The organism is Nocardia flavorosea, assembly GCF_015477805.1.
Taxonomy (GTDB): domain Bacteria; phylum Actinomycetota; class Actinomycetes; order Mycobacteriales; family Mycobacteriaceae; genus Nocardia; species Nocardia flavorosea_A.
The window spans coordinates 288,358-402,277 of the sequence record NZ_JADLQL010000006.1; the positions used below are offsets into that span (position 1 = coordinate 288,358).

A 113,920-nucleotide genomic window follows, 5' to 3' on the forward strand; every position below is an offset into this window, starting at 1 on the left:
GTCATCGGTACAGAACGACATGAGGAGGACCCTGTGCAGGACGAGCAGTTGCTGGCCGACCGGTTCGAAGAACACCGCACTCATCTGCGGGCAGTCGCCTACCGGATGCTCGGCTCGCTCACCGAAGCCGACGACGCGGTCCAGGAGACCTGGTTGCGGCTGGCCCGCACCGACACCTCCGACGTCGGCAATATCGGCGGCTGGCTGACCACGGTGACCGGCCGGGTCTGCCTCGATATGCTGCGCACCCGCCGGACCCGCCACGAGGAACCCTTCGAAGCCGACCACCTGCCCGATCCGGTGATCGTCAGCGAGGCCACCCCCGACCCGGAAAACGAGGCGTTGCTGGCCGATTCGGTCGGCTTGGCGCTGCTGGTGGTGCTGGAATCGCTGAGTCCCGCCGAACGGCTCGCCTTCGTGCTGCACGATATGTTCGCCATGCCGTACGAGCAGATCGCGCCCATCGTCGACCGCACGCCGCAGACCGCCAAGAAACTCGCCAGCCAGGCGCGCCGTCGTGTCCAGGGCGCCACTCCCAACCCCGATCTACCCCGGCAACGCCGCGTGGTCGACGCCTTCCTCACCGCGGCCCGCGGCGGCGATTTCGACGAACTGCTCCGGCTTCTCGACCCCGATGTCGTACTGCGCGCCGATGCCGGCGAGGCGATGCGCGTGATCCGCGGCGCCGCCGCCGTCGCCGGTCAGGCCGAAACCTTCCGGCGTATGGCCACCACCTGCACCATCCACCCCGCCGTCGTCAACGGTGGCGCGGGCCTGGTCAACACCCTCGACGGAACCCCGTTCTCGGTGCTCGCCTTCACCGTCACCGGCGACCGCATCACGAGCATCGATATCCTCGCCGACCGCGACCGCCTCACCCGCCTCGACCTCACCGCCGTCCTCGCCTGACCGGTGCCCGGACTCTTGTCGCCATGCTCGGCGGTCTGGCTGTCCGCATATCATCGGCCCATGTCCCTGTCCCGAATTCAGTAGCCCGGTCTCCCCGAAGGGGCCGGGCCGAGGGGTCATCCGGCGTGGGCCGGGCACCGTCGCGACTTACGCGGCAGCCACCGTGCGCCTCTTGATCCAGCCGGCCACGCCTGAGGCGAGCGGCAGCAACAGGCTGAGGAAACCGGAGAGGGGCATGTAGATCAGCCCGAAAGCGGTCAGTACCGCGATGGCCGCGAGGATCGGCGCGGTGACGAATCCGCGGGCCCGCTCGATCTCCATGACCGCGATCCCCAGTCCGACGGCAACGACACCGAAAGCGGTGAACCAGAACGACAATTCGCTGTCTTGGTCCTGCGTAGCCCAGACGACGACACCCATCACGGTATGAACCGACCCGATGAAGACGAGCAGCCCGCCGACCACCGGAAGCCTAGTTTTTGAATCCATATTCTAAAACTATGCCCTAAACTGACCCGGTGGCAAGACCCCGGCGATTCACCGATGACCAGGTCCTCGACGCGGCCCGCGACCTGCTCGCCGATCCCGCGATCACCCGGCCGACGATCGCCGCGATCAGCGCCGCCTCCGGCGTGCACACCGGCTCGATCTATGTACGCTTCGCCTCCCGCGACGAACTGCTCGCCCGCCTGTGGCTCCGCTCGATCCGCCGCTTCCAGTCGGGCCTCATCGACTCCCTGTCCGGACCGGACCCCTTGCTCGCCGCCGCGGCGTACCTACCGCGCTACTGCCGCGAGCATCCCACCGAGGCACGAGCGATGAAGATGTTCCACCGCGACGAACTGCTCGATATCGGAACCGACGACCTGAAGGCCGCGATCGCCACCGTCAACGACGAGATGAATACCGCGATACAAGACGCCGTGACCGCGGAGTTCGGCGTCGCCGACGAATTCGGTATGGCGGTCGCCACCGCCGCGATCAAAGCCATTCCCTACGGCCTGGTCCGCGACTACATCGCGCGCGCCGCCCCGATCCCGGTGTGGATCGACGATATCGCCACCACCGCGTCCACCGCCGTCGTGCGCGAGCTCGGCCGCCGAACCGCCGCCCACCAGCCCTGATTCCACTCCGTTTACGACTGCCGAGCCGCGGCCGCGGCAGGGCTCGGCCTTCCACCGGCCGGAAAATCCACGCTGTACTTGTGTGCCCCGGCGCCCAGATCGCCACCGGCATGAGCCTGGATCGAACCCGCCGAACCGGTCCGCGACCAGGACTTCCAGGAGCGCTGCCGAGGCACGGCGGTCACCGGCGACCGCGACCGCCCAGATCCCGGAGATCGATATGGCCGCCGGTACCGCTGCCGTCAAAGCGGGCGTCGCACCCGAATCCACCGAAGCGGCCGACATACCCGGCCGTGCGATCCCGACCGGTACCGACCCGCTCCGCCTCGCGGACCAGCCGGCCACGTTCACCGATCGCCGGGTCGAACGTTACTGGTCGCTGCCCGGGATAATCGACGCCAGGTCCGCTCGCCCGCCGATGGCCCCGGGCGCGGAATGGCTCATAGCCGCCTCGCGAGCCCATGCGTCGTAACCCCTGCAGAAGGTGGTCGCAGTCGTTTCGCTGGTCCCGCCCCCGATACGTCCAGCGACGGCGACGAGGAACATGTCCGGCTGGGGCGGCGCGTGGAGCGCCGATGACAGCGCCGGGAACGGACTAAGATTCGACCCATGTCAGCCATCTTCGATTGGGCACGGCCGGACAATGTCCAACCAGAACCGATCACCGTCGAGATCTGGCGGCAACTGCCCGCAGATTTCTGCCGCCTGGTCGAAGTGGTCAACGGCGACGCGGTGCGCTGCGAATCCCCGTCCCGGGCGCACCAGAAGGCGGTCCATCGGCTGATGAGCATGCTCGAGGCCGCAGCCCGTGACCATATGGCACAGGATCCCTCGGTCTGTATCGACGTCAATCACGACTTCGATGTCGTACTGTGGGAGTTCCCCCGGGCGACCATCCGGCGACCCGATATCGCCCTGTTCGAATGCGTACCGTCCGAAGTCAGGCCCGTGCCCGCCAGGCATCTCGATATCGCCGTCGAGGTCATTTCACCCAGCCACGTCAAAACCGACCGGCTGGAGAAAATGAGCGAATACGCCGCCGCCGGGATCCCTTGGTACTGGCTGGTCAGCGTCTCCGATACCGAGGTGACATCGATAGAGACTTTCGGGCTCGATCACGGCGTCGGACACTACCGGCCCGGCGAAATACTGAAGCCCGGCACCGGATTCGCCGTCGACCTGCCCATTCGCATCCGCATCGACTGGGCCCGGCTGACCGACCTCGTACTGTAGGCGGGAATCGAGGTCCCAGCTGGATCTCACGATCGTGCGGCGAGAGCTTCAGCGAATTCAGGATGGTTCTCGCGGAGACTCCCCCGGGCAACGGGAGCACCCACACCGGGCAGTTCCCACACGCGCGTACAGCGTAAGGGCAACCCCATGCCACCACCCAGCCGCCTGATCGGCGAGATTACCTGGTGCCACAGCAAATTCCCCCGACATACGCTCATGCCGCTACCTCGCAGGTTATCAGAGCCGATCCGCAGCGGCCGGTGTGCCATCTCCATGGGAGGTTGTTCGTCCTCTCGGAGCCGGTTCGCGCCCCATCACAGCCGAGTGGGGCCGTGCGGGCTACCGACCGACTGGAGCGCTCCGACTATCGGCTCCCGCTCGGGAACAGCTGAACTACTCGGTTGCCGACCGTCGATACCGAGCGGGTGCCACAGAGTACGCGCGGGTGAACGCCCGGCTGAACGCCGGAACCGACGTGTAGCCGGCGTGGTGTGCCACGGCCTCGATGGTGTCGTTGGTGTCGCGGAGCCGGCGAGAGGCCAGATCCATCCGCCACTGATTGAGGTATGCGGACGGTGTCGTTCCCATGACCTCGCCGAAACGGCGGATCAGGGTGGCTCGCGATACGGCGACGGCGGCGGCGAGGGTTTGCGCGGTCCAGGGCCGGGCCGGTTCGGCATGGATGAGACCCACGGCCTCGCCGACGATCGGGTCCGTGGCGGCACCCAGCAACGAGGCCAGCGCGCGGTCCGGTCGCTGGGCGGCACCTTCCATCCATACCCGCAGGAACTGCACCAGCATGATGTCGACCAGCCGGTCCAGGACCAGGCCGGCGGCCGGTCGTGGCGTACCGAGTTCACGGGCGAGCAGGCGCAAGGTGTCGCCGAGACAGCCGGCGCCGAAGTCGGCGCGGAGGTGGACCGTTGTCGGCAGCAGGGCGAGAATCTGTGTGGTGATCGCGGTGTCGTAGGAATAGCGGGCCGCCAGGATATGCGTCGCCGGGGGTGCGGTGCCCAGCTGCATCACGTCGGTACCGGGAGTTCGGTCTGCGTGCCGTGTATCGCAACGACGCGGCATCGCACCCGCATCGGAGGCGAGCGCATGTGGGGTTCCGGACGCGACGAGATAGGCGTCGCCGGCTGCCAACTGAACCGGCGTGTGCCCCGCCGGTTCGATCCATGCGGCACCGGCGATCACGGCGTAGATCACCGCGTCGCCCTGCCCGTCCCATCGCACCCCCCAGTCACCCCCGGCAGCGATATGGGCGCCGACAGTTCCGTGCACACCGGCCATGGTGAGCCAGTCGCCGAGCAGATCCATACCCGCGAAGCTACCGGGCTGTCGTATCGATTCGACCAGAGAAGGATCGGCGGATGACATTTTCAGCACAGAATATGAGTCGTTCAGGCATACAGGAACCCGCTGGCCTACACATACGGTGACACTGCCCGGATCAGCCGAGGGCAGCCGATCTCGTCGTCCCCGTGCGGTGCGCGAGGGACCCGGTGGACTGTCGGCATATCGTGGAGAACAGTCCTTCTCCTGTCGTCACGTACGAAAGGCATTCATGGGAACTATCACCGTAGGCACCGAGAACAGCACAGACATCGAGTTGTACTACGAGGACCACGGAACCGGACAGCCGGTCGTTCTGATCCACGGCTACCCGTTGAACGGCGACAGCTGGGAATTGCAGGCGCGTGAACTGCTGGCTGCCGGGTACCGGGTCATCACCTACGATCGCCGCGGGTTCGGGCGGTCGTCGAAGGCCGGCGTGGGATACGACTACGACACCTTCGCCGCAGATCTGAACACCGTATTGACCACGCTGGACCTGCGGGACGTCATCTTGGTCGGTTTCTCCATGGGCACCGGCGAACTCGCCCGCTACATCAGCGCCTACGGGAGCGAACGGGTCGCCAAGTTGGCGTTCCTGGCCTCACTGGAACCGTTCCTGGTACAGCGCGAAGACAACCCCGGCGGGGTACCGCAAGACGTGTTCGACGGTATCGTCGCCGCGGCTCGGGCCGACCGCTACGCCTGGTACACCTCGTTCTACGAGGACTTCTACAATCTGGACCGGAATCTCGGCACGCGGATCAGTGCGGAAGTCGTGCGGGCGAACTGGAATACCGCCGTCACCAGCGCGCCCGTCGCGGCGTATGCCGTCGTCCCGGCCTGGCTCGAGGATTTCCGTGCCGATGTCGAGGCCGTGCGCGCCGCCGGGCGGCCGACCTTGATCCTGCACGGCACCGAAGACAACATCCTGCCCATCGACGCCACCGGCCGCCGGTTCGCGAAGTTGGTGCCGGACGCAGAATATATCGAGGTCGACGGCGCGCCTCACGGTCTGCTGTGGACGCACGCCGCGGAAGTCAACTCCGCGCTCCTGCGCTTCGTACGAGCCTGACCACGTTGCCGGCCCGACGGCTCACTCGGGCCGGCAGCACAGAGATCCGCACGAGAGACCGAAGGTCTACCCGAAGGAGATGCCATATGAAGGTCCTCATCGTCCTCACCTCGCACGACCAGCTCGGCGATACCGGCAAGAAGACCGGCTTCTGGCTGGAGGAGCTCGCCGCGCCGTACCGCCGCTTCAAGGCGGCCGGTTACGACATCACGCTGGCGTCTCCGGCCGGTGGCCGGCCGCCACTCGACCCGAAGAGCAACGAGCCCGGCTTCCAGACCGACGATACGCACTGGTTCGAGGCCGATGCGGAAGCGTCTGCGGCGCTGGCCGACACTGTGCGGCTCGACTCGGTCTCGGCCGACGACTACGACACCGTCTTCTATCCGGGCGGGCACGGCCCGCTGTGGGACCTCGCCGAGGACCCCGGCTCCCGGCGTCTGATCGAAACCACGCTGCGCTCGGGTAAGCCGGTCGCGCTGGTCTGCCACGCACCGGGCGTGCTGCGCCACGTCACCGACGAGGACGGCAACCCGATCGTGGCAGGCAGGAAGGTCACCGGCTTCACCAACACGGAGGAGGCGGCGGTCGAATTGGTCGACGTGGTTCCTTTTCTCGTCGAAGACGAGCTGATCGAGCTCGGCGGAAACTACTCGAAGGGGCCCGACTGGGGTTCCTATGTGGTCGAGGACGGACTGCTCATCACCGGCCAGAACCCCGGTTCTTCGGCCGCGGCGGCCGATGCGCTGATCGCGAAGCTCGCCGCCTGAGTGCCCGTATTCGTCACGCCGGGCGAGCGTATGGCCGGACCGCATGCCAGCCCGTCACACCCTGGTATTTCGCACCGATCTCGAAAAGCATCGACTCGTGCTGCGCCGCCGCGGTGAGCTGCGCGCCGATCGGCATACTCGAGGCGGGATGGAAGCCGATGGGTAAGGCGAGCGTGGGGCCGTCGTGCAGCGACCACGGATAACTGAACTGCCCCATCCGGCGCGACTGGGCGATCACATCGGCCCCACCGGCGAGCAACGGCACATCGATGGGCATGGCCGGGGTGAGCACGGCGTCCACCCGGTCGAACACCACGGTGAGGGCCTGCCGGAATTCGTCGCGCCGGGCCAGCGCCGCGGCGCGTTCGGAGTCCGGTATCCGCAGCCCCAGCGAAATACGTTCCAGAGTCGCGGGCTGGAACAGTTCGGGTGCGCGCCGGATCCGTTCGCGGTGCCGTTCGGCGAGATCGGAGTAGATCAGGGTGTAGACGACGTCCTGGGCGGTTGCTGCGCCGGGGATATCGATCGGGATTATGTCGTAGCCCAGGGTTTCGAAGACGTCCGCGGCGGTGCGCACGGCGGCGGCGACGGCCGGGTCGACATCTTCGGTGATGAACACCGCGGGCATACCGATCCGCTGGGCGGCAGGCGTATGCGGCGGGGCTCCGCCACGGAGCACCTCGTGAATGCGGGCGATATCGGTGACCGAACGGGCCATCGGCCCGACGGTGTCGAACAATTCGCTGACCGGGTAGACACCCGCGTTGGACACCGACCCGGCGGTCGGGCGCAGCCCGGCGACCCCGCAGGCCGAGGCGGGCAGGCGGATCGAACCGCCGGTGTCGGTGCCGAGGGCGGCGTCCACGAGGCCGGCGGCCACTGCCGCGCCGGAGCCGCCGCTGGAGCCGCCGGGTACGTGGGCCGGATTCCACGGGTTGCGGGTCGGTCCGGCCGCGGAGTTCTGGGAGGTGACACCGACGGCGAACTCGGCCATATTCAGCTTCGCGGTCACCCGGGCGCCGGCGGCGAGCAGTCTGCGCACGACCTCCGCGTGGCTAGTGGCCACCCGGTCGGCGAAGAACGCCGATGCGCAGGTGCTGGGGACGCCGGCGACATCGATATTGTCCTTGACCCCGATTCGCAGCCCGCGCAACGGCCCGTCGGCCGTGGTGCCGGCGGGCGGGTCGATCCAGGCGACGACGCTGCCGAACGTCTGCTCCCGAGAGTGCGGGACCGGGCCGTGCGCGACCCGGTCCCCGGTCTCGGTCAGGACGCGCTCCCCGCGCGCAACGCGGCGGTCGCCGCCTCGTCCACGGTCCAGTCGTCGGTGTTCACCACCACGCCGTAGTCGCGGCGGGCGTCTTCGGCGGTGAGGTATTCGTCCCATACATCGCTGAGCACCTGGAACGGGTCGCGGGCGAACGGATCGCCGAACCCGCCGCCGGAGGGCAGCTTGATCTCGAGCGTTTCACCGGCGCGGATGGTTTCCTGGGTGACCTTCGAGAACAGCAGTTCCTCGCGGTCGGTGCCGGCGTTGCGGGTGAACGAACCGGCGACCCCGTCGCGGCCGCCGAGCGCACCCGCGGGCGGATCGGACCGGTTGTCGGCCTCGGAGCCGAGGAAGGTATCGGTTTCCATCAGCCATTTGCGCACGCTGCCGATACCGCCGCGCCACTGGCCGGGAGCGGGCGGCTCGTCGCGCAGCTCGTAGCGCAGGGCGCGCATGGCGTGATTGAGTTCGAGTTCCTCGATCGGGTTGTTCCGGGTGTTGGCCATCAGCGCGTCGACGGCGTCCATACCGTCCTTGCCGTTGCGGCCGCCGTAGGAGCCCTCGTTGATCTCGATGTAGACCCAATAGGATTCGCCGTCGGCGGCCAGGCCGGAGTAGGCGATCGCGCACAGCGCCGCCGAGGAACCGGCGACCGCGTGCTCGGGCAGCACGGGCGCCAACGCCAGGTTGATGGAGTCGAAGACCCGGTTCACCTGGGAGAACCGCGCGAAACAGGAGGCCGGGAAGTCCGGGTTGAAGATCGTGCCCTCCGGGGCGTACGCCTTCACCGGGCGGAAGCAGCCGTCGTTCTGCGGGACGAAATCCTCGACCACGTCCTCGTCGAGCAGGATGGTGCGGATCGCCGATACCGCCACCGGCAGCACCGAGCCCTCGAACGGAACGTTGAACGCCGTGGGCACCTGGTCGTTGGAGCCGGTGAGGTCGATGAGAATGTCCTCGCCCTCGACCTGCACCCGCACTGCCACCTTCAGCGGCACCCCGCGGTTCTTGCCGTCGTCGTCGAGATAGCCGATGGGCGCGGAGTAACTACCGTCCGGGATCTCGCGGATCCGGCTGCGCAGCATATTCTCCGAATAGTCCATCCACCGTTCGGCGGCACTCATGACGGTGTCGAGGCCGTACTTCTCGAGCAGTTCGATGAACCGCTTCTCACCGATCCGCGAGCACGCGATCAACGCTTCGAGGTCGCCGCGGTTCTGTTCCGGGGTGCGGACATTGTCGAGAATGTGCTGGATCAGGTAGTCATTGCGGACCCCGGCGTCGTAGATCTTCATCGAATCCATGAGCTTGCCCTCGGCCCATACGTCCACCACGTCCATGCACAGGCCGGGGAAGTTACCGCCGACATCGGAGACGTGCCCGGTGCAGCCGGCGAAACCGATGTGCTCGCCCTCCCAGAAGATCGGGATGATCACTCCGTAGTCGGGCGAATGCGCGGCACCGTGATACGGGTGGTTGTGCAGGATGACATCGCCGGGCCGGTAGGTGCCTGCCAGCCTGCGGTTCACACCGCGGATATAGGCCGGGATCGAACCGCAGTGCATCGGCGTCGAATCCGATTCGCACAGTTCGCGGCCGTTGACGTCGAAGATGCCGGCGCCGAGATCCTCGGATTCGCGGATCAGGCTCGAATACGCCATCCGGTAGAGGACCTGCGCCATCTCCTTGGCCATCGACTGCAAGGCGCCGCCGACGACCCGCAGGGTGATCGGGTCCACCTCGACATCGTTCCAGGTCCGGGTGGATTCGCCCGCGAGGGATACTCCGGTCTTGGGCATCAACGCCTTGCTCATGCGGGCTTCCTCTCGATGATGATGTGGCCGACGGCGTCGACCGTCGCGTGCTGGCCCATGCCGACGATGGTGGTGGAGTCGAACTGTTCGACGATCGCGGGACCGTCGAACTCGTTGCCCGCCAGCAGCAGCGCCCGGTCGTAGACGGGGGTGTCGAGCCATTCGGGTTCGGCTGTGTCGTTGCGCCAGAACAGCGCCTTCGTGGTGGTTTTGACCGCGGCGGAAGCGTCGGCGGCGCCCGCTTCGATCTCGGCGATCCGGACGTGCGGCACCGCGCCGACACCGGTGACCCGGATATTGACCAGCTGTACCGGCTTGTCGTCGAAGCGCTGGGAGTAGGTGCGGCCGTGGGCGCGATGGAATTCGTCGGCGACCGTTTTCACCCAGACATCGTCGATTTCGCCGTCCGGCGCGGGCACCCGCAATTCGTAGCCCTGGCCGACGTAGCGGCAGTCCACACTGCGTTCGAGGGTGATGTTCGCGGCCGCGACACCGTCGTCCTCGAGCCGGCCGACCGCTTCCCGCGAAAGCCGCGCCATCTGCTCGGTGAGCAGTGCCATATCGGGATCGGCGGAGGAGGTCCACACGGTGGTGGGCACCTCGTACCTGATATCGGTGGTGAGCAGGCCGACCGCCGAAGTGATACCGGGGTGGCCGGGTACGATCACCCGCGGGATGCCGAGCTGGTCGGCGATCTGCCAGGCGAACAGCGGACCCGCACCGCCTTCGGCGATCAGCGAGAACTCGCGCGGGTCGTAACCCTTGCGCACCGAATGCAGGCTGATGGCCTCGGTCATCGAATGGGCCAGGATTTTGAAGATGCCCATGGCGGCCGCGTCGAGGGTGGTGCCGAGTTCATCGGCGATATGGGTCTGGATGGCGGTGCGGGCCAGTTCCGGCCGGATCTCCATCGTCCCGGACAGGAAGCTGTCGGCGCGCAGCCAGCCCATGGTCACCATCGCATCGGTCGAGGTGGGTTCGGTGCCGCCGCGGGCGTAGCAGGCGGGGCCCGGCACGGCACCGGCGCTGCGCGGGCCGACGCGGAACATACCGCCCTCGTCGACCACCGCGATGGAGCCCCCGCCGGCGCCGATGGTATCGACCTCGGCCATCGGCACCATCGCGTGATAGTCGCCGATCCGGGTATCGAGCAGGTGTTTCATCCGCAGGGCGCCGTCGGGTGCCACACCGATATCGGCCGAGGTGCCGCCCACATCGAGGGTGATCACGCTGGGGAAGCCGGAGGCCTTGCCGATCGCGCATCCGCCGAGCAGCCCGGCCACGACACCACTGGTCAGCAGGGAGACCGGGGTCTGCGCCGCGCTGCGGGAGGTGATCAGACCGCCGGCCGACGTCATCAGGTGCACATCGTCGCCCACCTGTGCCGCGGCGGCTTTCGACGCGAGGTTGTCGATATAGCCGGAGGTCTTGGGGCCGATGAAGGCGTTCAGTGCCGCCGTGGAGAACCGCTCGTACTCGCGGTACTGCGGTGCGACTTCGCTGGACAGTGAAACGAACACCTGCGGGTATTCCTCGCCGATGATCTCCTTGACCCGGATCTCGTGGGCCGGGTTGCGATAGGAGTGCAGAAATGCGACGGCGATGGCGTCGACCCCGCGTTCGCGCAGCAGCCGGACTTGATCGCGGACGGCGTCCTCGTCCAGCGGCACCAGGACATTGCCGGCCGCGTCGATACGTTCGGGTACCACCCTGCGGTTGCGGCGCGGGACGAGCTGCCACTTCTGCCACGGCAGGTCCTGGTAGTTGGAGTAGTTGAGGGGACGTTTCTTCCTGGCGATATGCAGTAGGTCGCGGAAACCCTCGGTGGTGATCATGCCGACATCGCAGCCGTTGTGCTCGAGCACGATATTGGTAGCGACCGTCGTGCCGTGGAAGAACATCTCGATCTCGGCGGGGTCGATTCCGGCGCGTTCGGCGAGCACCGCGATACCGTCCATGCTGCCGATCGACGGGTCGTGGTTGGTCGACGGCGTCTTGTGGACGATCACCGTCCCGTCGTCGTCCCACAGCACGAGGTCGGTGAACGTGCCGCCGACATCGACTCCGATTCTCTTCATCAGATTTCCATTCTTCCGGCGCCCACGAGGGAGCGGATGGGACGGCCGACCGGGGGATGCCGTCCGCGAAGGCGGGTGACCACCGCGCGAGGTGATGGGAGCCATCGTGCTTCAGCACGCCGGAGAATGCAATACCTCAGATGTTTTCGAAGTAAATTCGCGGTAACACGACCGAATCACCCGCAGCAGCTCGACATCGATGGCTTAATTAGCGGATGTTTACAGTGCCCTGATCGTCAACGCCAACGCGGCGCAACCGGACGGGAACGCTAGGCTCGGGCGCGTCGACAGCCGTTTCCAGGAGAAGGACCGAAGCCGGTGAGCGAACCGACGCCAGACGAGGCGACCGCCAAATCCGGGCCCGCGTACGCGGTCCTGGCCGAGCAGCTGCGCAAACGCATCCTGTCCGGAGAACTCCCGCAGGGCGCCCGCCTGCCCAGCGACGCCGAACTCACTGCCGAGTTCGGGGTCGGGCGCAGCACGATCCGTGAAGCGCTGCGCTCGCTGGCGAGCCAGAACCTGATCACCACCACCCGTGGCGTCACCGGCGGCAGCTTCGTGGCGACCCCCAGCGTCGGGCATATCAGCGCGAGCCTCGAGACCGGTGTCGCGCTGATGGCCGCCGCCGAGGCCGTCACCGTGGACCAGCTGATGGAGGTCCGCAATCTCATGGAGGTGCCCGCGGCCGGAATCGCCGCGTTCCGGCGCACCGAGGAACATCTCGCCGAACTGCGCGCGGCGATTTTCGATCCCGACGGTGTCCAGGGACCGCAGACCTTCGCCAAGAACCAGCAATTCCACCTGGTCCTGCTTCGCGCCACCGGCAACCCATTACTGGAGTTGATCACCGCCCCGGTCTTCCGCGTGTTGTCGACCCGGTTCGGCCGCGATGCCGCACCCGGCGGTTTCTGGCAGTGCGTCGACCACGACCATCGCGCGATCCTGGAGGTCGTGACGGCAGGCGATTCGATGGCCGCCATCGATCTCATGCGCCGGCACCTCGACCATCTGGGCGATTCCTACCGCCGGATGGACCGCCTCCGCACCGAGTGATCCCAGTCGGCAAACGACCGTAAACATCTGCCTTTTAGGTGGCGTATCCGTCTATCACCGGGGCTGTTCGCCCAAAACTCCGCACTTGACGTTCTAAATGTCTGATGTATTGTCCGAGAGGCATATCGACCGAACGAACCAAGGAGACACGGTGGCAGTGCACAAGGCCGTCCTCGGACGCTTCTTCGAGGATTACGTCGTGGGTGACGTGTACCAGCACCCCATCGGACGGACGATCTCCGAAGCCGACAACACGTGGATCACGTTGCTGTCGATGAACACCAACCAGAACCACTTCAACACCCACCTCGCCGAACAGAACCCGATCACCGGCGGCCGGGTCATCGTTAACTCGGGTCTCACGGTCGCGGTGATCCTCGGGATCTCGGTGCTCGATATGAGCCAGAACGCGATTTCCAATCTCGCGTTCACCGATATCAAGATGTCGCACCCGGTCTACGCCGGCGACACCCTCTACGCCGAGAGCCTCTGTACCGGCCTGCGCAAATCGAAATCCCGGCCGTACGCGGGCATCGTCTCGATGATCACCCGTGGGCTCAACCAGGACGGCGTCGAGGTCATTTCGTGGAAGCGTTCGGTCATGGTCGCCACTCGCGCCGGCGGCATCGGCCAGGACTATTTCCCACAGGCCGTGAACGGCCCGCTGGAACTGCCCGCCGAACAGGACACCGAGGAGGCCCGGTCATGAAACCGCTCGAAGACGTCCGCATCATCGCGCTCGAACAGTACGGAGCGGGTCCGTTCGGCAGCGTCCACCTTGCCGATCTGGGCGCCGACGTCATCAAAATCGAAGACCCCAACGCGGGCGGCGATGTCGGCCGCTACGTCCCGCCCTACAACCAGGGCGAAGATTCGCTGTTCTTCGAAACCTTCAACCGCAACAAACGCAGCCTCTCACTGGATGTATCGAACCCGGCCGGCCGCGCCGTCTTCGAAGACCTCGTCCGCTCCGCCGACGCCGTCTACTCCAACCTGCGCGGCGACGTACCCGCCAAGATCGGCATCACCTATGCCGATCTCCGGCATCTCAACCCCGCCATCGTCTGCTGTAGCCTCACCGGCTTCGGCATGACCGGCCCGCGCGCGAAAGAACCCGGGTACGACTACATCCTGCAGGGCCTGGCCGGCTGGATGAGTCTCACCGGCGATCCGGACGGCCCGCCCACCAAATCCGGGCTCTCCCTCGTCGATTTCTCCGGCGGCTTCGTCGCCGCACTCAGCCTGCTGTCGGGCCTGCACGCCGCCCGGCGCGACGGTATCGGTGGCGACTGCGATGTCTCCCTCTACGACACCGCGATGTCGCTGCTCACCTACCCCGCCACCTGGCATATGAACGCCGGCTTCGAACCGGCGCGCACGAAGAACTCCGCGCACCCTTCGCTGGTGCCGTTCCAGGCCTTCGAGGCCAGTGACGGATGGCTCATCGTGGGCTGCGCAAAGGAGAAGTTCTGGCAGCGGCTGGTGGTCGCCATCGGACACCCCGAACTCGCCGGCGACCCCCGCTTCACCGATTTCACCCAACGCGGAATCCACCAGGGCGACCTGCTCGAGATCCTGGAAAAGGTGTTCGCGTCGAATACCGTCGCGCACTGGCTGTCGCTGCTCGGTCCGGCGGGTGTGCCCTCCGGACCCATCAACGACGTGGCACAGGCGATGGCCGAACCGCATACCGTCGCCCGGGATCTGATCGTCGAGACGACCCACCCGGTCTACGACACCGTCCGCCAGCTCGCCTCCCCGGTCCGGTTCGGCGCACAACGGCCGGAATACCGGCGCGCTCCGGCGCGTAACGAGCATTTCGACGACATCATCGCCGGCGAACTCGGGTACGACGCCGACCAGATCGCCCAGCTCACCGCCCGGGGCGCCTTCGGCCCGGCGCCCGCGGAAACCGCATGACCTCCCGGGATCTGGCCGCATGGGCCGGGCAGCTCACTTTCGGCGATCTGCCCGGCCATGTCCGGCACGCGACCACCCGTCACCTGCTCGACGGTATCGGCAATGCCGTCGCCGCCCGCCGGCTCGGCCACGGCCGGGCCGGGTGGTCTGTCGCGGCGGCGCTCGGCGGTCCACCCGAAGCCCGGCCGCTGACCGGCAACCAGGCCCACTCCGCGCCCGCTGCCGGTATGGCGACCGCCGTCCTGGTGCACGCACTGGATTTCGACGATACGCACGCCGGTGCTCTCGTCCACGCCACCGCGGTCGCCCTGCCCGCGGCGTTCGCCGTCGGACAGCAGGTCCGCGCCAGCGGCGCGCAGATCCTGACCGCTACCACGGTCGGCCTGGAAACCGCCTGCCGGCTCGGCCTGGCCAGCCCGCACGGTTTCCACAGCCGGGGACTGCACGCCACCGGCGTCGTCGGGCCGTTGGCCGCCGCACTGGTCACCGGCACACTGTGCGGTCTCACCGTCGATCAGCTGGTCGACGCAATCGGTATCGCGGGTTCCGCAGCCGGCGGCCTGCTGGAATTCCTCGACACCGACGCCGACACCAAGGCCCTGCATCCGGGCACCGCCACCCTGAACGGGATCCTCGCCGCGCGCCTCGCTGCCGCGGGGGCCGGCGGACCGCCGTCGGTATTGGAGGGCCGGCGGGGTCTATATGCCGCACTGTCCGCCCGCGACTCCGATATCACTGCTGTGACAGCGGGACTGGGCTCCCGGTGGGAAGCCGCCGCGATCGGGATCAAACCCTATCCGAGCTGTCAGCTCATGCACGTCACTCTCGATGCCGTCGGCGCCGCCCTCGCCGGCCGCATGGTCGATCCCGCCCGTATCACCGAGATCGAGGTACACCTACACCCTGATTCCATCCCGATCGTCTGCGGGCCGAATACGGGCGTCGCCGCCCCGCGCAGCACCTACGACGGGAAATTCGACCTGCCGTGGAGCGTGGCCGCACTCATCCACGACGGCACCGTCGATATCGCCACCTATACCGCCGAATCGATCGCCCGCGCGGCCGTTCTCGCCACCGCCGCCAAGGTGCGAGTCGTGGAATCCGGTATCGGCGGCCCCGCGGCCGCCGCACCCGGGCACGCCAGGATCACCCTCGACGACGGCCGGATATTGCACGGCCGCGTAGCGGGCAGTCGCGGCACCGTCGCACTGCCCCTCGACGACACCGAACTGCGGGCGAAGTTCTCCGCCAACTGTGCCGATCACCCCGCCGCCGGCGAGCTCGCCGACCGCGTCTTCGCCCTCGCCGACGAGCCCGGCCTGTCCGCGGTGCTCGACCTCGCCGCGACCATCGCCGCCCAGAACTGACAATTCTTCAGGAGCCCACCGTGGATTTCACGTTCAACGAACAGCAGCTCGATTTCCGGAAGGCGCTGCGCCATTTCGTCGACAAGGAGATCGTGCCCGTCGCCAATGAGTGGGAGCGGTCCGGCCGCTACCCCACCGAAATCGTCGAGCATATGAAGACCATGGGCCTGTTCGGTATCACCACTCCCGAGGAGTACGGCGGAATCGATCTGGACAAGGTGTCGTTCACGCTGGTCTACGAAGAACTGGCACGCGGCTGGATGGGTATCGCCGGCATCGTCGGCAGCCACAATCTGTCGTGCTGGATGATCGGCAAACACGGCACCGAGGACCAGAAACGCAATCTTCTGCCCAAACTGGCCAGCGGCGAATGGCGCACCGGTATCGGTCTCACCGAACCCGGTGCGGGCACCGATCTACAGGGCATCCGCACCACCGCCCGCCGCGACGGCGACCACTACATCGTCAACGGTGCCAAGACCTGGATCACCAATGCGCGCCACGCCAACGTCCTGCCGGTTCTGGTCAAGACCGACCCCACCGCCACCCCGCCGCACAAAGGGATGAGCATCCTGCTCATCGACACCGAAACCGAAGGCTTCGAAGTCCAGCGCGACCTGGGCAAACTCGGTTACAAAGGCACCGAATCCTGCGAGATCCTGCTCGACGACGTCCGCGTCCCGGCCGATGCGCTCCTCGGCGGTACCGAAGGCCGCGGTTTGCAACAGGCGCTGTCCGGGCTCGAGATCGGCCGTCTCAATATCGCGGGGCGCAGTGTCGGCATCGCCCAGGCCGCCTACGACGCCGCCCTCGCCTACGCCAAGGAACGCACCGCCTTCGGTCAGCCGATCGCCGAATTCCAGGCCATCCAGCTCAAGATCGCCGATATCGCGACCCACCTGCAGGCCGCCCGGCTGCTCACCTATTGGGCTGCTTCGCAGGCCGATTCGGGCAAACGCGTCGATATGGAGGCGGGGATGGCGAAATACTTCGCCTCCGAGACCGCCATCACTGCCAGCCTGGAAGCCATGCGTATCCACGGCGGTTACGGTTACTCCACCGAATTCGTCGTCGAACGCCTCTACCGCGACGCTCCGCTCATGTCGATCGGCGAAGGCACCAACGACATCATGCGCACCGTGATCGCCAAGGCCCTGGTGGCGGGCACCGGAGTGATCGGATGACCCGAGCCCTGACCTACCTCTACGTCCCCGGCGACAGGCCGGCGCGGTTCGGTAAGGCTCTCACCTCCGGCGCCGACGCCATCGTCCTCGACCTGGAAGACGCCGTCGCCGCCGCGCGCAAATCCGAGGCTCGCGACCAGGTCGCGTCCTGGGTCGCCGGCACCGATCCGGGGCGCGTGCAGGTATGGGTGCGGGTGAACCCGGGTGCCCTGCAGGACGAGGACATCCGGGCGGTCGCCCACCCGCACCTGACCGGAATCTGGCTGCCGAAGGTCGGGTCGGCCGCGGAGGTCGAGCACGTCGACGCCCTGCTGGCCCGCACCGCCGGTCCCGGCGCGGCCCTCTCGGCCATGATCGAAACCGCCGCGGGCATTTTCGCCGCACCGGATATCGCGCGCGCACCCCGCATGCGGTTTCTGCAACTCGGTGAGGTGGACTTGGCGGCCGACCTCGGGCTCGAAGCCGGCCCCGTGGGCACCGCACTCCTTTTCGCGCGCAGCCAGGTCGTCGCCGCGAGTGTCGCCGCCGGAATCGACCCGCCCCCGGCCGCCGTCTCGCGGAACTTCCGGGATCTCGACGCCTTCCGGTCCGATACCCGCACCCTCGCGGAGCTGGGGTTCGTCGGGCGGGTGTGCATCCATCCGGCGCAGCTCGAACCGGCGCGGGACGTGTTCACCCCGGCACCGGAAGCAGTACAGCAGGCCCGGGCGGTCCTCACGGCACTCGACGGCGCCCGATCCGGGGTCGCTCTCGATTCGAACGGATTCCTGATCGACGAGGCGGTGGCCCGGCAGGCCCGCCGGATCGTCGAACGAGCCGAAACCGCCGGCGCGAACGGCATGCCGAACAACGCCCGCACCGGACACATCGCAGCTCGGGAAACCACCGGTAAATCCTGAGCTCGTCCCCGACCGCGTAGCGCCGGCGGCAAACTGTCACGCCCGTAGGCCGCCCGCGGCAAAACGCGCCGGTCGCCTGTCCGCGGTCGCCTGCCACCGCCGCAGCGGCTCGGCCGGTCCGGAGGGAGCCCGGTTGGTTCACCCGCCGGGTGTATCGACGCGAGGCGAATGTATCGACAAGACGCCGACGGCCGGCTACGCGTGCCCGGCGGGTTCGCGCTCGGCCTCGCGGGTCCGGCGCGGCAGGCTGACCAGCACGACCGCCGCCATCACCACCAGCACAGCCGCGCCGACCGTGGTCGCCACATGCATACCGCTGACGAACGATTCGCGTGCCGAGTGCACCAGGTCCGGGTCGTCTGCCGCGTGCTGGATGGTTTCGCCGATGGTCGGGCCGAAATCGCCACCGGAGCGGAAGATCACCGCCGCCAGCGACCCGAGCAACGCCAGACCGAGCGCGTTGCCGAGTTCGAAACTGGTTTCCGAGATCCCCACCGCGGAACCCGCCCGCTCCGGCGGCACCGAGGAGACCGACACTTCCGACACCAGGGTGAACACGACCCCATACCCGACACCGGCGATGGCCGACCCTGCCACATACCAGCCGACGCCGCCGTCCACGCCGACACCGAACAACATCAGGTTGCCGACCGCGGCCGCCACGAGCGCCGAGGCGAAAGCGAGCCGGACACCCAGCCACTGCGCCACCCGCGATCCCGTCATCGAGAACACGAAGACCGTGATCGCCATCGGGATACCGAGCAGCGCGGCCGCCAGCGGGTCACGGCCGGTGACCGATTGCAGGTAGACGCTGGACAGGTAGCTCAGGCCCGCCAGCGACATCATCCCGGCCAGACTGGACCCGATCGCAACCGAGAACCGGCCGTGGCCGAACAGTCGCAGGTCCAGCAGCGGTTCACTGATCCGCCGCTGCCGGCGTACGAAGAAGGTCAGGAGTGTGCCGCCGAGCACTGCCGATATCAGTGCCACCGAGTCGATGCCGAATTCGGCGGCGTGCTTGATCGCATACACCACCGGCAGAATGCCGCCGATCGACAAAGCGACACTCGGCAGGTCCAGTGGGCCCAGTGCGGTGGCCCGGTGTTCGGGCAGCAGTATCCGCCCGAATACCAGCAGAACCAACAGCACCGGGACGTTGATCAGGAATACCGAGCCCCACGGGAAGTGATGCAACAGCACCCCGCCGATGATCGGGCCCACGGCCGAACCGCCCGCGAAGAACGCGGTCCACACGCCGATGGCGGTGGCGCGCTGCCGGGCGTCGGGGAACAGGGTGGTGATGAGTGCCAGGCTGGAAGGCAGCAGGGTCGCCCCGCCGATACCCATCAGCGCCCGGGCCGCGATCAGCACCGCGGCGCTCGGCGCGAACGCCGCGAGTACCGAGGCGATGCCGAATACCGTGGCGCCCGCCAGCAGAATGCGCCGCCGGCCGATCCGGTCGCCCAGATTGCCCATGGTGATGAGGAGGCCGGCGATGAGGAATCCGTAGATATCGAGGATCCACAGTTGCTGGGCGGCCGACGGGTCCAGGTCGACGGTCAGCGTCGGCAAGGCCAGGAACAGCACCGACATATCCATCGACACCAGCAGCACCGGCAACACCAGAACCGCCAGACCGAGCCAGGCACGCCGCGAGCCGCCCGCCTCCGGCGCGGCGTGCACTGCCTCCACGTTCGTCATCAACCACTCCCCTTCTCTGGTGCGTACGGCGTACGCATGGTCCGGGGTACAGTGTACGCATGCCGGACCCGCTCCCGAAACCAGATATCCGATGACCGAACCGAAGCTCACCAAGGCCGCCATCGTCGATACCGCCATCTCCCTCGCCGATACCGACGGACTCGACGCACTGTCCATGCGGCGGATCGCCGACCGGATGGGCGTGGGAGCGATGTCGCTGTACCGGCATATCGCGAACAAGGATGTCCTGATCGCCGCCATGGCCGACGAGGTGGCGGGCCGCTACCCGTACCCGGCGGTCGAGGGCAAGAACTGGACCTGGCGAGACCGGGTCCGGATCGCCGGCGAGATCGACTGGGACCTGTACCAGCGGCACCCCTGGGTACTGCTGGCCTTCGCCACCCCCCGCTACAGTTTCGGGCCGAGCAGCCTCGAATGCCTGGCCTGGCTCGTCGAGGGTTTCCGCGAACTCGGGGTCACCACCCACGAGGCCACCGAGATGTCGTTCGCGGTCTGGAACTACATCTCCGGCGCCACCCTCCCCCACATCAGTTCGTCCCTGGTGACGCGCAAGGGAACCGACGAGACCGAAGAGAACGGACTGCGTTCATTACTGGCCGGATACCCCATCCACCCGACCCCGCCCGCCCTGGCGGAACTACACGGCACCGGTAACCGGTTCGCCCAGCTGGACCTGCTGCACCTCGGCCTGACCGCCCTGTGCGACGGCTTCGCCCTCCGCGCCGGCCGAACCGCCTCCACCAACGGATGACCGTACCGACGCGCACCGAATACCATTCGGCCTCAGCCCTGCCCAATTGGCATTCAAACGCTAAATTCTCGTCATGGATGCTGACTTTCCACCCGGCGCTGGGCCCAGCAGCGGTATCTCGGTCAGCCTTACCGCCGCAACATTGCAAACGATCCGGGAGCGAGCCGGCAAACGAGGTGTATCTGCGTACCTGGAGCAAGCAGCGCAACGCCAGATCGAGCGCGACAATCTCGACGAACTGATCGAGGCCTTCGAGGAACGCAATGGACCGGCCGATGCCGCAGCGGTGGCCGCCAAGCGAGCAGAACTGACCGGCGCCACCGATCCACAGACGGGGACTGCCGCGTGAGCGGAGCGCTCGTCCTCGACAGCGAGGGCCTCGCCAAAGCTGTGCAACGCGACCGTGAGGTCCATGAATGGCTTGCCGCCGCCCGTGACACCGACCTCCTCCGTCATCACGTGCCGCCGTACTGGTCGAATTGACTTCCTCCCGGCCGTGAACGACCGGGACTCCTCCTGAACCACACGGCCCTGAGGCGGGTTCCCGCTTCACCGAGGCGAGCCGTCCGCTACGCGGCCGGACTTGCCAAAAAATCTGACCGTTTCCTGCAGCGGCCAGGGCCACTACGCGGTGCACAGCGCGCCAGAGACCGGGTTTCACGAATTGGCCTGCTATCTCGAGTTCGCGCGTCGAACCGCGGGATAGGGACGTTATGCCGCGGTGCCACCGTGCTCGCCGAGGCGGGGCGGGGGACGGTAGTCGGGCGTCCAGCCGGACACCCGGATAGGTGAGGCGACGAGGCGGTGCTCGCCGGCGCGGACGACCATTCCGGGGGTCGCGTCGAGAGCTCGGGGGAGGGTGCGGACCGCCGCGGCGGGGACGCCGAGGGGGCGTAGCCGAGCCTCCCAGGAGGTGGCGGTGTCGGTGCCGAGAGCGGTGGTTACCAGGGTCAGGACTTCGTCGCGGTGGGCGACTCGTTCGGCCATGGTGTCGAAACCGGTGAGCCCGGCTTCCTTCGCGAGAGATTTCCAGAAGCCGTCGTGGGTGACGAACAAGGCCAGATACCCGTCGGCGGTCGGGAACAGCTGGGCGGGAACGTAATACGAATGCGCGCCGTTGGGCCGGCGTTGGGGTTCGACGCCGTTGTCGAGGTAGGCGGCGGCGTGGTAGTTCAGCTGGGAGAGCATCACGTCCCGGAGTGATACATCGATCTGGCCGCCTTTCCCGGAGACGATCTGAGCGAGCAGGCCGAGGGCGGCGGTGAGGCCGGTGGAGTTGTCGGCCGAGGAATAGCCGGGCAATGTGGGCGGACCGGCGGGGTCGCCGGTGAGGGCGGCGACCCCGGTCGCGGCCTGGACCACGTAGTCGAATGCGGGGTCGTCGCCGTTGTCGAGGCCGAAACCGGTGAGGGCGACGCAGACGATGCGGTCGTTGTGGTGGCGCAGCGCGTCGTAGGTGAGACCGAGTTTGCGGATCGCCGACGGTTTGAGGTTCACCAGGAGCGCATGGGATTCGACGGCCAACTCCCCCAGCCGCCGCTGTCCGGCATCCGAGGTCAGATCCAGGCAGATGCTGCGTTTCCCGCGGTTGAGGCTCGCGAAATAGGAGTCGCCGACCTTGCGGGAGATATCCCCGCCCGGGGGTTCGAGTTTGGTCACCTCGGCACCCAAGTCGGCCAGCATCATGGTGGCGTAGGGGCCGGCCAGCATGGTGCCCACTTCCAGCACCCGGATCCCGGCCAAGGGGCCCGCAGTCATCGAAGCTCCTTCGGGACAGGTGCGTGCAGTCCGCGGAGGCCGCGGCGCCGTGAGAAGTAGCGGATCATCGAAACTCCTTCGAAGCGGGCGCATGCAGTCCGCGGAAGCCGCGGCGCAGGCGGAGGTAGCGCATCATCGGAGATCGCGAGCGATTTCCGCGATCATCTCGCGGGTGCGGCGTTTGGAGGCGATCAGTTCGTCGCGGTTGTCGCCGATGGGCAGCAGGCGCACGGAGAGATCGGTCGCACCGGCCTCCGCGTAGCGGCGCAGGCCCGCCGCAATGGCCTCCTCGTCGCCGGCGATGCAGATATCGCCGATATCCTTGGCCGCGCCTTTTTCCAGGAGTCGCTGATAGTTCGGAGAAACCTCGGCTTCGCCCAGGATGCGGTTGGCGCGTTCGCGGGCGGTGTCGATCTCGCCGGAAGCGCACAGGCAGATGGGCAGTCCGGCGACGATGCGCGGGGCGGCGCGACCGGCATCGGCGGCGGCTTTGGTGATCCGTGGAACGACGTGGTCGGCGATGGCGCGTTCGTCGGCCATCCACAGAATGGTGCCGTCGGTGTGTTCTCCCGCGATCCGCAGCATCACCGGGCCGAGCGCCGCGATCAGCACCGGCAGCGGGGTCACCGGGCCGAGGTCCAGCTGGTTGTTCACCGTGAAGCTGCCGTTCGCGACCGCCACCTTCCCCGGGCCGTTCAACGCCGGGTTCAGCACCTCGAGATAGTCGCGGGAGTACGCGGCCGGTTTCTCGTAGGGAAGACCGAGCATGTCCTGCACGATCCAGTGGTGCGACGGTCCCACGCCCAGCGCGAGCCGGCCACCGGCCACGGCGTGCGCGGACAGCGCCTGCCGGGCCAGGGCGACGGGATGCTGCGCCTGGAGTGGTACCACGGCGGTACCGAGTTCGATGCGCTCGGTCACCGCGCCGAGCAGCGCGACAGTCGTCAAAGCGTCGAAGTCCGTGGGGATCTGCGGAATCCACGCCGTGTCCATACCGGCCGATTCGGCCCATTCGATGTCGTCGACCATCCGGGCGGCCTTGCGCGCGGTATCGCCGCGCTCGGGCCCGATCATCACGCCGATACGCACGTTTCCTCCACTCTCACAACGAATTCAGAGGAGCCGCCGCCCACCGTCACGGCGGCGGCTCCGCCCCCGGACACCTGGCGATCCGGGAGATCAGGACGGGGCGGTGGTCCCGGTGAGGCCCCGCATTTCGGTGACCAGGACGTCGAGCGGTGTGCCGGTCGGGAAAACGGCCGCGACGCCCGCCTCCCGCAGTTTCTCGATATCTCCTTGCGGGATGGTGCCGCCGACGACTACCGAAATATCTCCGGCGTCGGCTGCGCGCAGGGCGTCCACCACCCGTTTGGTCAGAGCGACGTGCGCCCCGGACAGAATGCTCAGCCCGACCACGGCCACGTCCTCCTGCACGGCGATCGAGACGATGTCCTCGATCCGCTGCCGGATCCCGGTGTAGACGACTTCGAATCCGGCGTCGCGCAGGGTGCGGGCGACGATCTTCGCGCCCCGGTCGTGACCGTCCAGGCCGGGCTTCGCGACCAGTACGCGCGCGGTCATCAGAACACCACCGGCTGCTGGAATCGGCCCCAAACCGATTCGAGGGCGGCGGTCATCTCGCCCACCGTGCAGTAGGCACCGGCACAGTCGATCAGGCGAGGCATGAGGTTGTCGTCTCCTTCCGCGGCCCGCGACAGCGCGGCCAGGGTGTCGCGTACGGCGGCGGAATCCCGTTCGGCCTTCACCTTGGCCAGCCGTTTCAGCTGGGTTTCCCGGCCATCGGCGTCCAGTTCGTAGGTGGAGATCTCCGGTGGCGGTTCATCGGAAACGAAAGTGTTCACGCCCACCACAGGTTTCGCGCCGGATTCGATCTCCTGGTGCAGTTTGTAGGCTTCGTCGGCGATCAGGCCCTGCAGGTAACCGTCTTCGATCGCGCGAATCATGCCGCCCCGGTTCTCCAGGTCGGTCATGATCTCCGCGATGGCCTCTTCGGTCTTGTCCGTCAGCGCCTCGACGAAATAGGAGCCGCCCAGCGGATCCGCCACCCGGGTGACCCCGGTTTCGTAGGCCAGGATCTGCTGGGTGCGCAACGCCATGGTCGCCGATTCCTCGCTGGGCAGCGCGAACGGCTCGTCCCAGGCCGCGGTGAACATCGATTGCACCCCGCCGAGTACCGCCGCCATCGCCTCGTAGGCGATGCGGACGAGATTGTTCTGCGCCTGCGGGGCGTAGAGGGAGGCGCCACCGGCGACACAGCCGAAGCGGAACATCGACGCCTTATCCGTGGTGGCGCCGTACCGTTCGCGCACGATGGTCGCCCAGCGGCGCCGGCCCGCACGGTATTTGGCGATCTCTTCGAAGAAGTCGCCGTGGGTGTAGAAGAAGAACGAGATCTGCGGGGCGAACTTCTCGATACTCATCCGCCCGCGTTCGACGACGGTATCGCAGTAGGTCACCCCGTCGGCGAGGGTGAAGGCCATCTCCTGGACCGCGGTCGCGCCGGCATCGCGGAAATGCGCGCCCGCCACCGAGATCGCGTTGAATCTGGGCACTTCCGCGGCGCAGAACTCGATGGTGTCGGCGATCAACCGCAGCGAGGGCTGCGGCGGCCAGATCCAGGTGCCGCGGGAGGCGTATTCCTTCAGGATGTCGTTCTGGATGGTGCCGGTGAGCTTTTCCCGCGGCACGCCCTTCTTCTCCGCAGCCGCCACATAGAAGGCGAGCAGGATCGCGGCCGTGCCGTTGATGGTGAAACTGGTGCTGATCCGGTCCAGCGGGATGCCGTCGAACAGGATCTCGGCGTCGGCGAGGGTGTCGACCGCGACCCCGACCCGCCCGACCTCCTCCCCCACTTCGGGATCGTCGGAGTCGTAGCCGCATTGCGTGGGCAGGTCCAGCGCGACCGACAGGCCGGTGCCGCCCTGGTCGAGTAGATAACGATAGCGCCGGTTGGACTCTTCGGCCGTGCCGAAGCCCGAGTACTGCCGGAAGGTCCACAGCCGTCCCCGGTAACCGGTGGCGTAGTTGCCCCGGGTGAACGGAAACGCGCCGGGCGCGGGCGGTTCGGTATGCCGGTCGGCCGGCCCGTAGACCGGTTCGAGCGGGATACCCGAGGAGGTGTGGACTGCGTCGTTCATCGTTGAATACGATACTTGCATAAAATGAGAATGCCAATACCGCTCTGCGCGAATACATAATCGGCGTCGACAACCCCACCGGAAAACACAACTCCCACCGCGGCCCCGGCGACCAAGCCTCAGGCGGGACGCCGGGCCACCACGGCAAAGTTCAGCGGGATCCGGGGTGATCCCGCCTGGAGGGTCCAGCCCTGCGGGCAGGCAACGAGCCCGGGGAAGCCGCGCCAATCCATGTACGGCAGCTCGTGCACCGCTTCGATCCGCAGTCCGGCATCCAGCAGTGAACCGATGACCTCCCCCAGGCCGTGCCGCCATTCGTGCACCGCGGTCGAGGTGATCTGCCCGGCCGAGTTCTCGGTGTAACTACCCGAATCGGTGTAGGTCCGGGCACCTGTCCCGCCGAGATAGTCGTCGGTGATCTGCCACGGCTCGAATTCCAGCGCGCCGAGGATCGGATGGTCGTCGCGGATCATGAATACCGCACCGGGTGCGAGGAGATCGTGGATCGAACGGGCCCAGCCGGCGAGGTCGGGCAGCCACAAGATGGTGCCGGTACTGGTGACGACGACATCGAACTGCCGGTCGATCAGCGCGGACGCGGCCCGCGCATCGCCCTCGACCCAGGTGATCTCGCGACCGTCGGCGCGGGCGATCCGGCCGGCATGGCGCAGCGAGTTGGGCGAGAGGTCGAGGCCGTGCACATCGACGGCGCCGAGGCGGGCCCAGGACAGCGTGTCGGTGCCGATATGACACTGCAGGTGCAGCAGCGACCGGCCGGTGATGCCGGTTTCGGGTAGGTGCGCGGACAGTACCGAGAGGTCGTTGCGCACCACCGACGAGACGGCTGCGGGGTCGGCCAGGAAAGCGTCGACGTCGTACATCTCGGACCGCCGGTGCACATCGGCCCGTTCGTCCCAGTTCGCGCGGTTGGCGGCGATGGCTTCGGTCTCGTCCATGATCTGTTCTCCTCGGCAGTCGGATGCGGGGCGCCACGCTTTGTATCACGCCTGTGATGTAACCGGGAAGCGGTTTTCTAGACTGTGCCCGTGCCGATCCGGATAGATGCCGATACGCGACGCCGCCATATCGTCGAAGCCGCCCTGCGCCTCATCGTGGCCGGCGGACCCGCCGCCGCCACTTTCCGCAAGGTCGCCGCCGAGGCCCGGCTGAACATCGGTTCGGTGCGCCACTACTTCGCCGACCACGAAACCCTGGTCGTCGCCGTGGCCACCGAAGTCGGCGACCGGATGGACCGGCGCCTCGCCCGCCATCCCGCCGGGGCGGCGGGTGACCGCGCCGCGGCCAAACGTCACCTGCTGCGAGTGCTCGAAGAATTGGTCCCCCTGGACGACGAGCGGCACCGCGAAGCGGTCATCCTCATGGAGGTCGTCACCGCCGCGCGTATCAATCCCGCGTTCGAACCGGTTGCCCGGCAGATGGCAGCGAGCCTGCGCCGGGTCCTCGTCGACGCGCTGACCGCCGCCGGGACCTCCGACCCCGGACAGCAGGCCGTGCACTTGGCCGCGCTCATCTCCGGCCTGTCATTGGACGCTGTCACTCCACACGGTTCGGTCGACCGGGACACACTCCGCGCCGTACTGGAACAGCATGTGGCGACACTCTGACCGCCGTCGAGTGACATCGACACGCCAACGGTCACGAGCCAGTACGCGACGGGCGGGTACGACGGCAGCGAACAGGACCCGGGCGCTCAGCCCTCGATCGCGGCGCCGCAGACACCGCAGATCTCCAACTGATGGCGGCTCCAGCGCGCCACCGGAATGAAGAACAGCGTGAACTGCTTGAACTCCCGCACTCGCTGCCACTGCGTCGTGTTGTGACAGCGCGGACAGGTCCGGGTAGTTCCGGGGCCGAGGTTCTGCCGTTTGGTGCCGAAACCGAAGATGAAGAACATCAGCCCAGCGTAGAGGGCAGATCACGGAATGCCCCGCCCCCACTCCTCAGGACCGAAAGATCACCTGATTCGGTGCACCGGCGTGCTGCCGCCACCGCCGCGACGTCGATAACAGGGCCGACATCCCAACGGAAAGATCGACCGGCGGAGGCCGCGGCCACATGATCGATGACTCCGGCCGTCCGGTGGCCCGTCAAAAGAATGCCGGCATGCTTTCCCAGCCGCGCACAGTCGAGGTCGGCGAGAGTTCGGCGTTGCTGAGATCGACCTCCCATTCGGGGAAGCGTTTCAGGATTTCCTCCAGGGCGACCCGGCCCTCCAGCCGCGCCAGCGCGGAGCCCATGCAGAAATGGGTGCCGACACCGAAGGCGAGGTGGGGTCTGCTTTCGCGGTGGATATCGAAGATATCGGCGTCGGGACCGAATTGGCGGTGGTCGCGGTTGGCGGCGCCGACGAGCAGCATCATGGCGCTGCCCTCGGGAACCGTCTGCCCGTGGTATTCGATATCGCGGGTGACGTAGCGGGCCATGTGCGGGGCGGGGGGCTCGAAGCGCAGCAGTTCTTCGACGGCGGCGGGAATCAGCGACGGGTTCCGGACGAGATCGCGGCGTTGGCCGGGGTGTTCGGCGAGGACTTTTCCGGCCCAGCCGATCAGCCGGGTGGTGGTTTCGTTACCGGCTCCGGATACGACGTTGATGTAGGTGAGGACTTCCTCGCGAGTGAGGTGGCGCAGGGTGCCGGTTTCGTCCTCGAACTCGACGTTCAAGAGTTCGGAGATGATGTCGTCGGAGGGGTGTTCTGTGCGCCGGTCGACATATTTCTCGAAGAGTTCACCGCTGGCCATCCCCTCCGTGGACGCCTTCATCGGTTTGCCCGCTTCGGTGCGCATCTGCGCATCGGCGAAATCGCGGACTGCCTCCTGGTCCTCCTCCGGGATACCCAGCAACATGCCGATGGTCCGCATGGGCATCCGGGCGCCGAGGTCGGCGATGAAATCGATTTTTCCGGTGCCGACCAGCGGGTCCAGGCTCTGGCAGCAGAATTCGCGGATCTTGGCCTCGAGCGCGGAGATCTTGCGCGGGGTGAACATGCGGGAGAGCAGTTTTCGGTGCATGGTGTGGATCGGCGGGTCCTCGAAAATTAGGACGCCCGGCGGTACTTCGATATTCGCCTTGATCAGCTCGATGATCGCGCCGCGAGCCGAGCTGAAGGTGTCCTTGTCGATCAGCGCGGCATTCACGTCGGCGAACCGGCTCAACGCGTAGAAGTCGTGGGTCTCGTTGTAGTAGAGCGGTTTTTCTTCGCGTATCCGTTTGAACATGGGATACGGGTCGGCATTCAGCTCGACGTCGTAGGGATCGTAGTAGATGTCTGCGGGCGCGGTGGCGGTCACAGCTGTTACCTCCTGTCGGTGCGGATACTTCGGCCGATCACCACGTCACCGGCAGGCGGTAGACGCCGAAGGCCAGTTTGTCGTGTTTGAATTCGACCTCGTCGAACGGAATGGCCAGCCGCAGACCGGGCAGCCGGCGCAGCAGGGTTGTGAAGACGATCTGCAATTCCACCCGGGCCAGTTGCTGGCCGACGCATTGATGCGGGCCGAATCCGAAACCGACGTGCAGGCGCGCGGTGCGGGTCAGATCCAGTCTGTCCGGATCGGGGAACTGGTTCGGATCCCAGTTCGCGGGCGCGAGGTCGATGATGACGCCCTCGCCGGCTTTGATCGTCCGGCCGCCGATCTCGATATCCGCCAGCGCGACCCGGCGCTGCCCGTTCTGGATGATGCTCAGATACCGCAGGAGTTCCTCGACAGCGTTCGCGACCACCTTCGGGTCGTCGGTATCGCGCAGCAACGCCAGCTGGTCCGGATGTTCCAGCAGTGCGAGGGTGCCGAGCGCGATCATATTGGCGCTGGTCTCGTGGCCGGCGATGAGCACTCCGGTACCGATCTGCGCGGCTTCCTTCATGGAGATCTCCCCGGCGGTGACCCGTTCGGCGAGTTCGGTGACCATATCCTCGGCCGGATCCGTCATCTTGGTCTTGATCAGGTCGATCAGGTACCGCGCCAAACCCACCCGGCCCTCGGCCGCTTCTTCGGCCGTGGCGTAACGGGACACCCCCGTGGTGGCGTGCTGCTGGAAGAACTCGTGGTCCGCGTAGGGCACACCGAGCATTTCGCTGATCACCAGCGACGGCACCGGCAGCGCGAGCGCTTCCACGAGATCCGCGGGCTGCGGACCGGCAAGGATGGCGTCGATATGGTCGTCGGTGATCTGCTGGATCGCCGGACGCAGGGCGTCGACGCGTTTCACCGTGAACGGTTTCGTCATCATCCGGCGGAACCGGCTGTGCTCTGCGCCGTCGGTGTTGAACACCGATTTGGCACGGTGCTGCACCAGATCGAGCATGCCCTCGTTCCAGTGCGGGAAGCCGGGATGATGGTCCTCGACGCTGATCCGCGGATCGGACATGAGGGCTTTGAGTTCGGCGTAGCCGGTGACCAGCCACGGCGTACTGCCGTCCCAGATCCGGACGCGGCTCAGCGGGCGCTCGGTCACCAGGCCGAGTACTTCCGGCGGCGGCGCGAACGGGCATCCGGCGGCCCGTTCCATCGGATACTCCAGGATCGGCCCGCTACCGGACACAGCGGCGGCACGGGCCTGGGATTCGGACGTATTCGTCACTGTCACTCCTCGTGGACGCGGATGGCCATGGCGGGGCAGACGGCGGCGGCTTCACGTACGTCGTCGGCGAGGTCGTCCGGGGGGTTCTCGTCCAGCAATACGACGATGCCGTCTTCCTCGCGCTGATCGAAAACCGCGCCGGCCGCCATCACGCAGTGCCCGGCGGCAATGCATTTCCCCTGCTCGACAGTCACATTCATTGAACGATCTCCGAGAAAGCCCCTGGCTTCAGCCGTGGCGAGGAATCGAAGCGCAGCGTTCTTCTGGTTCCCGACATCGTGTTTCACTACCTCCTAGGTCGTGCCGCCGACGGTGGCGACGGGCTCGTTTGAGGGATCGGTGCTGTGCCGCTCATGAGCTACCGGAGGCCGCGCCGGTATTGCGTCGCAGCAGGGGTTTACCGGCGGTGGTACCGCCGTCGACGGCCAGGACGGTGCCGGTCAGGTAGCGGGACCGATCGCCGGCGAAGTAGACCGCGGCCTCGGCGACATCGGCGGGGGTGCCCTCCCGCGGCAGCGGGCGGTCGCGGTTCATCGCGTCGCGCATGGCGCGGGTCATCCGCTCGGCCTTCTCCGGCGACATGGTGCTCGACGCCTTCGCGAGCAGGTCGGTGGGGATATTGCCGGGGGCGATACAGTTCACCCGCACGTCGTACTGCGCCAGTTCGATGGCCGCGGATTTCGTGAAGTGGATGACCGCGGCTTTGGATGCCCGGTAGGTCATCACGCCGCCGCCGGCCTGCACACCGCCCACCGACGAGAGATTGATGATCGACCCACCGCCGTGGCCGGCCATATACCGGGCCGCCAGCCGGGTACCGGCCAGGACGCCGAGCACGTTCACCGACATCACGCGCTGGAAGTCGGCGAAATCGTCGTCGAGAATACTTCTGTGCATCTTCCCGGAGATGCCGGCGTTGTTGACCATGATGTGCAGCCCGTCGAATTCCTGGACAGTGCGGGCGACGAGCCGGGTGAGCTGGCCGGGATCACCGGCATCGGTGGCCTGGAACAGCGCGGCGGCACCGCAGCGGTCCGCCAGGGCCCGGCCTTTCTCGGCGTCGATATCACCGACGACGACCCGCGCGCCCTCGGCGACGAACCGCTCGACCATGGCGCTGCCCAGCCCGGACGCGCCGCCGGTCACCACCGCGACCTTGCCCGCCAATTCGTTCCCCATGCGCTGCGTTTCCTTTCATCACGAAATCCCTGCCGCCGCACCGGCTCATCCGCTGTGCGCGTACGCGGCTACCGTTCGGTTGCGCGTCTGCCGGTCCAGGAAGTCCAGGAGCAGCGGGTTCACCGCATCCGGTTGTTCGAGTTGCGGGCAGTGACCGGCGTCGGGGATCACCGCGGATTCGGCGACCGGGATGCGGGCAGCGACCGCGGCGGCCCAGCCGCGCGGCAGCAGTTTGTCGGCACCGCCCTCGAGCACCAGGGTCGGAACCCGGATTCGTTCGAACGGCCGGTCACCCGGAGCGGGCGGTATCTGCGCACCGGGTCGCCGGAAACGGGCGGCCGCGATCGCTTCCCAGGCGCCGGGGGCAGTCGCGGAGACGAACCGGCGCCGGACGTAGTCCTCGTCGGCCGGATACGCGGGCGAGGCGAACAGGGCGGTGACGATGGCGCGCATGGCGGGCAGGGTGGCGTCGAAATCATAGAGGGCGCGCATATGCTCGTTGGCCTGGATCTGCCCGCCACCACAGATCGTCACCATGGCGCGCACCGGCAGCCGCGGATTCGCGGCGGTGGTATCGGCGAGCAGGTTCACCGCGCCCATCGAATTACCGACGAAAAACGCCGATTCGATTCCCAGTACCGCGCAGAAGCGGGCGATATGCCGGATCCGCATTCCGCGGCCGTCGGTGAAATCGATGACTTTCGCGGAATCGCCGTAGCCGAGCATATCGGGCGCGAGTACGCGGTAGCGTTGCGCAAGCTCGGGAATAGTGCGTTGCCAGCCTATTTCGGCGCTCGCTCCGAACTCACCCCCATGCAATAGGACAACCGGATCCCCCGCACCCGCTTCGAGGAAATGTGTGCGCAGACCGTCGACCTCGATCGTGCGATGCTCATATCCGGTCGCTGCTGCCGCCTCCGGGACACTCGACTCGATCATGATCGGCCCCTTTCCGATGCTCTGCGTCGGCGGTCGGTCCTGGTTTCGACGTGCAGCCCCGGACCGGGACACAGAGATTCCTTTACCGCCTCCCGGCGACAGGAGCCTCGGTGGGGACGAAGTCGATACCCAGGTCCGGGCCGGCCCGAGAGCCCTCCGTGGTCACCCTCCGCCACCGCCTCCAGGCCCGGCCCGCTCATGCATTGCCGATCGGTTTCGCGCTGGTCAGTACCTGCACGGCAAGAAGTTCGAGCTGGCCCTGGACAGCAGTGTCGATCAGTACGCCGGTGTCGTCCCAGACCTTGTCGGCCGAATTGATCGCGACCCCGATCGGCGTGGGCCAGGCCCGCAGCGCGTGCCCGATCCCGCGCAGCTGGCCCAGGGTGCCTACAGCGGCTTGCCAGCCGTAGGCGCAGGTGATACAGCCCCAGGGTTTGTTGTCCAGATAGACCGTGGGATCGGCGCGCATATCCTCCACGTAGTCCAGAGCGTTCTTCACCAGCCCGGAGATCGCGCCGTGGTAGCCGGGCGATCCGACGATCACCGCGTCGGCTGCCCGTAACGCCTCGACCAGCGCGACCGCCGCTGGGGTCCGCGTCGTATCGTGCGGGTTGTACATGGGCAGATTGATCTGTTCACCGCTGAACAGCGCCGTCCGGCCGCCGCGCTGTTCGACGGTGTCCAGGCAGTGCCGCAACGCCCGCTCGGTCGACGAGCCGGCGCGTAATGTGCCGCCCACTCCGACGACGAACGGCTGCCGATCCGCCTCCGGTGCTGTCCGATCCATCATGGTGCTTCCCGCGCTCATCGTCGATGCCCTTGACTGTTGCCGCTCACTGTCCGATCCGGTTTCCCGCGCATCACCGCTCCTATTTGATGGCGATCGGGTTGATGGGTGAACCGACCGCGCCGACCACCCGCAGCGGCGGGGCGACGAGCTGGAATTCGTAGACGCCGTCGGCGGCGCAATCGGCGGCCAGGGCGGTGAAATCCCAGTATTCGCCGAGCATCAGGCCCATATCGCGCAGGCACAGCATATGCATCGGCAGGAAGGTCCCCTCGACCCCGGAAACGGGATTTTCGACCATGAGGTTGTCGGCGGCGACGGCGGCTATCTCGTGGTCGTGCAGCCATTTCGCGCAGGTCCAGTCCAGGCCCGAATAGGGTTCGGAACCGTCGCCGGCTTCGAGAAAACGGTTCCACCAGCCGGTGCGGACCAGCACGATATCGCCGGATGCGATGGTCACGCCCTGGCGGTGCGCGCATTCGTCGAGTTCGTCACCGGTGATGGGTTCCCCGACCGCGAGGAACGTTTTCGCGCCGCGATATTTCACCAGGTCCAGGAGGACACCGCGGCTGGTGATCCCCTTGCTGTCCGCCTTTTCGATACCGCAGTGGAAAGCGCCCATACTGGTCACCGAATCGGCCGGGAAACCGTTGTAGAGCTTATCTCCGTAGTAGACGTGGGAGAAAGCATCCCACTGGGTCGCGGCCTGCAACGGCATGATGAGCATATCGTCGTTGAAGCGGAACGGGTTGCCGGCGAAGAATCCGGCCAGTTCGCCGGCCACCGAATTCTGCAGCCATTCGGGGCCGTAGCGGGTCAGGGTTTCGGCATCGCCACCGTCGACGGTCATCACATGGGTGGGATTGGCCCGGAATTTGAAGGCGCCCTGCGGCCCGTTGGAACCGAAATCGATGCCCAGCGGAAACACCTTCCCGTGCCGGACCAGTCCGGCCGCGGCGGCGACCTTCTGCGGGGTGATGAAATTCAGCGTGCCGAGTTCGTCGTCGGCACCCCAGCGGCCCCAGTTGCGCACTGTGTCAGCGAGTTTGTAGAAATCGGTCAGAGTTGCCACGTTGCTTTTCCTTCCAGCGGCCTATTTCCGCTCGCCCGGCACCGCACCGGCGGTTCGGGGCGAACCCGCCGGGGGTGGTCCGGCCAGTTCCTCGGCCAGCCGCGCGGCGAGATTGCCGCCGTCGACCCACAGCACCTGACCGGTGATGTATCCGGCGGCGCGGCTGCCCAGGAAGAGCAGTGCGGATGCCTGTTCCACGGGATCGGCGGACCGGCCCAGCGGTTTGGGGATCTCGTCGAGATAGTCCTGGCCGTATGCCGAGCGCAGCTGGTCCAGGATGGGTGTTTCGGTGACACCGGGGCCGGTGCAGTTCATCCGTATACCGCGGCGCGCGAGTTCCACCGATTTGCGGATGGTGTAGAGGATGATCGCCTCTTTGGACAGCCGGTATCCGCCGTCCGCGAGGGCTTCGGGATTCGCTCTGCACCAGGTAATTCCTTCGGCCATCGAAGTGGTTTCCAGGAGTCCTTTCACCGCCCAGCGGTTCTCCAGGTAGCCGGCGGCGGCCAGCGAGGAAACGCTGACCACTGCCGAACCCGGTTCCATATGCGGAACGAGCGCTTCGGTGATATGCCGCATCCCGAGGAAATTGATGGTGGCGACGCGCAGCGGGTCGCCGATCCCCGAGGAGACGCCGGCGATATTGAACAGGACGTCCATCTCGGTGCCGACCGAGCGCGCGGCCCGGTCGATGGACTCCGGGTCCGCCTGGTCCATCTCGTGGAACTCGTCGAGCTCGGTGCCCGGACGCAGCCGGTCGAGGCCGACGATCTCGGCGCCCAGCTCCCGTAACTGCGTCACCAGACAGGCACCGATACCGGAGGCACAACCGGTCACCACCACCCGTTTACCGTCGTACCGCCATCGCCGGCCGATCGAGTCCACCTCGGGCACCGCGCTCTCCTCTCCCGCCTTCTTCTCAGCCTTGCTGCTGTTCCTTCAGTGCCTGCGCGGCCTTCACCCGGCCTTCGTTGATCTCGGCCATGGCCTCGGGGATCTCGCTGGCAGTGAACTTGCCGCCCCGGCCGGTGGGCAGGCCGCCGATGGAATAGCTCTCATCGAATTCCGGTACCGCCCAGGGACGCCGCCGGGCTTCGGCCTTTTCCAGGACCGGTTCGAGCCGCTTGGCTTTCTCGGCCCGCGCCGTCTCGTCACGTTCGATGAATTCCGGCAGGATCTCCTTGCCCATGACCTCGATGGATTCCATCGTTCCTTCGTGGCTGCGCGGATTCAGCAGCAGGATGATCTCGTCGACCCCGCTCTGCTCGTAGCCGCGCAGGAACTCGCGGACCGTCGCCGGGCCGCCGATCGCGCCGCGGCCGGGACCGTAGGCGAGGGTTTCGTCTTCTTTCACCGCGTCCAGGTAGCTGTCCCATACGCCGGTTCGGCCGGGAGTATGCATCCCGGTCATGTAGTAGTGCATGATGCCGAACGAGAAGAACCCGCCGCCCAGCCCGAGACGTTTGATCGCCTCCTCGTCGGTTTCGGCGACCATCATCGACAGGTCACCGCCGATGGCCAGGATATTCGGGTTCATCTGCGGGACCGAGGGGGCGGCGGCGTTCTCGAATTCCTCGTAGTATCCGCGCACGCGCTCACCGAGCGCTTCAGGACCGGTGTAGGCGAAACTCAGGGCGCCGATACCCTTCTGAGCCGCCATTTGCACCGAGGACGGCCGGGTACAGGCCACCCACAGCGGCGGGTGCGGGGTCTGCCGCGGTTTCGGGATGACATTGCGGGGCGGCATTGAGATGTGCTCGCCTTTGAACCCGCTGAACGGGGTTTCGGTCATCGCCCGGACGGTGACCTCGAGGGCTTCCTCCCACTGGGCACGCTTGTCCGCGGGATCGATGTTGAACCCGCCGAGCTCGGCCACCGACGACGATTCACCGGTGCCGAATTCCACCCGGCCGCCGGACAGATGGTCCAGGGTCGCCACGCGTTCCGCGGCGCGGGCGGGATGGTTGATCCCGGGCGGCAGATGCATGACACCGAAACCGAGCCGGATGTTGTTCGTGCGCTGGCTGGCCGCGGCGAGGAACATCTCCGGCGCGGTGGCGTGACAATACTCCTCCAGGAAGTGGTGTTCGGTGAGCCAGACCGTGGAGAACCCGGCTTCATCCGCCGCGGCTACTTCGTCCAGTCCGTCCTGAAACATCTGGAATTCGTCGTCGTCGGTCCACGGCCGCGGCAGCGCGAACTCGTAGAAGAGCGATATTTTCATCGATTACCTCCGATGGATTCGTTCGTGTCCGATGCGTCCCCCACGGCACCGCTGTTTCCGGATGGCTCCCGCTGGGCGCAGTGCTGCGCCGCGACGTATCCGAAGGTCATGGCCGGTCCGATGGTGGCCCCCGCGCCGGCGTAGCTGCGGCCCATGACCGCCGCCGAGACGTTCCCGGTCGCGTACAGACCGCCGATCACTGTGCCGTCGGGGCGCAGCACCCGGGCGTATTCGTCGGTGCGCAGCCCGCCCGAGGTGCCGAGATCGCCGAGCACGATCCGGAAGGCGTAATAGGGCGGTTTCCCGATCGGATACAGGTTCGGGTTCGGCAGGGTGGGGTCGCCGTAGTAGTTGTCGTAGACGCTGTCGCCGCGCCCGAAATCGTCATCGTGACCCCGGCGGGCCAGTTCACCGAACCGCTGCGCGGTGGCTTTCAGCCGGCCGGCGGGCACATCGATCTTGTGCGCGAGTTCGTCCCAGGATCCCGCTTCGACCACCACGCCCGATTCGAGCCAGGCCGGTGGAACCTTCCTCCCGGTCGGTACCGGCGCGAACGGCACCTTGGGAATCGGGAGATGTCCGCAGATCACATACCGGTGCCAGGACCTCTTATCGGTGATGAGCCAGCACGGGATATGGGTGGTGCCGCTCCGCTGGCCTTCGATCATGGCGTGTCCGAAGTCCATATAGGGCGCGGCTTCGTTGATGAACCGTTCTCCTGCCCCGTTGACGACGAACTGGGCGGGCATCATCCGTTCGTTGAGCATGAACTGCATCCGGCCGTCCGGCCACTGCACCGCCGGGAACCACCAGGATTCGTCCATCAGATCGGTGGCGGCGCCGACCTTTTCCCCGGCGCGGATGCCGTCGCCGACGTTGTGCGGGTTACCGAAGCTCCAGTCGGTGTCCACCTCCGGGAGTTCCGCGCGCCGCCGGTCCATATCGCGTTCGAAACCGCCGGTCGCCAGGATCACCCCACGGCGGGCACGGATCCGGATCTGCGCACCGTCCCGTTCGACCACTGCGCCGGTCACCCGGCCGGCCGGGTCGGTGAGCAGTGATTGCATCGGTGCGCCGAGCCAGAGCCGGATATCGCGTTCTTTCAGCGCGAGCCGCAGCCGGGCGATCAGCGACTGTCCGATGGTGACGATCCGATCGCCGAAGAGCCGGGCCCGCACCATCCGCCAGATCAGTTTCAGCAGTACCGCTTTACCGCGCCAGTTCTGCCGCACCTGATAGAACAGCCGCAGGTCCATGGGCCCCAGCCAGATGCCCTTGGGTGCCAGGGCGAGCGGTTCGAGCAGTTCACTTTCCTCGGCCCCCAGCGCACGGGTGTCCATCGGCGGGACGTTGATGGTGCTGCCCTGCCCGGAGCCGCCTTCGAGTTCCGGATAGTAATCGGCATACCCGGGTTTCCAGACGAATTGCATCCACTCGCTGCGCTCTTCGAGGAAGGCCATCATTTCCGGGGCCTTCTCGACATACATCCGCAGCCGCTGTTCGGTGACGAGCCCGCCGGTGATCGTCTTCAGGTATTCGACGACCGATTCCGGGTCCAGTTCGAAACCGGCCCGACGCTGAGCGGGGGCGTTCGGCACCCAGATACCGCCGCCGGACAGCGCGGTGGAACCACCGTATTTCGCACCCTTCTCGACGATCAGGACCTCGAGGCCGTCGGCCTCGGCCTTCAGGGCGGCCGACATCCCGCCGCCGCCGGACCCCACCACCAGCACATCGACGGTTTCGTCGTAGCCGGCGCCGGAATCCTCGGCGCCGGCAGTATCCGGTTCCTCCGTGGTCACGATGTCCTTACCTTTCTTCGGGTGGTCGATGCGGGTGCCGGCGGAGGGCTACCCGGGGTCGGCGGGACACGCGGTGCGGATGGCGAATCCGGCGATCAGTTCGGGCGAGGGCCGGTAGTAGCGGACAGGGGTCCGGTACGCACCCTGCGTCGCGAGGGCCGCGAAGGCCGCCACCCAGGCTCGGATCTCGTGCGCGGAATTACCGGCGGTACGCGTGATCTCGCTGTTGGACCAGCTGTCGACGGCCGCCAGCCGTCCGGTGTCGACCAGCTCGAGGAATTCCCGGTCCCAGTCCGGGTTGAGTGGTTGCAGCGGCCCCTCCCCGGCCGTGAATTCCGCTGCCGCCGCCATCGCCGCGGTCTGCCGGGCCTGCCGCTGCTCGGTGGTCATGGGCCGGCCGTGCACGATCCGCTCCAGCACCGGCGGCGGCGCGGTGGCGCGCTGCGGAACCGGCGGATCGTGCGACAGGCCCCCGGAGCCGAGCACCAGTACCCGCTTCCCGAGAGTCGCGAGATGCTGCCCGACCGCGGTCCCGAGGGCCCGCACCCGGCGCAGCGGCCCGAGCGGCGTCGCGACCGAATTCAGGAAGATCGGGATCACCGGCCGGGCGGTGACCTCTCCGAACAGCTGCTGGAGCGGTTGTACGGTGCCGTGATCGACCGACATCTCCGCCGAGGTGGCGATATCGATACCGGCCTCGAGCAGCGCCTCGGCCAGCGCCAGCGCCTGCTCGACCGGAACATTCAGCGGGCCGGAGTGGGTGCCGTAGTCCCCGACCCCGGCCGCCGCGGTGCCCAGGCAGAACGGCGGCATCAGCTTGTAGAAGAACCCGTTGTAATGGTCCGGCGCGAACAGTACGACCAGTTCGGGATCGAAGTTCCGCACGAATTCCCGGGCCTGATCGAGGGCGCCACCGATCTCGCTGAGCAGCTCCCGGCCCGGACCCGGGAGTTCAAGGAGCGGGCTGTGCGAGACGCAGCATACGGCCAGCGGCATCGGTACCTCCCGGGGTCAGAGTGAGCGTGTCCCGCAGTGCCGCACCGAGTTCGGGAGCATGCTGGGCGATACAGGCGCCGCCCACGAACCGGTCCGGGCGCAGGAACAGCACGGAATCGAGCTGGGCGTCGAACCATTTCTTCAGCGCGCCGGTATGGTCACCGACCACCAGCACATCGGGGTCGTCGTGGCCGGTCCAGTGCAGCTGGGTGACAGGCCGGGCCTCCACGAACCGGGCGCCCAGCGCTTTCCAGCGGGCGAACTCGATATCCCCCAATATTTGTCGCGGCTGGTTGTTCCAGCACAGCACCGCGAACCAGGGCCCGAGCGTATCGTCGAGCAACACATTGGGCCGGGTCCGCGTGGCCACCCTCGGCTGGACGAACAGCGTGCCGACCGCCGATTTCGGTGACCGGGACCAGCCGTGCACCACCGCGCCGCGGTCGTAGCGCGGCATGGGTTTGAACCGCATCCCCAGGACGTACCGTTTCAACGGCGGCACCGCGGCCAGCGCCCGCACCGCCACATCCCGGACCGCGGCGACCCGCTGGTTCGTCGGCGAGATGACCCGCCCGACCATGGTCGACAGGTCGATCATCGCGCGCGCGTGTTTGCGCCGCTCCTGGTCGTAGGTGTCGAGCAGGGCATCGCCGGCCAGGCCCGACGCCACGGCCGCGAGCTTCCAGCCCAGGTTGGCCGCGTCCCGGATCCCGCTGTTGTAGCCCTGGCCCTGCCATACCGGCATCAGGTGCGCGGCGTCCCCGGCCAGCAGTAACCGGCCCTTCCGGAATTCACCGGCGATGCGGGAGTGATGGGTGTAGACACGTCGCCGGATCACATCCAGCCGCTCCGGGTGCGGGACGAACGGTTCGAGCAGCCGGGCCAGGAATTCCGGCGTTTCGGCGTCCTCATCGGTTTCGCCGGGATGCAGCAGGAATTCGAAACGCCGGATCCCGTGCGCCAGCGAAATGGAGACGTTCGGCCGCACGGGATCCGCCCCGACCTCGACGTTCGGATGTCCGAGCGGATCACCGTCGATATCGACCACCAGCCAGCGAGTCGAGGACGTGGTGCCCTCGAAACTCACTCCCATGGTGTGCCGGGTGGCGCTGCGCCCGCCGTCGCTACCCACCACATAGCGGGCATGAACGGTTTCCGGCCCGTCGGCGGTGCCCAACCGCACCCGGACTTCGTCGCCGGCGTCGTGGCAGTCGGTCATCGCGGTGGCCCAGCGGATATCGATACAGTCGAACCGGTCCAGCCCGCGCAGCAGTTCGGCATCGACCAGTGGCTGGATGAAACCGCTGCGTTTCGGCCACCCGAACTGCTGGTCGGTGGGCGCGATCTCGGCCAGCAGCCGCCGGTCACCGTCGACGAAACGCATGATCTGGTTCGGGTTGGTATGCGGCAGGATCTGCTCCACCAACCCGGTGGATTGCAGGGTGCGCAGCGATTCGTCGTCGATACCGACACCGCGCGGATAGTCGATGAGAGCGGGGCGTTCCTCCACCAGCAGTGTCCGCACACCGTAGCGGCCGAGCATATTGCAGAGGGTCAGCCCGACCGGTCCCGCGCCGACGACGACAACGTCGTAGTGGGCGGGAGTGCTGCCGTTACCGGTATCCATATCGACCACCCAGCAGAAATTCGAGATGAAGGGCGTTGAACGCCGCCGGTGCCTCGTATTGCGGCCAATGCCCGCAGTCCGGCAACACCTCGAACCGGGCGCCGGGGATCATCGAGGCGATTCGTTTACCTTCGGTGACGTCGGCGGTGGGGTCGTCGCTGGTCCACACCACCAGCGTCGGGGCGGTGATCGCCCCGTACTCTCGCGCGCCCAGCAGGTTGCGGGCCCGGATCTGCGGATCCTGCAGCGCCATGATGTCGCGCATGGCGTCGACGAATCCGGGTTGGCGGTAGATCCGCTGCCGGCTCGCGACGATATCGTCGTAATCCTTCGATTTGTCCGCCATCAGCCATTTGATGCGGGCCTGCACCGTCTCCCAGGTGGGCTCGGCCGCCGCGGCCATGGACAGGGTCACGATCCGCGCCATCACCTCGGGGTCGGCCTGCGAACCGCCCGCGGTGTTGAGGACCAGCCGGTCCACCCGGCCGGGATGGTCGCAGGCGGCGCGGGCCGCCACCCACCCGCCCAGGGATTCGCCGCTGATATGCGCGCGCGGAGCGCCGATGGTGTCGAGGAACGCGATCAGATGCCGCACATAGTGCTCGACCTCGAGCGGATGCCCCGGTTTATCGGTGTAACCGTGCCCGAGCATATCGATCGACCAGGTCGAGAAATGCTCCCCATGCGCCGCCAGGTTCCGGATATAGGCCTCGGCGTGCCCGCCGGACCCGTGCAGTAGGACCAATGCCGGTGCGTTCCGGTCACCGGCGTGCAGGTAGCGCGTGCGCACTCCCGTCACATCCAGGTATCCCTGGCTGAACGCGACCCCCTGCAGATCGCACCACACGCTCTCGTATTCCGACACTGCTACCTTCCGCTCTCTCCGTTGGCCCACGCCGATCTCCCGCCCGTCACGCCCGGGGCGAGGGCGGGTTCAGCACTTCGCCGACTCGCCGGTGGCCGCGTTGTATCCGGCCCGGAACCCGAAAACCATGCCGGGTCCGAGGGTTCCGCCGGCTCCGCCGTAGGCGCGGCCGGTCACCCCCGCCATCGCATTGCCGACCGCGTACAACCCCGGAATCACCGCACCGCCGATATGCCGGACCCGGGCGTCGCGATCCGTCCGCGGCCCGCCTTTGGTGCCCATGGCGCCGACCGTCACCGGAACGGCGTAGTACGGGCCGGTATCGACGGGACCCAGCGTGCGGCCCGCGACGGTTTCGGCATCGGGATCACCCCAGTAGCCGTCGTATTCGCTGGCACCGCGGCCGAAATCCGGATCCGATCCGGCCGCCACCGCCCGATTCCAGTCGGCCACCGTGCGTTGCAGGCCCGCCGGATCGATACCGGTCCGGGCGCCGAGTTCGGCGAGATCGGCCGATTCGCAGAACCAGTCCGGTGCTGCACCACCCGGTTCCACACCCAGGAATCCGTACCGGCGCAGATGCTCGGCATCGAACACCATCCAGCCGGGATTGTTGACATAGCCGCCGCGCGGATCGAGGTAGTGGAAGGCACCCGCCATCGAGTTGTATTCGGCGGCTTCGTTGACGAACCGTTTCCCGGCCCGGTTCACGATGATGCTGCGCGGGCGGGTGCGTTCCAGCCGGACACTGCGACTGCGCTGACGGCCGTCGATCGTATCGCCCGGCAGCTGCACCACCGGAACCCACCAGGCCTCACCCATATTGCCGAGGTCGGCACCGTGGGCCATGGCCATCCGCAGTCCGTCACCCGTGTTGTTCGGCGGCGATACCGGCCCGGTCATCGGCCCCCGTAGAAACGCTTTGACCAATCCGGCATCCCATTCGAAACCACCGGTCGCCAAGACCACGCCGCGCCGCGCCTGGACCGCGATCTCCCGCCCGTCGACGGTGACCCGTACCCCGGCGATCGCCCCGTTCTCCGCGATCAGCTCCACCCCGCGCGCACCGGTGCGCGGCGTGATCCCCGCCGCCAGCACTCCCTCGAGCAGCCCCGCCACCAGCGCTTGACCAGCGACACAGACATCGGCGGACGCATCACCCAGGACGGCGCGCAGCCGGGCGCGGGTTTCGGCGTCGAATCCGACATTGCTCCAGTCCAGCGGGAAGGTGGTGAGGCGTTCCCGCCATTCCCCGAGCCGGGCCAGGTCGTAGGCGGCCGGGCCGATGGACCGGCCGCCGGTCGGCCGCCCCCCGGGGAGCTCCGGTTTGTAGTCGGGAAACCCCTCGGCCACTTCGAATTTCACACCGCTGTGCAGTTCGACGTAATCGAGCATCCGCGCACCGGTGCGGACGAACACCTCGACCAGTTCGTCGTCCATCGAATCCAGCGACTGCGCACCGAGATAGGCCAAGGCGTCGGCGACCGTGAGTTCGCGCTCCGCCCGCGAATGCGCGGGAATCCAGGCCAATCCGCCGGAGACCGCGCTGGTTCCGCCGACCGTGGGCGCCTTCTCGAACAATGCCACCGCGGCACCTTCGACCGCGGCGGTGAGCGCCGCGGTGAGCCCGGCGGCTCCGGTGCCCAGGACGACGATATCGGCCTGTTCCTCCCAGATCGTTGGATCAGATCCGGCAACCGGCGACTGGTGCGATGGCACTGCGCTGTCCTTTCGGCGAGCAGGCGGAGTCGGGGGCGCTGGTCCGGCGGGCTGTCGTGCGGGGCACGAGCCGGACCGACTCGCGTAAAACGCTAATCTCCCTTTTCGAGAATCTTATTCTCGCAGGATGGATGCCGCAATACCCCTCCGGACCAAATGTTTCTGGATCTTGCCGCTAGGGGTCCGCAGGAAATCCGCGGCCTCGAACAACCGCGCCGGCAACTTCTGCCGCGCCACCCCCGCCCGTTCGAAGAACGCGCGCACTTCGGCTCGCGAAGGCAGCACACAGCCCGGATTCAGGCGCAGCACGGCGCCCACCACCTCACCGAACCGGCTGTCGGGCAGGGCGATCACCACCGACTCGGCCACCTGCGGCATCGCATCGAGCACATCCTCGACCTCACGGGCTCCGACGTTCTCGCCACCGCGGATGATCACATCGGCCTTGCGATCGGTGATGGTCAGGCATCCGGACGAATCCAGCACTCCGATATCCCCGGTGTGATACCAGCCCTCGTCATCGAAGACCTGCGCGGTGAGCTCCGGATCGGTGTATCCCAGGCACAGATCCGGGCCCCGGCTGAGGATCTCCCCGTCCGGCGCAATCCGGATCTCCACCCCGGGCATCGCCCGGCCGTCGGTATGGAGCCGTTCCCGCGGCGGCGCGTCCAGCGCCGAGGCGGTGATCGACGGATGCTCGGTACTGCCGTAGGCGCGGAACGCCACCACCCCCAGCTCGGTGAGCATGCGCGTCACCGCGGCCGGCACCGCCGAACCACCCAGCCCGACATACTTCATATGAGCGAGATGCTCCGGTGTGTAGTCGGGGTGTTCGACCATACTGGTCACGAAATACGGCGGCCCGCCGCCGACTACCAGCCCCTGCCCCTTCATCAGAGCCAGCACCCGGCCCGGATCCCAGACATCGAGCATATGGACCGGACGGCCGTGCAGTACCGGCAGCAGGAACGCGCCCACCATCCCGATGAAATGACCGACCGGGGTCGCGGTGAGCTGTTCACCGCGATCGTCGCGGTTGCGTTCGGCGAGCTGCAGCGATTCACAACCGAGGGTCTGATGACTGTGCACCACACCTTTGGGCGCGCTGGTGGTACCGGAGGTGAAGGCGATCAGCGCGGGACCGGCCGGATCCGCCGGCAGTACACCCGGCATCGGGTCCGCGGCCGGCAGCTCGTCGAAATCGCTACCCACCACACCGACGATGGGCACATCCGCGGTCAGCTCGGGATCATGGGTCCGGCGGCCGAACTCGGCCATCGTGACGAATACCTTCGGCCTCGAAACGCGCAGGATATGCGCCAGTTCGGCGGGGCCGTAGAAATGTACGACCGGGACGACCGCCGCCCCCAGGAACGACGCGGCCCAGAAGGTTGCCGCGGCCTCCATCCAATTCGGCAGCTGGAACGCGATCACATCGCCGGGCCCCACACCACGAGCACGCAGCCCCGCGGCCAGGCGGCGCGCGAGATGTTCCACGTCGGCGAATGTGCCCTGCCACGGCCGGATATCGGAATACACCCGGAACGCCGTGCCGGGCGCGGCCGCCAGCGAGCGGCTGAGCAGATCCCCCATGGTGTCGCGGGTCCACCAGCCGGCCGATTCGTAGCGCTGCCGCAGGCCGTCCGGAACGATGCGGGTCATCGGCCTCACCTCGTACGCCTCGGATCGTCATAACCGTTCACCCCTTTCGCGCCGCCGGAGTTATCGGCCACCGCTCGGACCGGCCCGGGCGGGCACGCCGATATCGGCACCGCCGGCTGATGAAAATTCAATTCTCTTGCAAAGGAAATACCGAAATCGCCGATCGGCGTCCGCGCACTGGAGCCATCAGGCGAGGTAGAGCACCCGAATCGGCGAGCCGATTCGAAACGACACATCTGGCCAGGCTTCACGCTGAACCTTGCCGCCGACCCCACGTGTAGAGTACCGTTCTCGTATGCGAAAACGCAGTTCTTTTCGCATACGAGAACAGCCGTATGTCCGCAACCGGCACCCGGCGGCGCTGGGTCGACACCGCATCGGGGCCGCGGCCGGATCGACGCGCGGCACTCGCCGCGCACCTGCCCTGTGCCGCCGCTTCCGGCGGTCCGGCGCACCCGGGCAGATATCTCGAGAACAGATCGAAAGGGAATGCTGTGGGACGTGTTGAGGGCAAAGTCGCATTCATCACGGGCGCCGCGCGCGGTCAGGGCCGCAGCCACGCCGTACGACTGGCGGAGGAAGGCGCCGATATCATCGCCGTCGACCTGTGCCAGAACATGTCGACCATCGGTTACCCGCTGGCCACACCCGAAGACCTCGAGGAAACCGTGCGCCTGGTCGAGAAGACCGGCCGCCGTATCGTCGCGACCCAGACCGATGTCCGCGATGCCGTCGCACTGAAGGCGGCGCTGGACGCCGGCGTCGCCGAATTCGGCAAGCTCGATATCGTCATCGCCCAGGCCGGTGTCGCCGGGATGAAGGGTCAGCCCGATATCCAGGCGTGGATCGACGTCATCAATACCAACCTCGTCGGCACCATCAACGCCATCCAGGCCGCGCTCCCCCACCTCGGTGAGGGCGCGTCCATCATCGCCACCGGTTCCACCGCCGCGATGATCGACACCGGCAAGATGGATAATCCGGGCGCGGATCTCGGCGGTATGGCCTACGTGCACTCCAAGCGCGCACTGTCGTACTACATCTTCGATATCGCCCGGCATCTGGCGCCCCGCGGTATCCGCGCCAACGCGGTACACCCGACCAACTGCAATACCGACATGCTGCAGAGCGAGCCCATGTACCGCTCGTTCCGGCCGGATCTGGAGAACCCGACCCGCGCCGACGCCGAACCCGCCTTCCATGTCCAGCAGGCCATGAAGACCCCGTGGATCGAGCCGGTCGATATCTCCAACGCCATCCTGTATCTCGTCTCCGACGAAGCCCGCTTCGTCACCGGTATGCAGATGCGCGTCGACGGCGGCGGCTACCTGAAGTGGTACGACCACAAGATGTGAGCCGCACCCGGCCACCCCGGCGCAGGCGGCGCGCACACCTCGCAGGCGATCGACGCGCACGCCGCCGGCCCGGTGGCGAGTCGGCAATCCGACGATTCCCGGAGCGGCGCAGAGTTCCGGGCCCCCGGCGAAGGTTCGCCGACCAGTGACCAGCAGAGGGACAACAGACCGTGACATCTACGGATAACGACCAGCGCAAGCAGAATCGGTACCATTTCGACCGGCACACTCCCGAGTACCGGCAGAAGTTCTCCGAGATCACCCATGAAATGCATGCGAAATGCCCGGTGGCGTGGTCGGATACCTACAACGGGCACTGGGTCGCCGCGGGCGGTAACGCGGTCTTCGAACTCGCCCGCTGCCCCGAGGTATCGGTCGACCACGATGTGCACAACGAACGCCGCGGTTACCAGGGCATCTCGATTCCGAAGGCGCAGCGGGCCGCGCTGGTCCGCGGCGGCATGCTGGAGATGGACGATCCCGAGCATCGCACCTACCGCTCGATCCTCAACCCGTACCTGTCGCCCGCCGCAGTGAAACGCTGGCAGCCGTTCATCGACGAGATCGTCCGGGCCAGTATCGACGAGAAGATCGAGACCGGCCGTATCGATTTCGTGGACGATCTCGCCAATATCGTCCCCGCCGTGCTGACCCTGGCGATGCTGGGCATCCCGCTGAAGAAGTGGTCGGTGTACAGCGATCCGGTACACGCTTCGGTGTACACCCCGGAGGACTCCCCCGACGCCCCCCGGGTCGCCGAAATGCACCGGACCATGGGTCTCGATATCCTCACCAGCCTGCACGAGGCCAAGAGCAACCCGAAGCCCGGCCTCATCAAGGCGCTCGTCGAACTGCGCATCGACGGTGAGCCGGCCCCCGATATGGAACTGCTCGGCATGATGGGCCTGCTCATCGGTGGCGGCTTCGACACCACCACCGCGCTCACCGCCCATTCCCTCGAATGGCTGTCGGAGAATCCGGAGCAGCGCGAGGAACTCAGCCGTGATCGCGAGGACCTGCTGGACTCGGCCACCGAGGAATTCCTGCGCTACTTCACGCCGGCCCCGGGCGACGGCCGCACCATCGCCGACGACTGCACCTATCAGGGCACCGAATTCAAAGAGGGTGAACGGCTGTGGTTGTCCTGGGCGATGGCCAACCGTGACCAGACCATCTTCCCCGATGCCGACGAAATCATCATGGACCGGAAAGGTAACCGGCACTTCAGCTTCGGGCTGGGCGTGCACCGGTGTATCGGATCCAATGTGGCGCGTACGGTGTTCAAGTCCATGTTGCTGGCGGTGCTCGACCGGATGCCGGACTACACATGCGACCCCGAAGGCACGGTGCACTACGACACCATCGGTGTCATCCAGGGAATGCGGAACCTGCCGGCCACCTTCACCCCGGGTGAACGGCTGGGCCCCGGCCTGGACGAAACCCTCGACCAGCTGCAGCGGATCTGCGACGAGCAGGGCCTGGCCGCGCCGGTCACCGAGCGGCCCGAAGCCGCGGTGATCGATTTCCAGTACTGACCACAGGTGCCGGCCGATACCGCGGGGTTCGGCCGGCACGCTCGATTTCGGCGACGAGGACCGCGATGAAGGATCTGCCCGACGGCGCCCGCACCCCGGTGATCGATACCAGCGTGCATATTTTCTTCCGCTCCAACGACGATATGCGCGCCCATCTGCGCGAACCGTTCAAGAGCCGCGGAATCCCCGACCCGGAGATGGACTGGTACGGCGCGCCCGGCGGCGAATACGTCGCCGGCGCCCGCGGGCCCCATAAGGGATACCCGGGTTCGGACCCGGACTTCGTGGGGCAGCAGTTGTTCGGTGAACGCGGTGTCGATATCGCCGTTCTGCATCCGATGACCCGCGGCATCCTGCCCGACCGGCACCTCACCACGGCGGTCCTGTCCGCCCACAACGACATGATGGTGTCGCGCTGGCTCGACAGCGGCACCTATCACGACCGCTTCCGCGGCACCCTGCGCGTCAATCCCGAGGACATCAGCGGCGCACTGCGTGAAATCGAGCGGCTGGGCGATCATCCCCGCATCGTGCAGCTCGGGATCCCGCTGCAATCGCGCGAACTATACGGGAAACCGCAGTTCTGGCCGCTGTGGGAGGCCGCCGCGGCGGCGAACCTGCCGGTCGCCACCCATATCGAGACCGGGGAAAGTATCGGCCTGCCGCCGACACCGTCCGGCCATCCGCGCACCTATGAGCAGTACTTCGGGTTCATGGGGCTGAACTACATCTATCACCTGATGAATATGATCGCCGAGGGCGTTTTCGAGCGATACCCGGACCTGAAATTCGTCTGGGCGGACGGGGGCGCCGATCTGCTGACACCGTTCACCTGGCGGATGGACACCTTCGGCCGGCCGCACCTCGAACAGACACCGTGGGCGCCGCGGATGCCCAGCGACTATCTGCCCGGACACGTGTATTTCGTGCACGCCACGATCGACGGGCCCGGCGACGCTCCGTTCGCGGCGGAGTGGCTGGACTTCACCGGCAAGGACGACATGGTGATGTTCGGGTCCAGCTATCCGCACTGGCATTGCGGCGATACCGATGTCCTGCCGGCCACGCTGAGCAGCGAGCAGCGCGAAAAACTGAACTGGCGAAATGCCGCGCAGCTGTACAGCATCGATGTAGACGCCGTGACGGCGGTCGGCTGATGTCTGCTCCGCGGTCGCGGTGCGGCCGCCCGGCCCCGTCCGCAATGGTGCTCGAGGAGGCGCTATGACCATGGCCCAAGACCAGGTGCGAGTTCCCTCCACGGAACTGGTGCCGGTACGTGTCGTCGATTCCGATGTCCATCCGGTTCCCCGCCGGGGCGATCTGGTGGAACATATTCCGGAACCGTGGCGCAGTTCGTACTTTCTCAGTCGCCGCGTCGGCGACACCATCGTCTACGACGCACCCGATTACGCACATTCGAAAGCCATGCGGGTCGACACGTTTCCCGCGGGCGGCGAATTCCCCGGCAGTGACCCGGATATGGCGTTCCGCCAGCTCATCATGGACGCGGGTTCCGATATCGTGATCCTCGAGCCCACCGTGGTGGCGACCCGGCTGCCCGAGGCCACCGCCGCCATGGCGACCGGGGTCAACGGCTGGTTGAACGCGCAGTGGCTGAATTCGCACAACAACTGGCATCAGCGCTGGCGCGGGTCGATCTGTGTGGCGATCGACGATCCGCACTCCGCGGTAGCCGAGATCGAGCAGTGGGCCGGGCACCCCTATATGGCGCAGATCCTCATCAAGGCCGAGCCGCGGCCCTCCTGGGGCGATGCCCGATACGACCCGATCTGGGCCGCCGCGGTGAAACACGATCTGCCCGTGAGCTGTCACCTCAGCCGCGGCTCCTTCGAGACCATGCCCATGCCGCCGGTCGGCTTCCCCAGCTACAACCACGATTTCATGGTCACCTACTCGCTGCTCGCGGCGAACCAGGTGATGAGCCTGATCTTCGACGGGGTCTTCGACCGGTTCCCGGAGCTGCGCATCGTCTTCGTGGAACACGCCTTCACCTGGATCCTGCCGCTGATGTGGCGGATGGACGCCCTCTACGCGGCCCGCGGCTCGTTCATGTCGATCACCCGGAAACCGTCGGAGTACGTGAAGGAACACACCAAGTTCACCACCCAGCCGCTGGACTATCCGGAGGACAAAACCGAACTCACCCGGGCGTTCGAGTGGATGGAGGCGGACAAGATCCTGCTGTACTCCTCGGACTACCCGCACTGGACCTTCGACGATCCGCGCTGGCTGGTGAAACATCTCCCGCCCGCGGCACGCGAAAAGGTGATGTTCCGCAACGGTATCGAGACCTATCACCTGCCGGAAACCGTACCGGCGCTTCCTGGACAGGTACAGGTGCACTGATGGCGGAACGTCATGATCGGCCGCCCCCGCCACCGGACGCGGATGTCGCAGCGATGCCATCCGAGTCCGGCTCGCCTGCGATACCCCGGTACGGAACCAGCGCAGCAACAACCGACACCAGCACCAGCACCAGCACAGACATGACACCGCCCGAAACCGATGCCCGGCCGGCATCGACTCGCGATACGAGCCCGGCGGCATTCTGCGGGGAAGATCTCCCGGCGACCGATCCCGGTGCCTCGGCTGCCGTAACCGGCGGTATCCCGGGGCACGCCGCTGCCGTGCACGGGTCCGGTGCTCACCCACCGGCACCTGTGGAGGCACCGCGGCTGGCCCAGGGACGAGAGCATATCGTCGCCGCGGTCGACGATATCCCGCCAGGGACTTCGAAAATCGTACCGATCGGGCGGCACGGGGTCGGCGTATACAACGTCAACGGCACCTTCTACGCCATCGCCAACTATTGCCCACACGAGGGCGGACCGCTCTGCGCGGGCCGGGCCCGCGGCCACACCGTCGTCGACGAATCGGTACCCGGAGATTCGGTGATGGTACGGGACAACGAGTTCATCTACTGCCCGTGGCACCAGTGGGGGTTCGAACTCGCCACCGGGACCACCGCAGTCAAACCCGAATGGAGCATCCGCACCTATCCGGTTCGAGTGGTCGGCGACGACGTACTGGTCACCGCCTGAACGAACCGGAAGGCGAGTTCCCGCAGGTCGTTCCCCCGATGCGGCCATCGGAACCGCCGCAGCCAATCCTGTCAGGAGAGTGTTATGCCCGCAGTCACTGTCAACGGCGGCACGGTGATCTACGAAATCCTCGGCGACACTGGCGATCTCATCGTGCTGACTCCCGGCGGCCGCTTCGGCATGGATATTCCCGGTCTGCGGCCGCTGGCCCAGGCACTGGTAACCGGTGGTTACCGGACGCTGCTCTGGGATCGGCCGAACTGCGGCGCCTCCGATGTGCAGTTCTACGGGCAGACCGAATCGCATATGCGGGCCGAAACCCTGCACGGATTGCTGACCGAGCTGGAAACGGGGCCGGTGATCCTGGCAGGCGGTTCCGGTGGTGCTCGGGATTCGATGCTCACCACGATGCTGTATCCGGAACTGGTCAACCGCCTGGTGCTGTGGAATATCGTCGGCGGTGTCTACGGCACCTTCAACCTCGGTGCCCACTACGTTCTGCCGAGCCTGCAAGCGGTCCGAGGCATGGGCATCGAGGGGTTGCTGAAACTCAAAGAATGGCAGGAACGCATCGCGGCGAACCCGGACAACGAACAGCGATTGCGTGCCCTCGACGCCGGCAACTTCGTGAAACTTTCGCTGCGCTGGCTCAACGCCTATGTGCCCAAACCCGGTCAGACGGTTCCGGGCGTGGACGACGAGATGTTCGAACGGATCCAAGTGCCTACCCTGATCATCCGCGGCGGAGCGAAAGATCTGGACCATCCGAAACGCACCTCACTCGAGGTGAGCTGCCTGATCCAGGGATCGACGCTGATCGATCCCCCCTGGCCCGAAGATGCCTGGGAACGCGCCATGGAGGACCGCGCGCACGGCCGGGTTCGACGGTTCAGCATGTTCGACACCTGGGTGCTCGCCGCCCCGGAGATCCTGAAATTCCTGGGCGACCGATGACCTGGTGTCCCGCCGCGTCATACCGTGCTTATCCGGACCTCACAGTTGGTCGATGCCTCCAGCGCGGTATGGATCCGGCTCTCCGGGACCCGCTCGAGATCGGCCTCGCGCAGCCGCACCTGCAGTATGTCGTAGCCGTCGGTGCCCGGCACGCGGGTGATCTCCCCGGTGATCCCGAACCCGGCCAGCACCCCGTGGGCGTCCGCGTCGGTACCGCGACTGATGTAGGTGACAACGCCTGCAACCGGTTCGGTACCGAACACGCAGGCGCAGGCTTCGAGGACGCGCGCCGTATCCTTCGCCGCATCCGCGGTATCGAGGAGCACCTGCACCTCACGCCGGAACCGCGGAACGGCACCGAGATCCTTTCCCAGGACTTCGCCGCCGGTCCCGGCGAGTGCGGCGGCAAGTTCGGCCATACCGCGGGCCAGCGATTCACCGGTGAGCTCACCGCCCGGATCGATATTCACCCGCACCACCGCAGTTCGCATGCTGACGAGCCTAACGGGCTGATCGCACCGCCAACCCCGAATGTGCATCATCGCCTGGTACGCCGAAGGCCGTACCAGACGATGTCGATGTGGGCGGTGCCGCGCAATTTCGCGCCAGCGGCGGAGATAGGCGCCATACGAGCGGCCCGGTGCCGCACCCAGTCAGGAGGCACCGATGCAGCACACCTACCCGTCGGCCGGGGGCCTGACCGTGGTCCCGTACCCCGGTAGCGAAACGCGGCTACTGCGGCTCGGTGGCGGGGCCGAGACCGCCTGTGAATACTGCGACAGCGGAGGTTACCGGCCGATCGGCGCCGTCGCCGAATTGGCCGACGCCGTCGAGCGCAGTGGGCTGCGCGGGCGCGGCGGTGCCGGATTCCCGTTCGCGGTGAAGGTGAACGGTGTGCGCGCCGCGAGCCGCCCGGCAGCCGCCGTGCCGCCCGCCGGCTGCACGGAAACCGTTGTGGTCGCCAACGGTGAGGAGGGTGAACCCGCCTCCTTCAAGGACCGTTGGCTGCTTCGCAACCGCCCGCATCTGGTGCTCGACGGACTGCGGCTGGCCGCCGCGTTGGTGCGTGCCCGGCGCGGCTATGTCTATCTATCCGATCCGGAATCGGAACGGTCGGTGCTATCGGCCCTCCGCGAGCTGGGTGGCACCGTGCCCGGCGGCCCGGAACTCGTTGTCGTCCGGGTAGATCCCGGGTACGTCGCCGGTGAGGAAACCGCCGCGGTCCAGGCGATCAACGGGGGTCGCGCCGTACCCACCGACAAACCGCCGCGACCGTACGAGGCCGGCGTAGCCGGTTTGCCCACGCTGGTCAGTAACGTCGAAACTCTCGCCAATCTGCCCTTCCTGGAACGCTGGGGCGCCGACGCCTACCGCGCCGCGGGCACCGCGCTGTCTCCCGGCACCTTCCTGTCCACCGTCACCGCCGCGCACCGGGCACCGGTCCTGTACGAACTTCCCTACGGCCTGCCGGTCACCGACCTGCTCGCCCTGCACGGTATCCCGGCCGATTCGGTACGCGGAGCGCTGGTCGGCGGATACTTCACGGGCCTGCTCGACTCCACTTTCACCGGCCTGACCCTCGACCACGAAACCCTGCGCCGTGCCGGTTCCGGCCTGGGCTGCGGTGCCCTCGCCGTCCTCACCGAGGAATGCCCGGTCGCCGTTGCGGCCGCGGTCCTGAACTACTTCGACCGCGAGAACGCCGGACAGTGCGGCTCCTGCTTCAACGGCACCGCCGCCATGGCCGCTGCCACCACCGCACTAGCGCAGGGACGCGCCGCCGCGGACGATCTCGACCGCCTGCGACGCTGGTCGACGGTGCTGCGCGGTCGCGGCGCCTGCGGCGCCCTCGACGCTGCCTGTAACACCGCAGCAAGCCTGCTGGACCGCTTCCCCCAGGAGGTCGCCACACATCTCGGCAACAGCTGCGCGGACTGCGCGATTACCCCCGCCACCGACCGAGCCCCCTACCGAGTGGAAACGGAGGCGCTGCTGTGAAGATCAAACTGGACCGCACGCTCTGCGCCGGTTTCGGTATCTGCGCCAAACACGCCCCCGAGCACTTCCCCCTCGACGACTGGGGTTACGCCTCCCTCGCCGGCGCCCCCGTTATCGCCCCGACGGACCAGCCGGCGATTACCCGCGCCCTGCTCGACTGCCCGGTGCACGCCATTACCACAGTGCCCGACCGCGGCCACCCGGGAGTAACATCCGGCCCCAGCGGGGCCGATATCATACAGCAGTAGCGATCCGAAGCGCCCGCGGATCGGCCGATTTCACAACTGACCGCGGACTGTGGTCGCCGGGGCAGGTGCGGCCGCAACGAAACCGTGGAGTAGTGCTTCGAGCGCGAAATCGAAACGGGATGCCCGGTCGGACTGCCCGGCCGCCAGGGCGAACAGCGGGTAGGTACCGGAGTCCGCTGCCTGTGGCGTTTTCACCGGAGTGTCCGGGCTCGGAGGCAATCCGGTGGCCGCGTATCCCAGTACGAAGGCCCCCAGCGCGCGCACCATATCGTAAGCACGTACCGGTTCGATCCCGGCCGAGCAGATCGATTCGAGCAAACCTTCCACGGTCTCCAGATTTCGCGGAGTGAGCGCAGGCCGGGAGGCGACCAGGCCGATCAAGTTGGGGTGCGCCGACAACTTCGACAGGAATGCGTAGGCGAACGCGCTCAGTGTCTCCTGCCATGACGAGGGTTCCCGTGGTGGCGGAAGTTCGGCGAAGAGTTGGTCCACCATCCCGTCCAGCAGCGCTTCCTTGTTCCGGACATGGTGGTAGAGAGTCATGGCCTCCACACCTAGTTCGGCGGCGACCCGGCGCATCGTCAGCCCGCTGAGGCACTCCCGGTCGGCCACGGCTATTGCGGCCCGGAGGATCGCTTCCTTGGTCAGTCCGGCCGTTTGTCCCCGGCTACGGTTTGCTGGCACAACTCTCCTCTTGACGATTCTTATCGCATAAGAATATCCTACGAAACAGAAACATACGTTGTAAGAATATTCGGCAGCACACTGGAGGAAGATCATGCTCGGTCGCTTCTTTGCGGCATTCAAGCGCCGGCAGTATCGCGGCGGCCGGCCGGGTCGCTGGGCGCGAATCGAGAACCGGCTGTCCGCCATCGTCTTCGCGGCGGGCGTTATGCCCGAACGAGCGGCCACTCTCGACGTCCGTGGCCGGAAATCGGGCCGGCTCATCTCTTTTCCGATCGCCATCGCCGACCACGAGGGTGAGCGGTATCTCGTCGCGATGCTGGGCGAGCGGACGAACTGGGTACTCAACGTACGAGCGGGTGACGGCCGGGCTGTCTTGCGTCACGGGCGACGCGAGGAGGTCCGGCTGATCGAGGAACCCGCCGCCCGGCGCGCGGCCATTCTTCAGCGCTTTCTACAGGTGGCGCCGGGCGCGCGCCCACATTTCCCGATCGACCGGAATGCCGCCTCGACCGAGTTCGAACGTATCGCCGACCGTTATCCCGTCTTCCGCATTGCCCACGCCTGACGCCGGCCGGCCTGGCCGCCGGCCGGACGCGGCGCGCCCCGGCCGAGGGCGGCGCCGTGCCGTGGTGAGGGTCAGCGCGTTTCCTGCCGGCCCCAGGGCATTCCGCAGCTGATATGCATTTCGCTGTCGGCCGCGCCGTCGGCAAAGGTGCGTACGGTGGTCGAGGCTTCGGCGGCATATCCGCAACGCGGGCAGACCGAGAAATAGTCGAGCACCGGGTAGATCGTGACGAGTACCGGCGCCTCGGACCTCGGCCGGGCCGCGCCGCCCGGGTCGCCGGTGTTCAGACCGGATCGAACGCCGAGATCAGCCATGAGTCTTCTACCTTCGACAGCGTCACCCGGACGCTACTGGCGGCCAGCGCCGGATCGGGTTTCTCGGCGCTGGTGGTGGTCTGGTTGATGAACAGCAACGCGACCGCCGAATCGGGATGTATTTCGGCGACCGCCGAGCGCACGACGCTCGCGGAGGTTTTCACCGATTTCTCCTTCGCGGCGGGCGCGATGACCTTTTCGGTGAACTGGGTGTAGTAGTTGAGGAAATCCCCGGTCATCCTCGATTTGGCGGCGGCGAAATCCTGGTCCAGCGATTCGGGAGAGTACGACAGCAGGGCCACGGTGCCCTCGGTCGCGGCGGAGAGCACGTCGTTCTTCGCCGCGCCACCGCGGGAATCGGGCCGGTACTGGAAGACCAGCAGCGCGGCGGCGAGGGCCACCGCCACTACGGCCAGCAGGGTGAGCAGAACCGGTTCCGGGGACCGGCGGACCTTGCGGAGCAGGCTGGGGATTCTCACGGTACGAACTCCACTTTCGACATCTTCAACTGCGAGTCCTCGCGGGTGACGGTGACACTGAGCCGCCACACCCGTGGTTCCTGCTGCGCGCCTGCCGTGTTGGTGACCCGGGAGACCGCCGATACCAGCACGACCGCCGATTCGTCGGTCATGGATTCGACCGCGACCGCGGTGATCTCGCCCTGGGTCGCGACCTTGGACTGCTCCACGACCTTGATGAAATCCTCCGACCGCGTCTGGAAATCGGTGCGGAAGGCACCCGTGGAATGGTCCAGAACGCGTTTCACATCATCGGCGGCATTACCGGAATCCAGTGTGGTGAGCGCGATAACACCTTCCCGAGCGGCATTGAGGAACTCGTCCTCCCGGGCCTGGTCAGCGGCGATCTGCTGATGGTTCCAGATCGAATAGCCACCGGTCACCAGAGCGGCGAGCACGATCAGCGCCACCAGAGCCCGGGCGATTCCCCGGCGGCTCGGCCACCGGGTCGTACTCGTTCCCACCCGTCTTGCGGCGGCCCGGAACCGACCGGCGAATTTACTCGGCCCGGCCGGCAACCGCTTCGTCATGGCGGTGCCGGCTCCGAATTCCCGGTCCGACGTGGCTTGCTTCGAACCACCGTCGCTGGCATCGAATCCGGCTGCGGTATCGACGTCGGAGCCCGCGTCGTCCGACCGATCGATTCCCGAACCGGGCCGCGTTGCGCGCAGCCCCGCGGAATCCGCGCCTCTCGACATATCGCCGCTCGAATCGGGACCCGCCGGGTCACCGTCCTCGGCACCAGCCTTCTTCGACGTATCGACAGTTGGGCCCGTACTTGTGTCTGCATCGCGCTGCGCTGTGGCATTCGATGCGGTATCCGCCTGCGCGGCGGCGAACTCCGAGTGGGGGCTTTTCGACAGCAACGCCGACGCCGCTCCGGATGTGGCCGTCTCCCGGCTCGGCGGCTCAGTACCGGCGCTACCGGTCATTCCCGAGTCGCCCGCGACCGCAGCCGTCGGCGCGGCTCCGGCATCACCGATATGCGTGGTGTCACCGGGATCCGTGACTTCACCGGTTTCCCCGGCGTCCGCAGTGGACGATGCCCCGAAATCCCCCGGAACCGCATCGCTACCGGCCGTATCGAATCCCGGCGGCGAACCCGCGCCCCGTTGCTCCTCCGCCTCGCGGCGCAGTTTCGCGGCCCGGGCCCGAGCCCGGGCCGCGGTCGCGGACGCCTGCGCGGCCAGCGCCTCGGCTTCCGCCGCCGCTGCCTCGGCATCGGCTTGTTCGGCCGCCAGGATCAGCGGGTCGGTGGCGGTTTCGGGCATCTATCCCACCTCGATCACTCTCAGTCGCTCGCGGGCAGCGGCTTTGCTTCCTTGATGGTCAGCGGTGTGGCCCCCACGCTGAGGGTGCCGGCACCCGCCTTGGTCACCAGGACCTCCGCACCCTGGTCGTCGACGTAGCGTTTACCGATCAGGTTGCCGTCGGCGAAACCTTCCTGCGGACCACCGTCCGACGGGGCCGCGCCACCGTCGATGGGCACCATCGGTACGCCGCCGGCCCGCAGATCGTCGAGGCTGTCGGCGGCCCGGACGATGATCACCTCGGTAGTACACACCTGACTCCGTAGCCGGGTCCCGGTTTTGGCCATGATCTTCTTCCTTTCGCGTGCGGCGGCTACGCGCCGGCGGTTTCGCGGGTGAGTTCGGCGACGATTTCGCGCCGCAGGATCTTCCCGGTCGGGGTGGCGGGTAGTTCATTGCGGAACACCACGCGGTCGGGGGTGCGCGAACCGCGTAGTCCGGAGCGGACATAGCCGCGCAGCTCTTCGGGGTCCGGCGTCCGGCCGGGTTCGGCGGGTACCACGACCGCGACGATGATCTGCCCCCATTCGGCGTCCTCGACGCCCACGACCGCGCAATCGTGCACGGCCGGATGTTCCACCAGCACGTCCTCGATTTCGGCGGGTGCGATGTTCTCACCGCCGCGGATGATGGTGTCGTCGCTGCGGCCGTGGATGAACAGGTAGCCGTCGGCGTCGAGTACGGCGAGGTCCCTGGTCGGGAACCAGCCCTGGGCGTCGAGTACCGAACCGATCCCGGTGTACCGCCCGGATACCTGTGGACCGCGGACAAACAGTTCCCCGGCGACCTCGGCCGGCAGAACCGCGCCGGTCTCGTCGCGGATCTGCACCTCGATCCCGGGTACCGGCTGCCCGACCGAACCGAGCCGGCGCGCCACCTTCTCGTCGCCGGAGCCGAGCGCTGCCCGGTGGTCGTCGGGGCCGAGTACGGCGATGGTCGAACTGGTTTCGGTGAGCCCGTAGGCATTGACGAAGCCGACTTCCGGCAGCAACTCCAGCGCGGTCCGCACCAGCGGCAGCGCGACTTTGGAGCCGCCGTAGGCCAGCGTGCGCAGGGTCGGCAGGCCCGATCCGGTGGCTTTCAACGCGCCGACGATCCGGTCCAGCATGGTCGGGACCACGGTCGCGGTGGTGACCCGTTCGGTCTCGACGAGCCGGATCCATTCGCGCGGATCGAAACTGCGCAGGTAGACCATTTTTCGGCCGGCGTAGAGGTTCGAGAGCGCGGCCCCCACCCCGGCGACGTGGTAGGGCGGGACGCAGATCAGCGAGACGTCGTCGTCCGCGGCGGAGGCGAATTCCACCGTGCCGGTGATATAGCTGACCAGGTTGTTGTGCGACAGTTCGACCGCTTTGGGCTGCGAGGTGGTCCCGGAGGTGAACAGGGCGACGGCGGGCGAATCGGGGTCGGGTTCGGTGCCGGCCGGTTCGGTATCGCGGGCGGCTGCCAGGAAACGCGCCGAATCCCACAGCAGTTCGGCGGTGCCGGTTACGGCGCCGGTGTAGGCGTCGTCGTGGATCACCAGGGGTGCGTCGAGCCGGCGGATCAGTTCGGCGAGTTTATCGCCGCCGAGGCGGTAGTTCAGCGGCGTGAACGGCACACCGGCCCGGGCCGAGGCGAAGATCAGCAGCGGCAGGAGCGTTCCGCCCGTACCCACGTACGCGACACTGCGGGCACCCGAGCCGGCGATCGCGCCCGCTCCCCCGTGGGCCAGCGCATCCAGTTCGGCGCTGTTCCACCGCGATTCGCCCGATACGACGGCCGCCCGATCGGGATTGTTCGACGCCGCCATATCCAGCAGTAGCGAAATACTCATACGACTACTTCCTGAATGCCGGGCGCCGCGATACAGCGCCCAGCCGGTAGTGATACCGATATTCTCGGAAACAGAGAATATCATATCCGCTGGCCTGGCAGCCCGAATCGACCAACCGGCCGGTCCGTACCGCACTCACCGCCGCACACCCCCGCTCAGCACACCGAACGCACACAAGTTCCACACTTCCGTCGCAGTGATCGGATGGGCACCGTCATCGGATCGGGCCCCCTGCGCCACGAACATCACCGTTTGCAGCGTCATGGCCGCGAGCCGCCGCGGACGCGTCCCCGCGCGCACGTACCCCGCGACCTCGGCGGCACCCGCCAGATCGGCGAGCAATTCGAACAGCGACGCGTGCGCGACCTGGATCTCGATCGGATCCGACATCAGCAACCGGGGTGCGAATTCGGTGAACAGCGGCCGATGCGCGCCGGGGTCGGGCCGGCAGAACTCGAACAGCAGTTCCACGGCCGTGCGGAGTTTGTCCAGCGGATCGGCACCGTTTCCGATAGCTTCGCGGATCTGACCGGCCACCTTGGCAATCGCCTCCTCGTAGAGAGCCAGCAGCAATTCGTGCTTCCCGTCGAAGAGCAGATAGAAGCTGCGCAGCGATTGACCCGCCTCGTCGACCACCTCGTGCATGGTGAAATCGGTACTGCCCCGCTGGGTGATCAGCGCGCGCGCCGCATCCAGGAAACGCTGCACCTGCGCACTGCCGAACAGTTCGGTGGTGCGCACCGAACGCGCATCGATCCGCTGCTGCAGGGTCAGCCCGCTACCGGTACTCCGCATGGCCGTACCTCCGATTGCCGTATCCGTCGATCGGCCCGCGCGATCGCGCGCCGGCCGCTCACTCGTACCGCGGCGGGAACCACCGGAGTGGACCCGTTGCCCGGCCCGGCTACCGACCGCGGAAACTAGAATATCCGGTTGCGAGAATGGTATTCTCATATTCGATCAAAGGAGGCACACAGTGCAGCTGACTTTCGACGAGGACGTGGAAGAGTTCCGCGCCGAGTTCATCGCGTTCCTCGACGAGCATCTGCCGCCCGAGGCGGTCGCCACCGAGCGCCCGCAGTCGAGCTCGCACGTGCCCGCATGGTCACGCGCCTGGCAGAGCACGCAGTTCGACCACGGCTGGCTGGTCCCCGGATATCCACCCGAATTCGGTGGCCGCAATGCCACGGTTCTGCAGCAGTACGTGCACCGGGAAGAACTCGGGCGCCGCAAGATCTACGAAAGCTGCAACCCGCAGGGACAGGGCATCATCGCCGCCTCCCTCATCACCTTCGGTACTCCCGAACAGCAGCAGCGCTGGGCCGTACCGATCCTGCGCGGAGAAATGCCCGCCGCCCTCGGAATGAGCGAACCCGGCGCCGGTTCGGATCTGGCCGGCCTGCGCACCCGCGCGGCCCGCGATGGTGACCATTTCGTCGTCAACGGCCAGAAGGTCTGGACCTCGGGCGCCCACGACTCCGATGTGATCCTCACCTTCGTCCGCACCGACCCGGACGCCCCCAAACACAAGGGCATCTCGGTCCTGCTGATCCCCACCGATACGCCCGGCGTCCGCCGCCGCCCGTTCGCCTCGGCCTGCGCCGGCGACGATATGGACTTCAACGAGGTGTTCTTCGAAGGCGCCCGGATCCCGGTGGAGAACCTGGTCGGCGAACTGAACCGGGGCTGGACGGTGGCCACCGGCTCGCTCGGCCACGAACGCACCCTGCTGTGGATGAGTTTCGCGCAACGCCTGCGCATGCTGGTACAGGATTTCCGGCCACGCACCGAACTCGAAATCGACCGTTTCGCCGGCGTGGTCATGGATCTGCAGGCACTCGAACTGCTCGGTTCGACGGCACTGGCCAAAGAATCCCGCGGCGAAGCGGATGTGGCCGCACTTTCGGTACTGAAGCTACTGGGTTCCGAGAGTGTGCAGCGCGGTCTGGAAGCCGCCCTCGATGCCGCCGGCGCCGAAGGACTCGAACATCCCACGGTCACCTCCCGGCACAGCCTGCTCAACCTGGAAGACCACGCACCGAGCTGGTTCGAACGCTATCTGCGCAGCTTCTCCGGAACCATCGCGGGCGGCACCTCCGAAATCCAGCGCAATATCATCGCCCAGCGCATCCTCGGCCTGCCCCGCAGCTGACAGCGACGGAACGGGCCGAATGCAGGAGAGGACCCCGGCAGGTCGGTACCGTCCTGGTCGCCGTTCGGCAACATTCCTCCCGGTTGCGGCGACTGGTCAGGTTCAGCATCGGCCGGTTCATCCTCCCGCGGCGGCAAGGCCAGGACGACAGTGAGGCCGGCCAGGGCGAGCGCCAGGGCAACCAGCGAAAGATCCCAGATAGTCATCGGATGCCGCCCTCCGGTTTCGGTTGCGGCCACTGGTAGCCGAAGGGATACACCTGCATCGGCGTAATGAGGACGGCCAGATCGGTGATCAAGCTGCGAATCATTTCCGCATGCTCGAACCCGGGCACCACGGCAGCTCGGGCGGTTCTGAAAGTACTGTTGCGGGAACGCCATATCCAAACGCCGTCCGCCTTCAACCGAGAGTACGATCGCCATGCGATAAAGGTCGACTCCACGCTGGTCGGATGTGGCCCCAAGAAAGCGCAGTTCTACCGGTGGCTATCCGGGGAGATCGCCGGGTTGCCTTATCCCCACCACTGTCGCGTCCTACAGTCGATGTTTCCGGACAGGTCCGTCGACGAGTTGTTCAGGCCATACGATGGTGCGGTCGCTGGTATTTCAGCAAAGCACCACCGGTCCGAGGTTCTCCCGGCTCCCGGACAGCCCGTCCACCGTACCGCCGATGTCGAATCCGTATTTGCCAGCCGTATCGCCTTCGCCCGGGACATGCCGCCGCAGCAGTTGTTCGGTAGCGCCACAACCATAGACATGGTCGGCATATCCCTGAACATGCTGTGCCAGCAGCACTCCGACCGTGAGATCGTCCGGCTCATCGAGTCCGGAACCACGATGAGGTGCCTTTTCCTCGCTCCCGGAGGGGAAGAGATATCGCGGCGTGAAGCCGAAGAAGGGCAGGTGCCGGGCACCTTGTCGAGCTTGACCGCATTGAACATCAGAGCGCTGCAGCGGATTCGGGATAATACCCGTCCGACAGAAGCTGGTTCGTTACATATTCGGGTGTATGACGAAACTGCCCGATTCAATATCGTCATTGTCGACTCATCGCTGTGTGTCGTACAACCCTATCTACCGGCAGCGCGCGGTCTCGAATCACCCACTTTCGTTGCGCGCAAGGCCGAAGCAGCCGGGATATTCGATACATTCGCCAGCGTCTTCGAAGATATCTGGGCCCGAGGAAAGGATCACGGTTCGTGACCGCACCCGAACTCACCGCGTTGCTGACGATTGCCCGCGCCGCGGTCGCGGAGGGGGCCGCGCTGCTGGCGAGCGCTGTACCGGGGGCAGTGCACGCGAAGGGCGAGCGTGACTACGTCACCGAATTGGACCTGGAAGTCCAGCGGACAGTTCAGATGCACCTGAATGCCGCTACACCGCATATCGAATTTCTCGGCGAGGAGTCGAGTAGCAACCGAGCCGCTGCACTGGAGGAGGGGCCGCTGTGGATACTCGACCCCATAGACGGAACCTCGAACTATATTCACGGTCTACCGCTCTGCGCTGTTTCCCTGGCGCTGGTTCGCGAGGGGCGGCCGAGGGTGGGCGTGATCCGTGCGCCCTTCCTCGGTCTCGAGTACTACGCCGCCGAAGGTCTCGGCGCCTACGTCGATGACCAGCTCATCACCACGGGTAGGGCACGGCGTATCGGTGAGGCCATCGTCTCGATCGGTGACTACGCGGTCGGGGCCGACGCTGCCGCTACGAACCGTGCGCGGTTTGCGCTCACTCAACACCTGGCCGCGGTCGTGGAACGCGTACGGATGTTCGGCTCCGCAGCGCTGGATCTGGCGTGGGTGGCGGAAGGCCGAACGGACGGCTGCGTAATCTTGTCCAACAAGCCGTGGGATATGGCAGCCGGAGTGGTCATTGCCAGGGAGAGCGGCGCGGTGGTTACCGATTCCGACGGCACGGACCACAGTATGCGGGCCCGGCACACCATCGCCGCCAACCCGGTGATTTCCCGGGAACTGCTACGCATGACATCTGAATCGCTGGATTCCGCTGTGTGAGCGGGATCCGGACTCAGTGCGGGAGCATGTCCTCCCAGCTGCCGTGGCTGTCGGCCACCAGATCGGTCTGGCGGTACAGCTGTCCGTCCGGGGCCAGGTATTCACCGGTGTCCGGGTCGTATTGGGCGTAGGCGACCGCGGGCGCGGCGGCCGGGGCGGGGTCGGTCGCGGCTGCGGGGGCGTTGCCGGGGGGCGGGTCGAAACGCGAATCCGGCGGGATGCCCTGGCTTTCCAGTTCGGGGTCGCGGGGATACGGGCCGACCACGGGCTGTTCGGGTGCGACCGGCACGTATTCCTGGTCGCTGTTGCAGATCGCCGCGGTCGGCGCGCGTTTGGTCGGATCGTTGGCGCAGGGGATATTGCGCGCACCGCGGACTCCGACCGGATGGTCCTGCGGCAGTTTGCAGTACAGGTTGTCGGGGGTGTCGATGGTGGTGGTGTCCTGCGGGGAGCGCCACTCTGAGGGTGGCAGGAATCCGACGGTACAGGCCGGCGGGTCGGAGACGCCGCTCACCCGGAAATCACCGATACCCAGGCCGGAGGCATTCTTGGTCGGCTGGACGGCCTGGACCAGCGAAACCACGGGCGGGAGCAGGACCAGTAACTGTTCGAGGCCGGCGTTGTAGGTGACGCCGAGCTGCCCGACCGAGGTCAGGTTGGACAGCAGCACCGGCAGGGTCAGGTCCACCGAATCCAGTAGCGCCGCTACCTCGTCGGCGAAAGCCGGACCGGAATGCAGCACTGTGCGGATCTGCGGATCGTTGGCTACGAGCTGTCCCGTCACGTCCGCGGTGGCGCGGGTCCAGATGCGGATCGCGTCGGCGGTCTGCACCTGGGAGTCGAGTAGTGGTTGTGCGTCCTGGACCAGGGTTCTGGCGGCATCGCCGACGCCGTTCATCTCGGCGGTCAGTTTCTCGGCGGAGGTGAGCAGCGAATCGAGGTCGTAGCTCGCGCCGTTGACACCGGCGAACATCTCGTCGAGGAGGCGGCGCAGATCGTCCTCGGGAATCGTGTCCACGAGGGCGCTGAGTTCGTCCAGCATCGGGCCCACCGGCTGCGGCACGGCGGTATCGCGGCGTTCGATGGTGGCGCCGTCGTAGAGGTAGGGCGGGGAATCGGTGCGGGGCAGCAGGTCGACGTACTGTTCGCCGACCGCGGATACGCTGCGCACTTCGGCGGTCAGATCGGTGGGTATCCGGTAGGAACCGTCGATCGCGAGGGTGGCGCGGACCCCGTCGCCGGCCAGTTCGACCTCGGTGACCTTCCCGACCCGGATACCCCGGTAGGTCACATTGCCGAACCGGTACAGGCCGCCGGCCTCCGGCAGTTCCACGGTCACCGCGATGGTGCCGATACCGGCGAGGGTCGGCAGGCGCATGTACATCACCGACATCACGACCAGCCCGATCACCGATAGCACACTGAAGATGACCAGCTGGGCTTTGACGAAACGGGACAGCAGCATCAGCCGCCTCCGATCCCGGGAATCCGAGGTAGCTGGATTTCCGGCAACGGGAACGGCAGACCCGGTGCCGGAGCCGGCGGGGGTGCTGGGGCAGGCGGCGGTGCAGGAGCCGGGGCAGGTGCCGGTGGGGCCGGGGTGGGTGCGGTGGCCGGTGGCGGGGCGATACCGAAACCGAGTGGGTTCCTGGTCTGCTCGGCATAACCTGGATCGCCGACAGCGGCCTGGATGACCGCGGTCGGATCGCCCCACGGTGTGCCCAGCAGCAGTTCCCGCCGCAGCCGGGGAATGGTGAGGTCCACGGTGGCGAACAGATTGATGAAATCGCCCCGGACCCCGTTGTCGACCAGGTACTGCCCGTAGGGGAACACCGTCGCGAATTGGATCGCCGAATTGATATCCGGCCCCACATCCGCGAGCGCCTTCAAAGTGGGCTCCAGATTGCGCAGATTGGTGAGCAGATCGTCGTGCGCCGCGGTGAGGACCCCGTTGGCGGTATCGCTGAAGGCGCGCAGCCGGTCCAGTGCGGTGACCAGATCGGGTCGTTCGGCGATGAGGACATCCAAGGCCGGCGGGATCTTGTGCAGGGCCTGGGTGAGGACATCGCGCTGCGCGGCGAAGGTGCCGCCGAGCCGGTTCAGGCCGTCGATTGTGGCGACGATATCGGCGCGCTGCGCGTCGAGAGTGCCCAGGAAGATGTCGAGGCGGTCCAGCAGGGCCCGGATATTCGTCTCACGTCCTTCGAAAGCGGCGCTGAGACTGCCGACGATATCGCCGATCTGTCCCAGTCCACCCCCGTTGACCACCACCGACAGCGCGGCGAGCGTCTGCTCCGTCGACGGGTAGGTGGCGGTGTCGCCGAGTTCGATCCGCGCCCCGGGTTCCAGCCGGCCCTGCGGTGGTTCCCCGGGCGGCGGGTCGAGCGCCAGGTGCATCGAGCCGAGCAAGCTCGTTTGCCCGACCCGGGCCTGCGCATTCCCCGGTATGACCTGACCGGGTTCGATGGACACCTCCACCAGCGCATGCCAGTTCTCCACCGTGATATCGCCGATACTGCCAACCACCACATCGTCGATGAGCACCGGCGAATTCGGGGTGAGCGTGCCGACATCGGACATTTCCACGTACAGCACGGTGGCGTCGGGGCCGCGGCCGGTGGCGCCCGGTAACGGTAGCGAATTGACGCCGTTCCAGTGGCAACCGGTGACCGTCAACGCCACGCACGCGCAGCCGAGCATCGTGGTGCGCACCGACTTGTTCCGTCGTGATTTCGCCATGTGATCACCGCCCGCCGGGAAAGAGGATGTCCGGAAGCGAGGGCACCGGCGGGCCGGGTGGCGGCGGGCCGGGCGCGGCCGAGGCAGCAGGCGCCGGTGGAGCCAGATGCGGCTCGCTGTAGATGACGTTGTCCGGATTCGCCGAGGGCCCCAGGACCGGATTCACCGGGACCGGCAGGTAGTTGAAATTCAACAGCCCGAGCACCGGCCCTAGGTAGTCGCGGCATTTCCGCGCCGCTTCCTCGGCGCCGATATTTTCCACGCTGGCGATTCCACCGCAGACGAATTCGATCGGATTGGAGAAGTTGTTCAGCACGAAAACCCCTGCTTCGGTGCCGGTATCAGGGTTGTAGATGTTGTAGAAGTTGGCCAGGCTGGTCGGGAAGACATGCAGTAGTTCCTCGAGTTCGCCGCGGTTGTTCACCAGGTTCTGGGTGACGTCGGCCAACCGGCCGACCTGCTCGGCGGCCTTGTCCCGGTTCTCCGCGACGAAGCGCTGCACCTCGCCCACCGCGATGGACAGGTTGGCCAGTGCCGCGTCGAGGTCGGAGCGGCTGTCGGAGAGAACACTGCTCAGGGTCGCCAGCCGGTTCTGGAACTGCATGATCTGCACATTGCTGTCGCGTAGTGCGGTGACGAAGGTCTGCAGGTTCGCGATGGTCGAGGCGATATCACCGCTACCGGCGGCCAGGATGCGCCCGACTCCCGACAACTGCGACAGCACCTGCCGCAGTTTGCCGCCGTTACCGGCCAGTGCGTCGGCGGCGCTGTCGATGAACCGCCCGGCCGGGCCGGAGGTCCGGTCGCCGTCGGGCCCGAGTTCGGTGGCCAGCCGGGTGAGCTGGGTTTTGATCTGGTCCCATTCGACCGGGATCGCGGTGCGTTCCAGCGGGATCACCGTATCGTCGGCCATTATCGGCCCGTCCCCGCGATAGGCGGGGGTGAGCTGGACGTAGCGGGAGTCCACCAGGCTCTGCGCGACGATCACCGCACCGGCGTCGGCCGGGATATCCACGCCGCGGTCGATATGCATTGTCATTTCCACGGCGGTACCGCGGGGTTCGATGGCGGCGATGGTGCCGATCTTCACGCCCGAGACCCGCACATCGTCGCCGGGGTAGATCGCGGTCGCGGTGGTGAAGATCGCGCGCACGGTGGCCGGCGCGAGCACCGCGCGGTGCACCACGACGAACGCGGCGGCCAGCACCGCCAGGGCCAGGGCACCCGCGGCCAGCCGGATGATCAGTGTCCGGTTCATCGTGGCGCTCCCGGTTGCGGTATGGGCTGCAGTTGCGGTACCGACCCGCCGAACGCCGCGTCCACGAACGGCCGGATCCACTGGGCCGGGATGAGGTTGGCGACATAGGCGTTGTAGAACGGCCCACCCGAAACGGCTTCCCCCTGGGTGAGCGAGGTTTTCGCGAGCCCCGGTATCGCCTCGGCGATATTGTCCCGGTTGCGCTGTAGTACCTCGGCCACCGAGTTCAAGCGGTCCAGTGCGGGCCCCAGTTCCGCCTCGTTATCGGCCACCAGCTGGGTGAGCTGGTCGGCGACGGCGGCCGTATCGGCCAGCAGGGTCGCGATCGCCCGGCGGCGTTCGTCGAGCATTCCGACCAGCGTGTTCGCATTGAGCAGCATGGTGTTCAACTGCTCGCTGCGATCAGCGAGTATTCCGGTGACCTCCTGGGCGGCAGTGAGCAGCTCGCCGAGCGCGGTATTGCGGCTGTTGATCGATTTCGACAGCTCCGACAGTCCGTCGAAGGCCGGGCCGAGTTGCGGTGCGATCGAATCCAGCGTGCTGGAGAGCATATCCAGTGAGCTGTTCAGGGAATCGGTGTCCATCGCCGCGCTGGTGGTGGTGAGGTCGCCGAGCGCGTCGGTGAGCGAGTAGGGCGACGACGTGCGTTCGACCGGGATCGTGTCCAGCGGGCGCAGCGGTTCGGCACCGTGCGAAACCAGCGTCATGATCCGTTTGCCCAGCAGCGATCCCGTTTTGATCTGCGCGGTGGTGTCCGCGCCCAGTGAGACCGAATCGCCGACGGTGAACACCACCCGGGCCTGACCGCGGTCGAGCCCCACCTCGGTGACGCTGCCGACCTTGAATCCCGAAACGTGCACCTCGTCACCGGCCTCGAGTCCGCCGGCTTCGTCGAACACCGCCTGGTAGCGGACCGTTGTCCCCCAGGCAATCACCTGCTGCGATTGCAGGCCGAGGGAGATGACGCAGAGGATGAGCACGATCCCGACCAGACCGTGCCGCAGTAGATGTCTTCCGCGGTATCGAAACATCTCAGGGAGCGCACCTTCCGTCGGTCTGTACGGCGGCCGGTATCTCGACGACCTGACCGGACAGGTCGTTGACCCGCAGCGTCAAATCGCACAGGTAGTACTGGATGAAGTTGCCGTAGGCCCCGGTGCGCACCAGTTTCCGGAAGTTCTCCGGCGCCTTCTGCAGGGCGGTATCGAGTGTTTCCTTGTCGCCGTCGATATTCGCGGCGAGCCGATTGACCTGGTCGATCGTCCCGGCCAACGGCGTGCGGCCCTGGTTCAGCAGATCGGCGACGGTGGCGGTGCCTGCCTCCAGGGAATCGATGGCGGCCGCGATCGGGTCGCGGTCGTTGCTGAGCTGGGTGATGAGTTGTTCGAGCCGGTCGACCAGTCCCGTGAACCGGCCGCCCTCGTCGGCGAGGGTGGTCATCACGGTGTTCAGATTGTCGATCAACTGCTCGACGGTTTCGTTGTTGTCGGCCAAGGCCGCGGAGAAGGAGGCGGTGCGGCCGAGGATGGAATTCACGGTGTCCTCCTTCCCCTGCACGATTTCCAGTAGTGACCAGGTCAGGGCGTTGACATCACGGGCATCGAGGCCCTGGATCACCGGTTTCAGACCGCCCAGCAGCAGGTCCAGGTCCAGTGCGCCGGTGGTGTTCGCTATCGGTATTTCACCGCCGGCGGGCAGCGTGTTGCCGGGACGGTCGGTGATTTCCAGATAGCGGTCGCCGACCAGATTCAGGTACCGCACCGCGACCTCGGTACCGGTGGTCAGCGACAGCGAGCGGTCGGCATCGAACTCCACCCGCACCCGGTGATCCGCACGCAGCGAGACTCCGCGCACCGAACCCACCACAACCCCTGCCACCCGCACCGTATCCCCGGTGCTCAGCCCGGAAGAATCGGCGAAAACCGCCGAGTACTCGGTGGTGGAGCCGCTGCGGTATTCGCCGAAAACGATGATCAGGCAGGCCGAGAGCACCACCATGATCGCGGCGAAGACACCGAATTTCAGCAGCGGCGTATTGCGGTTGTTCATCGGGGTGCCTCCTTTCCCGCGGCGGCGGGCCCGAACAGGGCTTCGGCGAGCGAGGCGGTGTTCAGCGTGAGCCCGGACCGGAACGGCCCGGCCTGGGGGTTGGCCCCGACATCGGTGACCACGAACGGCGGGAAATCCTCGTAGGCCACGGGCAGCATCGAGCACTGCGGACCGCCCGATGCCGCGACCTTCGGCAGATGCTCCGGGTAGCGATACGGTTCGACACCCCAGAGGAAGTTCGCCGACAACCCGATCCCGGGCACCTTCACCGGTTCCACCTGCGCCAGATAGGCCAATCCGTCCAGTGCGCACGTCAGCGCCTGGTGATAGCGGTCGGTCAACTCGGTGGTCGGCGCCAGGACCTCCATGGCGCTCACCAGGCCGGGTCCGGCCGCCCCCACCACCCGGTTGCCGGTATCGGCGAGCCCGATCAGACTCATCAGCAGCACATCGAGTTGCTGCTGTTCGGAGACTACGGTGTGGCTCAGCTCGGTCGCGTTGCCCACGGTTTCGAGCAGGGCGGGTGCTGCGTCCGCGTAGGTCCGGGTGACCTCGGGCGCCATCGCCAGATCCGCGCGCAGGGCCGGTAAACCGGGCTCCAGCTTCGCCAGGAACGCCTCCAGGTCCACCATCATCTGCCCCACCCGGTCACCGCGCCCGCGCATCGCGGTGGCCAGCGCCCCCAGGGTTTCGTTGAGCTTCTCCGGCTGGATCTCGCCCAGTACCTGGGTGAGCTGTTCGAACACGGTATTGATCTCCACCGTCACGTTCTCGGCGTCGAACACCTGCCCCGGCTCGAGATGGGCCGTACCCGGCCGGGCGGGCGGCACCAACTGGATGTACTTGGCCCCGAATACCGTGGTGGCGGCGATGTCCACGGTGACATCGCCGGGTATCCGGGTGACATTGTCACGGTCGATGGCCAATTCGATCTCCGCGGTGCCGTCGGCGCGTTCGACAATCGATTCCACGGCTCCGACGGTCACCCCGCGCAGTTTCACCTCGGCATCGGGGTACATCACCAGACCGGCCCGCGGTGCGTGCACGGTCACCGCGACGGTGTCGGCGAACCCGCCCCGGAACAGAGTCACCGCGAGTACCACGATCGCGGTCCCTGCCGCGATCGCCGCGAGCCCCGCGGCGGGCCGGGCCAGCGGTTTCAGCCGGCCGGCCCAGCTCCGGTGCCGGGCGGCGCGCCGCGGCGCCGGTAGGTCCGGCGGCGCAGGCGCGGCCCCGCACGGTTGTGTCTCGTTTCCCACCAGCGCCATCCCTACCCCGACAACTCGAAGTTTCCGTTGGATCCGTACACCGCCAGCGAGACCAGCAGCGTGACCGAGACGACCGCGATGAGCGAGGTCCGCACGGCATTGCCCACCGCGGTCCCCACACCCGACGGCCCGCCGGCGGCGAAGAACCCGAAGTAGGTGTGGATCAACAGGATCGTGATCGCCATGAGAATCGCCTGCAGGAACGACCAGAGCAGGTCGATCGGGTTGAGGAAGGTCGCGAAGTAGTGGTCGTACAGTCCCGAGGACTGGCCCAGGATCACCACGGTGGTGAACCGGCTGGCGAGGAAGGAGGCGATCAGGGCGATGGCGTAGAGCGGGGTGATCGCGATCATCCCGGCCATGATGCGGGTGCCGACCAGGTATGCGATCGGTTCGATCGCAATGGATTCCAGCGCGTCGATCTCCTCGTTGATCCGCATGGCGCCCAGTTGCGCGGTGACCCCGGCGCCGAAGGTGGCCGCCAGGCCGATCCCCGCGACCACCGGCGCGGAGATCCGGACATTGATGAAGGCGGACAGGAACCCGGTGAGCGCCTCGATGCCGATATCGCCGAGCGAGCTGTACCCCTGCACGGCGAGCGTGCCGCCGGTCGCCAGGGTCAGGAAGCTGACGATCACCACCGTGCCGCCGAATGCCGCCAGCGTGCCCGCGCCCATACTGATCTCCGCGATCAGCCGGACCGTTTCGCGTTTGTAACGCCAGGCCGCCATCGGCGCGAACGCCAGCGCCTTCACATAGAAGATCGCGTGATCGCCGACCCGGCCGAGTGCGTCCACCGGTTTACGCAGCCGGCGGACCAGTAACGGGTACCGCGTGGTGAGAACCTCGGAGGCCGTCATCGAATCCCCTCCCCTCATCCGGTCGTCAACTGGATGCCGATCGCCGTGACCATCACATTGATGACGAACAGCGACATGAACGCATAGACCACGGTTTCGTTGACCGCGTTACCCACCGCTTTCGCGCCGCCGGTGACGATCAGCCCGCGATAGCAGGCGACGATCCCGGCCACCAGACCGAACAGCAGGGCTTTGACCGATGAGATGACGACCTCGTCGATACCGGTGAGCAGGGTGATCCCGGCGACGAACGCGCCCGGATTCACGTCCTGGACATACACCGAGAACACATAGCCGCCGAGTACCCCGATGATGCAGACCAGGTTGTTCAGCAGGAGTGCTACCAGGCCGGAGGCCAGCATGCGCGGGGTGACCAACCGCTGCACCGGGTCGATTCCGAGTACCTCCATGGCCGCGATCTCCTCACGGATGGTCCGCGACCCCAGATCGGCGCACATGGCCGTGGCGCCGGAGCCCGCCACGATCAGCACCGTGACCATCGGGCCGACCTGGGTCACCGCGCCGAAGGCGGCGCCGGCGCCGGAGAGGTCCGCGGCGCCCAGCTCGCGCAACAGGATATTCAACGTGAAGCTCACCAGCACGGTGAACGGAATCGCCACCAGCAGCGTGGGAACCAGCGAGACCCGCACGATGAACCAGGACTGTTCGAGGAATTCCCGGGTCTGGAAGGGGCGGCGGAAGGCGAAACGCACCGCGTCGGCGGTCATCGCGAACAGGCCGCCCACTGTCTGCAGTGGGCCCTCGAAACGGTCTCGGAGCCGGACCAGATGGGGCGTTCGGATGGTCATACCGGCCTCACGACGTCGGACGCGGTTGCCGGCCTGCCGAGGAATTCGTCATCGCAGTGCTCCTGTCGAACGTTCGACGCTCGGTGGAATACGCCGGCGCGCGCTTCCACCGAGGGCGGGGCGGCTCGCGTGCGAACCGCGGCATGACGGGCAGCTCGGGTCTGCGGCTGCGGAGTTCGATGGCGGTCTGCGACCGTGGAGTTCGACCCGATGGCTATGCCGTCCCAGTCGGTGCTGCTGTCACAGCTTTCAGTGCGGAAATGTCATTCTCAATTTCCAATAGGATGACATTCGGTTTGTGAGAGCACAATACTTGCGGGCAAGTTTCCGGAAACCCCCACCGCAGCTCGACACCCCTGCGGCAACACCCGGCCGAAAAAGCCTACGAGCAGGCAGGATAACCCCGTCACGCCGGGAGCGGAGTGCGAAAACCGACGCGCACCACCCCGGAAAATCATGACGATCAACGTTTCAGAATTTGCCCGACCCCGTGCGCGGACCACGCCGGTCCGCCGAATTCGCATAATTGCGAACGGACCTCGCGGGAGGACAGCGGATAATTCACGAAACCCCCTCGACAACACCGTAAGAATAATGGCTGTCGCAGACGGGACCTCGAAACCCGCCACGATCACATCCCCCGCGGCCATTGTCCGGGCCGGTCCGTCACATACCGACCCGGCCGGCCGTCCTCACCTCATGGAGCCGGAGCCGATCCGCCCCGGCCCGCCCGCCCGTATCCAACCCCGTGTGCGCGTCAGACCGCCGGTACCAAATCCGCGCAGACCGGCGCGAATTCCATGGCACCGCTGCGGAATATCTCACTCGGAGTCACCGCGGCAGCCGAGAGCCCGGCCGCCATCAGCGCCTGCGCCTTGAACGCACGGGCCGCATAACTCAGGCGGTGCAACACCGGATCCACACCGTGGTCCTGCCCCGCCGGCCAGCCGTCACCCCAGACGACGACCTCGATCCCACGATCCTCCAGCGCCCGCAATACGCCTTTACGCGCCCGGCCGTCCCGGCTACAGACATCGGCGTTCACGGCCAGCGCTTGCGGCAACCGTCCCGGGACCTCGGTCGCCAGCACGGAGTCGAGCTCGCGGACCTCGGCACCGAGGATTTTCAGCGGGCGGATATCGGACGGCCGCGCGAGCAGGACCGTCACTTCCCACCCGGCCACCGAGCGGTCGAACAACCACCCGCCGGCGAACTGGACCGCGTCGGCCACGGTCGCCGCCACCACATCGAGCCGGTACCTCATCACATCTCCTTCGCCGCCAAGTCGCGGGCCAGCGACTCGGTGTAACCGTTGAAAACTTCGGCCAGCGGGATCGAACGATCGAGCAGCCACGAGATCTCCATTCCGTTCAGAAAGGCGACTATCTCGACCGCGCGCAGCCGCGGATCGAAATCGCGCCGGTACCGGCCACTGTCCTGGCCCCGCCGGATCGCCTGCGTGACGAGTTCGACGGCCGTGCGCCACCGATCGAGCATCCGATCGTGCAGTGGCGCCTCGGGCATGAGGTTCTCGACGAGGAGGACGACGAAGGTGCCGACCAGCTCCGGAGAACGTTCCATCCTGGTGACGACTTTGCGGATCTCGGCGATGAGATCGCCGCCGATATCCGCGTCCTCCAGGTCTTCGGCGTCACGGGCGTCCAGGACAGCGTGCAGCAACTGCTCCTTGGAGGAGAAGTGATGCAGCAACCCTGCGGAGGTCACTCCGGCCTCGCCCGCGATTTGTGCCAGGGTTGTACTGCGCCAGCCGTTCCGGGTGAGGAGGCGCTGCGCGACGGCGAGTATTCGCTGCCGGCGATCCTCCCCCTTGGCGAGGAGTGAGGCATAGGGACGAGGAGCTGTCATGGTCCGAACCCCGATCTGACAAACCTAGTGAACACACAGTAGGTTGGTTTCCGGGCTGTGACAAGGGTTACAGGGAAGCCGCTTTCGTAATGGGCCTTCACACGCGATCCAGAACCCGCGCGAAACGCGTATGGAGCCCTCGAAGCCCCTGCGGGACGCCGTTTCGAGCCACTGGCGAGAATATCATTCTCGCTGTGTACGCGGGCGCGAAACAAGACAAGTGCTGCAAATGGGTAGAACGTGACTCTCCCGTCATGATAATGTCGTTTTCAGTTCGGCGGGTAAGCCACCCCGCTTCCAGCCGCTCGCCCCGCCCATACGAGCGGACATTTCGCCATAGCGGTTCGATATGAAATCCGCGACGCCGGCCGGTGGCCGCGGGATACGGCCGCCGGCGGCAAATTCGCGAATCCAACGATCCATTGGAGGGTCACGATGCCGACTTCGCCCAGCAGCGCTCCGCTCTACCCCCCGCAGGGGTTCGGCCCGCCCAAGGACCGCCGGGGCCGGGCCGCGGGCAGCCTCGGGCTCCCCGCCGGCACCGAGGTCTTCTCCGCCGACAACCACATCTCGCTCGCCGACGATATCTTCTACGAACGGTTCCCCGAGGAATTGCGAGACAAGGCGCCGCGGGTCTGGTACGAGGAGGGGGCCTACCAGATCGGGCGTAAGGGAAAATCGTTTCTGCCCGGTGATTTCAGCCGGGTCCTGATGCAGTACGACCCCCTGGACGGCTCCTGCAGCACCAATCTCGAAGCCCGGGTCGCGGATCTGCGCGCCGACGGGATCGACAAAGAACTGGCTTTCCCCAATTCCCTGCTCGCACTGCTGTTCTATCCGGACAAGGCAGTCCGCGAACGCTGCTTCCGCATCTACAACGAATACATCGCCGAGGTGCAGGAGCGCTCCGGTGGCAGGCTCTACGGGGTCGGGTTGATCAACTGGTGGGACGCCGACGGCGCCCGCCGCACCCTCACCGAGCTGAAAGCGCTGGGGCTCAAAACCTTTCTGCTACCGCTGTCGGCCGGGAAGGACGACGACGGCGCGGTCATCGACTACGGCAGCACAGCGATGATCGACGTCTGGGATGCCATCGAGGAATCCGGTATACCGGTCTCGCACCATATCGGCGAATCCCCGCTGTCGGCGCCGTGCGAGGTGAACAGCGTGGTGGTCGGGATGATGCACAATGTGGCGCCGTTCCGGGAGTTGTTCTCCAAGTACCTCTTCAGCGGAATCATCGACCGGCATCCGGGTCTGCAGATCGGCTGGTTCGAAGGCGGTATCAACTGGGTCGCCTCGGCCCTGCAGGACGCCGAGCATATGCACGCATCCTACCGGCATATGTACAACCGGCCGCTGGACCACGAGGTCCGCCACTACTGGGACAACCATATGCGGGCCTCGTTCATGGTCGACCCGCTCGGCTTGGACATCATCGACCGGATCGGCGTGGACCGCGTGATGTGGTCGTCGGATTACCCGCACAACGAGAGCACCTTCGGCTACTCGGAGCAGTCCCTGGCCTCGGTCGTCGATGCCCTCGGGCCCGAGCAGGCGGCCCGCGTGGTGAGCGGCAACATCAAGGAATTCCTGGGTGTCTAGGCCCGCGCAACGCCGAGGAGGCCGTATTCGATGACCACGTACCCTGCCGTGACGACCGCGGCGATCGAGATACCCGATCTCCCGGACCGCACGAGGATGCGCCGGGAAACCGGGGCCCGGCTGCGTTCGGCCATGGCCGAACGCGGGGTCGACGCGGCGATCCTGCTGCTGAACAACAATGTCGTGTACGCGACCGGTGCGAACTGGCCGCTCGGCGACGCGGGCCTGGCCCATGTCGAACGGCCGGTGGCCGTGGTGACGGCCGACGACGAATGGCCCCATCTGTTCCTGCCGTTCCGCGCGGGCGCGGCGGCCGAATCCGAACTGCCGCAAGACCACTTGCATCCCCCGGTGTATCTCGAATTCGACGAGGGCGTGGCGGATTTCGGCCGCAAGCTGGCCGAACTGGTGCGGCCCGGCGGCACGGTGGCGGTCGACGAGTTCACCGGGGCCATGCTGCGCGCGCGCGACCGCCTCTTCCCCGGTGCGCAGCCGGTGGACGCCGCCACGGTGATCGGGCCGGCCAAATTGATCAAAACACCCGACGAGCTGTCCTGTATCCGCAAAGCCTGCCGGATCACCGAGGAGGCCATCGTCGACGTCCACGCCGCGCTGGCGCCGGGTGTCCGCCAGATCGACCTGTCCGCGGGCTTCGTCCGGCGCGCGTTCGAACTCGGTGCCACCGCGACCATGCTCGACGCCATCTGGCAGGTCATGCCGGACCGCAAGGCCGACGGGGTGTGGACCACCCACGGTGACCTCGCCCTGCCCCTGCTCACCACCGAACGTGAGCTGAAAGCCGGCGATGTGCTGTGGACCGACGTCAGCATCACCTACAACGGCTACTGTTCGGATTTCGGCCGCACCTGGATCGTCGGGCAGGATCCGACACCACGCCAGCAGGCGCAGTACCAGCAATGGCGCCATATCCTGCAGGCCGTTCTCGCGCAGATCCGTCCCGGCGCCACCGCCGGGCAGCTCGCACGGGCGGCCACCGAGGCGGCCGGCGGGCAACGCCCGTGGCTGCCGCATTTCTATATCTCGCACGGAATCGGCGTGAGCGCCGCCGAGACGCCCATGATCGGCACCGATCTCGGCGCCGAATTCGACGACAATTTCGTGCTCCGCCCCGGCATGGTGCTGGTCCTCGAACCCGTGGTGTGGGAGGACGGCACCGGCGGCTACCGCAGTGAGGAGATCGTGGTGGTTACCGACGGAGGCTGGACGCCTCTCACCGACTACACCTATGCCCCCTATGGCGATTGAGATCCTGCCGGACGATCGCGCGCTGCGGACCGGGCGCCGCGAGCGTGTGCTGGCACAGATGCACGCCCATGATCTCGATGTGCTGATCGCCGGACGGCAGGCCAATGCCCGCTATCTGTCCGGGGCGCCTCAGCTGTGGGTCGCCGGGACGCGGCCGTTCGGCCCGGTGGCGCTGCTGCTGCGGCAGACCGGCGCGGTCCATCTGCACAGCACCTGGGACGAGGGGATTCCCGAGGACATCCCGCGCGAGAACCTGTACGAAACCAAATGGGATCCGCGCAATCTCATGGCCGCCCTGCGCGATATCGACGGCGCGGCCACGGCACGCCGGGTGGGCACCGACGCCCTGTCGCCGGGCTTCGCCCAACTGCTGCCCATGGCTTTCCCGAATGCCGAGATCGTCGACGGCGAACTCGCGTTCCGGGCGGCGCGGCGGGTCAAGACCGCGGCCGAGATCGAGACGATGCGCGCCGGGCTGCGGGTCGCCGAACAAGGGCTGGGCGCGGCGGTGGCACAGCTCGCGCCCGGGGTCACCGAAGAGGGGCTCGCGGGCGTACTGCTGGAGGCGTGCGCGGCCGGCGGGGTGAGCACCCCCGCCACCCAGGACGCAGCGTGGGTGACCGCTCGCGACCATCCGTGGCGGCGGGCGAACGTGGACCGGCGGGTGCAGGATGGCGATCTGGTCGTCTTCTCCTCCGGTGTGCTCGCCGACGGATATATCGGGGAGGTCGGGCGGACCTGGCCGGCCGGTCCGGCGACCCCGGCCGTCGCGAAACTGTACGGCCGCTGGAACCGGCTGTGGGAGAAATTGTTACAGGTGTGCCGGGCCGGCGCGCGCGCCTCCGGGCTCCTGGACGCCTACTTCGACGCGGGCGAACCCCTGCCCGTAATGCCGGTCGCCCGCGGGCTCGGCATGGGATTCGACCCGCCGGTCGTGGCACCGGCATTGCGCGGTACCGCCGACGCGGAGCGCCTAGAGCCCGGAATGGTCCTCGCGGTGGCAGGCTATGTCTGGGCCGAGGGCGTGGGCGCCGTTTTCGGCCGCGACGCCGTGCTCATCGGTGACGACGGTCCGCGAGTGCTCACCTCGAGCCCGTACTGGGGACAGCAATGACCACCCGGAAACCGGCCGTGCGCGCGACCGGAGGCAGAGGAGCCGCGGATATGCCCGACAACGGGGCCGGCCAGGCCGGCGACAAGGCAACCCGAACGAAGCCGGGCACGCCGGAAACCGGGCAGGAATCGCAACAGCCCAGTGCCGAGGACATCATCCGGTATTCGAAGGACCCGTCGACCCGCATCGCGACCATCACCTTCGACCGCCCCGATCAACTCAACGCCCCCACCATGGCCGCGCGCCTGCGCTACGGCGACCTCATCCACCGGGCCGGTATCGACGACGAGGTCAAAGTCCTGGTGATCCGCGGCGCCGGGGACGATTTCGGGTCCGGCGCCGATCTCGGGGAATTCATGGCTGTGCAGAACGACCCCGATCAGGGGCCACGGCTGAGCGAATACAAGATCGGCCCCGAAGAAGTGCGGTACCCGCCCATGGAATCGTTCCGGCACGGCGCCAGTATCAGCCAGTGGTACGCAAACGCCCAGGCCGGCTGCCGAAGTCTGCAGGAGTTCAAGAAGATCAGCATCGTCGAGGTGAAGGGCTACTGCTACGGGTGGCACTTCTATCAGGCCGCCGACGCCGATCTGGTGATCTCCGCCGACGACGCCCTGTTCGGACATCCGTCGTTCCGGTACTACGGGTGGGGTCCGCGGATGTGGACCTGGGCGCAGACCATGGGGTTGCGCAAATTCCAGGAAATGGTGTTCACCGGCCGCCCGTTCTCCGCGGCAGAAATGGCGGAATGCAATTTCCTCAACAGCGTGGTCCCGCGAGCGGACCTCGAGGCCGAAACCGCGAAATACGCCCTCGCCTGTGCCCGGAACCGGCCCACGGACACGGTGTTCATGCAGAAGGTGTTCTTCGAGATCATGAAACAGCAGCAGGGCGAATACATGGGTAGCCTGCTCAGCGGTTTCTTCGAATCGATGGGCGCCCACATCCACGCCGACGACGACGATCTGATGCTGGACAACGCCTTCGACGACGGGTTGAACAACTCGGTCAAGGACAACGACAGCCGCTTCCCGCCGGAATTCCGGCTCAGCAGGTCGGGCCGGAAGAAAGCCGAATAATGGGACGAGGGCAGCCGATCGCACCGGATGTCGCTGGTTATCGGCAGTAAGCCGGCGGCCACGGGGCCGAGGAACGGCGCGGCCGCTCCGCGCACCGGCCGCGCCGACTGTCACGGCGCGGGTCCGTCGATCCAGTACCCGTGCCCCGGCACCACCGTGTGCACCCGACCGACGCAGCGAACCAGACATCCTGCGGAGGGCCACGGGCCCTACCGCCCAGCGGGAAAGTGAGCACCTATGCATCAGGAGCCCACCGCCGAACCGCCGGCGAGCGGCGCGCGCACCTCTACCGGGCGCGGCCGATACGACTCCGTGGCGAGACAGGCCGTGGCAGCCGGTGACGGTGGGGCCGGGAACGGGGTGCTCACCGGATACACCGTCGTATCACTGGCCGGTGGTATCGCCGGTTTCTACTGCACAAAACTGCTCGCCGACGCCGGGGCACGGATCGTCTTCGCGGAGCCACCGCAGGGTCTTGCCCTTCGCCGCCGGACGTCCTCGGACGCGGTACCAGAGCCGGGTGCCGACGGCGCCCTGTTCCAGTTCCTCGCCGGGGCGGGGCACAGTATCGTCGTCGATCCGTCTCGGGCCGACGACCGCGATCTGCTCGACGCCCTGCTCACCGCCGCCGATGCGGTCGTCTGGTCGCCCGGCGACGGCCTCGCCGACGATCCGCGCTGCGCACCGGCGGCCCTGCGGGAGCGTTATCCGCATCTCGTCGTCACCGCGATCACCTCGTTCGGGCTCGACGGCCCGTGGGCCGGGCGACCGGCCACCGAATTCACCCTGCAGGCATGGTCGGGTGGCATAGTCGGGCTCGGGCGCGGCGCACCGGAGCGAGCGCCGATCCATATCGGCGGGGAGGTGGGCGAATGGTTCGCCGGCGCGCACGCGGCGGCCGCGACCCTCACCGCCCGGCACCGCGCATTGCGCACCGGAACCGGTGAGCTCGTCGACCTCTCGATGCTGGAAACCCAGATCCTGGGCCTGTCGTACTACCCGGTCTCGTTCTACGACACCGTGAACCGCCCGTTCCGCACCCAGCGCCGGCTGAGCCGGCCCGGCGTCGCCACCGCTGCCGACGGGCTCATCGCGGTCGGTTGCGGTACCGCGCAACAGTGGTTCGACCTGTGCGTCATGGTGGGCCATCCGGAATGGATCGATGAGGATCCCACCCCCGCGATCACCGAACGCACCAACGAGAAGGCCGCCGAGATCGCCGCCTGGTTCGCCGAGCACACGGTGGCCGAGATCCGGGAACTGGCCACGGCGTTCCGGATACCCAACAGTCCCGTGGCCAACGGCGCCGACGTCACCGGAATCGACCAGCATCGGGCCCGGGAGTTCTTCACCGTGAACCCGCAATCCGGGTTCACGCAACCGGGTCCCCCTTTCCGTTCCTTCCCCACGCTGCTGCGCTCCCCCGAACCCGCGCCGACGCTCGGCGCGCACACGGACCACTACCGGAAGTCAGCAGGTACTGCCCGCGGGCACAGTGCGGACTCGGCTTCCGGGGCCGGGTACTCGCCGATATCGCCGCCACCGCCCGCGTCGACCTCGTACCGGTCGGCCACAGACGCCCCGCTCCCGTTCACGGGGTTGCGGGTACTGGATATGACCACTTTCTGGGCCGGTCCGTCCTGCACCCATTACTTGGCGTTACAGGGCGCCGAAGTGATCCACGTGGAATCGGCCCAGCGTCCCGACGGCACCCGGCTCATCGCCGGTGTCCCGGTCGACGAGGACCGGTGGTGGGAGAAATCCGGGATCTTCTCCGGGCTCAACACCAACAAGCGCGGAATCACCGTCGATTTCCGCACCGACACCGGTCGCGAGATCCTGCGCCGCCTCGTCGTCTCCTGCGATGTGCTCGTGGAGAACTACACCCCGCGAGTGATCGAGCAGATCGGCCTCGACTACGACACCGTCCGCACCCTGCGACCCGATGCGATCATGGTTCGCATGCCGGGTTTCGGGCTCACCGGGCCGTGGCGGGACAATCCGGCCTTCGCCTTTGTGATCGAGGATGCCTCCGGGCTGACCTGGCGCACCGGCTACCCCGGTCAGAACCCCGTCGAGCCCTACTGCCTCGGCGACCCGAATGCGGGCGTGCACGCGCTCGTCGGGCTCTTGCTCGCCCTGGAACACCGTAGGCGCACCGGCGCGGGAATGCTCGTGGAGGCCGCCATGGTGGACGCGGCCCTCAACATCACCGCCGAACAGGTCATCGAATACTCCGCCTACGGCACACTGCTGGAACGCGACGGCAATCGTGGGCCGCATGCGGCGCCGCAGAACCTGTACCGCGCGGCCGGCCTCGACGAGTTCGGCCGGCCCGACAACTGGGTCGCGCTGGCCGTCGCCACCGACGAACAGTGGGCCTCGCTCGCCGAGGCACTGGGTGACCCCGCCTGGGCGACCGCACCGCACCTGCGCACGGCCGCGGGCCGGCGCGCCCATCACGACGAGATCGATGAGCAGCTGGCCGCCTGGTGCGCCGACCGCCTGTCCGGCGAGATCGTCGACAGGCTCTGGGCGGCAGGTATTCCGGTGGCCGAGGTCCGGCAACCGCACCGTCAGGCCGAGATTCCCCAACTCGTCCACCGGGGCTTCTTCGAACCGGTCGCCCATCCGATCAATCCCACCGCGCGTCACAGCACGGTCCCGGCCCGCTTTTCCGCCGCTCCCGCGCGCTACCACCGCACGCACGCCCCGCTGCTGGGACAGGACAACAACGCGGTGCTGGGCGAACTCGGGTACACGGCGCAGGAGATCGCGGCCCTGGAAAGGGACGAGGTGATCGGCGGCGCTCCTGGTTTCTGAGACTCGTCGACCAGGCCCACTGTCGATCAACCTCATAGACAGCACACTGTCAGATGTTCATTGACAGCACACTTCCACTTTGACAGCATGTTGTCATGATTCCGAAGACCGTGCACCTGGCCGTCTACGACACCCTCGCGGACTGGGAGGTGGGCGCGGCCACCGCACATATCAACAACGGCAACTGGCACCGCGAACCCGGCCGGTACCGCATCCGCACGGTCGGCACCGGCACCGAACCGGTCACCACCATGGGCGGTATGCGAATCGTGCCCGACCTCACCCTGGGCGAACTGTCCCCCGCCGACAGCGCCATGCTCATCCTCCCCGGTGCCGACGGCTGGGACAGCGGCGACCTGAGCGACTTCGCGGACAAAGCGCGCGAGTTCACCGCCGCCGGGGTACCGGTCGCGGCGATCTGCGGTGCAACATTCGGTCTCGCCGCAGCCGGGTTGCTCGACGAGCGCAAACACACCAGCAACGTGGCCGAATACCTCGCCGCCACCGGCTATTCCGGCGCAGCCCACTACACGGACGAACCGGCCGTCACCGACCGCGGCGTGATCACCGCCAACTCCACCGCGCCGTTCGAGTTCGCCCGCGAAGTCCTCGCTGCCCTGGACGTCTACGAACCTGCCGTACTCGACGGCTGGTACCGACTGTTCGGCCAGGGCGACCCGGCCGGGTACGCGGTATTGGCCGAATACGAGGCCCGGCAGGCCGTGGTCTGACCGGGGCCCGTAATGGGGAACCCCGAACAGGAGTTGTTCAGCGCTGCCGCCATCACCTCGTTCCGGCTCAACGGCCAGTTTCTGGCCATTGCCGAGGAACTGGCCGCACCCGCCGGTATCACCGCGGCCTGGTGGCAGGTGCTGGGCGCGGCGCTGCGTGAACCACTCCCCGTCGCCGGTATCGCCCGCATCATGGGCGTGACCCGGCAGAGCGTACAGCGGATCGCGGATCTGCTCGTGGCCCGCGGCCTCGCCGAATACCGGCCCAATCCTGCCCACCGGCGCGCGAAACTGGTCGCCGTCACCGCAGCCGGACAGGCGGCCGTGCAGCGGATCGGCCCGCGGCACGCCGAATTCGCCGCCCGGCTCGCAGAGCAGGTGGGTCAGGACCGGCTGACCGAGATCGTGCGGGCACTGGCCGACCTCTCGGCCGCTGTCGACCTGCTCGATATCGACAGTGAGACCTGATATCGCCTCGGCACCGCCCGATACGCCCCGGAGCGGTGCCGACCGGACCTGGTGATCGCTGTTTCAGGCGGTCCTCGCGACGACAGGCGAGCCGAGCCATCGATCGAGCGGTGTCAGCTGCCCGTACCCGTGCCGGGATGCGGGCGGGCCCAGGTCAGATACCGGCGATCCGGCGCACGATCGGCAGCGGCAGCACTTTCATGGCGTAACCGAACGGGACCCACGGCCAGGCGGGCGTGTATGCCTTGAACCGGCGCTTCTCGATGGCCGAAACCATGGACCGCACCCCGGTCGGGGTATCGACCAGGAATTTGGGTGGATGGGCGGCCTTCTCGTTCATCTCCGAAGCGATATAGCCCGGGAACACGATGGAGACGTCCACACCCGGAACGCCTTCGGCGGCAATCCCTTCGGCCATGGCGGCCACACCGGCCTTGCTGGCCGCGTAACTGGTCATCGTCTTGGGCATCCCCCGCAGCGCCGAAATCGAGGAGATCACCACGAGATGCCCGCCGCCCTGCGCCCGGAAAATCTTCATGGCGGCTTCCATCTGCGCCATGGCGCCGAGGAAATTGGTGATCGCGGTCTGCCGGTTCGGCCGGTCACCGCCCTTACCGAAGGGCACGCCCTTTCCGAGTCCGGCGTTGACGATCACCCGGTCCAGACGGCCGAATCCGGCGGCGAACTCGTCGAACACCCGGGGCACCGCATCGAAATCGGTGACATCGAGGGCTGCCGTACGCACCCGTACCGCCGGATACGCACCGATGATCTCGGCGGCGAGGCCGTCGAGTCGTTCGGTCCGGCGGGCGCACAGGGCCAGGTCGTAGCCGAGGGCCGCGAACTGGCGCGCCATCTCGGCACCCAGACCCGAACTGGCGCCGGTGATGAGAATCGAACCTGTAGCCACGGTGGTGCATCTCCTGGAGTCGGCCGTACCGGTTACGGCGCGGCAGTGGACGGCAGGTTCCGAGCGTAGTGCGCGCAGACCGTCCGGCCCCCCGAATCCGTACAGGGTCGGCGCGGGCACCGGAAGACGTCACGCCCGGCGACCGCAGAGCGGCAGTTGCCGATCCGCCGGGGCCGTGCGCTACACCAGCAGGCCGAGGGCCGCGACGACGCCGCGATCACGGCGACCTTCACCGAGACTCGAGTCGATATCCGGTCAGGGGAACCAGAAGACGCGGTTACCTCCGCAATCACCGCCCCTCCCGACACCGCGAAAATCGACCCGCCGCAGACCGGCTCGTTCATCATCGGTTTCCGCGGCGTCTTCGCCGGGCCGGCCTGGCGGTTCGGCGACGCCGACGCTGTCGGCGCGCCGGCTGTGCCGACCGTGCGGTGCGGCCGGCCCGGCCGGGAACCGGTCGCCATCTCGGCCCCGCACTGATTGCGGGCCACCGATGACGCGGCATCACCGATCAATTCGCACCGGCCGTACCGTCCACAGTTGTGTCCGATCGATCTCCCGAAGGATTGCGATGACCGATATCGAAACCCGTACGCTCGCCGCTTCCGGCGCCGACCTCACCTACGATATCCACGGCGACCTGCACCGGCATGAATCGATTCCGCTCCTGATGGTCGGTTCCCCGATGGAAGCAACCGGGTTCGGCACCCTGGCGCAGTATTTCACCGACCGGCCCGTGGTGACCTACGATCCGCGCGGTATCGCCCGCAGTACCCGCAACGACGGGACCACATCGGGCACCCCCGAGGAACATGCGGACGATATTCACCGCATCATCGAAGCACTGGCCACCGGACCGGTGGATATCTTCGCCAGCAGCGGCGGCGCGGTCAACGCTCTCGCGCTGGTGGCCCGGCACGGTGAACTGGTGCGCACCCTGGTCGCCCACGAGCCGCCGACCGCGCAGTTCCTGCCCGACCGCGACCGGGTACTCGCCGTGTCCACCGATATCACCGCCACATACCAGGAAGCCGGGCTCGGCCCTGCCATGGCGAAATTCATCACCCTGATATCGCACCGGGGTGAGCTCACCGCCGAGTACACCGATCGCCCCGCCCCGGACCCGGCCCAGTTCGGTCTCCCCGCAACCGACGACGGTTCCCGTGACGATCCCATGGTCGGCCCGCATCTGCTCTCCTGCTGCGGTTACGAATACGACCTCGCGGCGCTCGCCGCCTCGCCCACCCGGATAGTGCTCGGTACCGGCCGCGCGTCGGCCGGGGAGTTGTGTGCTCGCGCCGCTATCGCCCTCGCTGCTGCCCTGGACAGCGAGGCCGTTGCCTTCCCGGGTGGGCACGCGGGTTTCCTGGGCGGCGAATTCGGGATGACCGGCGAGCCGGAGGCGTTCGCCGCCGTGCTGCGCGAGGTACTCGCCGATCCGTCGAAGCCGGGCCCGAACGGTTCGACAGTGTGAACGCCGCTGGACAGCCGACCCCGCCGGCCACGGGTGTCCAGCCGACCGAGTAGCCCGCATTTCCGGTTTCGGCCGGTCAGCGGGCCGCCTGGATATGGGCTGCCGACGGAGTCACGAACGGAGCGAGCGCGTGCTGGACCTGCCGATGTGACAACCGGCTGTGCCGCCGCCCCGGCAGCCCATCTTCCGGCGCGCCCGTCGCCGCCCGGCATTCGTCCGGTTCGGTCACCGCCGGGTCGGCTGCGAACTGTTCACCGGTGAGGTCGATCGCCGCCAGCCGGTTGCCGGTCCGGGCCTCGTACACGCTGAGCCGGTATCCCATCGCGAACAGGTTCAATGTCCGGCCGACCGGATGGCCGGGGGCGGGCGGATATTGGCAGGTCCGCACCAGGCTCCCGAGCTGCCCCTCCGATACGCAGGCGACCAACTGCACCGACCGCGCGTCGACGGGATGCCACACCGCGGACGGCCCGAACGCGGTGACCTCCGAGAGTGCACCGGCCAGGTGCACAGGGCTGGTTCCCGCCGCCGAATAGGGCGCGGCAACAGTCGTGCCACCCCCGCCACGGCACAGCGACCCGTATTCCGCCACCTCGAACCGGGCGAAGCCGGAAGCCGCGAACACCGTGCCGGCGACCACCGCCAGTACCGCTCCCGCCGCCCCGACCGCGGCCGCATACCGCGCACCACGGCCACCGCCCGCCTTCTCTCCCGGTCGCCCGGCCTCCCGCTGTCCCGATGCGCGCGGTCCCACTACCGGTTGCTCGTGTTCCGGCCGCCACGGACCGGCTGTGGAGCGCACTATCCGGCCGGGATCTCGCCAACGGCCCGTAGCCTTTCGAACACCGGTCGACCTCCGCCGGACACCTACCGCGCCCCGTGCGGATTCGAGCGTTCCACGCCCACGAGTCCGGCTCTGCGGCTGCTCGGCCGGGCTGCCGGTCGTAGCCGCCGGACGCGATATTTCCCCACCGGTTCGAGACTGCCCGGCCGAAACCGGCGAATCCGCCCCTGCCACCGATGCGCCGCGAGAACTCCGGCGCGAAGCATCTTCCGTCACTTCTGCCGAGGTCCGAGGATGACGTTCACGCAGGCCGCGCGTCCATCCCGAGCCCGCGGGCCACCCGAAACGAGTATCCGCTGCCGCAGCCGGCGCAGGACCCGGCCCTTGATCGGAGAACCGCTGCGCCGACCGCAACCGAGAACGCCGCTCCTCGGGAACGTCATCCGTGGAACCCTGAGCGACGAGGCTCTGGTCGGCAGGGACGTCAGCGGCAGGAGCCTGAGCCGCGGGGACCTCACCGGCGCAGTCCTGCGCCACGGAGGTATCCGTTGCGCTGGAATACGACAAGGGCTCCTCGGCCGGCCATGTCGGTTCCACCGGCGACGCCGCGGCGTCCGCCGACCGTGACGCCACCTCACCGGCCCGGGAATGCGGCGGCCTACTCGGCGCGGCGGGCGGTGCAGTCGCGCCATCGGGCACCGGTCCCCCGTCTCCCGGATGAACCCGGGAGCCGGCCGGGCCGGCAACCGGCACGACGCCGTCGTGTTCCGTCCAACCGGTGAGTCCGTGGACGATTCGCCCGCGGCGGCCACTTCCGGGGGGTTCGACAGCGTCGACCGGCTGCGCTGTCCGGCGTCGAGAACCGCCGAACAGCGGAAAGCCGGTCCTACGCAACCGGCCCGCCGCCGAATCCGCCGCGACCGGCAGCCGGGTCATTGTGTCGTCCGCGGTTACTTCGAATCCTTCGGCCGCCGACTCCTCGGGAGCCGGCGCGGACAGCGGTATTCCGAGCGCCGGGAACGCCCGGGCGAGATCGGCGGCGCGCCAGCGTACGACCCGGCCGGGTGGGCGCTCGAAATACTCGGTGAAGTCCGCCGATTGCCCGATACGCACCATGATCGTGTCCTCACCCGGCTCCTGCGGCGGCCGGGCCCAGGTGATGCGCGATCCGGTTTTCGGGATCAGGACCACGAGCAGATCGATCTGCTCGGGCACACCGTGGCGGCGGAATATCGCCGCCAGTTCGGTTCGTTGCCGCCGGGCCCGTACCAGTGGATTGGCCGTACCGGACCCCGTGCGCAGATCGGCCGCGCGTTCACCGACCTGCCACCGGCCGCCCGGCGGCGTCTCGAGCACACCGTGCTGAACCGAACCGAAATCCGCCAGAACCACCAGCGTGCACCCGTGCGGCGTCCAGACCAGCAGGTCGATCACCGTGGTGGAGCGGCGGCGTGGCCGCGGCAGCGGACAACCGAGCAGGGCGATACCGCCGATACGCTCCGAACCCGCCCCCCAGTCACCGATCAGCCGGAGCAGGAAGCGCTGCACACTGGACAATTCGGCACTCTGCACGCGTACAATCACGGCAACCCCTACTCCGGTGACCACGAAACCCACGCACACCACACCGGCACCAGGGGACGGTCTAATCCTCTGGTGCACAACGTGTTTGGCTGCGCCGTCGTCAATGGTAGCAATCCGCGGCACAGCGCACGAGAGCCTGCGCCCGCACGCATGCGTACGCATTTGTGCATATCAACCGAGAGTCGGCGACACAGCACCGGAATCGCCGGGCCGGCCGCACCGAATCCGCGGCGGCCACCCGGGCTGTGCGCGGGAAGCCGCCCAATTGCCCAGTGCACCGCGATCTGGCTGTCCGGGGCGGCAGACAGGATATGGATACCGTTGCCGCTCGGGCAGCCCCGGCACACCGCCCCACAGACCGCCCCGCCCCGGCCGATTTCGGCCATTGCCCGCACGCCCCACGGACACGCCCGGCTTTGATCAACACAGCCCGGGCCACGACCGCGCGCGGTACGTTCTATGCACCAGAGCAGATCTGGTAGTGCGGCCGGCCATCGGTACTGCCGATGCGGTGAACCGCACGCGGTTGTCCGTGGCCGCTTCGAGGAGAACGTATGCCGCAGTTCGAAGTTTCCCAGCAGATCGTCTCCCCGCTCGCGGAGGGTGAGGTGCTGCGACTCGACGCCCAAGCCGTCGACTACGCGATAGTCGCGCTCTACTTCGTTTTCGTCCTCGGCATCGGCCTGCTGGCCCGGCAGCGTATCTCGTCGAGTATGGATTTCTTCCTGTCCGGGCGGTCATTGCCGGCCTGGGTGACGGGCCTGGCGTTCATCTCGGCCAATCTGGGCGCAGTCGAGATCATGGGGATGTCGGCCAACGGCGCGGAGTACGGTTTTCCCGCCTTCCACTACTTCTGGATCGGCGCGGTGCCGGCCATGCTCTTCCTGGGCGTGGTGATGATGCCGTTCTACTACGGCTCGAAGGTGCGCAGTGTGCCGGAGTTCATGCGGCGCCGCTTCGGTACCGGTGCGCACCTGGTGAACGCGCTCAGTTTCGCTGTCGCCCAGGTACTCATCGCCGGTGTGAACCTTTACCTGCTCGGCACCATCTTGAATGTGCTGCTGGGCTGGCCGCTGTGGGTCGCGGTGGTCGCGGCGGCGGTGATCGTGCTTTCCTATATCACCCTCGGCGGCCTGTCGGCGGCGATCTACAACGAGGTGCTGCAGTTCTTCGTCATCGTGGCCGCCTTGCTGCCCCTCACGCTGATCGGCCTGCACCGGGTGGGCGGCTGGTCCGGGCTGCAGGACAAGGTGGCGGCTTCGCCCGGCGGCCCGGAACAGCTGGATTCCTGGCCGGGTAATGCCCTGTCCGGTTTCGCCAACGATTTCCTGTCCATCCTCGGCATCGTTTTCGGCCTGGGTTTCGTGCTCTCGTTCGGCTACTGGACCACCAACTTCGTCGAGGTACAGCGCGCGCTGGCGACACATTCCATCGCGGCCGCCCGGCGTACCCCGATCATCGGCGCCTACCCGAAGATCCTGATCCCGCTGATCGTGATCATCCCGGGCATGATCAGCGCCGTACTGGTACCGCAGATGGCCGAGTACAAACAGGCCGTCACCGCGAACCCGGATGTGGACAGCGATGTCACCTACAACCAGGCACTGCTGTACCTGATGAAGGAGGTACTGCCCAACGGGCTGCTGGGGGTGGGCCTGGCCGGGCTGCTGGCCGCATTCATGGCCGGGATGGCGGCCAACGTATCGGCCTTCAACACAGTGTTCAGCATCGACCTGTGGCAGCAGTACGTGGTCAAGGATCGGTCCGACAAGTACTACCTGACCGTCGGCCGCCTGGCGACAGTCGGCGCCACCATCGCCGCGATTTTCACCGCGTTCATAGCGGGCGGGTTCAGCAACATCATGGACTACCTGCAGACCTTGTTCAGCTTCTTCAACGCGCCGCTGTTCGCGACCTTCATCCTCGGCATGTTCTGGAAACGGATGACCCCGGCCGCCGGCTGGACCGGCCTCGTGGCCGGTACCGCGGTCGCGGTGGCGATCTTCGTACTGAACGAGACGGGAGTTTTCTCGCTGTCCGGGCAGGGCGTCAGCTTCGTCGCGGCCGGTGCCGCCTTCGTGGTGGATATCCTGGTCAGCGTGGCCGTCACCATGGTGACAGCGCCGAAACCGGCAGCCGAACTCGTGGGCCTGGTGTACTCGGAGACACCGCGCGAGCAGCGCACCGACCCGGAAGCCGCCACCCTGCCCTGGTATCAGCGGCCGGCGCTCCTGGCGGGTATCGCGCTGGTGCTCGTGATCATCCTCAATATCGCGACCGGATAGGACAACGATCGTGCTCTTCGATATCCGCACCATCGTCGGCGGCCTGCTCGGCCTCTACGGCATCGTCCTGGTGATCACCGGATTGGTGCACGACACCGCCGCCGAAGAAGCCAAGACCGGCGGTGTCAATGTGAACCTGTGGGCGGGGCTGGGCATGCTCGTCGTGGCCGTCGCCTTCCTGACCTGGGCCCGGCTGCGCCCGGTGGCCGTCGACCGGCGGGCCGTCGAGACCGAGCGCGAATCGACGCCCGGCCGGGACTGACCGAGACATTCGCTGCCGCAACGGCAGCTACCGGTCCGCCCGCAGCGGACCGGTAGCGTTCCGGAACGGCCGAATCGATGTCAGTCGGGCAGGCCGATCGCGAAGCCGATGGCGATGAGCAGGCAACTGATGACCGATACAGCCACGATGATCCACATGGGTCAAGCCTACGAAACCGCGCGAGCACATCGGTGACCGGGTTGGATACCGGCCCCGGCCGGCGCCCGCGCCGGGGTCAGGGGACCACCTCGACCACATCGCCGGGGTTCAGATAGTGGTAGACCGCGACCGCGCCCGGTTCGGTCAACCGGATGCAACCGTGCGATTTGTGCTCCACCGGCCCGATGTGGAAAGCGATATCGCCGTTGAAGAACACCGCATAGTGCATCGGGGCGTGATGCATGGTGCTCCAGTGGTAGGGGCGTTTGAAATCCACGTCGAATACCCCGGGTGGAGTCTCGTAGCCGTCCATCCCGTGCGACATCGGTGTCGGCCCGTAGACCACCTTGCCGTTGTCCATCAGCCAGACCTCGTTCGTGGACAGTCGCAGGCAGGCCCGCGCCGCGGGCGAGCACGGGGCCTGGGCGGGGACGATCGCGGGCACGCCGGGGACGTTGGGCCCGTTGGGCCACAGCGGTTCGGCGAAGGCGGGCGCCGCCGGGGCCAGGACCGCCGCCGCCACCCCGGTGAGCGCGGCCATCCGGCGCATCCGGTGCAGGAAATATCCGTTGCTCATCTCGTACCGACCTCTTTTCTCGATCCGCCGCCGATCCGGCGGGGCCAGCAAATCCAGAGCGAAGATCAAGAGAACTATTCGACGGTACTGAAGTTCGACGATCTGTGGGCCGCATTCGCCGTAGACTCGCCGATTCCGGCCCGAAATCCGCGGCGGATACGGCCCGCCGATCAGACCACGCTCCAGCTGTCGGAGTCCGCGCCGCGACGCCGGATGCGCCGTCTACGCTGGTAGAACACCTCCTCTACCGAGACGTTGGGAACCTCTTGAACGATCCCGGGGAGCCGGCCGTCCAGTTCGAGCTCCGCTATCCGCCGGTGCAGGCCGGCGCGCCGCTCCGCCGCCAGCTGCGCCCACACCACACCGATTCGCCGCTGGGCGGGCTCCTCGGCAACGGCCAGCAAACGCAGCAGTTCCGGCCACAGATCGTCGGCGTTGGCCACCGAGGGCAGTTCGGCTATCTGTTTCACCGGCATCCGGGCGATCAGCCCGGCGACGTACCGTTGCACATCGGGATGGCTGCGTTCGGCCAGCAGCAGCAGCCCTTTCCAGGGCCCGGGTTCGAACGCCGCCGTCAACGATTCCACTATGGCGATGAGCGCGGCGGTATTGGCGAAGATCGGGTTCATCGCCATCCGCTGCAGCCCCGGCTGACTGAATTTCGATACGAATGTCATCAGTTCCGGCGCCGCGCCCCGCTGGATGGTGTGCGCCGCGAGTTTGCCCAGGGCTTCGGGGGCGGCCAGGGACAGCAGGATATCGCCGATCCGGAACACCACATCCGCTTCGGCGCGTGACATCACCGAAATCGCGGCCTCCTGCAGTTCCGGCGAGCCCGCCAAGACGTTCTGCATCATCCGCGGTATCCGCTCGGATCCGCCATCCAGCAACTGGCGCAGTATGTTGCTGACGGCGGGCGCGGAGTAGGCGTAGGCGGCGGAGAAGATGATGCCCTCGTCGTCGAGGGTTCCGCGTTCGACGGCTTCGACCATCTTCGGCGAGGCATATTCGAGGAACGGCCCGGCGGTGATGTGGTCCTTTCGGCGCAGGACCTCGTTCACGATCGCGACCAGCGGCTCGGCCGCCATGATGTCGCCGAGTTCACCGAGCGCCTTGGGGTCCACGTATGGTGTGCAGTCCGCCGCGTACTCGGTTTTGAGCATTGTGAGCGTTTCGGCGGCGGCGTCGGGATACTCGACCCCCACGGCACCGGCGGCGCGACCGGTCATCATCGGGGGCACGATGCGCTGGACGAGCGGAAGCGATACCTGCAGCGGGATGATCGGGACCAGGCGGCCGATCCGTTTGAACATCTCGCCGTGGTATTCGAAGATCCGTCCGGAAATACGCTGTTCGAGTTCGTGCAGGTGTTCGGCGCCGAGCCGTTCGAGGTAGGCGATCCGTTCGACGGGAACATGAAGTGTGCGCGCCAGCAGAATCATCTGTGCGCGGGTGACCAGATCGCTCATTTCTCGAGAAGATCCCCGAACATGATCCGGCGCGTGATCGTTTTGAACGGCGGCGGGAAGAAACGGATCATCCCGTTGACCGCCTCGATGAGCAGTTCCTTTTCCTGTTGCTGGGCCCCGCGGAACAACCCGAGCAGATCCTCGATCTCCTGGTCGGAGAGCATCTCCGAGGCTGCGGTGGGCCCGTTCAGTTCGCGGACGAGTTCGGTCTTGGCATTCATTGCGCTCCTGTGTCTCACTCGCGGGCCGGCAGCCGCGAATTCACCGCCGGTCCCGTGTACTACCCGCACGACGATATGCCGAATCTCGCTGATCGTAAGGGCATTCACATCTGGCGTTACCTGCCTGCAATTTGTGGTGGCTCACATTGCCGGGTCCGGCGGACCGGCCGCGAGGTGCCGGCGCAGGAACATCAGCTGATGGCCGACGGCCGGCTCGAAGAAGGGGTTTCCCGGCCAGACCCCGAAGTGATCGCAGGGATAGTGGCGGACCTCGGCCCGCGCGGCGAAGGCGGCCTTCGCCGCGGCATACGGCGGCGCGCCGCGGTCGAAATCGGCGATCTGCACCAGTACCGGCAGTTGCAGACCGGCGGCCGCCCGGGCCGGGCGGTAACCGGCCAGCTGCGGCAGCACACCTGCATCGATCTCGTTACGCCAGGTGGGACCGGCCAGGGCGAGATAGGACTCGTACCAGCCGTCCAGTGCCAGCGCCGCGGCTTCCCCGGGCCGCCCGACCAGCGGGATGAGGCCCGGACCACCGGTCACCGCGTCCAGCTGCCGTCGCAGGCCGGTGCAGGCGCCGCGCAGTGTTGCCGCGACCCCACCGGACCGCACCGCCTGCGCGGTTGCGGCGCGGCCGTCCACCAGCGGGGTCAGCGAAACGACCGCGGCGAGCGCGGCCCGAGCTGTCGCCGATTTCTCCGGGGTCGCTCGGGCGGCCGCGGCCGCGGCGAAGACATGACCACCGGACAATGAGACGCCCCAGAGCACGACCCGCCGCGGATCGACCTCCGGCAGTTCGGCGGCAGTGGCGACCGCCGCCCGGTAGTCGGCGAGCTGGTCGGCCATCCGGACCCGCTGCCGGGGGTTCCCGTCGCTGGCGCCGAAGTAGCGGAAATCGAAGGCGAGTACGTCGATTCCGGCGGCGGCGTAGGCGCGGGCGAACGGTTCGAGACCGGAATCCTTGGTCCCGCCGAACCCGTGCGCCATCACCGCGACCGGCCGACCGGCCGGGCCCGCGAGTTCGGCTGAACCGGCCGCGAAATACCACGCGTGACACCGGTCGGCACCCGAGCGGAAGCTCAGTTCGACGGGGCCGGTCTCGGCGGCCGGTTCAGGGTGGTGGTGCAGGGTCATGACGGGTCCTCGCGATGGTTCGGTTCGGCGCAGGCGTGGCCGTAGATCGAGCGCAGCCAGACCGTGACCACCGATTCGATATAGCGTTCCCGGTCGAGCTCCACCCCCAGGGTGAGGCGTTCGAGCAGTCGCTCGTTGAGCAGTAACAGCACATCGGCGAGCGTGGCCGCGTCACCGCCGGCGGGGGCGCGGCCCGCCCGGCGTTCGTGCTCGATCATCGCCGCTATCGACGGGATGAAGTCCTGGCGTTCGGATTCCCAGATCTCGCGTACCGCGGCCGAGGCGCTGCGCGCGTCCAGGACGGCGCGGTAGAGATGCCGGTGGCGATCCCAGAAATCGACGAGCCCACGGATCGTGCGTTCGATCCGGGCGGCCGGGTCGCCGGGGCCGACGAGGATATCGTTGACTGCGAATACTTCCTGGTAGATATCCTCGAGGGCGGCCCCGACGGCGGCTGCTTTGTTCTCGAAATAGAAGTAGAAGGCCGAGCGGGTCAGCCCGGCCCGCCGGGAGATCTCGGCGATATCGACGGCCTCGAGCCTGCCCCCGTTATCGCGCAGCAGGTCGTCGAGCGCCACCAGCAGCGCTTCCCGGCGCTGTTCGCCGCGCGGGGGTCCGCGCCGGTCGGTACGCGAGCGGACCATCAACCGGCCCGCCCGGCCGCAGAGCTGCCGTGTTCCCGGGCCCGGCGCAGGCCGGCGGGCAGTTCGGTGCAGCGCAGATCGCGTTCGTAGACGAAGTAGTCCAGCTGCTGGGTATGCCGGGGGCGGTCGACGACGTGCCCGGTGAAGCGCCGCTGATCCTCCTCGATGATCCGCAACATCGCCTCCTGCGCCGGCGGCCGGTAGTGCCCGGCCGCATAGGCGGCGACGAGCCGGGCCTGGCATTCGACGAACGGGAACAGGGTGGGGAACGGCTGGGCGAAACCGACGAACGCGAGATTGTCCACGCCTGGTTTGAATATGCGTTTGTACAGGGCGATCCGGTTGTCCGGTGCACTGATGAATTCCGGGTCGAAGAACGGGAAGGTGATGTTGTAGCCGGTGCAGTAGATGATGACGTCGAAATCTTTGTGTGTACCGTCGGCGAAATGCACGGTGGCGCCGTCGAGCCGGCGCACATCGGGTTTGGCCACCACATCGCCCGAGCCGAGCCGCAGCGGAAGTTCCACCGACTGGGTGGGGTGGGCCTCGAAGAACTTGTGGTTCGGTGCGGGCAACCCGTATTTCACCGGATCACCCGAGATATAGGGCGTGCAGATCTGCACCAGTTTGCGCTGCCAGGACAGCGGGATGTAGGGCACCGTACGGAAGTAGCGGTCCGCGGGGGTGCCCGCGAAGTATTTCGGCACCACCCAGGCGCTCGACCGGGTGGACAGCCAGACGTCGTTGTCCATCGCCCGGGAGGACAGTTCGACGGCGATATCGGCGGCACTGTTCCCGATGCCGACGATCAGGATGCGCTTACCGTAGAGGTCCAGCGGGGTCCGCGGGTCGATATAGGCGTGGGAGTGGATGGCCTGCCCGGTGAATTCGCCCGGGAAATCGGGGAATCGGGGATCCCAGTGGTGGCCGTTGGCGACAACCAGAAGATCGAATCTCCGGTTCTCGCCGGCCTCGGTCACGATATCCCAGCCGTCGCCGGCCGGGCGGACGTGCCGGACCCCGTTCCCGAATTCGATGGACCGCTTCAGATCGAAGGCTGCGGCATAGCCCTCGAGGTATTCCTTGATCAGGCTGTGGTGCGGGAAATCGGGATAGGAATCCGGCATCGGATAGTCCCGGAACGAGAGCTGGTACTTCGAGGTATCGATATGCAGCGACCGATACGCGCTGGAATGCCCGTTCGGATTACCGAAGGCCCAGTTGCCGCCGATCCGGTCCGAGGATTCGAAGCAGGTGTAGCCGATCCCGTAATCGCCGAGCATCTTCCCGGTGGTCAAACCGCTGATTCCGGCCCCGATGACCGCGACGGTGGGATTCGGCATACGACCTCCTGCATGTTCCGCCGCATGACGGAGACCAACCGGCAGTGACACCGGTCACAGGAACAGTACGGCCCCGTTTGACACACGTCAAGAAAAATCGACTCTTGTCAGCAGCCCGCTACGGACCTACTTTGTGAGGCACGTCATAACGGCGGGATCCGGAGGAAACCCCATGCGCGCATTGCAACTCACCGAACCCGGCCGGCTCGAGATACGCGAGGTGCCCACACCCGAACCCGGCCCGGGCGAACTGCTGATCCGGGTCGGCGCATCCGGGATCTGCCATTCCGACCTGCACGTTCTGCACCTGCCGTTCAAGGTCCGCGACGAGCCGCTGATCCTCGGACACGAAATCGCGGGCACGATCGCCGCAATGGGCGACCAAGTCGAGGGCCGCACCCACGGGGAGCGCGGAATCGTGTATCTGTGCTGGTCGTGCGGGCACTGCCCGGAATGCACGAGCGGGAACGAGAACGTATGCCGCGCGGCGGGCCGGGTCGCCATGCCACCGTGCCCCGGTCTGGGCCCCGACGGCGGTATGGCCGAATACATTGCCGTCCCGGCGTCGTCGTTCGTACCCATCGGCGATATGGATTTCGTCGCCGCGGCGCCGCTGGCCGATGCCGCGCTCACCAGCTATCACGCCATCCGCGGCGCCCGCGATCAGCTGTATCCCGGCTCGACCGCGGTGGTGATCGGGGCCGGCGGCCTCGGCCATGTCGGAATCCAGATCCTGCGCGCCGTCACCGCGACCCGGATCGTCGCGGTCGACACCGACCCCGGCAAACGCGAACTGGCCGTCGAATGCGGGGCACACGAGGCGCTGCCCGCCGGTGCAGATACCGCCGACCGGATCCTGGAGATGACCGCCGGGCGCGGAGCGGATGCGGTTTTCGATTTCGTCGGAGTGGACGCCACCGCCCAGCTCTCGGTGCGCAGCGTCGGCCCCAACGGCGCGTACCGGATGATCGGCCTGGGCGACGGTGACCCCGGGATCACCGCGGGCCCCGCGGGCGGTCCCGGCCTGCCGTGGGGCGCCACCGTCCGCAAATCCTACGGCGGCACCAAACGCGATCTCATCGACAGCATCGCCTTGGCCCGGGCAGGCGAGATCGAGGTCCGCACCCAGCAGTTCCCCTTGGAGGACGGCGCCCACGCCTACGAACTGCTGGAGCAGGGCCGGATCCGCGGACGCGCGGTCCTCGTGCCGTAGGGGGCCTACTTTTCGCCGGCCGACGCCCACATATTGCTGATCAGGGTGTGGCTGGGCGTATCGGCCAGCGACTGCGAAGATTCGTATATCCGGACATAGGACGTGGCGGAGATCCGCCAGACGCCGTCCTCGCCTTTGCGGTACCGGTCGGTGTAGTAGCCGGAGCCGCGAATCAGGACCCCGAACTCGGTGGCGAGCACCGTATCCTCGAACAGCCAGCTCCCGGTCGCGGTATCCCCGTCGACGACGATCTCCGGATGGTTGGCGACATGGGTGGTCACGATGCGGGGCCCGGTGTTCTTGCGCATGAAATCGACCACCTCCGCGCGACTGTTGAAGACGAGTTCCCGGCCCATCACATGCGTGCCGTAGCGCGCCTCGATCTCCGGGTCCAGGGTGTCGGCGAAATCGTCCCACTGTTTCAGGTCCAGCGTCCGGAAGTACCGGTACTTGAGGGCGCGGAGTTGTTCGAGTGCCTGCAGATCCATGAGGTCACCTTGGCACGAAGCGCCACTCTCGACAAGAACACGTTCTACTTTTGTGCTACCGGCCCCCGGCACCGGCGCACGCCGTCGCCGACCACCCGCCGGCCGCGGTTTGCCGAAGCCGGGCGGTGGTACTGCTTCCGGAAAGGGAAAGCAGAGCCGACCGTGGGAAGCGGCCCGCGCATCGCATCGGAGCGCCGCTCTCCTGCACCGAGCGACGGAGAATCCATGAACAGCGCCGATATGCTCACCGATGCCTTCGACCGGATCCGTGAGGTCGTACACGAAGCCGTCGACGGACTCGACGAAGAAGCCTTGAACTACCGGCCCGACCCGGGAGCCAATTCGATCTGCTGGCTGATCTGGCATCTCACCCGGGTACAGGACGAACATCTGGCGGAGCTGACCGGTGGTGAATCGTTCTGGACCGCGCGCGGCTGGTACGAACGTTTCGGCCTGCCCATCGACCGTGCGGCCACCGGGTACGGCGACACCGCCGCCGATATCGCCCGGATCCAGGCCCCGGCGGAACTACTGACCGGCTACTACGACACCGTCCACGCCCACACCCTCCGATTCGTCGGCAACCTGACCGACAGCGACCTGGACAAAGTAGTGGACGAGACCTGGAATCCGCCGGTGACCATGGGGGTACGACTGATCAGCGTGATCGCCGACGACCTGCAGCACGCGGGACAGGCCGCCTACCTGCGCGGTATTCACGCCCGGACAACGGATTCCGCGACGGTCCGGCATTGATCACCGCCGGTCCGCCCAACCCGGCGGCAGGCGCGGAACCCGCCGCCGGACAGCGGATCAGTCGCGCAGCGCTTCCTCTCGCAACCACCCCAGGGTTCGCGACAGTATCCGCGAGATATGCATCTGCGAGACGCCGAGCCGCTCGGCGATCTGGGACTGCGTCTTGGATTCGAAGAAACGCATGCGCAGCACCTGCCGTTCCCGGTCGGAGAGCTCGCCGAGCAACGGTTCGACCGCCAGATAGTCCTCCAGCCAGCCGTACGACGCTTCTTCGCTACCCAGCGAATCCACCAGCGCCGGCGCCGCGGATTCACCGTCCTCACCGGCAGGCGCGTCCAGCGAGGAAGTCTGGTAGGCATTACCCGCGATCAGCGCCTGGGTCACCTCCACCAGATCGATCTCGAGTTCGTCGGCGATCTCCCGGGCCCGCGGCACCCGGCCGAGCCGCTGCGACAGGATCTCGATGGTGGGGCCCAGGCTCAACTGGATCTCCTTGACCCGCCGGGGCACCCGCACCGACCAGGTGTTGTCCCGGAAATGGCGGCGCACCTCCCCCATGATCGTCGGTACGGCGAACGACAGGAACGACGAACCACGCATGACATCGAACCGTTCGACGGCGTTCAGCAGACCCAGCCGGGCCACCTGCAGCAGATCGTCGTAGGCCTCGCCGCGGCCGGAGAACTTGCGGGCGATATGTTCGGCCAGCGGCAGGCACCGCTCCAGGATTTCCGCACGCAGCGCCGCCCGCTGCGCCGAGTTCTCGGGTGCGGCGGCCATTTCGCCGAACAACGGCTCGATATCGTCGTAGCTGTCGGTGCCACGATGGCGACGTGAAGGCCCCGGATCGACACGCGGTGCCTCATGCGCCATCGGCGCCCCCTCGGTACCAGCTGAATTCGACATCGGTCGGGTATCCACCCCTCGCCACGTCGTAGGGATGCTGCACGACGCCGACCCCACGCGTCAGGGTCCGCACTATATGCCAGCCGAACCCCTCCTGATCGAGAAGCGATTCGGTCGCCGCTGTCGAGGTTACGCGCACTGTCATCCGGTGCTCGTCATAATCGAAGTCGCAGCTCAGTGTCGAGTCGGCAACGGCGTCCGCAATCAACGAGGTGGCCACCTCGTCGAGGGCCAACCGGATATCGGTGACCTCGTCCAGCCCGAAATCGGCGATGAGCGCCACCGTCTCGGCCAGGGCGCGCAGCATCACCAATTGCTCGTGTTCTGCCGGAACCCGCACACCGACCGTCGTCGTATCCCGTGAAGTCGTTCCCACAGAGTCGGAGACGCTGTCCACCATGCGCACCACCACCACCTCGTTCCTACGGCCCACCAGCGGGCCCGGGGGCGCCTACCGGGGCCACAGTGGCATTGACCCAGCGGCGACGCCGCGGCTGTCTGTCTCGGCCTGATTGTCACATGCGCTGGTACCCCGCATCAGGGTGCCGAAACCGCGAACTCGCCTCATACCCGGTCTATCCGCTCGTGCACGGTCAGCAGGATGTGGTCGAATTCGGTACGCAGCGCCGGTGTGGCGTGCTCGATCGCGGACAGTTCGGCCACCAGTCGCTGCGCCAGCGCCCGCAGTTTGGTGTTGGTCTCCTGGGAGCGCCAGATCAGCACCCGGAACGCCTGCTCGGAGCTGATCCCGTAGACCAGCATCAGCGCGCCCTTGGCCTGTTCGATCACCGCACGAGCGGCGAACAACTCGGGCAGTGTGTCCTGCAGCGTTTCCTGCCGCTCCTCGGCCAGGGTGGTCGTCAGATCCACGTAGTAGCCGGCGGAGCCGACGAGCTGCCCGTCGTCACCGGTCATGGAATCGGCCACTACGATCACGTGCCGGGTCTGCCCCGTGGTGTCGACGATCCGGTGCCGGCTGCAGAACGGTGCGCCGTGGGCCACCGATTTCGCGAGCACCCCGGCCACCTGTGCCCGATCCTCCGGATGTTTGTGGCCGAGCACCACGTCGAGACTCGGCTCCATGGGCTCGGCCGGGTAACCGTGCATCCGTGCGACACCCTCGGACCATTCCCAGCGTTGCTCGGCGAACCAGAAACGGAAGGTGCCGGCCCGCTGTGCGGAATCCGGCCCGAGTGCAGGATCGAGCCCGCGGGTCTCGCCTGCGGTATCGCTTTCGTGTTGCGTCACCCACCGATTATCCGCTGCTGCGAATGAGGCAGCGAGTCCGGACACACCGCCGGCCACCGCCGGGCCGGCCGGCGGTGGTCGGTATCCCGGTATCAGCTTGTCAACGCGGCGCGCAGAGTCGGAAAATAGCGGAACTGGTGCCGGACGCCGGTGATCTGGAGCGCTCGCTCGATATCGTGCCGGCCGCTGACCAGCCGTAGCTCGGCCCCGTGCCGCCAGGCGTCACGCTTGGCGCCGGACAGCGCCGAGGCAGCGCGGATACACAGGAACGTCGTGGCGCGCAGATCCAGTACGACCACCCGGCAGCCGTCGTGCTGACAGCGGCCGAGCAGCGCACGGAAGGCGTCGAGGCCGACTGCGTCCAGTTCGCCCTCGACCCGGGCGATCAAGCAATCGGGATGTTCGGTACTGCGACGCGACCACATACGGCCGGCGGCTGCGGTGCGCGGATCGTTTCCCCGGTGTTGCTCGACCTGGTACAGGGCGGTGGTTACCGACATATGAATCCCGTCCGTTGCGTTGGGGATCTCCGGTTGGCGTACCCGGTCGGGACCAGCAACCGGACGAGCGGAACGCCCCATCCGGCGACCCCGACTGCCGACATACGCCGCACCGGGTTCGGCTGTGTGTTCAACCTGGATCTCATTCTGGCACGAGTGGCTGCCGCTGTACACCGGGCGCGGTCACGGTCGCGACGGGAGACGTTTACCTCGCGCCGGTGCGGCTATTGCGGGGGCAACGGGAGCCGACCCACGGCTCCGGCACCACGGCGGAAGCGGAGGTTCACCCGACGATGGCTTCTCTGAGCGCGGTCGCGCTGGTGTGCACACTGAAGAAATCACCGGCCGAATCCAGCAGCGACCGGATCGCCCGGCAACTGCTCGACGAACTCGCCGGGCACGAGGTGACCGGCGAGGTGATCCGGCTGGTCGACCACGACATCCGGCCGGGTGTGACCACCGACGAGGGTGACGGCGACCAGTGGCCGGATATCCGCGCCCGGATCTCGGCCGCCGATATCCTGCTGTTCTGCACCCCCACCTGGCTCGGGCACATGTCCTCGGTGGCGCAGCGTGCGCTGGAACGGCTCGACGCCGAACTCTCCGAAACCGACGACGCCGGCCGGCCGGCGATGTTCGGCAAGGTCGCGGTCGCGGCCGTGGTGGGTAACGAGGACGGCGCACACAAGATCGTCGCCGACGTCTTCCAGGGGCTCAACGATATCGGCTTCACCGTGCCCGCACAGGGCGCGACCTACTGGAACGGCGAGGCGATGAGCGGGGTGGACTATCTGGATCTCGAACGCACCCCCGACGCCGTCGCCTCGACCAATGCCACGGCGGCGCGTAACGCCGCCCATCTGGCCCGGCTGCTGCGCACCACGCAGTACCCGGCCAAGTGATCCCGCCCCGATACCCGCGGGGCGCACGGACGACGACACCGTCGCCACGAAAGGTGAATCCATGGCCGAAACACTCGCCGCCCCGGGCGCCCTCGCCCGCGGAATACGCCTGCCCGTACCCCGGGGGCCGCTGTCCGCCGACCTGGTTGCGCTGTTGCCGGCCGAACCGGGCAGCCCTGTACCCCAGGCTCCGCCGGATATGGACCCTTTCGGCGACGATCTCCAACTGGCCTTGCACACCTGCTACGAACTGCACTACCAAGGGTTCCGCGATGTAGATCCCGAGTGGGAGTGGGACAGTGGCCTGCTCGGACTGCGACGGGAACTGGAACGCCGGTTCGAGGACGCACTCCGCGCCGAAGTGCCCGGCGGGCACGATGTCGGCGCCGAACTGGATCGGCTGCTGACCGCGTCCACGGCGGGCGGTACACCGGCGTGGCTGCGCGACGAGGGCACCTGGGACCAGGTGCGCGAATACTTCGTCCAGCGCTCGATCTATCACCACAAGGAAGCCGATCCGGTCGCCTGGGTGATTCCGCGGCTGCGCGACCGGGCGAAGGCCGCCCTGGTAGCCGTCGAGTTCGACGAATTCGGTGGCGGCCGCGGCGACCGGATCCACGCCCGCCTCTACGCCGACCTGCTGCGCGGCGCCGATCTCGCCGACGACTATCTGCACTATCTCGATGTCGTGCCGGCTCCGATGCTGGCGCTGGTCGACATGATGTCGCTGTTCGGCCTGCACCGGTCGTTACGCGGCGCCCTGGTGGGGCATTTCGCGGCCGTGGAGATCAGTTCTTCCCCCGCTTCGCAGGTCATGGTCGAGGCCCTGCAGCGGTTCGCGGCGCATCCGGACTGTGTGCGGTTCTACGCCGAACACGTGACCGCCGACGCCGTGCACGAACAGGTCGTACGGCGTGACGTCCTCGCCGACCTGCTCGCCCGCGAACCCGAGCTCGCCGAATCGGTGGTGTTCGGCATCCAGGCCACCGAACTGCTCGAGACCCGCTGCACCGAATCCGTGCTGAGCTGCTGGCGGGCCGGTGACAGTTCGCTGCGCCCCGAGGCCCGGTGAGCCCGATGCTGGTGCGTGCGCCGGGGGTGTACCGGCCGCAGCCCGATACCTGGCTGCTGGCCCGCGCGATGACCGAGGCGGCACTGCCGTCCGGGGCCCGGGTGCTCGACGCGTGCACCGGGACGGGTGCGCTGGCCATCCACGCCGCCCGGACGGGTGCGGCGGCGGTGACCGCGGTGGATCTGTCCCGGGCGGCGGTGACCTCGGCCTGGCTGAACAGCCGACTGCACGGGGTGCGGCTGGAACTGCTGTGTGGTGATGTCACCGAGGTGGTCGCGGACCGCACCTTCGATGTCATCGTGGCCAATCCGCCCTATGTGCCGAGCGAAGAACCACACCCGGCCGGCCGGGCGGCCCGCGCCTGGGATGCGGGCCGGCACGGGCGGTCCCTGCTCGATCCGTTGTGCGCGATGATGCCGCGCCTGCTGGCGAACGGCGGCACCGCGCTGATGGTCCATTCGGCCCTCTCCGGGACCGCGACCAGTCTGCGCCAGCTGCGCAGCGGCGGGCTGAAAGCGACAGTGGTCGCCCGCACGGCCATTCCCTTCGGCCCGGTGCTCACCCGCCGCAGCGGCTGGCTCCGCGACCGTGGCCTGATCCGGCCCGGACAGCAGCACGAGGAATTGGTGGTGATCCGTGCCGACCGAACACGATGAGAAACCGGCCGGCCGCACGGTGCATCCACCGATGCTCGCCGGACCCCCTCCTGCGCCGGGGCAACGCACCCAGTCGACAGAGACGTCGCCGGGCCGGGAACCGCCGGCGCCCTCGGTGTGCGGTGACACGATGACACCGATGGCCGATCCCGGCTCGCCGGGCAGGAGCGCCGCCCCCACGGCGGTCCGGACCCCGGTTCCGGGAGAAACCGGCTCCGGCAGCACCGGGGCGTCGCCGGCCGAACCCACCCGGATCGTTTTCACCGAGGACGGGCCTGCGCTGGTCGACGGCCCGGTGGAGCTGGTCACCGCCGACGGTTCGGTGATCCACGCGGACCGTTTCCTCGTGGCGATATGCCTGTGCAAACGGTCGCGGACCTATCCGCTGTGCGATACCAGCCACCGCCGGCGCCGCCGCGGTGACCGCTGACGCTTTCCGGCACGACCCGATTGGGCGGCGGGGTAACGGGTACGCGCTGCCCATGGTGCGACGAACGATCCGCGCCGCCGTCTCACCGGCCCTCATGCCGGTTGTCCGCGGACCGGGTGGACGGCGACCAGCCCCCGCCGGGCCCGCCCGGCGACAACCGAAAGCAGGGAAGCGCTCATGAGTTCGATGGACCCCGATCCGGCCGAGACCCCGGACCTGGAACCCGGCGGCGGGGTGCCCGCGGGCTCCACCCCGCCGGATACCCCACAGACCTCGGGACTTTCGGCGCCCGAACCCCGGACCAGTCACCGTTTCCCACCGACCGGCGTGGCCGCGATGGTCGCCGTACTCGCTCTCGTGGTGGCGTTCGTGGTGGTGGCGATCGTACTCATCGCGTCACTGGGCTGAGGCACCGGCGGATCGCGTGACCGGGCGTCCCGGCCACAGAGACGGTCCGCGGCCCACCGCCGGTGTCCGGCCGGTCACCGGCTGATTAACAGCGCGATGCGCGGGTAGCCGCCGACTATGGTTCCGACGGAGGAGCAATTGCTGCACGCTTTGACCCGGGCCGCGAACGCCCTGAAACAAGAGGGCATACCTTTCGCTGTGGCGGGTGGTTGCGCCGTGTACGCGCGGGGCGGCCCGCCTTCCGACCACGATGTCGATCTGTTCGTCAAACCCGAGGACAGCGCCCGGGCGCGCAGCGAACTGGCGCGGGCCGGGCTACGGCTGGCGGACGCGGCCGAGGATTGGCTGACGAAAGCCTACGACGGCGACACCCTGATCGATATCATCCACCGGCCCAACAACCGGGACGTCGACGACGCGCTGCTGGGCCGGGCCGAGGTCATGCGGGTGGGCCCCGCCGTGGCGCCGGTGGTCGACGCCACCGACCTGCTGGTCGACAAACTGCTCGTCTTCGACGCGCACCGGCTCGATCTCAGTCCGCTGCTGCGGATCTCGCGGGATCTGCGCGAACAGGTGAATTGGCCCATGGTGCGCGCACAGACCGAGCATTCGCCGTACGCGAAAGCATTTCTCGGATTGATCGACGATCTCGGTATCGCCGAAACCACCGAACCCTCGCACACCGCTGGAAAGGCGCAGTAGATGTCCGGTAATCCGCACTCCCCCCGGCAGCGGCCACCGGAATACCTGGCCGCCGAACTCCATCGCGCGCTGGCCGAGGATCCGCGTACCGCCGAACAAGGCGTGCAGGTCCGGATCCGGGGCGATGTGGTGGTTCTCGACGGCGAGGTGAGTACCGCGCAGCGGCGGCAACTGCTCGAGGACGTGGTGCACGATATCGCCCCGGACCTGCCGATCCACAACGACGTGCACGTCACCGCGACAGCCCGGCCGGGCGGATGCGAAGACCTCGGTAGGTGATATCGAGCGGAGCCCGGTGCCCGGCACCGGCGGAAGGGAGTTGGGCAGATGCGGATCGCCGCTGTCGGAGACGTCCATCTGGGAACCGATTCACGCGGACTGTTGCGGCCCGCGCTGCGCGAACTACCGGCACTGGCCGATGTGCTGCTGCTGGCCGGTGACTTGACCAGGCACGGAACACCGGCCGAAGCGGAAGTGGTCGCCCGCGAATTCGCCGATGTCGGTGTTCCGGTGGTGGCCGTACTCGGCAACCACGATCATCACAGCGATGCCGCGGCCGAGATGACCGATCTGCTGCAATCCTGCGGTATCACGGTGCTGGAGGGCACCGCCACCACGCTCGATATCGACGGCACGACACTCGGTATCGCCGGCACCAAAGGTTTCGGCGGGGGCTTCGCCGGCAAATGCGCGAGCGTGTTCGGGGAGCGGCTGATGCGCGAATTCGCCGGCCACACCATCGAGCTGGCGACAGCGCTGGACACCGCGCTGGCCGAACTGGACACCGATATCACGGTGGTGCTGACGCACTACTCCCCCGTCAGCGACACCCTGCACGGGGAGCCGCGCGAGATCTACCCATTCCTGGGCTCGTACCTGCTGGGCGAACCCATCGACACCCACGGCGCCGATCTGGCCGTACACGGTCATGCCCATGCCGGCACCGAACGGGGCAGCACACCGGGCGGTATCCGGGTGCGCAACGTCGCCCAGCCGGTGATCGGCAAGGCGTTCGCCGTCTACGAACTACAGCCCCGCGCCGACAGCACCACCTCCCGCAACCGGACCGCCGTCTCCGGTTGACGGGCCCGCCCCAGACCGCCCGCCCAACACTTCCAGACGGGCGCAGCCGCCTCCCGGAACCGCACGCCTGTGCTGCTGCACATGCCCGCCTACCTTCGAGGCACTACCCGGCCGCCTGGAGAACACTACGGCGACCTCGTTCGAGGTCGCCGTAGTCCGCTCGCGCCCCGGCGAGCGCGCAACGCCGCCGGGCCGTACCGGCTCAGACGTCGCGTGGGGTCGGTGCCACGGTCCGTCCGTGGCCCGGGTCCTGCTGGGCCCGCTGCCGCTGTTCGGCGTCAGCGGCCTCGAGCCGTTCCTGCTGTGCCTCGTTCTCCTTCTCGGCGGCAGCGCGCTGCGATTCGCCCTTGTCCTGCTGTGCCTTGCCCTCGGTACGCAGGGAGTCGTTGTCGAGAACCGCGCCCGCGGCCTCCTTGACCTTGCCCTTCGCGCCCTCGACGGCACCTTCGATGCCTTCGCGTGCGGTCTTGTGCTCGGTCACGATATCCACCTCCGAATTCGGGTTGCTCGGTCGGATATCGGCCGCGTACCCGGCCTCGAAGCCGTCAATCCGGCGACAACCCGCCGATCGAGTGGGCCTGCTCACCGGGCAGGTCAGGCGAAAGCGGCCTCGAGGCCGTCGAACCAGGCCGCTTCCTCGACCAACCGCGCACTGCGCCAGCCGTCGGACGTGCGCACCAGCTCGTGGTTGTACCAGCCACCGCAGGTGAACTGCTTACCCGGGGAGACGATCATCGGGTTGAAGAACATGGCGCGGACCTTCGCGGTGTCGCCGTCCAGTTCCACCGCGATATTGGCGATGAAATGCTGGGTCCGCGTGAACAGTTGTAATTGTTCGGTCAGCCCGGCGACCACCGTGTCCACATCCCCGGTGGGCCCGCCCGCCGTGCTGTAGTCGATCTGCGCGTCGGCGGTGAACACCGAGCGGTACAGCGGCCAGTCCTTGTCGTCGACGGCCGTGGCGTAGCGGGTGAGCAGATCGGAGATCTCGATCCGGTCGGCGAGGGTGCGTGAATCCATCTCCCCATACAACCGCACCGCGGCGGTGTGCCGGGCGGGATCGGCTCAGCTGTCTCGGCTGTTGCGACCGATCCGGCGCCACCACGGGCGCCGGCTACCCGGACCGTTCCCGCGGCCGCGCTCCGGTTCCTGCACGGGCGGTGGCGCGGCGGACGCTCCACCTGCGGTAGCGGTCGCGGCACGCCAGCCGGCCACCACCTGCTCGGCGTCGACCGGGGCGACCGGTACCTGCGGGCCGGTCGGCACTCGCAACCAGTCCACGATCCGACGGTTCAGCGCGGCTACGGTTGCCCGCACCTGTTCCTCGGTGGTGAGCTCACGCACCGTTTCGGGCAGCCGCTCCACCTCGCGGCGCAGTTGCAGCGACGGCGGCAGGGCCACATCGCCGCGCAGCCCCTCGCGGCGCAGATAATCACGCAACCACGCATTCTCGTCGTGGTACCGGCTCCCCGCCCCGGGCAGCGGTTTTCCGGAGCCGGGGAGGTTCTCGAACTCGCCTCGCTCGGTGGCCTCGCGGATCTTGCGATCGACCCAGGACTCGAAGTCGACGCCCGCGGGTTTGCGCTCCGACATCGTGCCTCCTCACCGTCACTCCACGGTAGCGCGCAACCTACGGGGCGGCGACGCGGGAAACCGGTGCGAAACGATCAGGCCCCGTTGGTGGAGGTGCTGCGAGCCCGCCCGGACCGGGCCTTGCGCCGTTCCGCCTGGAGTTCGGCGAGTTCCTGCTCCAGGATGTCGGCCACCCGGAACTGACCGGTGTCGTATCCGTCGGAGGACCGCACGACCTCCAGGAACTCGTCGGTTTCCTTGTCACCGGACAATTTGCCCTTGCCACCCGAGTCGCCCGCACCGTTACTCGCCGCGCTCGCCTGTTTGGCCTGGCCCAGTTTCTTGACAGCGGCGCTGGCCGAATTGCTGATCGGCAGCTTGTCGGTGACCTCGGCATTCTTGGCCGTCGACTCGTCGAACAGCGGCGAATTCGTGGCGAGCTCGTCCAGCAGGGAACTCGTGCGCCCGATCAGGCCCGAGGTGACGTCGGCCAGATCCCCTGCCCGCTTCTTTCCGGCCTCGACCGGCTTGCCGTCCGAACGAAATGCCGACCCGGCACCGGGTTTCTTCGCCCCGGATTCCAGCGCCGCCGGCTGCGCCGCAGCCGTATCAGCGGCCGGCAGCGCCCGAGCCTCACCCGCATTGGGGTCGAGTTTCATATTCACCCGCGGCAGGCTGTTGCGGATCTGCGCGGCCGGATCGGGCAGGCCCCGGACCTGTTCGGTGGCCCGCAGAATCGCCATACCGTAGCGCGCGCTGGCCGCGTCGTGGATGAGCAGCGCGACACCGATCATCACCGGTGCGACCGCATGCACCGCCACGTCGTACCAGTTACCCACCCGCAGATAGGGATAGGTGTTGAGTCCGACGGTCAGGGCCAGCAGCGCGATCTCGGCGGCCGCGGTCTGCTTGCGATTGTTGACCACACCCCATTCGGCCACCTTGTTGGTACCGATCATGATGATGATCAGGCAGACACTGATCATCCCCTCCAGCAAGTAGCTGAACCAGAACAAGGGGTCGCTGGGGCCGGTGGGGGCGATGTTCTGCTGGACGTTGACCGCCGACCACAACATGCCCGCGCCGACAACACCGGCCAACGCGCGCAACGACCAGGACCGATGCCGGTACAGCGACGCCAATTTGGCGTGCGGGCTGGACTCCCGGCGCTGCGCGGCGATGGCTTTACGGGCGAGCAAGAGGTCGCGCATATCCGCCTTCTCGATCTGCTCGGTGGTCTGTCTGGCCCGATCGTTCGCCGCGGCGACAGCCTGGATCTCCTTCCAGCGTTGTCCGCGCTCCTGCTCGCGGATACGCTCGGCGAGTTCACGTTCGGCCTGTAGCTCCGTTTCCGACAACGCCTCGGTGAGCGCGGGGTCGAACTGGTATGCCAGTCGGTTGCGGGCATGTTCGACGCGCTGGGCCAGTTGCGTGACATCGTCCTCGATCGGCGGCTCGACAGTCATTCCGGCTCCCGCCTCGGGTGATTCGATGGCAGACAAGTAGTCACGCCGGGGTACGGTACCGTCCTTTGCCGCGGGATGCACCGTCACGGTCGAAACAGCCGATTTCCATGGTCGTTCACAGGCCGTTCACGAGTTCCCGTGGCGGGGTCACGGTTCCGGTTCCGCGGCCGCCGGACGCCCGTCACACCGCGCCACGGCGGCGAGAATCGCCCGCACCGCGGGCGCCGCCTCGGGCACCGGGACGAGCGGATAGACGTGAAAGGCACCGGTCACCTCGGTGAAATGCACTGCCGACCCGGCACGTTCGGCGAACAGGCGCGCATCGGGGTACAGGATGTCGTGGGTGCCCATGTAGATATCGGTCGGCGGAAGCCCATCCAGCCGGCCGTTGATCGGGCTCAACTCGGGCCGGCCCAGATCATCCCCGCCGGCCCAGACCCGACCCGCCTCCAGCAGCCCGGGACGCGCCAACCACGGGTCCGCGGCTTCGACCCGGTCGATATCGGAATTCGACAACCGCATATCCAGGCACGGCGAGAGCAGGATCAACCGCGCCGGCGCGGGCAGACCGGCCTCCGGCAGGGACTGGGCCAGTGTGAGTGCGAGGGTCCCGCCGGCCGAATCCCCGGCGATCACCACCCGCGCGGGATCGAATCCACCCAGCACATCCCGGTAGACCTCGGTCAGGTACGGACGAGCATCCCGGTAGGTGTAGCGCGGAGCCAGCGGGTAAATGGGCACCTCCACCCGATGCCCCGCCGCGGCCAACCGTCCGATGAACCGCCAATGCCACCAGCTGATCTCCCGGAAGAAACTGCCACCGTGCAGATAGATCACCGCGGTGCCGGATTCCCGGCCGGCCCGCGGCACCGCCGTGTAGCTCGCAAACCCGCCGACGGTACGGCAGGCGATCGAGTGACGCCGGCGTAATCCGCGCGGCGGCGCGTGATCTCCCGGCGCCTCGGCCATCGCCGCACGCGCCTTCTCGGCAGTGTCCATCCCGCGCTTACGGGTCAGCCGCAGATATACCGACACCGCCCGGCTACGACGACCGACCATCAGCTCTCCTCGCTCGGCGCACGGCGCTCCCGAACAGGCGGACCACATCATGGTGCGGCCCACTCTGCGGCCACGCTACCGTCACACCATGTGCGACAACAGGGACCGCCGCTACCGCACCCACTACGTCTGCCCGCCGTGCCGGGTCTCGCAGAAGCGATGGGTTCCCACAGCACAGCACAGCGCAAGTCCGCCCCGCTGCCCTCGGTGCTCGACCGAAATGCTCGACGCCGGCCACGATTTCGCCGCACCGCGACAACACGACAGCGCGGGATGGTCGGTCGTGGCCGCCGTCCTGGCCACCGGACTGCGCTACGACGGCTACGAGCCCTGCGGCTGCGGCCGCGAACCGAAACCCCGGCCCCGTACCCGCGCCGAACTACGCGCCTCGCACGACGAGGCCACCCGCCTCCACCTCACACCGGCCGAGGCGCTGTCGATCCGCCACCGGTGAGCCTCACCCGACCGCGCGCACCACTGTCATCCTCGGGCGCAGCGAGCGTGCCAAGACCCGGCCACAACACCACTGCACGCAGAGCGCCACCAGCTCGCGCCGAACCAGCCGAATATTCCCGCCGGCCGGGCCGCTACGTGCCCCCTTCCGAACGGTGGGCGCGGCGACGCCCTAGCCACTCCGGCATGCCCCTCTGCCGCCTCCGATGTGCGGCCGCATTCGGTGGCAGTGTCGGGCCGAGACGGACCGGGGCGGCCGGGGCGGGCCGGACTATGCCCCACCGAAGCACCGCGTCCAGCGTGGGCCGCAGCAGAGCATGCGTGGGTCTTCTCGGCGCCGGCTTCGCCGAGAAGACCCACCACACTGCACGCGAGCGGTCCGCTCTCCGTGCTGCGGACGCACCACGCGCCGGATCACTTCCTGGGCCGTTTCTCCCGTACTCGCACCGAAATCCGCACCGGCGACCCGTCGAACCCGAATTCTTCGCGCAACCGCCGCTCCAGGAAACGCCGGTAACCGGCCTCCAAGAACCCGGTGGTGAACAGGACGAAGGTCGGCGGCCGGGTCGTCGCCTGGGTGGCGAACAGGACCCGTGGCAGCCGGCCGCCGCGCATCGGCGGCGGGGTCGCGGCGATCACTTCTTTCAGCCAGGTGTTCAACCGGCCGGTCGGAATCCGCTTGTCCCAGGATTCGAGCGCGGTTTCCATGGCCGGAACCAGTTTCTGCACTGCCCGCCCGGTATGCGCGGAAATGTTCACCCGCTGCGCCCACGGCACGCGGTTCAGGTCACGGTCGATCTCCCGGTCGAGTTGCAGGCGGCGATCTTCGTCCACCAGATCCCATTTGTTGAACGCCAGTACCAGCGCACGCCCGGAATCGGCGACCAGGCTGATCACCCGCAGATCCTGTTCGGTGATCGGCTGGGCGGCATCGATCAGCATGATCGCGACCTCGGACGCCTCCAGCGCCGATTTGGTGCGCAGCGACGCATAGAACTCGGTTCCGCTGGCGTTGGCGACCTTGCGGCGCAGTCCGGCGGTATCGACGAACCGCCACACCTTGCCGCCCAGTTCCACCAGCGAGTCCACCGGGTCGACGGTGGTGCCGGCGATATCGTGCACCACCGACCGTTCGTCGCCGGCGAGCTTGTTCAACAGGCTGGATTTGCCGACATTCGGTTTTCCGACCAGCGCCACCCGGCGCGGCCCACCGGTACCTGCGGCACCCTCACGCGGGGTCTCGGGCAGGACCTCGAGCACATCGTCGAGCAGATCGCCGGTGCCGCGGCCGTGTGCCGCCGACACCATCCGCGGTTCGCCCAGTCCCAGCGACCACAGTGCGGCCGCATCGGCTTCGATCCGCTGATCGTCGACCTTGTTCGCGACCAGGATCACCGGGGTCTTCGCCCGCCGCAGCACCTTCACCGCGGCCTCGTCGGTGGCGGTGGCGCCGACCACGGCGTCCACCACGAGCAGGATCGCGTCGGCGGTGTTCATCGCGAGTTCGGCCTGCCGGGCCACCGACTGCTGTAACCCTTTGGCGTCCGGTTCCCAGCCGCCCGTGTCCTGCACCCAGAACCGGCGGCCCGCCCAGCTCGCCTCGTAGGAGACGCGGTCGCGGGTCACCCCGGGCACGTCCTCGACCACTGCTTCGCGACGTCCCAGGATCCGGTTGACCAGCGTCGACTTCCCGACATTCGGGCGGCCGACCACGGCCAGGGTTGGCATAGGCGCCTGGTCGGCGGCCTCCGGATCGCCGGCCAGGTCGGTGATCTCCCAGTCGGTTTCGTCGTTCCACACGCCGTCACCGGCGAGTACGTCGCTCATCGTCTCCCCGCTCATCCGGCCGCGCCCCGGCGGCGTAGTGCCGACCGCTCGTGCGACCGGTCCAGCTGCCGGGCGACTTCCCGGTACAGCTCGTCGATCGTTTCGTCCATGGTCAGCTCGCTGGTGTCGACCTGCACCGCATCCTCGGCACGTCGCAAGGGCGACACCGCACGAGTCGAGTCGAGGCGGTCGCGACGTTCGACGTCGGCGAGTACTCCGGCGTAGTCGTCTCCGCGGCCCTCGGCGATGTTCTGCAGATTACGTCGATGCGCCCGGGCCGACGCGGAGGCGGTGAGGTAGATCTTGGCGTCGGCGTCGGGCAGCACGGTGGTGCCGATATCCCGGCCTTCGACCACGATGCGCCCGGCGCTCACCGCGATCTCGCGCTGCAACGCCACCAGTTGTTCGCGGACTTCCGGCACGGCCGACACCGCCGATACCGCGGCAGTGACCTCAGGTCCGCGGATCTGCGCGCGCACATCGTCACCGCCGAGTTCGATCAGTTCCCGCTCGGGGTCGGTGCCGATCCGCAACGGCATATCGGCAACAACCTCGATCACGGCGGCGGAATCGGCCGGGTCGACCCCGGCACGCAGCACCTGCAGGGTCGCGACCCGGTACATGGCCCCGGTATCGAGGTAACGCGCCGAAAGCCGGGTCGCCAGCCGCCGCGAGACGCTGGACTTACCGGTGCCCGAAGGCCCGTCCATAGCCACGACCAGCGACCGGTCACCGGCCGGATCCGTGACGACCCCGACCGGAGCTTGCACACCGAACACCTCGGCCCCGTTCACAATGACACCGCCTCGTAGAGTTTGCCGATTTCGTCCCGGCCCAGTACCCGCAGGGTGCCCGGCCGCTGATCGGCCAGTACCACCGGGCCGATATGCGTGCGGACCAGCCGGGTCACCGGGTGACCGACCGCGTCCAGCAACCGTCGCACGATATGTTTGCGCCCCTCGTGCAACACCACCTTCACCAG

At 67.3% G+C, this 113,920-nt stretch carries 116 protein-coding genes (1 of these 116 cut by a window edge); 50 read left to right on the top strand and 66 right to left on the bottom strand.

Annotated elements, in window-relative coordinates:
* Positions 1-33 precede the first annotated feature (33 nt).
* Positions 34-909 (top strand): sigma-70 family RNA polymerase sigma factor, encoded by an 876-nt coding sequence (locus IU448_RS25320; RefSeq protein WP_324188716.1) that lies wholly within the window; start codon positions 34-36, stop codon positions 907-909.
* A 147-nt stretch (positions 910-1,056) separates the two neighbouring features.
* Here the strand turns inward: IU448_RS25320 and IU448_RS25325 are convergent, their stop codons facing one another.
* Positions 1,057-1,398, bottom strand: a complete 342-nt coding sequence (locus IU448_RS25325) for a DUF6463 family protein (RefSeq protein ID WP_195058194.1) — start codon at positions 1,396-1,398, stop codon at positions 1,057-1,059.
* Positions 1,399-1,427: 29 nt separating this feature from the next.
* On the opposite strand from IU448_RS25325, the gene IU448_RS25330 reads away from it, so the two are divergent.
* From IU448_RS25330 to IU448_RS25340, 3 genes are all read left to right on the top strand, one after another.
* Complete coding sequence (locus IU448_RS25330; protein WP_195058195.1) at positions 1,428-2,033, top strand: TetR/AcrR family transcriptional regulator; 606 nt, start codon at positions 1,428-1,430, stop codon at positions 2,031-2,033.
* A gap of 220 nt (positions 2,034-2,253) precedes the next feature.
* Entirely contained in the window at positions 2,254-2,505 is a 252-nt protein-coding gene (locus IU448_RS25335) for a hypothetical protein (protein ID WP_195058196.1), read from the top strand.
* Between the two features lie 137 nt (positions 2,506-2,642).
* Complete coding sequence (locus tag IU448_RS25340) at positions 2,643-3,266, top strand: Uma2 family endonuclease (protein WP_195058197.1); 624 nt, start codon at positions 2,643-2,645, stop codon at positions 3,264-3,266.
* 393 nt (positions 3,267-3,659) lie between these two features.
* On the opposite strand, the gene IU448_RS25345 is transcribed toward IU448_RS25340, so the two are convergent.
* A complete protein-coding gene (locus IU448_RS25345; protein ID WP_195058198.1) occupies positions 3,660-4,586 on the bottom strand; it encodes an AraC family transcriptional regulator in 927 nt (308 codons plus the stop codon).
* Between the two features lie 247 nt (positions 4,587-4,833).
* Between IU448_RS25345 and IU448_RS25350 the strand changes: the two genes are divergently transcribed.
* On the top strand, positions 4,834-5,676 hold the full coding sequence (locus IU448_RS25350; RefSeq protein WP_195058199.1) for an alpha/beta fold hydrolase: 843 nt from the start codon (positions 4,834-4,836) through the stop codon (positions 5,674-5,676).
* Between the two features lie 86 nt (positions 5,677-5,762).
* Entirely contained in the window at positions 5,763-6,443 is a 681-nt protein-coding gene (locus IU448_RS25355; RefSeq protein WP_195058200.1) for a type 1 glutamine amidotransferase domain-containing protein, read from the top strand.
* Positions 6,444-6,456: 13 nt separating this feature from the next.
* On the opposite strand, the gene IU448_RS29235 is transcribed toward IU448_RS25355, so the two are convergent.
* The 3 genes from IU448_RS29235 to IU448_RS25365 are packed head-to-tail and all read right to left on the bottom strand — an operon-like array spanning position 6,457 to position 11,605.
* Positions 6,457-7,821 carry an amidase gene (locus IU448_RS29235; RefSeq protein ID WP_324188721.1) on the bottom strand — a complete coding sequence of 455 codons (1,365 nt, stop codon included), beginning with the start codon at positions 7,819-7,821 and terminating at the stop codon, positions 6,457-6,459.
* The gene (locus IU448_RS25360; RefSeq protein WP_195058201.1) at positions 7,710-9,527 is read right to left on the bottom strand and encodes a hydantoinase B/oxoprolinase family protein; all 1,818 of its coding nucleotides are present in this window, start codon (positions 9,525-9,527) and stop codon (positions 7,710-7,712) included. The genes IU448_RS29235 and IU448_RS25360 overlap by 112 nt, the downstream gene beginning before the upstream one ends.
* Positions 9,524-11,605 (bottom strand): hydantoinase/oxoprolinase family protein, encoded by a 2,082-nt coding sequence (locus IU448_RS25365; RefSeq protein WP_195058202.1) that lies wholly within the window; start codon positions 11,603-11,605, stop codon positions 9,524-9,526. The genes IU448_RS25360 and IU448_RS25365 overlap by 4 nt, the downstream gene beginning before the upstream one ends.
* Positions 11,606-11,923: 318 nt before the next feature.
* On the opposite strand from IU448_RS25365, the gene IU448_RS25370 reads away from it, so the two are divergent.
* From IU448_RS25370 to IU448_RS25395, 6 genes are all read left to right on the top strand, one after another.
* On the top strand, positions 11,924-12,658 hold the full coding sequence (locus IU448_RS25370; protein WP_195058203.1) for a FadR/GntR family transcriptional regulator: 735 nt from the start codon (positions 11,924-11,926) through the stop codon (positions 12,656-12,658).
* A gap of 151 nt (positions 12,659-12,809) precedes the next feature.
* Complete coding sequence (locus IU448_RS25375; RefSeq protein WP_195058204.1) at positions 12,810-13,367, top strand: MaoC family dehydratase; 558 nt, start codon at positions 12,810-12,812, stop codon at positions 13,365-13,367.
* Entirely contained in the window at positions 13,364-14,578 is a 1,215-nt protein-coding gene (locus IU448_RS25380) for a CaiB/BaiF CoA transferase family protein (RefSeq protein WP_195058205.1), read from the top strand. Before IU448_RS25375 ends, IU448_RS25380 begins: the two co-directional genes overlap by 4 nt.
* A complete protein-coding gene (locus IU448_RS25385; RefSeq protein ID WP_195058206.1) occupies positions 14,575-15,945 on the top strand; it encodes an MmgE/PrpD family protein in 1,371 nt (456 codons plus the stop codon). The genes IU448_RS25380 and IU448_RS25385 overlap by 4 nt, the downstream gene beginning before the upstream one ends.
* Positions 15,946-15,965: 20 nt before the next feature.
* A complete protein-coding gene (locus tag IU448_RS25390) occupies positions 15,966-17,129 on the top strand; it encodes an acyl-CoA dehydrogenase family protein (RefSeq protein WP_195058207.1) in 1,164 nt (387 codons plus the stop codon).
* A complete protein-coding gene (locus IU448_RS25395; RefSeq protein WP_195058208.1) occupies positions 17,126-18,028 on the top strand; it encodes an HpcH/HpaI aldolase/citrate lyase family protein in 903 nt (300 codons plus the stop codon). Before IU448_RS25390 ends, IU448_RS25395 begins: the two co-directional genes overlap by 4 nt.
* 195 nt (positions 18,029-18,223) lie before the next feature.
* Here the strand turns inward: IU448_RS25395 and IU448_RS25400 are convergent, their stop codons facing one another.
* Positions 18,224-19,729: an MFS transporter gene (locus IU448_RS25400; protein WP_195058209.1), complete on the bottom strand. Its 1,506-nt coding sequence runs from the start codon at positions 19,727-19,729 to the stop codon at positions 18,224-18,226.
* A 91-nt stretch (positions 19,730-19,820) separates the two neighbouring features.
* On the opposite strand from IU448_RS25400, the gene IU448_RS25405 reads away from it, so the two are divergent.
* The 3 genes from IU448_RS25405 (at position 19,821) to IU448_RS25415 (ending at position 20,984) form a co-directional block, all read left to right on the top strand.
* Positions 19,821-20,501, top strand: coding sequence for a TetR/AcrR family transcriptional regulator (locus IU448_RS25405; protein ID WP_195058210.1), 681 nt, complete (start codon positions 19,821-19,823; stop codon positions 20,499-20,501).
* A gap of 73 nt (positions 20,502-20,574) precedes the next feature.
* Entirely contained in the window at positions 20,575-20,850 is a 276-nt protein-coding gene (locus IU448_RS25410; RefSeq protein ID WP_195058211.1) for a hypothetical protein, read from the top strand.
* Positions 20,847-20,984 (top strand): hypothetical protein, encoded by a 138-nt coding sequence (locus tag IU448_RS25415; protein ID WP_228814219.1) that lies wholly within the window; start codon positions 20,847-20,849, stop codon positions 20,982-20,984. The genes IU448_RS25410 and IU448_RS25415 overlap by 4 nt, the downstream gene beginning before the upstream one ends.
* A 228-nt stretch (positions 20,985-21,212) precedes the next feature.
* Here the strand turns inward: IU448_RS25415 and IU448_RS25420 are convergent, their stop codons facing one another.
* The 5 genes from IU448_RS25420 to IU448_RS25440 all read right to left on the bottom strand — a co-directional run bounded on the left by IU448_RS25420 (position 21,213) and on the right by IU448_RS25440 (position 26,373).
* Positions 21,213-22,259, bottom strand: coding sequence for a CaiB/BaiF CoA transferase family protein (locus IU448_RS25420; RefSeq protein WP_195058212.1), 1,047 nt, complete (start codon positions 22,257-22,259; stop codon positions 21,213-21,215).
* A gap of 132 nt (positions 22,260-22,391) precedes the next feature.
* Entirely contained in the window at positions 22,392-23,348 is a 957-nt protein-coding gene (locus IU448_RS25425) for a TIGR03564 family F420-dependent LLM class oxidoreductase (RefSeq protein ID WP_195058213.1), read from the bottom strand.
* A gap of 90 nt (positions 23,349-23,438) precedes the next feature.
* Complete coding sequence (locus IU448_RS25430) at positions 23,439-23,840, bottom strand: cobalamin B12-binding domain-containing protein (protein ID WP_195058214.1); 402 nt, start codon at positions 23,838-23,840, stop codon at positions 23,439-23,441.
* Positions 23,840-25,417, bottom strand: coding sequence for a methylmalonyl-CoA mutase family protein (locus tag IU448_RS25435; protein WP_195058215.1), 1,578 nt, complete (start codon positions 25,415-25,417; stop codon positions 23,840-23,842). Before IU448_RS25435 ends, IU448_RS25430 begins: the two co-directional genes overlap by 1 nt.
* Positions 25,418-25,536: 119 nt before the next feature.
* Entirely contained in the window at positions 25,537-26,373 is an 837-nt protein-coding gene (locus IU448_RS25440) for a class I SAM-dependent methyltransferase (RefSeq protein ID WP_195058216.1), read from the bottom strand.
* Positions 26,374-26,463: 90 nt separating this feature from the next.
* Here IU448_RS25440 and IU448_RS25445 point away from each other — a divergent pair, with 90 nt between their 5' ends.
* A complete protein-coding gene (locus IU448_RS25445) occupies positions 26,464-27,042 on the top strand; it encodes a TetR/AcrR family transcriptional regulator (protein ID WP_195058217.1) in 579 nt (192 codons plus the stop codon).
* An 86-nt stretch (positions 27,043-27,128) separates the two neighbouring features.
* Here the strand turns inward: IU448_RS25445 and IU448_RS25450 are convergent, their stop codons facing one another.
* From IU448_RS25450 to IU448_RS25525, 16 genes are all read right to left on the bottom strand, one after another.
* Positions 27,129-27,332 (bottom strand): zinc-ribbon domain-containing protein, encoded by a 204-nt coding sequence (locus tag IU448_RS25450; protein ID WP_195058218.1) that lies wholly within the window; start codon positions 27,330-27,332, stop codon positions 27,129-27,131.
* A 193-nt stretch (positions 27,333-27,525) separates the two neighbouring features.
* Positions 27,526-28,725, bottom strand: a complete 1,200-nt coding sequence (locus IU448_RS25455) for a cytochrome P450 (RefSeq protein WP_195058219.1) — start codon at positions 28,723-28,725, stop codon at positions 27,526-27,528.
* Positions 28,726-28,762: 37 nt separating this feature from the next.
* Complete coding sequence (locus tag IU448_RS25460) at positions 28,763-29,944, bottom strand: cytochrome P450 (protein ID WP_195058332.1); 1,182 nt, start codon at positions 29,942-29,944, stop codon at positions 28,763-28,765.
* Positions 29,945-30,018: 74 nt separating this feature from the next.
* A complete protein-coding gene (locus IU448_RS25465; protein WP_195058220.1) occupies positions 30,019-30,216 on the bottom strand; it encodes a ferredoxin in 198 nt (65 codons plus the stop codon).
* A gap of 151 nt (positions 30,217-30,367) precedes the next feature.
* Positions 30,368-31,195 (bottom strand): SDR family NAD(P)-dependent oxidoreductase, encoded by an 828-nt coding sequence (locus IU448_RS25470; protein ID WP_195058221.1) that lies wholly within the window; start codon positions 31,193-31,195, stop codon positions 30,368-30,370.
* A 45-nt stretch (positions 31,196-31,240) separates the two neighbouring features.
* A complete protein-coding gene (locus IU448_RS25475) occupies positions 31,241-32,134 on the bottom strand; it encodes an alpha/beta fold hydrolase (protein ID WP_195058222.1) in 894 nt (297 codons plus the stop codon).
* A gap of 196 nt (positions 32,135-32,330) precedes the next feature.
* The gene (locus IU448_RS25480; protein WP_228814221.1) at positions 32,331-32,942 is read right to left on the bottom strand and encodes an NADPH-dependent FMN reductase; all 612 of its coding nucleotides are present in this window, start codon (positions 32,940-32,942) and stop codon (positions 32,331-32,333) included.
* A gap of 61 nt (positions 32,943-33,003) precedes the next feature.
* Positions 33,004-33,993, bottom strand: coding sequence for a cyclase family protein (locus IU448_RS25485; protein ID WP_195058223.1), 990 nt, complete (start codon positions 33,991-33,993; stop codon positions 33,004-33,006).
* Between the two features lie 21 nt (positions 33,994-34,014).
* Positions 34,015-34,887, bottom strand: coding sequence for a coniferyl-alcohol dehydrogenase (locus IU448_RS25490; RefSeq protein WP_195058224.1), 873 nt, complete (start codon positions 34,885-34,887; stop codon positions 34,015-34,017).
* Positions 34,888-34,912: 25 nt separating this feature from the next.
* A complete protein-coding gene (locus tag IU448_RS25495; protein ID WP_195058225.1) occupies positions 34,913-36,217 on the bottom strand; it encodes an LLM class flavin-dependent oxidoreductase in 1,305 nt (434 codons plus the stop codon).
* Complete coding sequence (locus tag IU448_RS25500; RefSeq protein WP_228814324.1) at positions 36,214-37,920, bottom strand: FAD-binding protein; 1,707 nt, start codon at positions 37,918-37,920, stop codon at positions 36,214-36,216. The genes IU448_RS25495 and IU448_RS25500 overlap by 4 nt, the downstream gene beginning before the upstream one ends.
* A gap of 147 nt (positions 37,921-38,067) precedes the next feature.
* A complete protein-coding gene (locus tag IU448_RS25505) occupies positions 38,068-39,015 on the bottom strand; it encodes a 3-carboxyethylcatechol 2,3-dioxygenase (protein ID WP_195058227.1) in 948 nt (315 codons plus the stop codon).
* Positions 38,972-40,642 carry a bifunctional 3-(3-hydroxy-phenyl)propionate/3-hydroxycinnamic acid hydroxylase gene (locus IU448_RS25510; protein ID WP_195058334.1) on the bottom strand — a complete coding sequence of 557 codons (1,671 nt, stop codon included), beginning with the start codon at positions 40,640-40,642 and terminating at the stop codon, positions 38,972-38,974. Before IU448_RS25510 ends, IU448_RS25505 begins: the two co-directional genes overlap by 44 nt.
* The gene (locus tag IU448_RS25515; protein WP_195058228.1) at positions 40,629-41,507 is read right to left on the bottom strand and encodes an alpha/beta fold hydrolase; all 879 of its coding nucleotides are present in this window, start codon (positions 41,505-41,507) and stop codon (positions 40,629-40,631) included. Before IU448_RS25515 ends, IU448_RS25510 begins: the two co-directional genes overlap by 14 nt.
* A 69-nt stretch (positions 41,508-41,576) precedes the next feature.
* Positions 41,577-43,184 (bottom strand): FAD-dependent oxidoreductase, encoded by a 1,608-nt coding sequence (locus IU448_RS25520; RefSeq protein ID WP_195058335.1) that lies wholly within the window; start codon positions 43,182-43,184, stop codon positions 41,577-41,579.
* Between the two features lie 156 nt (positions 43,185-43,340).
* Entirely contained in the window at positions 43,341-44,888 is a 1,548-nt protein-coding gene (locus IU448_RS25525; RefSeq protein ID WP_195058229.1) for an AMP-binding protein, read from the bottom strand.
* Between the two features lie 494 nt (positions 44,889-45,382).
* Here IU448_RS25525 and IU448_RS25530 point away from each other — a divergent pair, with 494 nt between their 5' ends.
* From IU448_RS25530 to IU448_RS25555, 6 genes are all read left to right on the top strand, one after another.
* Positions 45,383-46,243: a mycofactocin-coupled SDR family oxidoreductase gene (locus IU448_RS25530; RefSeq protein WP_195058230.1), complete on the top strand. Its 861-nt coding sequence runs from the start codon at positions 45,383-45,385 to the stop codon at positions 46,241-46,243.
* Positions 46,244-46,413: 170 nt separating this feature from the next.
* Positions 46,414-47,778, top strand: a complete 1,365-nt coding sequence (locus IU448_RS25535) for a cytochrome P450 (RefSeq protein WP_280458056.1) — start codon at positions 46,414-46,416, stop codon at positions 47,776-47,778.
* A gap of 65 nt (positions 47,779-47,843) precedes the next feature.
* A complete protein-coding gene (locus IU448_RS25540; RefSeq protein ID WP_195058231.1) occupies positions 47,844-48,935 on the top strand; it encodes an amidohydrolase family protein in 1,092 nt (363 codons plus the stop codon).
* Between the two features lie 64 nt (positions 48,936-48,999).
* The gene (locus tag IU448_RS25545; protein ID WP_195058232.1) at positions 49,000-50,145 is read left to right on the top strand and encodes an amidohydrolase family protein; all 1,146 of its coding nucleotides are present in this window, start codon (positions 49,000-49,002) and stop codon (positions 50,143-50,145) included.
* 314 nt (positions 50,146-50,459) lie between these two features.
* Positions 50,460-50,840, top strand: coding sequence for a Rieske (2Fe-2S) protein (locus tag IU448_RS25550; protein WP_195058337.1), 381 nt, complete (start codon positions 50,460-50,462; stop codon positions 50,838-50,840).
* Between the two features lie 84 nt (positions 50,841-50,924).
* A complete protein-coding gene (locus IU448_RS25555; RefSeq protein ID WP_195058233.1) occupies positions 50,925-51,794 on the top strand; it encodes an alpha/beta fold hydrolase in 870 nt (289 codons plus the stop codon).
* Positions 51,795-51,811: 17 nt separating this feature from the next.
* Here IU448_RS25555 and IU448_RS25560 read toward each other — a convergent pair whose 3' ends face one another.
* Positions 51,812-52,285: a hypothetical protein gene (locus tag IU448_RS25560; protein ID WP_195058234.1), complete on the bottom strand. Its 474-nt coding sequence runs from the start codon at positions 52,283-52,285 to the stop codon at positions 51,812-51,814.
* Positions 52,286-52,460: 175 nt separating this feature from the next.
* Here IU448_RS25560 and IU448_RS25565 point away from each other — a divergent pair, with 175 nt between their 5' ends.
* Both IU448_RS25565 and IU448_RS25570 read left to right on the top strand, forming a co-directional pair.
* Entirely contained in the window at positions 52,461-53,792 is a 1,332-nt protein-coding gene (locus IU448_RS25565; RefSeq protein WP_195058235.1) for an NADH-ubiquinone oxidoreductase-F iron-sulfur binding region domain-containing protein, read from the top strand.
* Entirely contained in the window at positions 53,789-54,040 is a 252-nt protein-coding gene (locus tag IU448_RS25570; protein ID WP_195058236.1) for a ferredoxin, read from the top strand. Before IU448_RS25565 ends, IU448_RS25570 begins: the two co-directional genes overlap by 4 nt.
* 30 nt (positions 54,041-54,070) lie before the next feature.
* Here IU448_RS25570 and IU448_RS25575 read toward each other — a convergent pair whose 3' ends face one another.
* Positions 54,071-54,724, bottom strand: a complete 654-nt coding sequence (locus IU448_RS25575) for a TetR/AcrR family transcriptional regulator (RefSeq protein WP_280458060.1) — start codon at positions 54,722-54,724, stop codon at positions 54,071-54,073.
* A gap of 94 nt (positions 54,725-54,818) precedes the next feature.
* Here IU448_RS25575 and IU448_RS25580 point away from each other — a divergent pair, with 94 nt between their 5' ends.
* A complete protein-coding gene (locus IU448_RS25580) occupies positions 54,819-55,292 on the top strand; it encodes a nitroreductase/quinone reductase family protein (RefSeq protein ID WP_195058238.1) in 474 nt (157 codons plus the stop codon).
* Positions 55,293-55,363: 71 nt separating this feature from the next.
* On the opposite strand, the gene IU448_RS25585 is transcribed toward IU448_RS25580, so the two are convergent.
* From IU448_RS25585 to IU448_RS25610, 6 genes are all read right to left on the bottom strand, one after another.
* Complete coding sequence (locus tag IU448_RS25585; RefSeq protein WP_195058239.1) at positions 55,364-55,606, bottom strand: hypothetical protein; 243 nt, start codon at positions 55,604-55,606, stop codon at positions 55,364-55,366.
* Positions 55,576-56,085: a twin-arginine translocation pathway signal gene (locus IU448_RS25590; RefSeq protein ID WP_280458061.1), complete on the bottom strand. Its 510-nt coding sequence runs from the start codon at positions 56,083-56,085 to the stop codon at positions 55,576-55,578. Before IU448_RS25590 ends, IU448_RS25585 begins: the two co-directional genes overlap by 31 nt.
* The gene (locus tag IU448_RS29830) at positions 56,082-57,395 is read right to left on the bottom strand and encodes a hypothetical protein (RefSeq protein WP_195058240.1); all 1,314 of its coding nucleotides are present in this window, start codon (positions 57,393-57,395) and stop codon (positions 56,082-56,084) included. The genes IU448_RS25590 and IU448_RS29830 overlap by 4 nt, the downstream gene beginning before the upstream one ends.
* Before the next feature lie 20 nt (positions 57,396-57,415).
* Positions 57,416-57,721 carry a hypothetical protein gene (locus tag IU448_RS25600; protein ID WP_033246807.1) on the bottom strand — a complete coding sequence of 102 codons (306 nt, stop codon included), beginning with the start codon at positions 57,719-57,721 and terminating at the stop codon, positions 57,416-57,418.
* A gap of 26 nt (positions 57,722-57,747) precedes the next feature.
* Positions 57,748-59,250 (bottom strand): class I adenylate-forming enzyme family protein, encoded by a 1,503-nt coding sequence (locus IU448_RS25605; protein ID WP_195058241.1) that lies wholly within the window; start codon positions 59,248-59,250, stop codon positions 57,748-57,750.
* A 135-nt stretch (positions 59,251-59,385) separates the two neighbouring features.
* Complete coding sequence (locus tag IU448_RS25610; RefSeq protein WP_195058242.1) at positions 59,386-60,045, bottom strand: TetR/AcrR family transcriptional regulator; 660 nt, start codon at positions 60,043-60,045, stop codon at positions 59,386-59,388.
* 181 nt (positions 60,046-60,226) lie between these two features.
* Here IU448_RS25610 and IU448_RS25615 point away from each other — a divergent pair, with 181 nt between their 5' ends.
* The 3 genes from IU448_RS25615 to IU448_RS25625 all read left to right on the top strand — a co-directional run bounded on the left by IU448_RS25615 (position 60,227) and on the right by IU448_RS25625 (position 63,416).
* Positions 60,227-61,402 carry an acyl-CoA dehydrogenase family protein gene (locus tag IU448_RS25615; RefSeq protein ID WP_195058243.1) on the top strand — a complete coding sequence of 392 codons (1,176 nt, stop codon included), beginning with the start codon at positions 60,227-60,229 and terminating at the stop codon, positions 61,400-61,402.
* 290 nt (positions 61,403-61,692) lie between these two features.
* Positions 61,693-62,604: a DUF5919 domain-containing protein gene (locus tag IU448_RS25620; protein ID WP_280458066.1), complete on the top strand. Its 912-nt coding sequence runs from the start codon at positions 61,693-61,695 to the stop codon at positions 62,602-62,604.
* The gene (locus IU448_RS25625; protein ID WP_195058244.1) at positions 62,601-63,416 is read left to right on the top strand and encodes an inositol monophosphatase family protein; all 816 of its coding nucleotides are present in this window, start codon (positions 62,601-62,603) and stop codon (positions 63,414-63,416) included. The genes IU448_RS25620 and IU448_RS25625 overlap by 4 nt, the downstream gene beginning before the upstream one ends.
* A gap of 13 nt (positions 63,417-63,429) precedes the next feature.
* On the opposite strand, the gene IU448_RS25630 is transcribed toward IU448_RS25625, so the two are convergent.
* The 10 genes from IU448_RS25630 to IU448_RS25675 all read right to left on the bottom strand — a co-directional run bounded on the left by IU448_RS25630 (position 63,430) and on the right by IU448_RS25675 (position 74,265).
* Complete coding sequence (locus IU448_RS25630) at positions 63,430-64,878, bottom strand: MCE family protein (protein ID WP_195058339.1); 1,449 nt, start codon at positions 64,876-64,878, stop codon at positions 63,430-63,432.
* Between the two features lie 2 nt (positions 64,879-64,880).
* A complete protein-coding gene (locus IU448_RS25635) occupies positions 64,881-66,155 on the bottom strand; it encodes an MCE family protein (RefSeq protein ID WP_228814223.1) in 1,275 nt (424 codons plus the stop codon).
* A gap of 4 nt (positions 66,156-66,159) precedes the next feature.
* Positions 66,160-67,413: an MCE family protein gene (locus tag IU448_RS25640; protein WP_195058245.1), complete on the bottom strand. Its 1,254-nt coding sequence runs from the start codon at positions 67,411-67,413 to the stop codon at positions 66,160-66,162.
* On the bottom strand, positions 67,410-68,444 hold the full coding sequence (locus tag IU448_RS25645; RefSeq protein ID WP_195058246.1) for an MCE family protein: 1,035 nt from the start codon (positions 68,442-68,444) through the stop codon (positions 67,410-67,412). The genes IU448_RS25640 and IU448_RS25645 overlap by 4 nt, the downstream gene beginning before the upstream one ends.
* A gap of 1 nt (position 68,445) precedes the next feature.
* Positions 68,446-69,462, bottom strand: a complete 1,017-nt coding sequence (locus tag IU448_RS25650) for an MCE family protein (protein ID WP_195058247.1) — start codon at positions 69,460-69,462, stop codon at positions 68,446-68,448.
* Positions 69,459-70,721 carry an MCE family protein gene (locus tag IU448_RS25655; RefSeq protein ID WP_324188717.1) on the bottom strand — a complete coding sequence of 421 codons (1,263 nt, stop codon included), beginning with the start codon at positions 70,719-70,721 and terminating at the stop codon, positions 69,459-69,461. Before IU448_RS25655 ends, IU448_RS25650 begins: the two co-directional genes overlap by 4 nt.
* Before the next feature lie 11 nt (positions 70,722-70,732).
* Entirely contained in the window at positions 70,733-71,590 is an 858-nt protein-coding gene (locus IU448_RS25660; protein ID WP_195058249.1) for an MlaE family ABC transporter permease, read from the bottom strand.
* A gap of 14 nt (positions 71,591-71,604) precedes the next feature.
* Positions 71,605-72,399, bottom strand: a complete 795-nt coding sequence (locus tag IU448_RS25665) for an MlaE family ABC transporter permease (RefSeq protein WP_195058250.1) — start codon at positions 72,397-72,399, stop codon at positions 71,605-71,607.
* Between the two features lie 757 nt (positions 72,400-73,156).
* Positions 73,157-73,663 (bottom strand): hypothetical protein, encoded by a 507-nt coding sequence (locus IU448_RS25670; protein ID WP_195058251.1) that lies wholly within the window; start codon positions 73,661-73,663, stop codon positions 73,157-73,159.
* Positions 73,663-74,265 (bottom strand): TetR/AcrR family transcriptional regulator, encoded by a 603-nt coding sequence (locus IU448_RS25675; RefSeq protein ID WP_195058252.1) that lies wholly within the window; start codon positions 74,263-74,265, stop codon positions 73,663-73,665. Before IU448_RS25675 ends, IU448_RS25670 begins: the two co-directional genes overlap by 1 nt.
* A gap of 435 nt (positions 74,266-74,700) precedes the next feature.
* Between IU448_RS25675 and IU448_RS25680 the strand changes: the two genes are divergently transcribed.
* The 7 genes from IU448_RS25680 to IU448_RS25710 all read left to right on the top strand — a co-directional run bounded on the left by IU448_RS25680 (position 74,701) and on the right by IU448_RS25710 (position 83,351).
* Complete coding sequence (locus IU448_RS25680; RefSeq protein ID WP_195058253.1) at positions 74,701-75,870, top strand: amidohydrolase family protein; 1,170 nt, start codon at positions 74,701-74,703, stop codon at positions 75,868-75,870.
* 30 nt (positions 75,871-75,900) lie between these two features.
* Positions 75,901-77,136 (top strand): M24 family metallopeptidase, encoded by a 1,236-nt coding sequence (locus IU448_RS25685; RefSeq protein WP_195058254.1) that lies wholly within the window; start codon positions 75,901-75,903, stop codon positions 77,134-77,136.
* Positions 77,126-78,250: a M24 family metallopeptidase gene (locus IU448_RS25690; protein ID WP_195058255.1), complete on the top strand. Its 1,125-nt coding sequence runs from the start codon at positions 77,126-77,128 to the stop codon at positions 78,248-78,250. The genes IU448_RS25685 and IU448_RS25690 overlap by 11 nt, the downstream gene beginning before the upstream one ends.
* A 50-nt stretch (positions 78,251-78,300) precedes the next feature.
* Positions 78,301-79,329 (top strand): enoyl-CoA hydratase/isomerase family protein, encoded by a 1,029-nt coding sequence (locus tag IU448_RS25695; protein ID WP_195058256.1) that lies wholly within the window; start codon positions 78,301-78,303, stop codon positions 79,327-79,329.
* Between the two features lie 312 nt (positions 79,330-79,641).
* Complete coding sequence (locus IU448_RS25700; protein WP_324188718.1) at positions 79,642-82,152, top strand: CoA transferase; 2,511 nt, start codon at positions 79,642-79,644, stop codon at positions 82,150-82,152.
* 95 nt (positions 82,153-82,247) lie between these two features.
* Positions 82,248-82,883, top strand: coding sequence for a type 1 glutamine amidotransferase family protein (locus IU448_RS25705; protein WP_195058258.1), 636 nt, complete (start codon positions 82,248-82,250; stop codon positions 82,881-82,883).
* Positions 82,884-82,895: 12 nt separating this feature from the next.
* Positions 82,896-83,351 carry a MarR family winged helix-turn-helix transcriptional regulator gene (locus tag IU448_RS25710; protein WP_195058259.1) on the top strand — a complete coding sequence of 152 codons (456 nt, stop codon included), beginning with the start codon at positions 82,896-82,898 and terminating at the stop codon, positions 83,349-83,351.
* A gap of 154 nt (positions 83,352-83,505) precedes the next feature.
* Here IU448_RS25710 and IU448_RS25715 read toward each other — a convergent pair whose 3' ends face one another.
* Positions 83,506-84,261 carry an SDR family oxidoreductase gene (locus IU448_RS25715; RefSeq protein WP_195058260.1) on the bottom strand — a complete coding sequence of 252 codons (756 nt, stop codon included), beginning with the start codon at positions 84,259-84,261 and terminating at the stop codon, positions 83,506-83,508.
* Positions 84,262-84,417: 156 nt separating this feature from the next.
* On the opposite strand from IU448_RS25715, the gene IU448_RS25720 reads away from it, so the two are divergent.
* Positions 84,418-84,741, top strand: coding sequence for a hypothetical protein (locus tag IU448_RS25720; RefSeq protein ID WP_195058261.1), 324 nt, complete (start codon positions 84,418-84,420; stop codon positions 84,739-84,741).
* A gap of 91 nt (positions 84,742-84,832) precedes the next feature.
* The gene (locus IU448_RS25725) at positions 84,833-85,735 is read left to right on the top strand and encodes an alpha/beta fold hydrolase (RefSeq protein ID WP_195058262.1); all 903 of its coding nucleotides are present in this window, start codon (positions 84,833-84,835) and stop codon (positions 85,733-85,735) included.
* 76 nt (positions 85,736-85,811) lie between these two features.
* Here the strand turns inward: IU448_RS25725 and IU448_RS25730 are convergent, their stop codons facing one another.
* On the bottom strand, positions 85,812-88,103 hold the full coding sequence (locus IU448_RS25730; protein WP_195058263.1) for a nuclease-related domain-containing protein: 2,292 nt from the start codon (positions 88,101-88,103) through the stop codon (positions 85,812-85,814).
* Between the two features lie 554 nt (positions 88,104-88,657).
* Here IU448_RS25730 and IU448_RS25735 point away from each other — a divergent pair.
* Together IU448_RS25735 and IU448_RS25740 are read left to right on the top strand one after the other, a co-directional pair.
* A complete protein-coding gene (locus IU448_RS25735; protein ID WP_195058264.1) occupies positions 88,658-90,388 on the top strand; it encodes a sodium:solute symporter family protein in 1,731 nt (576 codons plus the stop codon).
* 10 nt (positions 90,389-90,398) lie between these two features.
* Positions 90,399-90,650 (top strand): hypothetical protein, encoded by a 252-nt coding sequence (locus tag IU448_RS25740; protein ID WP_195058265.1) that lies wholly within the window; start codon positions 90,399-90,401, stop codon positions 90,648-90,650.
* A 235-nt stretch (positions 90,651-90,885) separates the two neighbouring features.
* Here IU448_RS25740 and IU448_RS25745 read toward each other — a convergent pair whose 3' ends face one another.
* The 6 genes from IU448_RS25745 to IU448_RS25770 form a co-directional block, all read right to left on the bottom strand.
* On the bottom strand, positions 90,886-91,386 hold the full coding sequence (locus tag IU448_RS25745; protein ID WP_228814225.1) for a L,D-transpeptidase: 501 nt from the start codon (positions 91,384-91,386) through the stop codon (positions 90,886-90,888).
* A 170-nt stretch (positions 91,387-91,556) separates the two neighbouring features.
* Positions 91,557-92,855, bottom strand: a complete 1,299-nt coding sequence (locus IU448_RS25750) for a hypothetical protein (RefSeq protein WP_195058266.1) — start codon at positions 92,853-92,855, stop codon at positions 91,557-91,559.
* Positions 92,852-93,076, bottom strand: coding sequence for a hypothetical protein (locus IU448_RS25755; protein ID WP_195058267.1), 225 nt, complete (start codon positions 93,074-93,076; stop codon positions 92,852-92,854). The genes IU448_RS25750 and IU448_RS25755 overlap by 4 nt, the downstream gene beginning before the upstream one ends.
* 141 nt (positions 93,077-93,217) lie before the next feature.
* A complete protein-coding gene (locus tag IU448_RS25760) occupies positions 93,218-94,210 on the bottom strand; it encodes an alpha/beta hydrolase (protein ID WP_195058268.1) in 993 nt (330 codons plus the stop codon).
* Entirely contained in the window at positions 94,207-94,854 is a 648-nt protein-coding gene (locus IU448_RS25765) for a TetR/AcrR family transcriptional regulator (RefSeq protein WP_195058269.1), read from the bottom strand. The genes IU448_RS25760 and IU448_RS25765 overlap by 4 nt, the downstream gene beginning before the upstream one ends.
* Positions 94,854-96,197 carry a flavin-containing monooxygenase gene (locus tag IU448_RS25770; protein WP_195058270.1) on the bottom strand — a complete coding sequence of 448 codons (1,344 nt, stop codon included), beginning with the start codon at positions 96,195-96,197 and terminating at the stop codon, positions 94,854-94,856. Before IU448_RS25770 ends, IU448_RS25765 begins: the two co-directional genes overlap by 1 nt.
* A gap of 172 nt (positions 96,198-96,369) precedes the next feature.
* On the opposite strand from IU448_RS25770, the gene IU448_RS25775 reads away from it, so the two are divergent.
* A complete protein-coding gene (locus IU448_RS25775; protein ID WP_195058271.1) occupies positions 96,370-97,410 on the top strand; it encodes an NAD(P)-dependent alcohol dehydrogenase in 1,041 nt (346 codons plus the stop codon).
* 5 nt (positions 97,411-97,415) lie between these two features.
* Here the strand turns inward: IU448_RS25775 and IU448_RS25780 are convergent, their stop codons facing one another.
* A complete protein-coding gene (locus tag IU448_RS25780; protein ID WP_195058272.1) occupies positions 97,416-97,898 on the bottom strand; it encodes a nuclear transport factor 2 family protein in 483 nt (160 codons plus the stop codon).
* Between the two features lie 225 nt (positions 97,899-98,123).
* Between IU448_RS25780 and IU448_RS25785 the strand changes: the two genes are divergently transcribed.
* Entirely contained in the window at positions 98,124-98,654 is a 531-nt protein-coding gene (locus IU448_RS25785; protein ID WP_195058273.1) for a mycothiol transferase, read from the top strand.
* Positions 98,655-98,711: 57 nt separating this feature from the next.
* Here the strand turns inward: IU448_RS25785 and IU448_RS25790 are convergent, their stop codons facing one another.
* The 4 genes from IU448_RS25790 to IU448_RS25805 form a co-directional block, all read right to left on the bottom strand.
* On the bottom strand, positions 98,712-99,527 hold the full coding sequence (locus tag IU448_RS25790; protein WP_195058274.1) for a SigB/SigF/SigG family RNA polymerase sigma factor: 816 nt from the start codon (positions 99,525-99,527) through the stop codon (positions 98,712-98,714).
* A complete protein-coding gene (locus IU448_RS25795; RefSeq protein WP_280456749.1) occupies positions 99,517-99,972 on the bottom strand; it encodes an ATP-binding protein in 456 nt (151 codons plus the stop codon). Before IU448_RS25795 ends, IU448_RS25790 begins: the two co-directional genes overlap by 11 nt.
* A gap of 152 nt (positions 99,973-100,124) precedes the next feature.
* A complete protein-coding gene (locus IU448_RS25800) occupies positions 100,125-100,808 on the bottom strand; it encodes a PAS and ANTAR domain-containing protein (protein WP_324188719.1) in 684 nt (227 codons plus the stop codon).
* A gap of 92 nt (positions 100,809-100,900) precedes the next feature.
* Positions 100,901-101,308, bottom strand: a complete 408-nt coding sequence (locus IU448_RS25805) for an STAS domain-containing protein (RefSeq protein WP_195058275.1) — start codon at positions 101,306-101,308, stop codon at positions 100,901-100,903.
* 293 nt (positions 101,309-101,601) lie between these two features.
* Between IU448_RS25805 and IU448_RS25810 the strand changes: the two genes are divergently transcribed.
* The 8 genes from IU448_RS25810 (at position 101,602) to IU448_RS25845 (ending at position 106,561) form a co-directional block, all read left to right on the top strand.
* Positions 101,602-102,210: a flavodoxin family protein gene (locus IU448_RS25810; protein ID WP_195058276.1), complete on the top strand. Its 609-nt coding sequence runs from the start codon at positions 101,602-101,604 to the stop codon at positions 102,208-102,210.
* Positions 102,211-102,271: 61 nt separating this feature from the next.
* Positions 102,272-103,282: an iron-containing redox enzyme family protein gene (locus IU448_RS25815; protein ID WP_195058277.1), complete on the top strand. Its 1,011-nt coding sequence runs from the start codon at positions 102,272-102,274 to the stop codon at positions 103,280-103,282.
* Positions 103,283-103,287: 5 nt separating this feature from the next.
* Positions 103,288-103,938, top strand: coding sequence for a HemK2/MTQ2 family protein methyltransferase (locus tag IU448_RS25820; protein ID WP_195058278.1), 651 nt, complete (start codon positions 103,288-103,290; stop codon positions 103,936-103,938).
* Between the two features lie 139 nt (positions 103,939-104,077).
* Positions 104,078-104,368, top strand: coding sequence for a CDGSH iron-sulfur domain-containing protein (locus tag IU448_RS29835; RefSeq protein ID WP_195058279.1), 291 nt, complete (start codon positions 104,078-104,080; stop codon positions 104,366-104,368).
* A 177-nt stretch (positions 104,369-104,545) separates the two neighbouring features.
* The gene (locus IU448_RS25830) at positions 104,546-104,776 is read left to right on the top strand and encodes a DUF6480 family protein (protein WP_195058280.1); all 231 of its coding nucleotides are present in this window, start codon (positions 104,546-104,548) and stop codon (positions 104,774-104,776) included.
* 117 nt (positions 104,777-104,893) lie between these two features.
* On the top strand, positions 104,894-105,478 hold the full coding sequence (locus IU448_RS25835; RefSeq protein WP_195058281.1) for a nucleotidyltransferase family protein: 585 nt from the start codon (positions 104,894-104,896) through the stop codon (positions 105,476-105,478).
* Positions 105,479-105,757, top strand: a complete 279-nt coding sequence (locus IU448_RS29840; protein ID WP_195058282.1) for a BON domain-containing protein — start codon at positions 105,479-105,481, stop codon at positions 105,755-105,757.
* 48 nt (positions 105,758-105,805) lie between these two features.
* Positions 105,806-106,561, top strand: a complete 756-nt coding sequence (locus IU448_RS25845; protein WP_195058283.1) for a metallophosphoesterase family protein — start codon at positions 105,806-105,808, stop codon at positions 106,559-106,561.
* A 202-nt stretch (positions 106,562-106,763) separates the two neighbouring features.
* Here IU448_RS25845 and IU448_RS25850 read toward each other — a convergent pair whose 3' ends face one another.
* From IU448_RS25850 to IU448_RS25870, 5 genes are all read right to left on the bottom strand, one after another.
* Complete coding sequence (locus IU448_RS25850) at positions 106,764-107,042, bottom strand: CsbD family protein (protein ID WP_195058284.1); 279 nt, start codon at positions 107,040-107,042, stop codon at positions 106,764-106,766.
* Between the two features lie 113 nt (positions 107,043-107,155).
* The gene (locus IU448_RS25855; protein WP_195058285.1) at positions 107,156-107,581 is read right to left on the bottom strand and encodes a nuclear transport factor 2 family protein; all 426 of its coding nucleotides are present in this window, start codon (positions 107,579-107,581) and stop codon (positions 107,156-107,158) included.
* 45 nt (positions 107,582-107,626) lie between these two features.
* Positions 107,627-108,154 carry a DUF1992 domain-containing protein gene (locus IU448_RS25860; protein ID WP_195058286.1) on the bottom strand — a complete coding sequence of 176 codons (528 nt, stop codon included), beginning with the start codon at positions 108,152-108,154 and terminating at the stop codon, positions 107,627-107,629.
* Between the two features lie 74 nt (positions 108,155-108,228).
* Positions 108,229-109,599 (bottom strand): hypothetical protein, encoded by a 1,371-nt coding sequence (locus IU448_RS25865; protein WP_195058287.1) that lies wholly within the window; start codon positions 109,597-109,599, stop codon positions 108,229-108,231.
* 147 nt (positions 109,600-109,746) lie between these two features.
* Positions 109,747-110,658, bottom strand: coding sequence for an alpha/beta hydrolase fold domain-containing protein (locus tag IU448_RS25870; RefSeq protein ID WP_195058288.1), 912 nt, complete (start codon positions 110,656-110,658; stop codon positions 109,747-109,749).
* Positions 110,659-110,746: 88 nt separating this feature from the next.
* Between IU448_RS25870 and IU448_RS25875 the strand changes: the two genes are divergently transcribed.
* A complete protein-coding gene (locus IU448_RS25875) occupies positions 110,747-111,112 on the top strand; it encodes a hypothetical protein (RefSeq protein WP_195058289.1) in 366 nt (121 codons plus the stop codon).
* 413 nt (positions 111,113-111,525) lie between these two features.
* Here IU448_RS25875 and der read toward each other — a convergent pair whose 3' ends face one another.
* The 3 genes from der to IU448_RS25890 all read right to left on the bottom strand — a co-directional run.
* Positions 111,526-112,938, bottom strand: a complete 1,413-nt coding sequence (der, locus tag IU448_RS25880; protein ID WP_195058290.1) for a ribosome biogenesis GTPase Der — start codon at positions 112,936-112,938, stop codon at positions 111,526-111,528.
* An 11-nt stretch (positions 112,939-112,949) separates the two neighbouring features.
* A complete protein-coding gene (gene cmk, locus IU448_RS25885; protein ID WP_195058344.1) occupies positions 112,950-113,648 on the bottom strand; it encodes a (d)CMP kinase in 699 nt (232 codons plus the stop codon).
* A gap of 80 nt (positions 113,649-113,728) precedes the next feature.
* Positions 113,729-113,920 carry the final stretch of a pseudouridine synthase gene (locus tag IU448_RS25890; RefSeq protein WP_195058291.1) on the bottom strand. Its footprint extends 1,206 nt past the window's final position, so only the last 192 of its 1,398 coding nucleotides appear in the window; the start codon falls outside the window, past its right edge; the stop codon is at positions 113,729-113,731.

Bases quoted from the DNA above. Each gene is read 5' to 3' on its own strand.
- IU448_RS25380 (WP_195058205.1), top strand. From the start codon at position 13,364: ATGAAACCGCTCGAAGACGTCCGCATCATCGCGCTCGAACAGTACGGA.
- IU448_RS25460 (WP_195058332.1), bottom strand. From the start codon at position 29,944: ATGGAACGGGCCGCCGGATGCCCGTTCGCGCCGCCGCCGGAAGTACTC.
- IU448_RS25365 (WP_195058202.1), bottom strand. From the start codon at position 11,605: ATGAAGAGAATCGGAGTCGATGTCGGCGGCACGTTCACCGACCTCGTG.
- IU448_RS25430 (WP_195058214.1), bottom strand. From the start codon at position 23,840: ATGACCGCGCGCGTACTGGTCGCGAAGCCCGGCCTGGACGGTCACGAC.
- cmk (WP_195058344.1), bottom strand. From the start codon at position 113,648: ATGGACGGGCCTTCGGGCACCGGTAAGTCCAGCGTCTCGCGGCGGCTG.
- IU448_RS25360 (WP_195058201.1), bottom strand. From the start codon at position 9,527: ATGAGCAAGGCGTTGATGCCCAAGACCGGAGTATCCCTCGCGGGCGAA.
- IU448_RS25440 (WP_195058216.1), bottom strand. From the start codon at position 26,373: ATGGACGAGACCGAAGCCATCGCCGCCAACCGCGCGAACTGGGACGAA.
- IU448_RS25780 (WP_195058272.1), bottom strand. From the start codon at position 97,898: ATGGATCTGCAGGCACTCGAACAACTCCGCGCCCTCAAGTACCGGTAC.
- IU448_RS25410 (WP_195058211.1), top strand. From the start codon at position 20,575: ATGGATGCTGACTTTCCACCCGGCGCTGGGCCCAGCAGCGGTATCTCG.
- IU448_RS25705 (WP_195058258.1), top strand. From the start codon at position 82,248: ATGATTCCGAAGACCGTGCACCTGGCCGTCTACGACACCCTCGCGGAC.
- IU448_RS25810 (WP_195058276.1), top strand. From the start codon at position 101,602: ATGGCTTCTCTGAGCGCGGTCGCGCTGGTGTGCACACTGAAGAAATCA.
- IU448_RS29830 (WP_195058240.1), bottom strand. From the start codon at position 57,395: ATGCCCGAAACCGCCACCGACCCGCTGATCCTGGCGGCCGAACAAGCC.
- IU448_RS25355 (WP_195058200.1), top strand. From the start codon at position 5,763: ATGAAGGTCCTCATCGTCCTCACCTCGCACGACCAGCTCGGCGATACC.
- IU448_RS25405 (WP_195058210.1), top strand. From the start codon at position 19,821: ATGACCGAACCGAAGCTCACCAAGGCCGCCATCGTCGATACCGCCATC.
- IU448_RS25580 (WP_195058238.1), top strand. From the start codon at position 54,819: ATGCTCGGTCGCTTCTTTGCGGCATTCAAGCGCCGGCAGTATCGCGGC.
- IU448_RS25805 (WP_195058275.1), bottom strand. From the start codon at position 101,308: ATGTCGGTAACCACCGCCCTGTACCAGGTCGAGCAACACCGGGGAAAC.
- IU448_RS25505 (WP_195058227.1), bottom strand. From the start codon at position 39,015: ATGCCGCTGGCCGTATGCTGCGTCTCGCACAGCCCGCTCCTTGAACTC.
- IU448_RS25695 (WP_195058256.1), top strand. From the start codon at position 78,301: ATGCCCGACAACGGGGCCGGCCAGGCCGGCGACAAGGCAACCCGAACG.
- IU448_RS25480 (WP_228814221.1), bottom strand. From the start codon at position 32,942: ATGAGCGCGGGAAGCACCATGATGGATCGGACAGCACCGGAGGCGGAT.
- IU448_RS25690 (WP_195058255.1), top strand. From the start codon at position 77,126: ATGGCGATTGAGATCCTGCCGGACGATCGCGCGCTGCGGACCGGGCGC.
- IU448_RS25640 (WP_195058245.1), bottom strand. From the start codon at position 67,413: ATGAACCGGACACTGATCATCCGGCTGGCCGCGGGTGCCCTGGCCCTG.
- IU448_RS25650 (WP_195058247.1), bottom strand. From the start codon at position 69,462: ATGAACAACCGCAATACGCCGCTGCTGAAATTCGGTGTCTTCGCCGCG.
- IU448_RS25785 (WP_195058273.1), top strand. From the start codon at position 98,124: ATGAACAGCGCCGATATGCTCACCGATGCCTTCGACCGGATCCGTGAG.
- IU448_RS25395 (WP_195058208.1), top strand. From the start codon at position 17,126: ATGACCCGAGCCCTGACCTACCTCTACGTCCCCGGCGACAGGCCGGCG.
- IU448_RS25610 (WP_195058242.1), bottom strand. From the start codon at position 60,045: ATGCGGAGTACCGGTAGCGGGCTGACCCTGCAGCAGCGGATCGATGCG.
- IU448_RS25500 (WP_228814324.1), bottom strand. From the start codon at position 37,920: ATGTCGGCCGCCCTGAAGGCCGAGGCCGACGGCCTCGAGGTCCTGATC.
- IU448_RS25855 (WP_195058285.1), bottom strand. From the start codon at position 107,581: ATGGATTCACGCACCCTCGCCGACCGGATCGAGATCTCCGATCTGCTC.
- IU448_RS25750 (WP_195058266.1), bottom strand. From the start codon at position 92,855: ATGAGCGATCTGGTCACCCGCGCACAGATGATTCTGCTGGCGCGCACA.
- IU448_RS25465 (WP_195058220.1), bottom strand. From the start codon at position 30,216: ATGAATGTGACTGTCGAGCAGGGGAAATGCATTGCCGCCGGGCACTGC.
- IU448_RS25385 (WP_195058206.1), top strand. From the start codon at position 14,575: ATGACCTCCCGGGATCTGGCCGCATGGGCCGGGCAGCTCACTTTCGGC.
- IU448_RS25765 (WP_195058269.1), bottom strand. From the start codon at position 94,854: ATGGTCCGCTCGCGTACCGACCGGCGCGGACCCCCGCGCGGCGAACAG.
- IU448_RS25585 (WP_195058239.1), bottom strand. From the start codon at position 55,606: ATGGCTGATCTCGGCGTTCGATCCGGTCTGAACACCGGCGACCCGGGC.
- IU448_RS25525 (WP_195058229.1), bottom strand. From the start codon at position 44,888: ATGACCCGCATCGTTCCGGACGGCCTGCGGCAGCGCTACGAATCGGCC.
- IU448_RS25675 (WP_195058252.1), bottom strand. From the start codon at position 74,265: ATGACAGCTCCTCGTCCCTATGCCTCACTCCTCGCCAAGGGGGAGGAT.
- IU448_RS29835 (WP_195058279.1), top strand. From the start codon at position 104,078: ATGGCCGATCCCGGCTCGCCGGGCAGGAGCGCCGCCCCCACGGCGGTC.
- IU448_RS25860 (WP_195058286.1), bottom strand. From the start codon at position 108,154: ATGTCGGAGCGCAAACCCGCGGGCGTCGACTTCGAGTCCTGGGTCGAT.
- IU448_RS25760 (WP_195058268.1), bottom strand. From the start codon at position 94,210: ATGACCCTGCACCACCACCCTGAACCGGCCGCCGAGACCGGCCCCGTC.
- IU448_RS29840 (WP_195058282.1), top strand. From the start codon at position 105,479: ATGTCCGGTAATCCGCACTCCCCCCGGCAGCGGCCACCGGAATACCTG.
- IU448_RS25815 (WP_195058277.1), top strand. From the start codon at position 102,272: ATGGCCGAAACACTCGCCGCCCCGGGCGCCCTCGCCCGCGGAATACGC.
- IU448_RS25540 (WP_195058231.1), top strand. From the start codon at position 47,844: ATGAAGGATCTGCCCGACGGCGCCCGCACCCCGGTGATCGATACCAGC.
- IU448_RS25600 (WP_033246807.1), bottom strand. From the start codon at position 57,721: ATGGCCAAAACCGGGACCCGGCTACGGAGTCAGGTGTGTACTACCGAG.
- IU448_RS25835 (WP_195058281.1), top strand. From the start codon at position 104,894: ATGGTTCCGACGGAGGAGCAATTGCTGCACGCTTTGACCCGGGCCGCG.
- IU448_RS25665 (WP_195058250.1), bottom strand. From the start codon at position 72,399: ATGACCATCCGAACGCCCCATCTGGTCCGGCTCCGAGACCGTTTCGAG.
- IU448_RS25325 (WP_195058194.1), bottom strand. From the start codon at position 1,398: ATGGATTCAAAAACTAGGCTTCCGGTGGTCGGCGGGCTGCTCGTCTTC.
- IU448_RS25865 (WP_195058287.1), bottom strand. From the start codon at position 109,599: ATGACTGTCGAGCCGCCGATCGAGGACGATGTCACGCAACTGGCCCAG.
- IU448_RS25340 (WP_195058197.1), top strand. From the start codon at position 2,643: ATGTCAGCCATCTTCGATTGGGCACGGCCGGACAATGTCCAACCAGAA.
- IU448_RS25350 (WP_195058199.1), top strand. From the start codon at position 4,834: ATGGGAACTATCACCGTAGGCACCGAGAACAGCACAGACATCGAGTTG.
- IU448_RS25435 (WP_195058215.1), bottom strand. From the start codon at position 25,417: ATGAACGACGCAGTCCACACCTCCTCGGGTATCCCGCTCGAACCGGTC.
- IU448_RS25645 (WP_195058246.1), bottom strand. From the start codon at position 68,444: ATGTTTCGATACCGCGGAAGACATCTACTGCGGCACGGTCTGGTCGGG.
- IU448_RS25745 (WP_228814225.1), bottom strand. From the start codon at position 91,386: ATGAGCAACGGATATTTCCTGCACCGGATGCGCCGGATGGCCGCGCTC.
- IU448_RS25830 (WP_195058280.1), top strand. From the start codon at position 104,546: ATGAGTTCGATGGACCCCGATCCGGCCGAGACCCCGGACCTGGAACCC.
- IU448_RS25660 (WP_195058249.1), bottom strand. From the start codon at position 71,590: ATGACGGCCTCCGAGGTTCTCACCACGCGGTACCCGTTACTGGTCCGC.
- IU448_RS25335 (WP_195058196.1), top strand. From the start codon at position 2,254: ATGGCCGCCGGTACCGCTGCCGTCAAAGCGGGCGTCGCACCCGAATCC.
- IU448_RS25820 (WP_195058278.1), top strand. From the start codon at position 103,288: ATGCTGGTGCGTGCGCCGGGGGTGTACCGGCCGCAGCCCGATACCTGG.
- IU448_RS25635 (WP_228814223.1), bottom strand. From the start codon at position 66,155: ATGGCGAAATCACGACGGAACAAGTCGGTGCGCACCACGATGCTCGGC.
- IU448_RS25495 (WP_195058225.1), bottom strand. From the start codon at position 36,217: ATGAAAATATCGCTCTTCTACGAGTTCGCGCTGCCGCGGCCGTGGACC.
- IU448_RS25775 (WP_195058271.1), top strand. From the start codon at position 96,370: ATGCGCGCATTGCAACTCACCGAACCCGGCCGGCTCGAGATACGCGAG.
- IU448_RS25685 (WP_195058254.1), top strand. From the start codon at position 75,901: ATGACCACGTACCCTGCCGTGACGACCGCGGCGATCGAGATACCCGAT.
- IU448_RS25565 (WP_195058235.1), top strand. From the start codon at position 52,461: ATGCAGCACACCTACCCGTCGGCCGGGGGCCTGACCGTGGTCCCGTAC.
- IU448_RS25400 (WP_195058209.1), bottom strand. From the start codon at position 19,729: ATGACGAACGTGGAGGCAGTGCACGCCGCGCCGGAGGCGGGCGGCTCG.
- IU448_RS25845 (WP_195058283.1), top strand. From the start codon at position 105,806: ATGCGGATCGCCGCTGTCGGAGACGTCCATCTGGGAACCGATTCACGC.
- IU448_RS25470 (WP_195058221.1), bottom strand. From the start codon at position 31,195: ATGGGGAACGAATTGGCGGGCAAGGTCGCGGTGGTGACCGGCGGCGCG.
- IU448_RS25870 (WP_195058288.1), bottom strand. From the start codon at position 110,658: ATGGTCGGTCGTCGTAGCCGGGCGGTGTCGGTATATCTGCGGCTGACC.
- IU448_RS25605 (WP_195058241.1), bottom strand. From the start codon at position 59,250: ATGAGTATTTCGCTACTGCTGGATATGGCGGCGTCGAACAATCCCGAT.
- IU448_RS25545 (WP_195058232.1), top strand. From the start codon at position 49,000: ATGACCATGGCCCAAGACCAGGTGCGAGTTCCCTCCACGGAACTGGTG.
- IU448_RS25680 (WP_195058253.1), top strand. From the start codon at position 74,701: ATGCCGACTTCGCCCAGCAGCGCTCCGCTCTACCCCCCGCAGGGGTTC.
- IU448_RS25735 (WP_195058264.1), top strand. From the start codon at position 88,658: ATGCCGCAGTTCGAAGTTTCCCAGCAGATCGTCTCCCCGCTCGCGGAG.
- IU448_RS25790 (WP_195058274.1), bottom strand. From the start codon at position 99,527: ATGGCGCATGAGGCACCGCGTGTCGATCCGGGGCCTTCACGTCGCCAT.
- IU448_RS25755 (WP_195058267.1), bottom strand. From the start codon at position 93,076: ATGAATGCCAAGACCGAACTCGTCCGCGAACTGAACGGGCCCACCGCA.
- IU448_RS25770 (WP_195058270.1), bottom strand. From the start codon at position 96,197: ATGCCGAATCCCACCGTCGCGGTCATCGGGGCCGGAATCAGCGGTTTG.
- IU448_RS25510 (WP_195058334.1), bottom strand. From the start codon at position 40,642: ATGGATACCGGTAACGGCAGCACTCCCGCCCACTACGACGTTGTCGTC.
- IU448_RS25670 (WP_195058251.1), bottom strand. From the start codon at position 73,663: ATGAGGTACCGGCTCGATGTGGTGGCGGCGACCGTGGCCGACGCGGTC.
- IU448_RS25875 (WP_195058289.1), top strand. From the start codon at position 110,747: ATGTGCGACAACAGGGACCGCCGCTACCGCACCCACTACGTCTGCCCG.
- IU448_RS25560 (WP_195058234.1), bottom strand. From the start codon at position 52,285: ATGCGAACTGCGGTGGTGCGGGTGAATATCGATCCGGGCGGTGAGCTC.
- IU448_RS25710 (WP_195058259.1), top strand. From the start codon at position 82,896: ATGGGGAACCCCGAACAGGAGTTGTTCAGCGCTGCCGCCATCACCTCG.
- IU448_RS25450 (WP_195058218.1), bottom strand. From the start codon at position 27,332: ATGTTCTTCATCTTCGGTTTCGGCACCAAACGGCAGAACCTCGGCCCC.
- IU448_RS25345 (WP_195058198.1), bottom strand. From the start codon at position 4,586: ATGGATCTGCTCGGCGACTGGCTCACCATGGCCGGTGTGCACGGAACT.
- IU448_RS25555 (WP_195058233.1), top strand. From the start codon at position 50,925: ATGCCCGCAGTCACTGTCAACGGCGGCACGGTGATCTACGAAATCCTC.
- IU448_RS25420 (WP_195058212.1), bottom strand. From the start codon at position 22,259: ATGACTGCGGGCCCCTTGGCCGGGATCCGGGTGCTGGAAGTGGGCACC.
- der (WP_195058290.1), bottom strand. From the start codon at position 112,938: ATGAGCGACGTACTCGCCGGTGACGGCGTGTGGAACGACGAAACCGAC.
- IU448_RS25725 (WP_195058262.1), top strand. From the start codon at position 84,833: ATGACCGATATCGAAACCCGTACGCTCGCCGCTTCCGGCGCCGACCTC.
- IU448_RS25475 (WP_195058222.1), bottom strand. From the start codon at position 32,134: ATGATCGAGTCGAGTGTCCCGGAGGCGGCAGCAGCGACCGGATATGAG.